At 74.4% G+C, this 107,963-nt stretch carries 92 protein-coding genes (1 of these 92 only partly in view); 39 read left to right on the top strand and 53 right to left on the bottom strand.

Annotated elements, in window-relative coordinates; genetic code table 11:
- Positions 1–343: hypothetical protein (locus tag OZ948_08635; GenBank protein ID MEB2344793.1), on the top strand; the 343-nt coding region annotated here is incomplete at its 5' end.
- An 87-nt stretch (positions 344–430) separates the two neighbouring features.
- On the opposite strand, the gene OZ948_08630 is transcribed toward OZ948_08635, so the two are convergent.
- The 3 genes from OZ948_08630 to OZ948_08620 form a co-directional block, all read right to left on the bottom strand.
- Positions 431–1,033, bottom strand: a complete 603-nt coding sequence (locus tag OZ948_08630; protein ID MEB2344792.1) for a PDZ domain-containing protein — start codon at positions 1,031–1,033, stop codon at positions 431–433.
- A gap of 83 nt (positions 1,034–1,116) precedes the next feature.
- Positions 1,117–1,749, bottom strand: a complete 633-nt coding sequence (locus tag OZ948_08625) for an NTP transferase domain-containing protein (protein ID MEB2344791.1) — start codon at positions 1,747–1,749, stop codon at positions 1,117–1,119.
- 53 nt (positions 1,750–1,802) lie between these two features.
- The gene (locus OZ948_08620) at positions 1,803–3,059 is read right to left on the bottom strand and encodes a molybdopterin molybdotransferase MoeA (GenBank protein MEB2344790.1); all 1,257 of its coding nucleotides are present in this window, start codon (positions 3,057–3,059) and stop codon (positions 1,803–1,805) included.
- A gap of 118 nt (positions 3,060–3,177) precedes the next feature.
- Here OZ948_08620 and OZ948_08615 point away from each other — a divergent pair, with 118 nt between their 5' ends.
- Genes OZ948_08615 through OZ948_08595 form a run of 5 tightly spaced genes read left to right on the top strand, consistent with a single transcriptional unit; the run spans position 3,178 to position 8,510 of the window.
- The gene (locus tag OZ948_08615) at positions 3,178–4,290 is read left to right on the top strand and encodes an ATP-binding protein (GenBank protein MEB2344789.1); all 1,113 of its coding nucleotides are present in this window, start codon (positions 3,178–3,180) and stop codon (positions 4,288–4,290) included.
- Positions 4,287–5,729, top strand: coding sequence for a sigma-54 dependent transcriptional regulator (locus OZ948_08610; protein MEB2344788.1), 1,443 nt, complete (start codon positions 4,287–4,289; stop codon positions 5,727–5,729). Before OZ948_08615 ends, OZ948_08610 begins: the two co-directional genes overlap by 4 nt.
- Positions 5,726–6,391, top strand: coding sequence for a thiamine phosphate synthase (gene thiE, locus OZ948_08605; protein MEB2344787.1), 666 nt, complete (start codon positions 5,726–5,728; stop codon positions 6,389–6,391). The genes OZ948_08610 and thiE overlap by 4 nt, the downstream gene beginning before the upstream one ends.
- Positions 6,388–7,617, top strand: a complete 1,230-nt coding sequence (locus tag OZ948_08600) for a NupC/NupG family nucleoside CNT transporter (protein ID MEB2344786.1) — start codon at positions 6,388–6,390, stop codon at positions 7,615–7,617. The genes thiE and OZ948_08600 overlap by 4 nt, the downstream gene beginning before the upstream one ends.
- Positions 7,614–8,510 carry an endonuclease/exonuclease/phosphatase family protein gene (locus OZ948_08595; protein MEB2344785.1) on the top strand — a complete coding sequence of 299 codons (897 nt, stop codon included), beginning with the start codon at positions 7,614–7,616 and terminating at the stop codon, positions 8,508–8,510. Before OZ948_08600 ends, OZ948_08595 begins: the two co-directional genes overlap by 4 nt.
- A 35-nt stretch (positions 8,511–8,545) precedes the next feature.
- Here OZ948_08595 and OZ948_08590 read toward each other — a convergent pair whose 3' ends face one another.
- The 3 genes from OZ948_08590 to OZ948_08580 all read right to left on the bottom strand — a co-directional run bounded on the left by OZ948_08590 (position 8,546) and on the right by OZ948_08580 (position 10,929).
- Positions 8,546–9,319: an SDR family oxidoreductase gene (locus tag OZ948_08590; protein ID MEB2344784.1), complete on the bottom strand. Its 774-nt coding sequence runs from the start codon at positions 9,317–9,319 to the stop codon at positions 8,546–8,548.
- A gap of 2 nt (positions 9,320–9,321) precedes the next feature.
- Positions 9,322–10,290, bottom strand: a complete 969-nt coding sequence (locus tag OZ948_08585) for an MBL fold metallo-hydrolase (protein MEB2344783.1) — start codon at positions 10,288–10,290, stop codon at positions 9,322–9,324.
- A gap of 75 nt (positions 10,291–10,365) precedes the next feature.
- On the bottom strand, positions 10,366–10,929 hold the full coding sequence (locus OZ948_08580; protein ID MEB2344782.1) for a YqgE/AlgH family protein: 564 nt from the start codon (positions 10,927–10,929) through the stop codon (positions 10,366–10,368).
- Between the two features lie 56 nt (positions 10,930–10,985).
- Between OZ948_08580 and OZ948_08575 the strand changes: the two genes are divergently transcribed.
- Entirely contained in the window at positions 10,986–11,783 is a 798-nt protein-coding gene (locus tag OZ948_08575) for a CPBP family glutamic-type intramembrane protease (protein ID MEB2344781.1), read from the top strand.
- 66 nt (positions 11,784–11,849) lie between these two features.
- Positions 11,850–13,349: a PilZ domain-containing protein gene (locus OZ948_08570; protein MEB2344780.1), complete on the top strand. Its 1,500-nt coding sequence runs from the start codon at positions 11,850–11,852 to the stop codon at positions 13,347–13,349.
- Between the two features lie 25 nt (positions 13,350–13,374).
- Here the strand turns inward: OZ948_08570 and OZ948_08565 are convergent, their stop codons facing one another.
- The 5 genes from OZ948_08565 to OZ948_08545 all read right to left on the bottom strand — a co-directional run bounded on the left by OZ948_08565 (position 13,375) and on the right by OZ948_08545 (position 18,562).
- Entirely contained in the window at positions 13,375–14,856 is a 1,482-nt protein-coding gene (locus OZ948_08565; GenBank protein ID MEB2344779.1) for a penicillin-binding transpeptidase domain-containing protein, read from the bottom strand.
- Positions 14,857–14,994: 138 nt separating this feature from the next.
- Positions 14,995–15,564: a NifU family protein gene (locus OZ948_08560; GenBank protein ID MEB2344778.1), complete on the bottom strand. Its 570-nt coding sequence runs from the start codon at positions 15,562–15,564 to the stop codon at positions 14,995–14,997.
- 74 nt (positions 15,565–15,638) lie between these two features.
- Positions 15,639–16,202, bottom strand: a complete 564-nt coding sequence (locus OZ948_08555; GenBank protein ID MEB2344777.1) for a YIP1 family protein — start codon at positions 16,200–16,202, stop codon at positions 15,639–15,641.
- A 109-nt stretch (positions 16,203–16,311) separates the two neighbouring features.
- Positions 16,312–17,067 (bottom strand): hypothetical protein, encoded by a 756-nt coding sequence (locus OZ948_08550; GenBank protein MEB2344776.1) that lies wholly within the window; start codon positions 17,065–17,067, stop codon positions 16,312–16,314.
- A gap of 10 nt (positions 17,068–17,077) precedes the next feature.
- Positions 17,078–18,562: a right-handed parallel beta-helix repeat-containing protein gene (locus OZ948_08545; protein ID MEB2344775.1), complete on the bottom strand. Its 1,485-nt coding sequence runs from the start codon at positions 18,560–18,562 to the stop codon at positions 17,078–17,080.
- Positions 18,563–18,659: 97 nt separating this feature from the next.
- On the opposite strand from OZ948_08545, the gene OZ948_08540 reads away from it, so the two are divergent.
- A complete protein-coding gene (locus OZ948_08540; protein MEB2344774.1) occupies positions 18,660–20,216 on the top strand; it encodes a methylmalonyl-CoA carboxyltransferase in 1,557 nt (518 codons plus the stop codon).
- Between the two features lie 114 nt (positions 20,217–20,330).
- The gene (locus OZ948_08535; GenBank protein ID MEB2344773.1) at positions 20,331–23,321 is read left to right on the top strand and encodes a YncE family protein; all 2,991 of its coding nucleotides are present in this window, start codon (positions 20,331–20,333) and stop codon (positions 23,319–23,321) included.
- A gap of 20 nt (positions 23,322–23,341) precedes the next feature.
- Here the strand turns inward: OZ948_08535 and OZ948_08530 are convergent, their stop codons facing one another.
- Genes OZ948_08530 through OZ948_08490 form a run of 9 tightly spaced genes read right to left on the bottom strand, consistent with a single transcriptional unit; the run spans position 23,342 to position 31,602 of the window.
- A complete protein-coding gene (locus OZ948_08530; protein ID MEB2344772.1) occupies positions 23,342–24,346 on the bottom strand; it encodes a zinc-dependent alcohol dehydrogenase family protein in 1,005 nt (334 codons plus the stop codon).
- 16 nt (positions 24,347–24,362) lie between these two features.
- On the bottom strand, positions 24,363–24,995 hold the full coding sequence (locus tag OZ948_08525; GenBank protein MEB2344771.1) for a hypothetical protein: 633 nt from the start codon (positions 24,993–24,995) through the stop codon (positions 24,363–24,365).
- Positions 24,996–25,027: 32 nt separating this feature from the next.
- Positions 25,028–26,245, bottom strand: a complete 1,218-nt coding sequence (locus OZ948_08520) for a TRAM domain-containing protein (GenBank protein ID MEB2344770.1) — start codon at positions 26,243–26,245, stop codon at positions 25,028–25,030.
- A complete protein-coding gene (locus OZ948_08515; protein ID MEB2344769.1) occupies positions 26,242–28,236 on the bottom strand; it encodes a hypothetical protein in 1,995 nt (664 codons plus the stop codon). Before OZ948_08515 ends, OZ948_08520 begins: the two co-directional genes overlap by 4 nt.
- A 14-nt stretch (positions 28,237–28,250) precedes the next feature.
- On the bottom strand, positions 28,251–29,069 hold the full coding sequence (locus OZ948_08510; protein MEB2344768.1) for a CbbQ/NirQ/NorQ/GpvN family protein: 819 nt from the start codon (positions 29,067–29,069) through the stop codon (positions 28,251–28,253).
- Positions 29,059–30,426 (bottom strand): cbb3-type cytochrome c oxidase subunit I, encoded by a 1,368-nt coding sequence (locus OZ948_08505; GenBank protein MEB2344767.1) that lies wholly within the window; start codon positions 30,424–30,426, stop codon positions 29,059–29,061. The genes OZ948_08510 and OZ948_08505 overlap by 11 nt, the downstream gene beginning before the upstream one ends.
- On the bottom strand, positions 30,423–31,250 hold the full coding sequence (locus tag OZ948_08500; protein MEB2344766.1) for a cytochrome c: 828 nt from the start codon (positions 31,248–31,250) through the stop codon (positions 30,423–30,425). Before OZ948_08500 ends, OZ948_08505 begins: the two co-directional genes overlap by 4 nt.
- Positions 31,247–31,465, bottom strand: coding sequence for a hypothetical protein (locus OZ948_08495; GenBank protein ID MEB2344765.1), 219 nt, complete (start codon positions 31,463–31,465; stop codon positions 31,247–31,249). Before OZ948_08495 ends, OZ948_08500 begins: the two co-directional genes overlap by 4 nt.
- Positions 31,466–31,467: 2 nt before the next feature.
- On the bottom strand, positions 31,468–31,602 hold the full coding sequence (locus tag OZ948_08490) for a hypothetical protein (protein ID MEB2344764.1): 135 nt from the start codon (positions 31,600–31,602) through the stop codon (positions 31,468–31,470).
- 341 nt (positions 31,603–31,943) lie between these two features.
- Between OZ948_08490 and OZ948_08485 the strand changes: the two genes are divergently transcribed.
- From OZ948_08485 to OZ948_08475, 3 genes are all read left to right on the top strand, one after another.
- Complete coding sequence (locus OZ948_08485; protein ID MEB2344763.1) at positions 31,944–32,771, top strand: hypothetical protein; 828 nt, start codon at positions 31,944–31,946, stop codon at positions 32,769–32,771.
- Between the two features lie 862 nt (positions 32,772–33,633).
- Positions 33,634–35,109 carry an MFS transporter gene (locus OZ948_08480; protein MEB2344762.1) on the top strand — a complete coding sequence of 492 codons (1,476 nt, stop codon included), beginning with the start codon at positions 33,634–33,636 and terminating at the stop codon, positions 35,107–35,109.
- Positions 35,110–35,137: 28 nt separating this feature from the next.
- Positions 35,138–36,742 carry an acyl-CoA synthetase gene (locus OZ948_08475; GenBank protein ID MEB2344761.1) on the top strand — a complete coding sequence of 535 codons (1,605 nt, stop codon included), beginning with the start codon at positions 35,138–35,140 and terminating at the stop codon, positions 36,740–36,742.
- A gap of 42 nt (positions 36,743–36,784) precedes the next feature.
- Here OZ948_08475 and nrfH read toward each other — a convergent pair whose 3' ends face one another.
- Entirely contained in the window at positions 36,785–38,734 is a 1,950-nt protein-coding gene (nrfH, locus tag OZ948_08470; GenBank protein ID MEB2344760.1) for a cytochrome c nitrite reductase small subunit, read from the bottom strand.
- Positions 38,735–38,997: 263 nt separating this feature from the next.
- On the opposite strand from nrfH, the gene OZ948_08465 reads away from it, so the two are divergent.
- Positions 38,998–40,392 carry a DHH family phosphoesterase gene (locus tag OZ948_08465; GenBank protein MEB2344759.1) on the top strand — a complete coding sequence of 465 codons (1,395 nt, stop codon included), beginning with the start codon at positions 38,998–39,000 and terminating at the stop codon, positions 40,390–40,392.
- 17 nt (positions 40,393–40,409) lie between these two features.
- On the opposite strand, the gene OZ948_08460 is transcribed toward OZ948_08465, so the two are convergent.
- Entirely contained in the window at positions 40,410–41,930 is a 1,521-nt protein-coding gene (locus OZ948_08460) for a DUF1329 domain-containing protein (GenBank protein ID MEB2344758.1), read from the bottom strand.
- An 83-nt stretch (positions 41,931–42,013) separates the two neighbouring features.
- On the opposite strand from OZ948_08460, the gene OZ948_08455 reads away from it, so the two are divergent.
- Complete coding sequence (locus OZ948_08455) at positions 42,014–42,628, top strand: GNAT family N-acetyltransferase (GenBank protein MEB2344757.1); 615 nt, start codon at positions 42,014–42,016, stop codon at positions 42,626–42,628.
- A gap of 76 nt (positions 42,629–42,704) precedes the next feature.
- The gene (locus tag OZ948_08450) at positions 42,705–43,172 is read left to right on the top strand and encodes a MaoC family dehydratase (protein MEB2344756.1); all 468 of its coding nucleotides are present in this window, start codon (positions 42,705–42,707) and stop codon (positions 43,170–43,172) included.
- A 308-nt stretch (positions 43,173–43,480) separates the two neighbouring features.
- Here OZ948_08450 and OZ948_08445 read toward each other — a convergent pair whose 3' ends face one another.
- Positions 43,481–44,380 (bottom strand): alpha/beta hydrolase, encoded by a 900-nt coding sequence (locus tag OZ948_08445; protein MEB2344755.1) that lies wholly within the window; start codon positions 44,378–44,380, stop codon positions 43,481–43,483.
- A gap of 58 nt (positions 44,381–44,438) precedes the next feature.
- Between OZ948_08445 and OZ948_08440 the strand changes: the two genes are divergently transcribed.
- Entirely contained in the window at positions 44,439–46,079 is a 1,641-nt protein-coding gene (locus OZ948_08440; GenBank protein MEB2344754.1) for an NAD+ synthase, read from the top strand.
- Between the two features lie 2 nt (positions 46,080–46,081).
- A complete protein-coding gene (locus OZ948_08435) occupies positions 46,082–48,199 on the top strand; it encodes a bifunctional aldolase/short-chain dehydrogenase (protein MEB2344753.1) in 2,118 nt (705 codons plus the stop codon).
- A gap of 10 nt (positions 48,200–48,209) precedes the next feature.
- Here the strand turns inward: OZ948_08435 and OZ948_08430 are convergent, their stop codons facing one another.
- Entirely contained in the window at positions 48,210–48,680 is a 471-nt protein-coding gene (locus OZ948_08430) for a cold shock domain-containing protein (GenBank protein ID MEB2344752.1), read from the bottom strand.
- A gap of 235 nt (positions 48,681–48,915) precedes the next feature.
- Here OZ948_08430 and OZ948_08425 point away from each other — a divergent pair, with 235 nt between their 5' ends.
- On the top strand, positions 48,916–49,623 hold the full coding sequence (locus OZ948_08425) for an HAD family hydrolase (GenBank protein MEB2344751.1): 708 nt from the start codon (positions 48,916–48,918) through the stop codon (positions 49,621–49,623).
- A gap of 66 nt (positions 49,624–49,689) precedes the next feature.
- Here the strand turns inward: OZ948_08425 and OZ948_08420 are convergent, their stop codons facing one another.
- From OZ948_08420 to OZ948_08390, 7 genes are all read right to left on the bottom strand, one after another.
- Entirely contained in the window at positions 49,690–50,649 is a 960-nt protein-coding gene (locus tag OZ948_08420) for a hypothetical protein (GenBank protein ID MEB2344750.1), read from the bottom strand.
- Positions 50,650–50,671: 22 nt separating this feature from the next.
- Complete coding sequence (locus OZ948_08415) at positions 50,672–51,601, bottom strand: diacylglycerol kinase family lipid kinase (GenBank protein MEB2344749.1); 930 nt, start codon at positions 51,599–51,601, stop codon at positions 50,672–50,674.
- Positions 51,602–51,703: 102 nt separating this feature from the next.
- Positions 51,704–53,368 carry a glycerol-3-phosphate dehydrogenase/oxidase gene (locus tag OZ948_08410; GenBank protein ID MEB2344748.1) on the bottom strand — a complete coding sequence of 555 codons (1,665 nt, stop codon included), beginning with the start codon at positions 53,366–53,368 and terminating at the stop codon, positions 51,704–51,706.
- A complete protein-coding gene (locus OZ948_08405; protein ID MEB2344747.1) occupies positions 53,365–55,029 on the bottom strand; it encodes an FAD-binding oxidoreductase in 1,665 nt (554 codons plus the stop codon). The genes OZ948_08410 and OZ948_08405 overlap by 4 nt, the downstream gene beginning before the upstream one ends.
- Positions 55,026–55,805, bottom strand: a complete 780-nt coding sequence (locus OZ948_08400; GenBank protein MEB2344746.1) for a FadR/GntR family transcriptional regulator — start codon at positions 55,803–55,805, stop codon at positions 55,026–55,028. The genes OZ948_08405 and OZ948_08400 overlap by 4 nt, the downstream gene beginning before the upstream one ends.
- Before the next feature lie 240 nt (positions 55,806–56,045).
- Positions 56,046–56,483 carry a Fur family transcriptional regulator gene (locus OZ948_08395; GenBank protein MEB2344745.1) on the bottom strand — a complete coding sequence of 146 codons (438 nt, stop codon included), beginning with the start codon at positions 56,481–56,483 and terminating at the stop codon, positions 56,046–56,048.
- A gap of 66 nt (positions 56,484–56,549) precedes the next feature.
- Positions 56,550–57,014, bottom strand: a complete 465-nt coding sequence (locus OZ948_08390) for a CBS domain-containing protein (protein ID MEB2344744.1) — start codon at positions 57,012–57,014, stop codon at positions 56,550–56,552.
- Positions 57,015–57,034: 20 nt separating this feature from the next.
- On the opposite strand from OZ948_08390, the gene OZ948_08385 reads away from it, so the two are divergent.
- Positions 57,035–57,922: an alpha/beta hydrolase gene (locus OZ948_08385; protein MEB2344743.1), complete on the top strand. Its 888-nt coding sequence runs from the start codon at positions 57,035–57,037 to the stop codon at positions 57,920–57,922.
- Here OZ948_08385 and OZ948_08380 read toward each other — a convergent pair.
- Positions 57,894–60,548: an MMPL family transporter gene (locus OZ948_08380; GenBank protein ID MEB2344742.1), complete on the bottom strand. Its 2,655-nt coding sequence runs from the start codon at positions 60,546–60,548 to the stop codon at positions 57,894–57,896. The genes OZ948_08385 and OZ948_08380 overlap by 29 nt on opposite strands.
- 214 nt (positions 60,549–60,762) lie before the next feature.
- On the opposite strand from OZ948_08380, the gene OZ948_08375 reads away from it, so the two are divergent.
- Entirely contained in the window at positions 60,763–61,383 is a 621-nt protein-coding gene (locus OZ948_08375) for an ABC transporter substrate-binding protein (GenBank protein MEB2344741.1), read from the top strand.
- Positions 61,384–61,389: 6 nt separating this feature from the next.
- On the opposite strand, the gene OZ948_08370 is transcribed toward OZ948_08375, so the two are convergent.
- The gene (locus OZ948_08370) at positions 61,390–62,247 is read right to left on the bottom strand and encodes a VacJ family lipoprotein (protein MEB2344740.1); all 858 of its coding nucleotides are present in this window, start codon (positions 62,245–62,247) and stop codon (positions 61,390–61,392) included.
- Positions 62,248–62,368: 121 nt separating this feature from the next.
- Between OZ948_08370 and OZ948_08365 the strand changes: the two genes are divergently transcribed.
- Positions 62,369–62,920 (top strand): YSC84-related protein, encoded by a 552-nt coding sequence (locus OZ948_08365; GenBank protein MEB2344739.1) that lies wholly within the window; start codon positions 62,369–62,371, stop codon positions 62,918–62,920.
- 9 nt (positions 62,921–62,929) lie between these two features.
- Positions 62,930–63,514: a hypothetical protein gene (locus OZ948_08360; protein ID MEB2344738.1), complete on the top strand. Its 585-nt coding sequence runs from the start codon at positions 62,930–62,932 to the stop codon at positions 63,512–63,514.
- Between the two features lie 10 nt (positions 63,515–63,524).
- Here OZ948_08360 and OZ948_08355 read toward each other — a convergent pair whose 3' ends face one another.
- The 4 genes from OZ948_08355 to OZ948_08340 form a co-directional block, all read right to left on the bottom strand.
- Positions 63,525–64,433 (bottom strand): hypothetical protein, encoded by a 909-nt coding sequence (locus tag OZ948_08355; GenBank protein ID MEB2344737.1) that lies wholly within the window; start codon positions 64,431–64,433, stop codon positions 63,525–63,527.
- Positions 64,434–64,525: 92 nt separating this feature from the next.
- Positions 64,526–65,596, bottom strand: a complete 1,071-nt coding sequence (locus OZ948_08350; protein MEB2344736.1) for a hemolysin family protein — start codon at positions 65,594–65,596, stop codon at positions 64,526–64,528.
- On the bottom strand, positions 65,596–66,504 hold the full coding sequence (locus OZ948_08345; GenBank protein ID MEB2344735.1) for an ATP-binding protein: 909 nt from the start codon (positions 66,502–66,504) through the stop codon (positions 65,596–65,598). Before OZ948_08345 ends, OZ948_08350 begins: the two co-directional genes overlap by 1 nt.
- A gap of 60 nt (positions 66,505–66,564) precedes the next feature.
- Complete coding sequence (locus OZ948_08340; protein ID MEB2344734.1) at positions 66,565–67,377, bottom strand: lysophospholipid acyltransferase family protein; 813 nt, start codon at positions 67,375–67,377, stop codon at positions 66,565–66,567.
- A 51-nt stretch (positions 67,378–67,428) separates the two neighbouring features.
- On the opposite strand from OZ948_08340, the gene OZ948_08335 reads away from it, so the two are divergent.
- Positions 67,429–69,903, top strand: coding sequence for a glycoside hydrolase family 31 protein (locus OZ948_08335; GenBank protein MEB2344733.1), 2,475 nt, complete (start codon positions 67,429–67,431; stop codon positions 69,901–69,903).
- A gap of 39 nt (positions 69,904–69,942) precedes the next feature.
- On the opposite strand, the gene OZ948_08330 is transcribed toward OZ948_08335, so the two are convergent.
- The 3 genes from OZ948_08330 to OZ948_08320 are packed head-to-tail and all read right to left on the bottom strand — an operon-like array spanning position 69,943 to position 73,067.
- A complete protein-coding gene (locus OZ948_08330) occupies positions 69,943–70,575 on the bottom strand; it encodes a CoA pyrophosphatase (protein MEB2344732.1) in 633 nt (210 codons plus the stop codon).
- Positions 70,576–70,596: 21 nt separating this feature from the next.
- Positions 70,597–71,529: an aspartyl protease family protein gene (locus OZ948_08325; protein MEB2344731.1), complete on the bottom strand. Its 933-nt coding sequence runs from the start codon at positions 71,527–71,529 to the stop codon at positions 70,597–70,599.
- A gap of 2 nt (positions 71,530–71,531) precedes the next feature.
- Positions 71,532–73,067 (bottom strand): hypothetical protein, encoded by a 1,536-nt coding sequence (locus OZ948_08320; protein ID MEB2344730.1) that lies wholly within the window; start codon positions 73,065–73,067, stop codon positions 71,532–71,534.
- A gap of 103 nt (positions 73,068–73,170) precedes the next feature.
- On the opposite strand from OZ948_08320, the gene OZ948_08315 reads away from it, so the two are divergent.
- The 6 genes from OZ948_08315 to OZ948_08290 all read left to right on the top strand — a co-directional run bounded on the left by OZ948_08315 (position 73,171) and on the right by OZ948_08290 (position 80,346).
- The gene (locus tag OZ948_08315; protein ID MEB2344729.1) at positions 73,171–74,310 is read left to right on the top strand and encodes a DUF6178 family protein; all 1,140 of its coding nucleotides are present in this window, start codon (positions 73,171–73,173) and stop codon (positions 74,308–74,310) included.
- Between the two features lie 28 nt (positions 74,311–74,338).
- A complete protein-coding gene (locus OZ948_08310; GenBank protein ID MEB2344728.1) occupies positions 74,339–75,490 on the top strand; it encodes an inositol-3-phosphate synthase in 1,152 nt (383 codons plus the stop codon).
- 27 nt (positions 75,491–75,517) lie between these two features.
- On the top strand, positions 75,518–76,903 hold the full coding sequence (locus OZ948_08305) for a hypothetical protein (GenBank protein MEB2344727.1): 1,386 nt from the start codon (positions 75,518–75,520) through the stop codon (positions 76,901–76,903).
- A 40-nt stretch (positions 76,904–76,943) separates the two neighbouring features.
- Positions 76,944–77,327: a large-conductance mechanosensitive channel protein MscL gene (mscL, locus tag OZ948_08300; protein MEB2344726.1), complete on the top strand. Its 384-nt coding sequence runs from the start codon at positions 76,944–76,946 to the stop codon at positions 77,325–77,327.
- A gap of 55 nt (positions 77,328–77,382) precedes the next feature.
- Entirely contained in the window at positions 77,383–77,805 is a 423-nt protein-coding gene (locus OZ948_08295) for a hypothetical protein (GenBank protein ID MEB2344725.1), read from the top strand.
- A gap of 90 nt (positions 77,806–77,895) precedes the next feature.
- On the top strand, positions 77,896–80,346 hold the full coding sequence (locus tag OZ948_08290) for a DUF87 domain-containing protein (protein ID MEB2344724.1): 2,451 nt from the start codon (positions 77,896–77,898) through the stop codon (positions 80,344–80,346).
- A 55-nt stretch (positions 80,347–80,401) separates the two neighbouring features.
- Here the strand turns inward: OZ948_08290 and OZ948_08285 are convergent, their stop codons facing one another.
- On the bottom strand, positions 80,402–80,614 hold the full coding sequence (locus OZ948_08285) for a DUF1931 domain-containing protein (protein ID MEB2344723.1): 213 nt from the start codon (positions 80,612–80,614) through the stop codon (positions 80,402–80,404).
- Positions 80,615–80,910: 296 nt separating this feature from the next.
- Here OZ948_08285 and OZ948_08280 point away from each other — a divergent pair, with 296 nt between their 5' ends.
- From OZ948_08280 to OZ948_08270, 3 genes are all read left to right on the top strand, one after another.
- Positions 80,911–82,317, top strand: a complete 1,407-nt coding sequence (locus OZ948_08280) for an amidase family protein (protein ID MEB2344722.1) — start codon at positions 80,911–80,913, stop codon at positions 82,315–82,317.
- Positions 82,290–82,754 carry a DUF2255 family protein gene (locus OZ948_08275; protein MEB2344721.1) on the top strand — a complete coding sequence of 155 codons (465 nt, stop codon included), beginning with the start codon at positions 82,290–82,292 and terminating at the stop codon, positions 82,752–82,754. Before OZ948_08280 ends, OZ948_08275 begins: the two co-directional genes overlap by 28 nt.
- 90 nt (positions 82,755–82,844) lie before the next feature.
- Entirely contained in the window at positions 82,845–83,288 is a 444-nt protein-coding gene (locus OZ948_08270; GenBank protein ID MEB2344720.1) for a DoxX family protein, read from the top strand.
- On the opposite strand, the gene OZ948_08265 is transcribed toward OZ948_08270, so the two are convergent.
- From OZ948_08265 to OZ948_08255, 3 genes are read right to left on the bottom strand one after another with little or no spacing between them, the layout of a single operon-like run.
- Entirely contained in the window at positions 83,260–84,285 is a 1,026-nt protein-coding gene (locus OZ948_08265; protein MEB2344719.1) for a DUF3179 domain-containing (seleno)protein, read from the bottom strand. The two genes, OZ948_08270 and OZ948_08265, sit on opposite strands and share 29 nt — an antisense overlap.
- The gene (gene bioA / locus OZ948_08260) at positions 84,282–85,604 is read right to left on the bottom strand and encodes an adenosylmethionine--8-amino-7-oxononanoate transaminase (GenBank protein ID MEB2344718.1); all 1,323 of its coding nucleotides are present in this window, start codon (positions 85,602–85,604) and stop codon (positions 84,282–84,284) included. The genes OZ948_08265 and bioA overlap by 4 nt, the downstream gene beginning before the upstream one ends.
- A gap of 18 nt (positions 85,605–85,622) precedes the next feature.
- Entirely contained in the window at positions 85,623–86,660 is a 1,038-nt protein-coding gene (locus OZ948_08255; GenBank protein MEB2344717.1) for an LLM class F420-dependent oxidoreductase, read from the bottom strand.
- 121 nt (positions 86,661–86,781) lie between these two features.
- Between OZ948_08255 and OZ948_08250 the strand changes: the two genes are divergently transcribed.
- Positions 86,782–87,411 carry a hypothetical protein gene (locus OZ948_08250; GenBank protein MEB2344716.1) on the top strand — a complete coding sequence of 210 codons (630 nt, stop codon included), beginning with the start codon at positions 86,782–86,784 and terminating at the stop codon, positions 87,409–87,411.
- A 16-nt stretch (positions 87,412–87,427) separates the two neighbouring features.
- On the opposite strand, the gene OZ948_08245 is transcribed toward OZ948_08250, so the two are convergent.
- Complete coding sequence (locus OZ948_08245; GenBank protein ID MEB2344715.1) at positions 87,428–88,453, bottom strand: MBL fold metallo-hydrolase; 1,026 nt, start codon at positions 88,451–88,453, stop codon at positions 87,428–87,430.
- A 130-nt stretch (positions 88,454–88,583) separates the two neighbouring features.
- On the opposite strand from OZ948_08245, the gene OZ948_08240 reads away from it, so the two are divergent.
- Positions 88,584–89,765, top strand: a complete 1,182-nt coding sequence (locus OZ948_08240; GenBank protein ID MEB2344714.1) for a CoA transferase — start codon at positions 88,584–88,586, stop codon at positions 89,763–89,765.
- Positions 89,766–89,805: 40 nt separating this feature from the next.
- Here the strand turns inward: OZ948_08240 and OZ948_08235 are convergent, their stop codons facing one another.
- The 3 genes from OZ948_08235 to OZ948_08225 form a co-directional block, all read right to left on the bottom strand.
- Entirely contained in the window at positions 89,806–92,355 is a 2,550-nt protein-coding gene (locus tag OZ948_08235; GenBank protein ID MEB2344713.1) for an ATP-binding protein, read from the bottom strand.
- A gap of 49 nt (positions 92,356–92,404) precedes the next feature.
- The gene (locus OZ948_08230) at positions 92,405–94,978 is read right to left on the bottom strand and encodes a GAF domain-containing sensor histidine kinase (protein ID MEB2344712.1); all 2,574 of its coding nucleotides are present in this window, start codon (positions 94,976–94,978) and stop codon (positions 92,405–92,407) included.
- Between the two features lie 90 nt (positions 94,979–95,068).
- Positions 95,069–95,425 (bottom strand): hypothetical protein, encoded by a 357-nt coding sequence (locus tag OZ948_08225; protein MEB2344711.1) that lies wholly within the window; start codon positions 95,423–95,425, stop codon positions 95,069–95,071.
- Between the two features lie 167 nt (positions 95,426–95,592).
- Here OZ948_08225 and OZ948_08220 point away from each other — a divergent pair, with 167 nt between their 5' ends.
- Complete coding sequence (locus tag OZ948_08220) at positions 95,593–96,546, top strand: MBL fold metallo-hydrolase (protein MEB2344710.1); 954 nt, start codon at positions 95,593–95,595, stop codon at positions 96,544–96,546.
- Between the two features lie 359 nt (positions 96,547–96,905).
- Complete coding sequence (locus tag OZ948_08215) at positions 96,906–97,598, top strand: hypothetical protein (GenBank protein MEB2344709.1); 693 nt, start codon at positions 96,906–96,908, stop codon at positions 97,596–97,598.
- 41 nt (positions 97,599–97,639) lie between these two features.
- Here the strand turns inward: OZ948_08215 and OZ948_08210 are convergent, their stop codons facing one another.
- Entirely contained in the window at positions 97,640–98,188 is a 549-nt protein-coding gene (locus OZ948_08210; GenBank protein MEB2344708.1) for a helix-turn-helix transcriptional regulator, read from the bottom strand.
- A gap of 19 nt (positions 98,189–98,207) precedes the next feature.
- On the bottom strand, positions 98,208–99,668 hold the full coding sequence (locus OZ948_08205; protein MEB2344707.1) for an alginate export family protein: 1,461 nt from the start codon (positions 99,666–99,668) through the stop codon (positions 98,208–98,210).
- A 551-nt stretch (positions 99,669–100,219) separates the two neighbouring features.
- Here OZ948_08205 and OZ948_08200 point away from each other — a divergent pair.
- Positions 100,220–102,841, top strand: a complete 2,622-nt coding sequence (locus tag OZ948_08200; GenBank protein ID MEB2344706.1) for a beta-propeller fold lactonase family protein — start codon at positions 100,220–100,222, stop codon at positions 102,839–102,841.
- 2,214 nt (positions 102,842–105,055) lie between these two features.
- On the opposite strand, the gene OZ948_08195 is transcribed toward OZ948_08200, so the two are convergent.
- Genes OZ948_08195 through OZ948_08185 form a run of 3 tightly spaced genes read right to left on the bottom strand, consistent with a single transcriptional unit; the run spans position 105,056 to position 107,309 of the window.
- Complete coding sequence (locus OZ948_08195) at positions 105,056–105,964, bottom strand: SDR family oxidoreductase (GenBank protein ID MEB2344705.1); 909 nt, start codon at positions 105,962–105,964, stop codon at positions 105,056–105,058.
- 18 nt (positions 105,965–105,982) lie between these two features.
- The gene (locus OZ948_08190; protein ID MEB2344704.1) at positions 105,983–106,519 is read right to left on the bottom strand and encodes a hypothetical protein; all 537 of its coding nucleotides are present in this window, start codon (positions 106,517–106,519) and stop codon (positions 105,983–105,985) included.
- Complete coding sequence (locus tag OZ948_08185) at positions 106,503–107,309, bottom strand: phosphoadenylyl-sulfate reductase (protein MEB2344703.1); 807 nt, start codon at positions 107,307–107,309, stop codon at positions 106,503–106,505. The genes OZ948_08190 and OZ948_08185 overlap by 17 nt, the downstream gene beginning before the upstream one ends.
- A 142-nt stretch (positions 107,310–107,451) precedes the next feature.
- Between OZ948_08185 and OZ948_08180 the strand changes: the two genes are divergently transcribed.
- Positions 107,452–107,963: the 5' portion of a hypothetical protein gene (locus OZ948_08180; protein MEB2344702.1), read on the top strand. Its footprint extends 169 nt past the window's final position; only the first 512 of its 681 coding nucleotides appear in the window; its start codon is at positions 107,452–107,454; its stop codon lies beyond the right edge, outside the window.

The following is a 107,963-nucleotide window of genomic DNA, read 5'->3' as shown; positions in this document are numbered from 1 at the left end:
GTCCCGGCTCCTCGGCTGGCGCGCGCCGCTGCGCGCCGCCGCACCCGCCCTCGCCGACGCCGAGCAGGCTCTCGCCGCCGGCGACCACGCCACCGCCGCGCGCGCCCTCGCCGCGGCGCTGCGCGCAGGCCTCGGACTGCGCGTCCCCGGCGCCGGCGCGCTCGCCGCCGAGGAGCTCGCCGCGCGCGCCCGGGGCCGCCCCGCGATCGACGACGCCGCTGCCCTGCTCGCCGTCCTCGACCGCACCCGCTTCGCCTCGGCCTCGACGAGCCCGCAGCTGCCTTCCCTGGACCGCGTGCGCGCCGTGCTGCGCGCGATCGGAACGACGCGGGGGAGCGCCTGAGTACCGGGCACCGCCGCGCGCGGCGGCAACCACCCCGAGACGGAACGGCCGCGTCGGAAGCCGTCGTTCCGTCGGCTCCGCGCCCGCCTACGGCGGGGGCGCGGAAGGGCCGGGCGCCGGGGCGGCGCCAGCCGGCAGCGACCCGGGAACGGGCGCCGGTGCCGCCGCCGCGCCCGGAGCGATCGGATCTGCGCCGTGCGGGTCGCCCTGGCCTTCGGGCTCGTGCAGGGCGCCGGCCTCGGCGGGCGGCTCCTCGGCCCGCTCGTGCCAGGCCTCGAGCGCGGCGGCCGTGGCCGGCTCGCCATCGGGCACGACCGAGAGCGTACGCGTCCGCTTCTTGCGCACGATCATGAGCTCGAGCGGCGCGCCCGCCGGCGCGCGCGCGACGATCGCGACGAGATCACGCGGGCGCACGAGCGGCTCGCCGGCGGCGGCGATCACGACGTCGCCGACCCGGATCTTCGCCAGCTCCGCGGGTCGGCCCGGCTCGACGCGCACGATCAGGACCCCCTGCGTCGCGGGGGCCTCGAAGAACTCGCGCAGCTCGGCGGTCATCGGCTGCACCTCGATGCCGATCCGGCCGCGCCCCGGGTACCCCTCCGGCATGGGTCCTTCCGCGAGGGCCGGCCCCGCAAGCCACGCGCAGCAGAGCGCGGCGAGCGGAGCAGACGCGAGCCGGCGGGCGGCCATCGGACTCTCCTCGGTGCGACGGGCGCTTGGACGCCACGCGCGCCGGGGATCTTCGCCCGCCATCGCGATCCCGCCAGCCCCCGCTACCCGCGACCGAGGCGCTCGATCCGCGCCCAGTCCTCCGGCGTGTTGGCATTCGCGAGCTGGGCGCCGGTGGGATCGACGACGCGGAGGTCCGCTCCCTCGAGCACCTCGTGGGGAAGCGCAGCGGCCAGCTCGTGCAGCGCCAGGCGCCCCGCAGCGAGCCGAGCCTGCGCCTCGCGCAACGCGACCTCGCGGGCCCACACGGCGCACAGCGGCTCGAGGCCGTCGTCCCGGCGCGGCAGGACGACGCCGGCCTCGGGCCAGGCCACGAGGGCGAGCAGCAGCTCGGGTCCGAGCAGCGGCAGGTCCGTTGCGACCACGAGGACGCGCGAGCCACGCGCGGCGGCCAGCGCTCCCACCAGGCCCCGCAGCGCGCTGCGCGGGCCCTCGGGATCGCGGACGCGCCGGCCCGGTGCGTCCGGGGGCGGCTCGCCGCCGACGAGCAGCACGTCCTCGAAGTGCTCGGCGAGGAGCCGCGCCGTGCGCGTCGCGAGCGCGACGCCCGCGTACTCGAGAAGCGCCTTGTCGCGGCCCATGCGGCGCGACGCGCCACCGAGCAGCAGGGCGGCCGAGACGTCGCCGAAGCGACCGTCGGGGCGCCTGCGCTCGCCGCCCGCCTCCGTGGCCTCCACGCGGCTGCGCCTCGCGGCGCCGTCGCTCCGCTCGTTCGCGGGCGTTCGCGGGGTCACAGCCCGGCGTCGCCGCCCGCGAGGAAGTCCTCGTCGAGCACCTGCACCCGCACCGGGGCGCCCGCGCGCAGCTCGGTGGACTCGGCGGGGAAGAGCAGCAGCCCGTCGGCAAGCGCCATCGAGCGCAGCACGCCCGAGCTCTGGCTGCCGGTCGGTGTCGCGACGACGCGGCCATCCTCGCGGACGAGCCGCACGCGCACGAGATGCAGCCGGCCCGCCGCCTTGCGCAGGGGAGCGCCGAGCACGGCCTCGACGCGCGGGCGGAAGAGCGCGCGGTGTCCGGCCATGCGGCGCAACGCGGGCCGTACGAACTCCTCGAAGGTCACCATCGCGGACACCGGGTTGCCGGGCAGCCCGAACACCAGCGGCCCACCGCCGGCGAGATCGTGCGCGCCGAAGCGGCCGAAGACCAGCGGGAAGCCCGGCTTGATGCGCACGCCCCAGAACAGGATCTCGCAGCCGAGCTTCTCGAGCACCGGCCGCACGTGGTCGTGGTCACCGACCGAGACGCCCGCCGAGCTCACCAGCACGTGGGCCGAGAGGCCGGCGCGCAGGAGCCGTTCCAGCTCCCCGGGCGTGTCGCGGGCGATCCCGAGATAGAGGGGTTCGGCGCCGACCTCCCGGCACTGCGCCGAGATCGAGTAGGAGTTCGACGACACGATGCGGCCGCCGCGCGGGTCGCCATCGGGCTCGATCAGCTCGTCGCCGCCCGAGAGGATCGCGACGCGCGGGCGCTGGTGGACGGCCACCACGCTACGCCCGAGCGACGCCAGCAAACCGAGCGCGCCCGCTCCGAGCCGCGTGCCCGGCTCCAGCACGAGCTCGCCCTCGCGCACGTCCTCACCCGCCGGGCGCACGTGCTGGCCGAGCGGCGCCGCCACGCGCACGCGCACGTGCTCGCCCTCGCGCTCGGTGTCCTCCTGGCGTACGACGGTGTCGGCGCCGGGGGGCAGCGGGGCGCCGGTGAAGATGCGGGCGGCGCGGCCCGGCGCGAGCGCGCGCTCGCGGCCGGCGCCGGCGGCCACCTCGAAGGCCACCGGCAGGCGGGCCGGCGCGGGGGAGAGGTCGGCGGCGCGCACCGCATAGCCGTCCATCGCCGACACGTCCCAGGGCGGCAGCGTGCGGCCGGAGCGCACCGGCTCGGCCAGCACCCGGCCCAGGGCCTCGGCGGCCGGGCAGGTCTCGGGCGCGAGCGGCGCCACCGCGTCGAGCACGACGCGAAGCGCCTCGGCAGCGGGCAGGTCCGTGCGCACGCCCGGCAACGTAGCCCTGGTTCGGGGACGGTCCCTCGTCCCCGCGCGTGCGGGCCCGTCCCCTTCGAGCGCAACGAGGGACCGTCCCCTAGCCTGCCTCGAAATTGGGCAGCCGAACGTGACACCCCGTTCCCGGACCGGCCCGGCCGGCAACCTCCGCCGCGTGCTCGACGCGCTGCTCGACGGCGTCGTCGTGGTGGACGAGGACGGCGCCCTCCGGCACCTCAACGCCGAGGCGTGCCGGATCCTCGGCACCTCCTCGGAGGCGGTCGCCGGGCGGCCGGTCGAGCGGGTGGCCGGGGGCGAGGCGTTCGCCAAGAGCGTGCGTGCGGTGCTGGCCGGCGGCGCCTCGGTCGTCACCAACGAGGTGCCCCTGCCGCGCCGCTTCGAAGCCGCGCTCGTGGTGGACGTGGCGGTCTCGCCGATCCCCGACGAGGCGGGCTGCCCGCGAGGCGCCGTCGTGCTCCTGCACGACCGCACGATCGGAACCGCGCTGCGCGCGGTCGAGAGCGAGCGGGCGCAGTCGGCGGCGCTCGGGCGCATGGCGGCGGGCATCGCGCACGAGGTGAGGAACCCGCTGGCCGGCATCCGCGGCGCGGCCGAGCTGCTCGGCCGGCGTGCGGGCAGCCCGCGCGATCGCGCCGCAGCGGAGCTGATCGTGCGCGAGGTGGACCGGATCGCCGCGCTGCTCGACGACTTCATGGTCCTCGGGCGCGGCGACGTGCTGCGCCTCGCGCCGGTGAACCTGCACCGCGTGCTCGACGACGTGCTCGAGGTGCTCGCTGCCGACCCGCTCGGCGCGCGTGCCCAGCTCGTGCGGGCCTTCGATCCCTCGCTGCCCGAACTCCTCGCCGACGGGGACCGGCTGGTGCAGGTGTTCCTGAACCTCGCGCGCAATGCGCTCGAGGCCATGGAGGGGCGCCCGGGCAAGCTCACGATCGCGACCCGCCTGCGTGTCGATCACCGCCTCGAACTCGCGGGCGAGCGCCTGCCGAGCGTCGCCGTCGAGGTGAGCGACACCGGTCCCGGGATCCCCGAGGCCGTGCGCGCGCAGGTGATGACGCCGTTCTTCACGACCCGCAGCGCCGGTACCGGCCTCGGGCTCCCGCTCGCGCGCCACTTCGTGGCGCTGCACGGGGGCTCGCTCCAGCTCGAGAGCCGCGAGGGCCGCGGCACGACGGTGCACGTCTCGCTCCCGCTGCGCAGGGCCGGCGCGGAGGTGGGGCAATGACCCCCCTCGAGCACCGGGACGCCGCACGCGTACTGGTGGCCGACGACGAGGCCTCGATCCGCTTCGTGCTGCGCGAGGCGCTCGAAGAGGCCGGCCACGAGGTCGTCGACGTGGACTCGGGCGAAGCGGCCTGGACGGCGCTCGCCGGGGGGCGCTTCGCGATCGCCTTCCTCGACATCCGCATGCCGGGGCCCTCGGGCCTCGAGCTTCTCGACCGGCTGCGCGCCACCGGCAGCGACGTCGCGGTCGTCGTGATCACCGCGCAGAACACGCTCGAGAACGCCGTCGAGGCGATGAAGCGCGGCGCGCTCGACTACCTGGTGAAGCCCTTCCAGATCGCCGAGGTGCTGGCCGCCGTGCAGAAGGCGCAGCGCACGCGTGCCCTCGAGCGGGAGGTGCGCAGCCTGCGCCGCGAGACCGGCGGGCGCGCCCCGGGCGGCGAGCGCCTGGTGGGGCGCAGCGCGGCGCTGCTCGAGGTGTTCAAGACGATCGGGCGCGTGGCGCCGCGCGACGTGGCGGTGTTGATCACCGGCGAGAGCGGCACCGGCAAGGAGCTGGTGGCGCGCGCGATCCACCAGGCGAGCCCGCGCGCGGGCGGCGCCTTCGTGGCCGTGAACGCGGCGGCGATCCCGCGCGACCTGCTCGAGAGCGAGCTCTTCGGCCACGAGAAGGGCTCGTTCACGGGCGCCATCGACACGCGCGCCGGCCGTTTCCGCGAGGCGTCGGGCGGCACGCTCTTCCTCGACGAGATCGGCGACATGCCCCCCGAGCTCCAGGCCAAGCTGCTGCGCGTGCTCCAGAGTGGCGAGGTGACCTCGGTCGGCGGCAAGCGCGCGGAACAGGTGGACGTGCGCATCGTCGCCGCCACCCACCGCGATCTCGACGCGCGGGTGCGCGAGGGCTCCTTCCGCGAGGACCTGCTCTACCGGCTGCGTGTCGTCCCGATCGCGATCCCGCCGCTGCGCGAGCGGCCCGAGGACGTGCCGGTGCTCGCCGAGCACTTCGTCGCCCGCTACGCGACCGAGCTGGGCACGGCGGCGCGCTACGTCTCCGAACGCACGCTCGATCACCTGGCGGCGCACGAGTGGCCGGGCAACGTGCGCGAGCTCGAGAACGCGATCAAGCGCGCGCTGGTCCTCGCACCCCACGAGGTGCTCGCCCCCGAGGACTTCGCCTTCCTGCGCGGCGCACCGGCGCCGGCAGCGGCCGGAGGATCGCTCGAGGACCGGGTGCGCGACGAGCTGCGCGCGCGGCTCGCCGCCGGCGAGGACGACCTGCACCGCAAGCTCCTGGAGCGGGTCGAGCGCCCGCTCCTCGAGGCGGTACTCGCCCACACCGGGGGCAACCAGCTGCGCGCGGCGGCCGTGCTCGGGATCAACCGCAACACGCTGCGCAAGAAGATCTCCGAGCTGGAGATCGTGCTGCCGGTCCGACCTTGAGCGCTTCGACCCCGCCGGCCGTCCGCGGCCTCTACGTGCTCGCCGACGACGACCCGCGCTGGGGCCGCGACCCGGTCGCGCAGGCGCGCGCCGCGCTGGCCGGTGGTGCCGCCGCCGTGCAGCTTCGCGCCAAGCACGCGACCGACCGCCAGGCGCTGGCCTGGGCCGTCGTGATCATGGATTTGTGTCGGTCGGCCGGCGCACGCTTCTTCGTGAACGACCGCTTCGACCTGGCGCTCGCGGCGGGCGCCGACGGCGTCCACCTCGGCCAGGAGGACCTGCCGCCCGGGCGCCTACCGGCGACCGCGCGCGCCCGCCTGCTCGTGGGCCGCTCCACCCACACGCTCGCGCAAGCGCGCGCCGCCGCCGCCGAGCCGGTCGACTACGTCGCCTTCGGACCCGTCTTCGGCACCGCCTCGAAGGACTCGCCCTACGAGGCGCGCGGGCTCGACCGGCTGGCCGAGGCGGCGCGCCTCGTGGCGCCGCGCGCCTGCGTCGCGATCGGCGGGATCGACGCCGCGCGGGCAGGCGGGTGCATCCGGGCCGGGGCCGCCGCGGTGTGCGTGATCTCGGCGCTGGCGGGCGCGCCCGACATGGCGGCGGCGGCGCGCGCGCTGGTGCAGGCGATCGCGGCCCCCGGCGCGGCGCCGGAGCGCCCGTGAGCGAGCTCGGCGCACGGGCCGTCTCGGCCTTCGGCCTGCTCGCGCTCGTCGCGATCGCGTGGGCCTGCTCGGCGGACCGCCGGCGCATGCCGTGGCGCACCGTCGCGTGGGGGCTCGGGCTCCAGTTCGGGCTCGCCCTCGTGCTGCTCCGGAGCGCCGCCGGGCGCAGCTTCTTCGCGGCAGCCAACGCCGTGGTCGACGGCCTCACGCGCTACACCGAGGCGGGTGTGCGCTTCGTCTTCGGGGCGCTGCTCGACGGCGGCTTCTCGCTGGCGCTGAACGTGCTGCCGGTGATCGTCTTCATGGGCAGCCTGTTCGCGATCCTCTTCCACCTCGGCATCGTGCAGTGGCTGGTGCGCGGCTTCGCCGCGCTCTTCACCCGCACCCTCGGCACCTCGGGCGCCGAGAGCCTGTCGGCCGCCGCCGACATCTTCGTCGGGATGGTCGAGGCTCCCCTCCTGGTGCGCGCCTACGTCGAGCGCATGACGCGCTCGGAGCTCTTCACCGTGATGGCGACCGGCATGGCCACCGTTGCGGGCTCCGTGCTGGTGGTCTACGCCGGGATGCTCGGCGAGGGCTACGCGGGCCACCTGCTGACGGCGAGCTTCCTGGCCGCGCCGGGCGCGATCCTGCTCGCCAAGGTGATGATCCCGGAGACCGGGGCGCCGCTCACGGCGGGGACCGTGGACGTGGCCCTCGAGAGCCCCGCGGCCAACCTGGTCGACGCCGCCGCGCTCGGCGCGCTCGCGGGCCTGCGGCTCGCGGCCTACGTGGGCGCCCTGCTGGTGGCCTTCGTCGCGCTGATCGCCTTCGCGAACGACGCGCTCGCCGCGGCAGGAGGCTGGCTCGGCGTCCCGGGCCTGAGCTTCCAGCGCATCCTCGGCTGGGGCTTCGCGCCGCTCGCGCTCCTGATCGGTGTCGCGCCCGCGGACGCCACCACGGTGGGCGGCCTGCTCGGGGTGAAGACCGTGCTGAACGAGTTCCTGGCCTACCAGGAACTCGCGAAGCTCGTCGAGTCGGGGGCGATCGCGCCGCGCTCGGCCGTGCTCGCGAGCTACGCACTGTGCGGATTCGCGAACTTCGGCTCGCTCGCGATCCTGCTCGGCGGGCTCGGCGGCATGGCGCCTGCGCGGCGCGCCGACATCGCCGCGCTCGGCCTGCGCTCGATCCTGGCCGGCACGCTCGCGACGCTGATGGCGGCGGCGTGGGCGGGGATCCTGCTGTGAGGGTGCTCGCGCTCGCCGCCGCTGCCGCGCTTTCCGCCCTGCTCCCGGCCCCGCCTCGCGCGCGGGCCGGCGAGGGCGAGCCCGTTCTGCTCTCCGTCCTCAGCTACAACACCCACGGCCTCCCGAGCTGGATCGCGGGCGACGACCCGCCGGCCCGCTACCCGCTGCTGCTCGCGAAGGCCGCGCGTTTCGACGTGGTCCTGCTCCAGGAGGACTTCGCCCACCAGGCGATCGTCGACTCCGAGAAGCGTCACCCCCTGCGGGTGCGCGGCAACGGCCCGACGAGCGGCTGGCCGCTCTTCGCCGGATCGGGCCTCACCCTGCTCACGCGGCTGCCCGCGGTCGGCGAGCCGGTCGGCGTCGCGTACGGCGCCTGCGCCGGCTGGCTGGGCGGCGCGAACGACTGCCTGGCGGAGAAGGGCTACCTGCTGCAGCGCCTGCACAGTGCGAGTGGCGCCGAGATCGACGTCTGGAACACCCATCTCGACGCCGGCCCCGGCGCCGCCGACCAGGCCGCGCGCGAGGCGCAGCTCGACCGGCTGGCCCGGGCGATGGCGGCCCACAGCGCCGGTCGCGCCGTGATCGCCGGCGGTGACTTCAACCTCGACTGGGACGAGCCCCCGGAACGCACGCTCCTCGAGCGCTTCCTCGCGCGCACCGGCCTCGCGATCGCGGCGCTCGTACCGGAGGGCGCCTGGGACTCGCGCCTCGACTACCTGCTCTTCCGCCCCGCGGACGCGGCGCGGCTCGCCGTGCGCGAGGCCGGCCAGGCGCCCGGCTTCGTCGGCGCCGGCGGCGAGCCGCTCTCCGACCACCCGGCGATCTTCGCGGTCTTCGAGGTCCCGCCCGCCGACTCCTCGACAGAAGCCGAGGAGGCTCCTGGCCAGGAGTAGCGCGCTCGGGGTGCGCGGGATCGCCCCGCCTTCGCTCACTTCGTCGTGGCGATCCCGCCGTCGACCGGGATCACCGCGCCGGTCACGTAGGCGCCGGCGCGCGAGGCCAGGTAGAGCGCCACGCCCGCCATGTCCTCGGGCTCGCCGATCCGGCCGAGCGGGCAGCTCTTCCGGATCGCGTCGCCGAAGCTGCGGAGCGTCTCGGCCATCATCTTGCTCTCGAAAGGCCCCGGCGCGATCGCGTTCACGGTGACCTTCGGCGCGAGCTTGCGCGCGAGCACGCGGGTCAGGTGGTGGACGGCCGCCTTGCTCGCCGAGTAGGCGTAGGTCTCGAGCAGCGGCACCTGGAGCCCGTCGATCGAGCCAACGTTGAGCACCCGCGCCGGGTCGCCGGGCGCGGCCGCGGCCTCGAGGCGCGGGAGCAGCAGGCGGGTCAGGTCGAAGACCGCCTTCACGTTGAGCGCCATCACCTTGTCCCAGCCCGCCTCGGGATAGTCGGCGAGGGGCGCGCCCCAGTTGGCGCCGGCGTTGTTGACGAGCACGTGCAGGCGCGGCTCGCGGCCGGCGATCTCGTCGGCGAGGGCGCGCGTGCCGGCGTGGGTCGAGAGGTCGGCGGTCACGCCGACCGCCTCACCCTGCGCGGAGAGCTCCTTCACCGCCACGTCCACCTCGGCCCGCTTGCGTGCAGCGACGTAGACGCGCGCGCCGCTCGCGGCGAGGCCGGTGGCGATCATGAGCCCGATGCCGCGCGACCCGCCGGTCACGAGGGCGACCTTGCCACGCACCGAGAAGAGCTGCTGGACGTCCACCTCTATCCCCCCTGCGCCGCGGGCGCGGCGGCGAGCGAACGTGGTTTGCTTGCGTTCCGCGCCGCGCTCTTCGGCACCGCGCCGGTTGCCTCCTCCCAGGCCCGCCGCACGACGAAGTCGCGGTCGAGCGAGACGATGCCCGGGATCACCATCGACTCGTAGCCGGCGTCCTCGGTGATGCGCACCGCGGCGCGCGTCTCGGCGAGCGTCCGGCCGGCGTTCGCGAGCGGCTCGACCTGCGTCCAGACCTCGCGGAGGAAGCGCTGGAACTGCTCGACGCCGGCGCGGTCGGTGACCGCACCGTGGCCCGGGATCACCTGGTCCCAGCCCTCGATCGCCAGCACCCGGTCGAGCGTCGCCGGCCACTCGCGTAGCGAGCCCCCGGCCTCGAGGTCGATGTTCGGGTAGAAGCGGTGGACCAGCAGGTCGCCAGCGTGGAGCACGCGGTCCTCGACGAAGAGCACCACCTGGTCGCCGTCGGTGTGGCCGCGTCCCGGGTGGAAGGAGCGGATCGTCTTGCCACCGAGCCGGATCTCGTGCGTGTCGGCGAAGGTCTCGTTGGGGAGCGTGCCCGCCGCGGCGCCGGAGAAGTACTCGCCGTCGAGCGCCTTCATCAGGTCGAGGGTGCGCTGCGTCGCCACGATGCGCAGGCCGGTCGGGAACGCGGGATTGCCGTGCGTGTGGTCCCAGTGGTAGTGCGTGTTGAGGATCACCTCGACCGGGCGCCCCGTGAGGTCCTCGACGCGCTCGCGGATGCGCTCGCCCTGCATGCGGAAGGTCATCGTGTCGACGACCGCGGCGCCGCGCTCGCTGCGCAGCACGCCGACGTTGCCGCCGAGCCCCGACAGCACCCACACGTCGGGTGTCAGCGCGTCGGTGTGCAGCAGGTTGAGCTGCTGGTAGATCCAGATCGCCAGCACCGCTCCGCCGAGCAGCAGCGCGAGCAGCAGCCAGCCGACGGCACGCCGCATCGGAAACCCCCCTCGACGCGGCATTCTAGGCGCGCTCGGCCGGCGTCGCAGCGCGACCCGCCGCCCGCGACCGGGTCAGTGCACGCCGGGGGTCGAGACCACCGTTGCGGGATCGATGCCGAGCAGGCGCCAGACGTGGCCCCACAGGTCGTCGGCGGGCACGTCGAACACGGCGGCCGGGCTGAGCGGCGCCACTACCCAGGCGCCCTGCGCCAGCTCGTCCTCGAGCTGGCCCGGGCCCCAGCCGGAGTAGCCGAGGAAGATCCGCAGGCGCTCGGGAGGAGCCTGCGCGACGGTCCGCAGCGCCTCGAGCGAGCCTGCGAAGTGGACGCCCTCGCCGACCGGCGTGACCCCCGTCACGCCCTCGAGGGCGTCGTCGCCGGTCACCACCCAGCCGGTGTTCGGCTGCACGGGCCCACCCCAGTGCACGCTGCGCTCGGCGTCGCCACGCCAGGCGACCTCGAGCGTCTCGCACAGGTCGGCCGCGCGCACGTCGGCCGGGCGGTTCAGGACGAGGCCGACGGTACCCTCGCCGTCGTGGTGTACCAGCAGCACGACCGCGCGGCGGAAGTTCGGGTCGGCGAGGTCCGGCATCGCGACGAGCAGCGAGGGCGCGAGCGAGGAGCGTCGTTCCGGCACGCGCCGAAGGTAGCCGAGCCCCGCGGAGCCGGCGCGGCCTCCCTATCCTGCGCCGGATGCGCCTCACCACGCTCGCGCGCTCGTTCGGCGGGCTCGCGGCCTTCGCGCTCGTGCTGGTGGTTTGGAGTGCGCTGCGGGCTGCGCTGCCGGAGGACGGCGTGACGGCGCTCGCGGCCGATGCGCTCGCGATCGCGGCCTTCGTGGCCCTGCTCGCGCTCGGCGGCGCGCTGCTCTCGCCGGAGCCGCCGGCCCGGCGCCTCGGACTGCTCCGCGGGCGCTCCGGCGCGCGGGCGGCGGCGCTCGGGGCGCTCGGCCTCGTAGCGCTCTCCCACGCGACCGAGGTGGCGCTCGCGCTCGCTGGCGCGCCGCCGTCCGCCACGCTCACGCGCTTCGCCGAGACGCTCGCGTCCGCCGGGGCGGGCGAGCTCGCCCTTGCGCTCGCCGTCTTCGCGCTCGCCTCCGCGGGCGCCGAGGAGCTCTTCTTCCGCGGCCTGCTCCAGCGCGGCCTCGAGCGCCGGCTCGGCGGCGCCGCCGCGATCGGGCTCGCGGCCCTCGCCTTCGGCGCCGCCCACGGCGACCCGGTCCACGGAGCTGCGGCGGTCCCGCTCGGGATCTACCTCGGCCTCCTGGCATGGCTCGACGGCTCGATCCGCCCTGCCCTCGCGGCCCACGCACTGAACAACGCGGTCGCCGTCCTGGAGGCGGGGCTGGACCTCCGGCTGCCCACGGGCGGATCTGCGCTGGCAACGATCGGTGTCGGGATCGCCCTCGCGGCGAGCGCCCTGTGGCAGTTCCGCCGGGCGGCACGGGCGGCCGGAAGCCCGGTCACCACACCCGGCGCTCCCGCCCCTTGAGCGCCACCCCCGTCCTGCCGATCGGGGAGCGGACCCGAGGGCCTGCGAACGCGGCGAGGAGCAGCCATGCCGGAACGCTTCCCCGTCGTCCTGGTCGACGACGGCGAGCTCGACGACGTGCGCGACCTGCTGGGCGAGCTGGGCATCGAGTTCGCCCACCTGCGCGGCGGGGCGGTGCCGAGGCGCCTCGAGGCGCCGCGCGACCTCTTCCTCGCCACGATGCGGCGCGCCGCGCTGGCGCGCGCCTGGCCGCATTCCAGCGACGCCCGGCTGCGCCCGGTGCGGATCGCCGTCGTCGACGAGGATTCGCCGAGCGCGCGCAGCGCGCTGCGCAAGCTCGGCTTCGCCTACCTCGTGCGGCGTCCCTTCCACCCGCTGGCGCTGCGCCTGCTCCTGCTGCGCGCGGTCTACCAGGGCGACGAGCGGCGCGGCGACGCCCGCGTGCCGGTCGGCGTCGACGTGAGCCTGCGCAGTGGCCTGCGCCGACGTGACGCGCTGCTCGCGGACCTCTCGCGGGGCGGCTGCCGGCTGGTGACCGATCGCGCGCTCCCGGCCGGCGCCAAGATCACCTTGCACTTGTCGCGCGAGCTGCTCGGCGAGGGCGACCTCGCCCTCGGCGGCCAGATCCTCCGCTGCCAGCGCGACGCCCGCGCGCTCGCCGACGGCGGCTTCCAGGTGGCCGTGCGCTTCCAGGCGCTGAAGCCACCCGAGCGGGCGCAGCTCGAGCGCTTCCTCGCGCGGCGCGACCTGTGTCTGGGGCCGGTCGTCGAGCCCCGGGTGGAGCCGCTCCGGCCGCTGTCGCACGAAGCCGCCGCGCCCGCCCCCGGGCCGACATCGGAATGTGACGCCTCGCGCGGGCGTGGGCCCGCGCGCACCGCCGGCCGGGTGCCGAAAGAGGGCGCGCCGGCCCTGGAGGCCGCGCCGGCCGCCCGGCCGGGGCCCGGAGCGGAGCGCCGGACGGTGCCCCCGCCGCCCACCACCCCGGCAGCCCGGCCCGGGACCGGCGCCGTCGCCTGGCGACCGCCGGAGCCCGCCGCGCCGCCGCGACCCTCCGCGCCGCCGGAGACGGAACCGCCCGCGGCCCGGCCGCCGCGGCTCGCAGCACAGCCGCCGACCGCGCCGGCCAGCAGCACGGCGCCCCGGCTCGGCAGCGCGCTGATCCGCCGCCCGAGCGGCCCTCGCGGACGCCCGCCCGAGCGCCGCCGCCACGATCGCCGCGCCTACGACCGCCGCGTGCTCGCCGAGGCCACCGCGGCAATGCACCGCATGCTCTTCGGGCGCGATCTCTCGGGCGGCGGCATGCGCGTCGACCGCCACCCGGACCTGCGCGTCGGCTCGCGCCTGCGGATCGCGCTCTACGACGCCGCGCGCGAGGCTCCGCTCGTCGTCGACGCGGTGGTCGCACGGGACGACGGCGCCCGGGGCTTCGGTCTCCAGTTCCTGGCCGTCGGCCCCGAGCTGGCGACCCGCCTCGAGCAGCTCGTCGCCACCCTGCCGCCCGTCGAACGGCTCTCCGACGGCGAGAGCGGCGCGCTCGGCAGCGTGGTCGGGGAGATCGTGTCCTAGCTCGCTGCGCTCCGCTCGGCTTCGCCTACGGGTGCTCGGCGCCCGCCGCCGCGAATGCCGACGCCGCACAGGCCCCGCCCGGACAGAACATCGCGCGCAGCACCTCGGCCGACACCTGTGCCGCGCTCGTCCACTTGCGATCGCGATGCACGAGCAGGGTGGCGACCGCGACGCGTGGCGCCGATGCCGGCGCCACACCGATGAACCACTCGTAGTGGCCCTTCGGGTCGGGGCCCGAGAGGCTGCCGGTCTTGCCGGCCACCCGGACCGGCTCGAGGAGCGGCCGGCCCTTGTGGTGGAACGCGCGGCGTGCGGTGCCCGAGATCGTCGTCTCGACGAGCATGCGGCGCAGCGAGCGGGTGACGCCCGGGTCGAGCACCCTGCGAGCGGCGAGCTCGGGGAGCGCGAGGTCGGTGCCGTCGGCGTCGCTCACGCGCGCGATCCAGCGCGGCGCCACCAGCTCGCCGTCGGCGAGGGCGGCGGCGAGCCGCGCGGCGGCGAGCGGCGGCAGGCGCGAGCCGGCCAGCCCCGAGCCGAGCTGGCCGAGATCGAGGCGGCTCACGACCGGATCCACCTCACCGGGCGCGTGGCCCGGGCCCGGTGACTCGAGCACGCCGAGCGCCGCGAGCTCGTCGAGCACGCGCAGCGCGCCGAGCTCGTGCACGGCGAGCTGCGCGAAGCACTGGTTGTTCGACATCGCGAGGGCGTGCTCGAAGCTCGTGACCCTTCCGCGCCTCGGCGGATCGAGCAACGCGGCGCTCAGGGTGTACGGGCTGCCGCGGAACACGCAGGGGCGGGCGATCGCCTGCGGAGCGCTCTCGAGGAGCGCCGCCGCCGTCACGACCTTCATCAGCGAGGCCATCGGGTAGGGGCGCGTGGGCGGAAACACCTCGGGCGCCGTCGAGACGTAGCTGAGCACGCGCCCGTCGAGCGGGTCCATCAGGATCACGTGCCCGAGCTCGACCCGGCCCTGGCGCAGGATCGCCGCGACCGCACGCGTCAGCTCCGGGTCGATCGTGTACTCGACCTCGAGCGGGCGCTCGACGAGAGGTGCGCCGAGCCGCTCGCTGCGCAGCGTCTCGGTCGGGGCATCGGGCGCCGGCAGGCCGTCGCGCGCCGAGGGCGGGAGCAGCCGCAGCACCTGCTCCGGCGCCGGCGGCGGGGGCAAGGGCTCGACGACGGCGGGCGCCGGCGCGGGCGCGCGCGCCGCCTTCTCGCGGTTCCAGACCCCGGGACCCGAGGAGACCGGCGGCGGCTCGAGGCCGCCGTCGCCTCCGCGCACCAGGCCCAGCACCTGGCGCGTCGTCCACCAGCCGCCCGAGAAGCCGAGCGCCAGCAGCAGGGCGAGCGTCACGCGGCCGCGCCGGGTCATCGCGCGGCGGTGGCGGAGGCGAGCGGGCGGCGCCAGCGGAGCGTGCGGCTCGGCGCGGCCCAGGCGGGGGCTCAGGCCGGGCCCGACCGGCACGCGGCGCGCAGGCCGCACGCGCTCGAACGAGCTGGATCGCAAGCGGATTCCCCCCTCTCCACGCCCTTCTCGTCGGCGCCCGGGGCGCCGACCTGAGTGCGCGCGCGCGGAGGGGGGAACCTCGCGCGGCGCCTGCTCGCTCCGGCCGTTCGCTGCGCCGGCCCTGCTGGCCGTCGCCCGCTAGAGGGCGACCACCTCCTGCACCTCCGGCACCGCCTCGCGCAGGCGGCTCTCGATGCCCTGCTTGAGCGTGGCGGTCGAGCTCGGGCAGCCGCTGCACGAGCCTTGCATGTAGAGCTCGACCCTGCCGTCGCGGAAGCCGGCGAAGACCACGTCGCCGCCGTCCTGCGCGATGTAGGGACGGATCTCCTCGTCGAGGATCCGCTGGATGCGCTCCTCGACGCCGCCCTCGCAGCGAACCCGCGTCGCATTCCACGCCGGGCCGAGGGCGGGCTCGCCGCTCGCTGCAAACGCCTTCAGCGCGTCCACCAGCGGCTGCGCGAGCGCCGGCCACTCGACGTCCGGGCGCTTGGTCACGGTCACGAACGAGCTCGCGAGGAAGACGCCGACGACGCCGTCGATCGCAAACAGCCGCGCTGCCAGCGGAGAGGCGTCGCGGGTCGGGGCCGCGTCGAAGGACGCGCTACCGCCGCCCGCGACCAGCGTACGGGAGACGACCCACTTCACGCTGTGCGGGTTGGGCGTGCGCTCCGCACGCAGCGAGAACTCGAGCTCGAGCGCGGGGTTCACGGGCGAGGCGGGCTCCATGGAGGGGGCGGGACGAGCCGGAGGGTAGGGCTGCGCTTGCGGGCCGCCAAGGCGGCTCAGCCGGGCAAGGCGCTGAACGCCGCAACGGCCGTGAGGACGACGAAGAGCAGCGTCAGGCCGGCCAGCGTACAGACCAGCGCGGCCCGCATCGTCTCGATCCGCAGCGCCTGGCGCATGGCAGCTACGAGCGCCGCGAAGAACAGCGCCCAGGCCAGCAGGCGCACGACCGCCTGGAAGTGCGGCACCGGGATCGCCGCGAGCCCGTTCAGCACGAGCGGAGCCATCGCGAAGCCGACCAGCCGCAGCGAAGTCGCGAAGCGGAACGGATGCCCGAGCATCCGGGCTGCCGCCCACGAGGAGGCGGCGACCATCGGCCACAAGGCGAGCATCGCGAGGCCGCTCTTCGCGATGTCCCGCAGCGTCGCCTGGTCCGCGGCATCGATCAGGCTGCTGGCGAGGGTGGCGCCCAGGACCACGATCCCCGCCTGGCCGAGCGCGCCGGCGTCGCGCGCGATGTCCTCCCAGGCGGCCGGCTCGAGCCGCACCGCCCCGAGCACGCGCTCGAGGAACCGGCGCGACGGCGGCGCCTCGCTTCCGAAGAGCGCTTCCGCAGGACCCATGGCGTCTCCTCCGGTGCAGCGAGCCGGGGGACACCCGGCGAACCCGGTCGATTGGACCATCCGGGCGGGGCTGTCAACCCCCGCTGCGAGAAGCACCCGACCGGGACGGCTAGAGGCCGAAGAGCTGCGCCTCGACATCGTCGAGGGTGCAGACGAGATGGCCGTGGGCGCGCGCGAGGCGGTACTCCCGGGGCCCGTTGTAGCCCCAGGCAGCCAGGCCGCAGCGCACCCCGAGGGGCGCCACCACGTCGAGATGGTTCACCTTGTCGTCGAGGAAGGTGATCTCGGCGGGGTCGAGACCGCGCAGGTGCGCGAGATGGAGGAGGTGCGCGTCCTTCGTGATGCCGGCTTCCTTGTCCACGATCAGCTCGGGCGCGAAGAGGTCCGCGATCCCGTAGTGGCCGAGCAGGATCCCGACCGAGCGGCGGTCCTTCGCGCTGGCGATCGCGTAGGCGCAGCTCCCGGCGCGCCGGCGCAGGATCGCGAGCAGCCGGGGATAGGGCGCGAGCATCGCGAGCCAGGCCTCCCGGTCGCTCACCGAGAGCGCCGTTCGCACCTCGTAGAAGCGCCGGTGGAAGGCCCGGAGCCAGCCCGGCTCCTGCGCCTCGCGCCAGGCGTCGTAGGCGGCCTGGTCGCGAAGCTCGTCGTCGACGCCGGCCTCGATCGCGGCGAGCGCGGCGGCGTAGTCCTCGGCGCGGTTGCCGAGCGGCATCAGCGCGAGGAAGGCGCGCCAGAGCGGCCCCTCCTCCCGCTCGCGCAGCGCCGTCGCGGGCCGCAGGTCGGCGTAGGTGCGGCGCGCGACGACGAAGGCCTCGCGGGCGGAGTCCGAGACGACGCCGTCGAAGTCGAGGGCGAGAAGCTTCACGCGCGGAAGTCTAGCTGGGGCGACGGGCTCGGCGGCGGGCCAGGGCCGCGAGGGTGAGCGCGGCAGCGCCCGCGCAGGACGCGCCCGGCTCGGGCACCACGGCGAAGGCGCCGAGGTCCGGCGCTCCCGCGTCCACCCGCGCCGCCGTCGACTGGTGCTTCTCGTACTGGCGCGCGACGGCGTGCTCCGGAAGCGCCTCGGGGTGCAGGGCGGCGCCGGCGTCGGCGGGGCCCGCGCCCGGCAGGAGGCGGAAGTCCTGCGCGGCGAAGTCGCGGAAGCCGGGATCGCTGCCCGTCCGGTTGCCGCCGGCGTCGACGACGTCGGCGCCGCCGGAGTGGCTCTCGACCCAGCCGGGCTTCGTCCAGGTGTGGGAGAGGAGCAGCGTCCCGCTCCCGTCGAGCAGCGCGAGCCGCGAGCCCGCGGCCGTCACGTAGAGCAGGTTGTCACGCACGTCCGCGGTCTCGTCGTCGGTCGAGAGCCGCAGGAGCGTGGTGTTGCCGCTGCGCTGCGACACCACCGTGTTGTGGAAGAAGTGCAGCACGCCCTTGCGGTAGGACGCCTCGTCGCCGCTGTCGCCGCCGTAGTGGGCGATCTGGCTGTTGCCGGCGCCGTCGGGCTCGATCAGCACGTTGCCGTACACGAAGGTCCGCGCGTAGGAGGGATGAGCGGGGATCGCCGGGGTGTCCTCGCCGTCCACCAGGTCGAGCTGGCGGTTGCCGCCCTCGATCCAGTTGTAGCGGACCACGAGGCCCGCCGAGCGGTCCTTCAGGTTGTTGCCGCCCGCTCCCGCGCGCAGCGGGCCGAAGCGGTTGCCCTCGTAGACGATCCCGATCGCCGCGGTGTAGGTGTTGTGCTCGTAGGTGCTGCCGTCGTTGCCGTTGCCGAAGATGTGGCTGCCCTCGATCCGGATGTCGCGCGTGTCCCCGTCGTAGGCGCCGACGAAGAGGCCGTTGCCGGAGTCGGTGAGCACGCAGTCGCGGATCACGAGGTGCGCGGCGCGCTCGACGTAGATCGCCGCCGCGTTGGCCGCGTAGCTCTGGGCGCTGCCCGCGTCGTTCGTGAACCCGTAGGCGGGGTGCGCCGAGCGGAACTCGATCCCCTCGACCACGAGGTACTCGGGCAGCGTCTCGGGAGGGACGTTCGAGGTGCCGATCTTGAGCAGGCCGCGCTGCTCGTTCGTGAAGTCCAGGGGTGCCGGGGTCGTGGCGCCGTCGCCCGAGACCACCGGCCGCTCGCCGTTCGGGCCCGCGACCCCGCGCACGACGATCGGCGCCTCCGCGGTGCCGCTGCGGCCGATCACCCACTTCTCCCGGTACGGCTCGGCGCGCCAGTGGATGCGCACGAGGTCGCCGGGCTCGAGGAGGTCCCAGCGCACGTCGCCGATCGCGGCGAGCGGCTGGCCGGGGCCGACGTCGAAGGTGTCGCCCGAGGCCGCGGTGGCGAGGACCAGGGCCGTGAAGAGGGGCAGGGTTCGGGCAGCGGTCGTGTTCGGCATCCCGTACGGATCGGCCGCCGCGGGCGCCGCCGTGAGGCCAGCAGGCCGAGCGCAGCGAACACGCGGGCGCCCGGCACGGGAAGCTACCGTTCCCACGATGACCTGGAAGCCCGAGCTGGAGGAGCTCGCGCGGCGCGCCGAGCGGGCCCGCGAGATGGGTGGCGCCGAGCGGGTCGCGCGCGCCCGGGCGGCGGGCCGGCTCACGGTGCGCGAGCGCATCGCGCGGCTCCTCGACCCCGGGAGCTTCCACGAGACCGGGGTCCTCGCCGGCCGCGCCGAGTACGGCGAGGACGGGAAGCTCCGCTCGTTCACGCCCTCCAACTTCGTGTGCGGGCGCGGTCGCATCGAGGGGCGCCCGGTCGTGGTCGGCGGCGACGACTTCACGGTGCGCGGCGGCGCCGCCGACGGGGCGATCGGCAACAAGATGGGCTGGGCGGAGAAGGCGGCGCGCGACCTGCGCCTGCCGCTCGTGCGGCTCGTCGACGGGACGGGCGGCGGGGGCTCGGTCAAGACCAACGCGACCTTGCGCCGCTCCTATGTGCCCTACATCCCCGACTTCGACGTGTCGGTCGAGCTGCTCGCGACCGTTCCCGTCGCGGCGGCGGCGCTCGGGCCGGTGGCAGGACTCGGCGCGGCACGCGTGGCGGCGTCGCACTTCTCGGTCATGGTGCGGGGCACGAGCCAGGTGTTCGTGGCGGGTCCGCCGGTGGTGCGGCGAGCGCTCGGGCGCGAGGTGACGAAGGAGGAGCTCGGCGGCGCCGCGCTGCAGCGCGGCAGCGGCGCGGTCGACAACGAGGCCCTGAGCGAGGACGAGGCGCTCGCCCAGATCCGCCGCTTCCTCTCCTACCTGCCCTCCTCCGTCTACGAGCTGCCGCCCCGCACGGAGGCCAGCGACGATCCCGATCGGCGCGAGGAGGCCCTGCTCTCGATCGTGCCGCGCGAGCGGCGCCGCCCGCACGACGTGCGCCGGCTCGTCGAGCTGGTCGCCGACCGCGGCTCGCTCTTCGAGATGGGCCGCCACTTCGGGCGCCCGCTCGTGACGGCGCTCGCGCGGCTCGACGGGATCCCGGTCGGGGTCCTCGCCAACGACCCGCGCCAGAAGGGCGCCGCGATGGACGCCGACGCCGCGGCAAAGCTCACCCGCTTCGTGGACCTGTGCGACACCTTCCACCTGCCGGTCGTGAACTTCGTCGACAACCCGGGCTTCGAGATCGGGGTCGAGAGCGAGCGGCGCGGGACGATCCGCCACGGCGTGCGCGCGCTCTTCGCGGTCTACCAGGCGAGCGTGCCCTGGTGCTCGGTGCTGGTGCGACGCTGCTTCGGCGTGGCCGGCGCCGGGCACGGCGCCCACCACCGGCTGAACCTCCGCTACGCCTGGCCGAGCGCCGAGTGGGGCTCGCTGCCGATCGAGGGCGGGGTCGAGGCCGCGTACCGTCGCCAGCTCGAGGCCGCCCCGGACCCGGAGGCGCTGCGGGCCGAGCTCGAGGCCCGGCTCGCGTCGCTGCGCTCGCCGCTGCTCACGGCCGAGGCCTTCGGGATCGAGGAGATCATCGACCCGCGCGACACCCGGCCGCTCCTGGTCGAGTGGGCCCGCCAGGCCTGGCAGCTCCTGCCCGGCCGGCTCGGTTCCAGGGCCCGAACGACCCGCCCCTGAGGGAACCCGAAGATTTCCGCTCGTGGCGGAACCGGCCCGGTGTAGACTGCGCGGTCGAACCCGCGGTCGGGATCCCGCCCTGGCGCCCGACCGCCCCCGTGAGAGGTGTCGCCCATGGCTTCCCGTCCGTCCCGAGGCAGGTTCGCGCGCAGGCTCCTGTGGCTCCCCTGCGCCGCCCTCGGCGCGCTGGCATCGCTCGGCGCCGACTGCGGCAGCACCACCCACGAGCTGCCGGGCCACCTCGACTTCACGAGCCCGCAGGCCAACCCGATCACGTTGTCGGCCGACGGCAACACGCTCTACGTGGCCAACACCACGAGCAACACGGTGAGCGTGATCCCGACCGCGAGCCCGAACCTCCTCGCGACGGTGGAGGTGGGCGTCGAGCCGGTCGGCGTCGCGCTCAAACCCGACGGCAACCAGCTCTGGGTGACGAACCACGTGTCGGACTCGGTGAGCGTGGTGGACGTGAACCCGGCGAGCCCGTCCTATCTCACGGTGATCCAGACCATCCAGGACATCGACAGCAACGGCGTGTCGCAGTTCGACGAGCCGGTGGGCATCGCCTTCGCGAGCAACAGCAAGGCCTACGTCGCGCTCTCCTCGCGCAACGACATCGCGGTCGTCGACGCAACCACCTACAAGGTCACGAAGCGGATCCGGATCACCGCCCAGGAGCCGCGGGCGATCGCGGTGCGGGGCGGCAAGCTCTACGTCGCGGCCTTCGAGTCGTCGAACCAGACCGAGCTGTCGGTCTGCCCGGAGGTACCCCCCGGCCCCTCCGGCTCGCAGTGCACGCTCGACGCCAACGACATCGTGACCTTCGTCGTCACGAGCCCGAACATCCCGGGCGAGCCGGTCGAGATCGTGGCCGACCCCGACGTCCCGGATCGCGATCTCTTCGTCTTCGACACCAGCAACGAGTCCGAGTTCGACGTCGTGACGGGCGTCGGGACGCTGCTCTACGGCCTGGCCGTGGACGGCAACGGCAACGCGTTCGTGAGCGGGACCGAGGCGCGCAACGACGTGAACGGCCAGACCGGCACCAACCTGATCGACCTCGACAACCGGATGTTCTTCAACCAGGTGACGCGCGTCTCCTGCGGCGGCGGCAGCTGCGGTACGCCCGCGGTCTTCGACCTCGAGGCCGCCGCGCCGCCGCCCGCCTTCCCGGCCGACGGCACCCAGCTCGCGACGCCCTACGGGATCGCGATCAGCAACGACAACTCGACGGTGGTCGGAGTCGCGATGGGCAGCAGCCGGCTGTTCACGATGAACGCGAGCACCGGCGCCGTGATCGGCCGCTTCGACCTGAGCCACGGCGTGCCGGCGGCCTTCGGCCAGCAGATCCCGAAGGGCATCGCGCTCCGCTCGAGCCCCGGCGGGGCGCCCCAGACCGCCTACGTGCTCAACACGCTCGAGAACACCGTCTCGGTCGTGAACGTCTCCAACCCGGCCGTGCCGGTTGCGATGTCGAAGATCCCCGTCGGGGCGGATCCCACGCCCGCCGCGGTCCGTCGCGGGCGGATCGCCTTCGCCAACGCCTTCGCCTCCTCGAGCGGCACCTTCTCCTGCGAGAGCTGCCACCCCGACTCGCACACCGACCAGCTCCTGTGGCGGATCGGCGGCGCCTGCTTCTTCGGCGCCTGCACCGGCGACGCCGAGGTGCGTTCGACGATGCCGATCCGGGGGCTGCGCAACACCCTGCCGCTGCACTGGGACGGCACGCTCGGCGATCCCTTCGGCGGCTCGAACGGCGCCGTGGGGGGCGGCGGCAACGGCGGCAGCGACTGCGTGCTCGGCGACAGCGACGGCGACCACGACTGCTTCGTGGATCTCGCCAACGAGAGCCTCGCAGGCGTGATGTGCGACCAGACCGGCGGCTGCGACGTCGGACCGTCGGGGAGCCCCGGGGAGCTGAGCGTCCAGGAGCGCGACGACATGGCGCACTTCCTCGCCGCGGCGGTGTACCCGCCGCCGCGCTCGCGCCGGATCGACGACACGATGAGCGGTCAGGCCGTGGACGGCTTCGGGGACTTCTTCGTCGACGCCGCGGCCGGCTTCCCCGGCGACGCCGGTGACGTGCTCGGCGTCGTGACCTGCGCCGACATGGACTCGGGCTGCCACGCCCTGCCGCTCGGGGCCGACACCAACTCGTCCACCCTGGCCGGCTTCGACGCACCGACGATGCGCGGCATGACCGACCGCTTCGTCAACTTCTCGGTCGGCATCACGACCTCGGAGGAGTCGCTGGTCTTCGGATCCGAACCCCAGACCCTCAGCCTGCAGGGCGTCACCCTGAACTATCCCGGCCCGGCAAGCTCGCGCTTCACCTGGGATCCGGCCCGGGGCTACGAGGAGGAGACCAGCTTCCAGGCCGCCTTCGTGATCTTCCAGCCCGTCTACGGAAGCGGCGCCGAGCCGATGTTCCAGATGTTCGAGGAGGCGAGCGTCGGGTACTCGGGAGCGCTCGGGAAGCAGGTGCAGCTCAACCAGCAGACCACGGCCGCCGGGCCCACGCTCGCCGCGACGCTCGACGTGCTCGATGCGCTCGAGGCCGCCGACGAGCGCGGCTCGGCGAACCTACGCGGCGTCGGCCGCCGCAACGGCGCTGCGGTCACGCTCAGCTATCGCGCCGCCACCAACGACTACCGCAACGGCGACGACAGCCTGATCCGCACCCAGGGGCAGCTCGTCTCCGAGGCCCAGGCAGGCACGCTGAACCTGATGCTGACGGCGGCGCTCTCGGCCCACTTCGGCAGCGACGCCTATCGCCAGCCGCTGCTCTCGCTGACCACCACCGCCAACGGGACGAGCGGGACGAACCCGGCGATCCCGTTCCTGCCGGGTGCCGACCCGATGCAGCTCGTCGGCATCGACGTGCGGAGCGACGCCACGATCTTCATCGACGGCGCGCCGGTGGCGGGCACGATCAGCTGCGTGGGCGGGAGCTTCACGCCCTACTGCAGCAGCCAGCAGATCACGATCGACCTCGCCAACGCGAGCCTGTCGAACGGCCTGCACCTGCTCCAGGTGCAGAACCCGATGTCGCTGCTCAGCGTCGAGCTGCCGGTCTGCTCGGGGGCGATCTCGAACTGCCGCTGAGCCGGGAGGACCGCGCCGCTTCAGATCCCCGTTTCGAGGACGGCGGCGCCGCGGATGCGATCGTGCTTCAGGTCTGCCAGCGCCTGGTTCGCGGCCGCGAGCGGGTAGCTGTGCACGTGGGTGCGGATCGGGACCTCGGCGGCGAGGCGCAGCAGGGCGCGGCCGTCGGCGCGCGTGTTGGCGGTGACGGAGGTGAGCGTGCGCTCCTGGAAGAGGTGCCGCTGGTAGTCGAGCACGGGGACGTCGGAGAGATGGATCCCGGCGACCGCCAGGGTGCCACCGCGATCGAGCCGCTCGAGCGCCGCCGGCACGAGCCCGCCGGCCGGCGCGAACAGGATCGCGGCGTCGAGCGGCGCCGGGGGCGCGGCGAAGGAGTCGCCGACCCAGCTCGCCCCGAGCTGGCGGGCGAGCGCCGCCCGCGGGTCGTCGGGGCCGCCGCGGCTGAAGACGTACACCTCGCAGCCGGCATGGCGCGCCACCTGGATCGTGATGTGCGCCGACGCGCCGAAGCCGAAGAGCCCGAGGCGCGCGCCCGGTCCCGCCCGGGAGCGCCGGAATGCGCGGTAGCCGATGATGCCCGCGCACAGGAGCGGAGCTGCCTGCGCAGCCGGTAGCGTCTCGGGCAGCTCGTAGACGAAGGCCGCGGGGGCGACCACGAGCTCGGCGTAGCCCCCGTCCACGTCCCAGCCCGTGAAGCGAGGCTCGAGGCACAGGTTCTCGTCGCCGCGCGCGCAGAAGCGGCAGGCGCCGCACGCACGGTGGAGCCAGGCGACCCCGACGCGCGCCCCGACCCCGGGCGCCATGACGCCCGGCCCCAGACGCTCGACCCTCCCGACGGCCTGGTGGCCCGGGGTCACGCTCGCGCGCCGCGCCGGGAGATCGCCCTCGACGACGTGCAGGTCGGTGCGGCAGACGCCGCACACCTCGACCCGCACGAGCAGCTCGTCCGGGCCGGGCTCGGGCGGCTCGAGGTCGGCGAGCACGAGCGGCCCGGTCTCGATCGGAGCCGCGCGCCCGAGCCGCATCGCGCGCACGGCGGCGCTACACCGGGCGCAGCGGGCGGCGCACGGCGCTCGCCGGCTCGCGGAGGCCCAGGATCGCGCGCAGCCGCTCGAGCAGCGCGCCCACGTCGGGGTGCAGCTCCTCGCGGCGCATCGCGCGCGCGACCTGGGCCGGCCGCACGGGCCGGCCGAGGAGCTGCTGGAGGGCACCGTGGTGCGCGAAGAGTCCCTTCGCGTCGAGCTCCGCGAAGGCCTGCTCGTCGTCGGGCGCCGGCAGCGCGCGCTCGAACCAGCGCGCGACGCGCGGCTCCTCGGGCGTCACGCGGGCCACGCGGCAGATCGCCTCGGGCACCAGCAGGTAGCTCTCGATGTGGCGCCGGCTCCAGGTGAAGAACTCGAGGCCCGGCTCGCGGGCGCGCTCGGGCGGCGGGCGCTGCTCGATGTCGCGGTCGAGGACGCAGAGGGCGCGCGCCTGGCGGCGGCGGGCGCGCACCCCGCGGAAGTGCTCGGCGGCGCGCAGCGGCTGGCAGCCGCCCAGGATCACGGTGACCGCGGGCAGCGCCCGCGCGAGCGGCGGCGCGACCCCGAAGGCCCATGCCTCGAGCAGACCACGATCCCGGGGGCCTTCCACGTAGAGGACGAAGGACGATTCCGCGGGCGACGACGCAGCCACCGTTCGAGCCTCTGCCGCCGGAGGTCGCAGCGCTACGGAGGGGCAGGAGACGAGGCCAGCGTAGCACCTGGGGGCACGAGGACCGCCAAGGTCTCGACGTGCGGCGTCTGCGGAAAGAGATCGAAGCCGTGCAGCGAGGCGAGCCGCCAGCCGCGCTCGGCGAGGACGGCCACGTCGCGGGCGAGGGTTGCGGGGTCGCAGGAAAGGTGCACGAGCCGGCGGGCCGAAAGCCGGGCGAGGGCCTCGGCGGCGGCAGGTCCGACCCCGCCCCGCGGCGGATCGAGGACCACGACCTCGGGTGCGAGGGCGAGCGCCTCACCGGCCGCGAGCCACGGCTCGACCCGGGCCTCGACGACGCGCACGCGCCGCGGGCCGCCGCCGGCCGCGGCCGCGGCGTTGCGCGCGAGGTCGCGCGCCGCCGCCGGATCCGACTCCAGCGCGACGACGCGCTCGAAGCGGCGGGCGAGCCCGAGGGTGAAGAAGCCGGCCCCCGCGTAGAGCTCGAGCGCCGAAGCCCCCGCGCCCGCGGCGCCGAGCACCGCTCCCGCGAGCGCGTCGAGGAGGAGCGCGTTGGCCTGCGCGAAGACGCCCGGCGAGAGCTCGAGGCGCTCGCTTCCGGCGCGCAGCGCGAGGCGCTCGCCGGCCAGGGCTCCGGGGCGAGCGGCGAGCGGCGCCGCGCGCACGGCGCCGCCCTCGCCGAGCGCGAGCTCCCAGTCCCCGGCCGGCTTCGGCGGCGCCGCGGCCAGCGCGGCGAGCGCCGCGCCGAGCGGCGGCGCGAGCAGCGGACAGCCCGTGACGGCGCACAGCGCGTGCGAGCGCCGGCGCCGGAACCCGACCGCGCCGCGCTCGACGCGGACCCGCGCCCGCCCGCGGTATCCGTAGGGCGCCGGCGAGGGGGTGAAGCCGAGCGGCGGCAGCTCCGCGAGGCCGGCGATGCGCTCGAACGCGGCGCGCACGATCGCGTGCTTCGCCTCGACCTGCGCCGCGTAGGCGAGGTGCTGCCACGCGCAGCCGCCGCAGACCCCGAACACGGGGCAGCGCGGCTCGACGCGCCCGGGCCCGGGCGCGAGCAGCGCCTCGATCTCGCCGCGCGCGAAGCGGGGCCTTTCCTCGACGAGACGCACCCGCACGCGATCGCCGGGCGCGGCGAGCGGCACGAACACGACGCGCCCGTCCGGCGCGCGACCGACCCCGTCGCCGCCGGCCGCCAGCGACTCGATCACGAGCTCGACGGCGGGCGGCCCGGTCACACGCGCACGGTGAGGCGCCGGTACAGGTCCACGAGCCGCTCCGGGAGCTGGCGGACGTCGGAGAGCACCGCGTAGCCCCGGGGCCCGAACATGCGCGGCAGGTAGCTCGAGCCGTCCCGGTCGATGGTGAGGCAGAAGACGTCGATGCCGAGCGCGCGCGCCTCGACGACGGCCTGGCGCGTGTCCTCGACCCCATAGCGGCCCTCGTACTCGTCCTCGTCGTTCGGCTTGCCATCGGAGAGCAGCAGCAGGAGCCGGCGGCGCACGCCCTCGCCCGCCAGCGCGGCGCTGAGGTGGCGCAGCGGGGCGCCGAGCCTCGTGAAGCGGTCCGGCGCGAGGCCGGCGATGCGCAGCGCCGCGACGCCCGGCTCCTCGCCGAAGCCCTTGATCCGCAGCACGCGGACGCCGCGGGCCCCCGCGCCCGAGAAGGCGTGGATCGCGTGGCGGTCGCCGAGCACGCGAAGCGCCTCGCCGAGCACGAGCGTGGCCGCCTGCGCGACCTCGAGCACGCTGCGCCCACCGGCGAGGCGGCTTTCGGTGGAGCCGCTCGCGTCGACCAGGAAGGAGACCGCGACGTCGCGCCGGTTCGGATGCTGTGCCGTGTAGAGGCGATCGGATCCGGCCAGGCCGGCGCGGCGGTCGGCGTGATCGGCGACGACGGCGTCGAGGTCGAGATCGTCGCCGTCGAGCCGGCGGCGCTGGCGCTCGCGGCGCGGGCGCAGCGCGTCGAACAGGCGCCGGACCCGCACGAAGAGGGCCGCGTGCTCGCGCCGGGCCGCCTCGATCCAGGCCGGGTCGCCGTCGGGCGCTGCCGCTTCGCGCACGACGCAGTACGCGGGCCGGTAGGCGCGGGCCCGCCAGTCCCATTCGGGGTAGACGATGCCATCGGGCGGCCGCTCGGCCGCACCGGCCCCGGTGGCGGGCGTTGCTTCGTCGTCGGCCAGGATCTCGGCGACCGGGCCGGGCTCGCGCACCCGCGCCAGCTCGGGCAGGCGCGCGAGCTCCCCGGCGAGGGTCTCGAGCTCGGCCGCCTCGCGGTCCCGGTCGCGCGGGCGGCGCAGGCCGGCCGGATCCTGGACGGCCAGGTGACCGTCTTCGGAGGCGAGCAGGATCGGGGAGGCGCCGTCCTCGCGGTCCTCCTCGAGGCGGGGCTCGATGCGCCGTTCGAGGCGCTGGCTGGGGGGCCGGCCGAGACGATCTCCGTCGACCCCCGAGAGCGTTGCCGTGTCGCGCCTCGCCGGATCCGCAGCGAGCTCGGGACGCGCGCTGCCCCAGTGCGCCACCGGCGCCAGGCCGCGGTAGCGCGCGGCCCCGGGCTCGCGCGCCGCCCGCTCCTTTGCCCAGCCGGCGAGGGAGGCCGGGGCGACCGCTCCACCGAGCACGGAGACGTCACCCTGCAGGAGGCTCCGGGCGAAGGCCTCGACCCGGCACTCGGCCGGCCGGAGCTCGTTCCATGCGGGCCGCGCGGCGAGGGCCGAGCGGCGGAGCCGCGAGAGCTCGGGGGCGAGCCCGGGCAGCTCCGCGGCGAGCCAGCGCTCGCAGGCCGCTCCGTCGGCGATCCAGAAGAGATCGCGCGCGAGCGGCTCGCGCGGGCACCAGGACGGCGAGCCGCGGACGATCCGGCCGGCGAGTCCGAGGGCCGTCGCGCGCAGCAGCGCGCGCGCGTGCGCCTCACCGTGCTCGAGCGTGACCACGCGCGGCAGGTGGATGCGCACGCCGTCGGTGAAGGCGGGCGCAGCGGGCCGCCGGCGCCAGGGCGCCAATCCTCCGAGACGGCGCGCCAGCACTCCGGGCGGGGGCGGCGCGTCGGTCGCGACGAGCGGCGGCTCGATTCCGAAGCAGGCACCGACCAGCACCTGGAGCGACCGGCGCATCGCCGCGAGCGCGAGGCCGCGGGACGCCTCGGCCCCGCGCCCGCGCGCCCAGCGCGCTCGCATCGCGGCCGTTGCGCGCTCGGCGGCCTCGAGCAGGACGGCTTCGGCTTCGGCCACCGCGCCCTCCCCGGCTACTCGCGGCCGGCCCAGGTGGCTCGGATCAGCTCGGCGATGCCGGCCCGCAGGTCCGGATCCTCGGAGAGCGGAGCCGCCACGGCCACCTCGCAGGCGCGCCGCGGGTCGACGCCCCGTTCGACCAGGCGCGCCGCGTGCACCAGGAGGCGTGTGCTCGCGCCCTCGACGAGGCCCTGCTCGCGCAGCCGCCGCACGCGCCCGCCGAGCCGCACCAGCTCGCGGGCGGTGGCGGCGTCGACGCCCGACTCGTGTCGGACGATCTCGGCCTCGCGCTCGGGCGGCGGGAAGTCGAGCTCGAGCGCCACGAAGCGCTGGCGGGTGGAGGGCTTCAGGTCCTTGGCGAGGCTCTGGTAGCCGGGGTTGTAGGAGACCACGAGCTGGAAGGAGGGATGCGCCTCGACGACCTCGCCGGTCTTCTCGATCGGCAGGATGCGGCGATCGTCGCCGAGCGGGTGGATCGCCACGATCGTGTCCGGACGTGCCTCCACCACCTCGTCGAGGTAGCAGATCGCCCCCGTCCGGGCGGCCGCGGTGAGCGGGCCGTCCTGCCAGACGGTCTCGCCGCCCCGTACGAGCCAGCGGCCGGTCAGGTCGCTCGCGGAGAGGTCGTCGTGGCAGGCGACGGTGACGACCGGGCGTCCGAGCCGCCACGCCATGTGGCGGACGAAGCGCGTCTTGCCGCAGCCGGTCGGTCCCTTCAGGAGCACCGGGAGCCGGTGGGCATGGGCCGCCTCGAAGAGCGCGATCTCGTCGCCCGCCGGAAGGTAGTAGGGCTCCGCTCCGGCGTGTTCGACCCGGTGCAGGCTAGACGACACTGGACCGGGCCAGACTGGCCGGCCGCTCGGCCGCGACGGGGCGCGGCAGGCCCGCGGAGACGAAGTTCCACAGGAAGCAGCCGGCGCCGGCGGCGAAGATCACGCCGGTCCCGAGCCACATCAGGTAGTGCACCTGGATCAGCTGCTGGGTCTCGAGGTAGCCGAAGCCCAGGATCCGCTCGAGGTAGGTCTGCGAGATCCCGGCAGCCGCCAGCGCCATCGTCATCCCGAACATGCCGCCCACCATCAGCCAGAAGGCCCACAGCCCGAGCCGGGTCTGGGCCTCCTCCTCGCTGCGGCCGGTGAGGTACGGGAGGGCGTAGCTGAAGATCGCCAGGTTGATCATCGCGTAGGCGCCGAAGAAGGCCATGTGGCCGTGCATCGTGGTGACGTGGGTCCCGTGCGTCCATCGATTCACCTGCGGCCAGGTGTGCGACAGGCCCAGGATCCCGGCGCCGATCGCCGAGAAGATCGCCGAGCCGACCGTCCAGTGCAGCGCAATGGCGTTCGGGTGCTCGACGCCGCTGCGGCGGAAGGTGTTGTAGGCGTAGGCCGCCATCGCGAACAGGGCGAGGGGCTCGAGCGCGCCGAAGAAGCCGCCGACCCACAGCCAGTACCCCGGCACGCCGATCCAGTAGTAGTGGTGCCCGGTGCCCAGGATCCCGGAGATGAAGGTGAGCCCGACGATCACGTAGAGCCACTTCTCCATCACCTCGCGGTCGGCACCCGAGAGCCGGATCAGGAGATAGGCGAGGATGGCCGCCAGGATCAGCATCCAGACGCCCTCGACCCACAGGTGCACCACCCACCAGCGGTAGTAGCGGTCGAGCGTGTAGTGGTCGAAGTGGATCAGGGCCGGAACGAAGAGCAACGCCGTCGAGGCGAGCCCCCCGATCAGCACGGCCTCCGTCGTGGTCCAGCGGCCGGCCTTGCGGACCGTCATCAGGATGTTGAGCAGGAACATCCCCATCACGACCACCACGCCGAGCTTCAGCGGGAACGGCATCTCGAGGAGCTTGCGGCCCTCGGTGATGCCGAACAGGTAGCCGACCACCGTCACCACCCCGATCGCGAGCCAGAGGGCGAGCTGCGCGTAGGCGAGCCGCGGGCTCCAGATCTCGGTGCGCGACTCCTCGGGCACGATGTAGTAGGTGGCGCCCATGAAGCCGGTGAGGCACCAGACCAGGAGCAGGTTGGTGTGGATCTCCTTGCTGGTGGCGAAGTGCATCACGTGGAGGAGCGGATCGGGCCCCAGGTACTTGGCGAGGGTCAGCAGGCCGAAGGTCACCTGGAGGACGAACAGCACGACGGCGGCCAGGAAGTAGGCATAGGCGATGCGCTGGGTCGTGAAGCTCATCGTGCGGCCTCCTCCGGTCGGCGCAGGGTCAGCAGGAAGGCGACGAGGTCCTCGGTGGCCTGCGGGCTCAGGGTCGCGGAGTAGACGGAGGGCATGTAGGAGACCCCCTCCGGTGTCGCATGCTTGGCCCGGGGTGGCGCGATGAAGACGCTCGGCTCCGCGATCGACTCGCGCAGGTACGCCTCCGCGTCGCGCGCCTGGCCCCGGTACCCGGGGTCGTGGATGCGCTGCTCCGCGTGCACGGCCACGCTCGCGAGCGAGGGGCCGACGAGCTCGACGCCGGGCTCGAGGGAATGGCAGGCGGCACAGCCGGCCTCCGCGAAGGTTCTCTTCCCCGGGTCGCTGCCGGGCGCGGCGGCCACCGCGGCACCGGCGTCGGGCAGGCCCGCCGGCGTGCCGGTCACCCGGATCGGCCGCGGCGGCCAGCCCTGGGTGTCGATCCCGCCGACCCAGGCGAGGAAGGCGATCACGTCGCCGGTCTCCTGCTTCGAAAGGCCGAGGGTCGGCATCAGCCGGCCATGGCGCTCCTCCGAGTAGAACTTCGACGGGTCCTCGAGGAAGGCGGCGAGGTAGGCCGCCCCGCGCTGTTCGACGATCTCGGTCAGATCGGGGGCGAAGTAGGCGCCCTCGCCGAGCAGCGTGTGGCAGTTCTCGCAGTTGTACTTCATCCACACCCGCAGCCCGCGCCGCACCTCGTCGTCCAGCTCCTTCGCGTGCTCCCGGTGCACGACCGTCCAGTGCGAGTCGACCGTGAGCCCGATGAAGGCAAGCGTGAACAATACGGTTCCGTACACGAAAAAGCGACGGGTATCGGCCTTGGTCACGGCTCCTCCGGACCCCGCCCGGCACGCGGCGGGCGCCGTCCGGCGCGCACCGTCGCCACGACGGCGAGGACGAACGCGGCCACCCCCGAGCCGGCCGCCACCAGCATCGACGTCGTCGCCAGCCCCGGCCAGCCGCTGCGCCCGGCGAGCGGCGCGAAGAGCACCGTCGCGATCGCCAGCAGCACCAGGGCGACGATGGCCTGATCGTCGCGCACGCTCAGACCGCGATGCGCGAGGAGTTCACGACACCGATCCCGACCGCGTACGCCACGGCGCTCGCGAGCAGGGCCAGGACCACGATCGCCCCGAGGCGGAGCCATCGTTCACCCGGGGAGCGGACGAGCGGGGCCATGCAGCGTGTTCCTCCTTGGCTCGCCTGTGCGTAGCCGATGGACGCGGCGCGCCCAGCGCCGGTCTGGCCGGAACCGGGGCAACGCGAGGCGGATGGTGACACCGGGTCACCTCGTTCGAGTCTACGAGGCTGAAATAGCCATGAAGCGCCATTTCGCCTCATGACTGAGCAGCTATAACACAGTCGAAGTGCTGCGACCCGTTCTCCGGCACGGCGCTGGGCAGACCCAGACCCGCTTCCGTATGCTCCTCCGCCCGATGCGCGTCCGCCGTCCGCTTGCGACCGTCGCGGTCCTCGCTGCGCTCCTCGCAGCGGACGGGCCTGCACCGGCGCAGCATGGGATGCCGGCCGGGCCCCGGCCGCTCCACCTGCGACTCGCCGGGGCCGATGTCGTCGCGATCGCGACCGTCGCGGACGTCCGCGAGGACCGCGTGGCGCTGCGCGACGCTGCGGTCCTGCGCGGCTCAGCAGCGCGGACCTTCGAGCTCAAGCACGCGCCATCGCAGGAGATTCCCTACGCGGTCGGGCTCACCCTGGTTCTTCCGCTCCGCGGCGCGCGCTCTCCCTACGTGCTCGTCGACGATGCGCGCGAGCTCGTGGTCCTGCGCGACGGCGCCAGCGCTGCCGCCTGGCGCAGCGCGCTGCCCGCCCTGCTGGGCGCCGGCACCGACCACGACCACCTCGTCGCGGTGTACCTGGGCTGGCTCGACGGCCGGGAGGAGAGCTTGCGCGAGGCCGCGGCCGCCGCCCTCCTCGATCCCCGCTCCGCGCTGCTGCCGGTCTCGTCCGAACGTGCGGTCGAGCGCGTGCGAGCCGCTCTCGACCCGGCCGCACCGACTCCCGCCCGCCGGGTATCCGCGCTGCTCGCCGCCGGGCGTCCCGAGGGCGCGCGGCTCCTGCTCGCCGCGATCCGCGATCCCGACGCCGACCCGCAGGTGGCCGAGACGGCGCTGCGCAGCGCCGTCCAGCTCCGCCTCGAGGGCATCGACGAGGCGTTGCTCGCCGCCCTCGCACACGACGACGCGGAGGTGCGGCGCGTGGCGGTGACGCTCGTCGACTCCACGGGCTCGGCGCCCGGGCTCGCGCGCCTGCCCGCGTTGGCTGCACACGATCCGGATGCGGGCGTGCGCCGTGAGGCGCGCAGCGTGATCGCGGCTTCGCGCAAGTAGCCCGTCGCTCCTGCCCGCTGCGCTCGCGGCCGGCTCGCGGCGCGCGGACAGCCGTTACGGAGGCGGCCGGATGGACCTTCCTCGCCTTCGGCTCGCTGCGCGCTCGCTTCGCGGGGTCGAGGTGGCGGGGGCCTTCCCGGAGCTCTGACGGAGCGCTCGGGCCTGTGGCCGGACCGGAGTGGCGTGCCGTTCCTCCCGGACACCGTCGGTCGGGTGCCGCGAGGCTCGCATCCATCCCCTCCTTCGCCCATCCCGGCTTGCGAACGAGGCGCTGGGCGTGCGATCGGCTTCGCCGTCGGGAGGTGGGTGCTCGTGCGCCGGTTCGTCGCCGCTGCGGGTCTCGGGATGCGGGCTCGCAGCGCAGGCCTTGCGGCGCTCCCGGCGCGCGAACGATGCCGCGCCTCCGTCGGTCTCCGGGCTCGTCGAGTGGAAGCTCCCGACTCGGGAAGGGCTTCCCCCGCCTGTACCCGCTTCGCCGACGTCTCTCGTGGCACCCGGCGTCCGGCGACGCGACGACCAGCCGGCGAGAGCGGGACCTCGGATCTCCTGCGTCCGGCACCGGGTACGAGTCCACTCTACGCCGGAACGCCGGTCGAGACAAGCTGCTTCTCGCGCGCCCCGACGGGGCCGTTCACGCCGTAGTCCGGGGCCGCGCCAGCAGCGCCCCCGCGCCGGAATCCGCCAGAACGCGTGGTCGGGCGTGCGGAACGGCGCCGGGGCGTCGCGCGCGGGGAGCCAGGCGGTGAAGAAGCCGCGGCGCCTCCAATCGTTATACACACATCGCTGTCGAGCCCCCGCAGCCCCGGTGCCACGTGCAACCCCGTGGCCCGCACGCCGAGCACTTCGGGTACCGTCCCCGCCCGTGACGACGCCCGCCGCGAGTCCGGCCCCCGCCCTGCGCGCCTCGAGCCCGCCGCCCGCCGGGCGCCTCGCGCTCCCGGTGCTGCTCGCGTACTCGGCGGCGCAGTTCGGGCTGTCGGCCTCCAACACGCTGGTCGCCACGCAGCTCCCGTTCTTCTACGTGGACACCCTGGCCCTGCCGCCGGCCCTGTTCGGACTCGTGATGCTGATCACGAAGGCCGTCAACGCCGTCTCCGACCCGCTCATGGGGCACCTGACCGACAACACGCGCCATCGCTGGGGCCGGCGCCGTCCCTGGCTCGCGCTCGGCGCCCCACCGCTCGCGCTCGCCACCTGGCTGCTCTTCGCTCCGCCCGACCGCACCGGCGAGGCGCTCTTCGGCTGGCTGCTCGTCACCTTCGTGGCCTGCCTGACCTTCCGCAGCATGGTGGAGACGCCCTACCAGGCGATGGCGCCGGACCTGACCGAGGACTACGACGAGCGCACCCGCCTCGCTGCCTGGCGCACCACGATCGGCATGATCGGCGACATGCTGGGTGCGATCACGCCGATGCTGCTGCTCGCGCTCTGGCTGCCACGCGCGACCTTCGCCACCGCCGGCTCGGGCATCGCGCTCGTGATCCTGGTGGGTGTCGTGATCGCGCTGGTCGGGGTTCGCGACCGGCCCGCACACGCCGCCGGACCGCGGGTGCCGATCGGCGAGAACCTGCGGCGGATCGTGTCGTTCCCGCTCCGCAACCGGCCCGCCGGGATCCTGATCGTCTGCTACGCGGCCTCGGTCTTCGCCACCACCACACCGGTCTCGGTGTTCCGCTTCCTCGACCGCTACGTCTTCACGGCCACCGGTCTGGAGGGCACCGCGCTCGGTGGCGTGATCGCACGGATCGGACCCGCCGCCTTCCTCGACATCGCAACGATCGTGGCCTACTTCGCGGGGGTCTTCCTGTCGGCGCCGCTGTGGACGCGGGCGATGCGCTCCCGCGACAAGAAGCACGGCTACGTCTTCGCCTTCGTGTACCTCGGGGTCGTGACCTGCGGCGTCTTCCTGATCCCGCGCGAGCTCGGCATCCTGTTCCCGGCGCTGAACCTGCTGGTGGGCGCCGGCGCGCTGGGGCTGTGGATGCTGCCCGGGGCGATCGGGCCCGACGTCCTCGAGTGGGAAGAGCTCCACCACGGCCGCCGGCACGAGGGCGGCTTCTACGGGATCTGGATGCTGGTCCAGAAGATCGGCGCCGCCGTGGCGCTCTTCGCGATGGGACTCCTGCTCGACGCGATCGGCTTCGCGCCCGGCCGCGAGCAGGGCGCCGGCACGCTGCGCGGGATCCGCTTCCTGTACGGGGGCATGCCGCTGCTGGTCGCCCTCGCCGCCGCCCTGCTCTTCTCGCGCTACCCCCTGACCCGCGAGGTCTACGCCGACGTGCAGGAGCGGCTCGCCGCGCGCCGGCGCGGCGAACCGGAAGCGACGCTACGTTCCTGACCCCGGGTCATCCGAGGAGAAGCGCCCCATGGACTGGAACTTCGCGGACCTCTTCGAGCTCGTCGCCGACACCGTCCCCGACCGCCGGGCCCTCGCCCACGGCGTCGCCGGGCCGACCCGCACCTGGCGCGAGCTCGACCGCAACGCGAACGCGCTGGCCCGCCACCTCGCGCGCAGCCACCAGCCGAACGACAAGCTCGCGATCTACGCCTACAACCGGCCCGAGTTCATCGAGACCCTGCTCGCCGCGCTGAAGGCCCGGCTGGTCCCGGTCAACGTCAACTACCGCTACCGCGAGGAGGAGCTCGTCTACCTGCTCGACAACGCCGACGCCACCGCCGTCGTCTACGAGGCCGAGTTCGCCGACCGGATCGCGAAGGTGCGCGACCGGCTGCCGAAGGTCCGGGAATGGATCGAGATCCAGGACGGCGACGCGGCAGGCGCATCCGCGATCCCTTACCAGGAGATCGTCGGCGCGGGGACCGACGAGCGCCTCGACGTCCGGCGCGACCCGGCCGACCTGATCTTCATGTACACGGGCGGCACCACCGGCATGCCGAAGGGCGTGATGTGGGAGCACCGCGCGCTCTACCACTCGCTCGGCGGTGGCGGCAACGTCGTGCTCGGCGAGAAGGCGAGCGAGAGCCCGGCCGAGCACGCCGGGCGCGTCGCCCAGGAGGGGCGCGCGCAGCGGCTGCTCCCGGCCTGCCCGCTGATGCACGGCACGGGGCTCTTCACCGCGCTCAACGCCCTCGGCGGCGGCGGCACGATCGTGACCAGCGCGAGCAAGGCGCTGGACGCCGAGGAGCTCTGGTCGACGGTCGAGGCGCGTGGGGTCAACGCCTGCTCGATCGTCGGCGACGCCTTCGCGAAGCCCATGCTGAAGGCGCTGCAGGAGAATCCGGGCCGCTGGGACCTGTCGAAGTTCCTGCTCATGGTGTCGTCGGGCGTGATGTGGAGCCCGCCCGTCAAACAGGCGCTCCTCGAGCACATCCCGCACGCGCTGCTCTACGACTCGTTCGGCTCGAGCGAGGCGGTGGGCTTCGGCGTCGAGCTGACGACGAAGACGAGCACGGTTTCGCTCGGCAAGTTCCGGATCGGGCCGAACTGCAAGGTGTTCACTCCCGAGGGCAAGGAGGTGGAGCCGGGCAGCGGCGAGCCCGGCTTCATCGCCCGCTCCGGCCCGATCCCGCTCGGCTACTACAAGGACGAGAAGAAGAGCGCCGAGACCTTCAAGACCTACCAGGACCGCCGCTGGTCGATCCCCGGTGACTGGTGCACGGTCAACGCCGACGGCACGATCGTGCTCCACGGGCGCGGCTCGGTGTGCATCAACACCGCCGGCGAGAAGGTCTACCCCGAGGAGGTCGAGGAGGCGCTGAAGACCCATCCCGCCGTCGCCGACGCGATCGTGGTCGGAGTGCCCGACGAGAAGTGGGGCGAGGCGGTGACCGGCGTGGTCCGCCTCGAGGCGGGGCGGAGCACGAGCGAGCAGGAGCTGCGCACGCACGTGCGCGAGCGGCTCGCCGGCTACAAGACCCCGAAGCGGATCGTCTTCAGCGAGGCCACGCTGCGGGCGCCGAACGGCAAGGCGGACTACAAGGGCGCGAAGGCGCTGGCGCTCGGAAGCTAGGCTCCGAGGGCACCCGGCGAAGAGGGCGCCTGCTCACGACGGTCAGCGCCCGAGCGCGGCTGCGCGCAGCTGTGCCTGGCGCGCGTAGTCGATCGCCTCACCCAGCACACGCGCCGTCTCCTGGGGCGCGTGGAAGCCCATGGAGTTCTCGGCGTTCACGAAGTCGAGCCGCCATTGCGCCCGGCGCTGGAGCTCGAGCACCTCCCCGAGCCGGGTGTCGCCGGCGCCCGCAGCCCGGGCGGCGACGATCGCGTCCAGCATGTCGATCTGCGCGACCGCGGCGCGCTCCATCAGTGCGTCGGTGCGGTCCTGGATCGTGGCGACGCGCGCCAGGAGCTCGCTCTCCGCCACCGGATGGCAGGGCTGGCAGGCGCGCGCCACGTTGAGGAGCGGGCTGCGCACCCAGTGGTCGCTCACCTTGAGGGCGCCTTCGCGCTGGTAGGGCATGTGACAGTCGGCGCAGGCGACTCCGGCGCGGGCGTGGACGCCCTGGCTCCAGGTCTCGAACTCCGGGTGCTGTGCCTTCAGCAGCTCGGCGCCGGTCTCGGCGTGCTGCCAGTCGTAGAAGCGATGGCCGTCGTCGAAGCGGGTAGCGTCGTAGACCGCCTCGACCTGCTCGACGCGCAGGCCCTCGGCCCACGGGAAGAACAAGGTCAGCTTCGGGCCACAGTAGTACTCGACGTGACACTGGCCGCAGGCGAAGGAGCGCAGCTCCTGGCGGGACGCGTCGACGTTGGGGTCGTAGGGGCGCGCGCGGTCGCCGGCGCGCCAGCGCCCGACGCTCGGCAGGTGCGGCACCGGGGCGGAGCCGGCCGCCAGCGCGGCGATGCCCGCGAGGAAGCCAGGGCGCGTCACGCGCAGCGCCATCGTACGCGGATCGTGGCAGTCGACGCAGCTCACCGGGTGCGCGCCGGGCACGTGCTCGAACTCCTGCGTCGCGCCGCGCGCGACGGGGTCCATCGAGCCGGTCGCGACCACCTCGGCGTGGGCCTCCGCGTAGGGGAGCTTGCCCAGCGCCACGAAGCCCTCGTGCACGTTGCCCGCGCCGAGGCGCCGGTAGGTCGGGATCACCGACGCATGGCAGTGCAGACACGCGCCGGGCTGCAGGCGCTCGGTGATGCGTCGGGTCTGTTCCTGGTCGTAGAGCATGTAGGCGTGCCCGCGCCGCTCGCGGAAGTCGAGCGCGAAGGCGTAGCCCGCGAACATCCGCACCAGCCACGGGTCCTTCTCGAGTCGCGACCGGGCCGGCGCGCCCTCGCTGCCGCCGTAGCGTGTCCGGGTCGCATCGGCGGTGCGGCGGTAGGAGTCGTACTGGCGCGGCCAGTTCGTGCCCCACGGCGCCGGATCGGTCGTCTCCTCACCGACCCGCACGAGCTTCAGGTAGGGATCGCGCGCCTCCGCCTTGCGCCGGTCGATGTCGACCAGCAGCGCGGCGATGCCGGCGGCTGCAGCCGCGGCGGCGATCGCCACGCCGGCGGCGAGCCAGGGGGAAACAGAACGCGAAGCGGCCATGCCACCCTCCCCTTCGCTCGGTCCGTGTCCGGCGTTGCGGTGACAGTGCACACAGCGCACCTCGTCGGCGCCGGCGGCGTCCCGGCGCGCGGCGGTGATCTCGTGCACGAAGTCGCCGTGGCAGTGGAGACAGGAGGCCTGGAGCGCCGCGGCGTTGCGCGGCGTGATCCGGATCGGCTCGTGGAAGCCCTGGAGCGTGAAGGCCTTGCTGTGATGGAAGCCGTTCAGCCCCTTCGACAGCCACCGGCCGACGAAGGTATGGGGGACGTGGCAGTCGTTGCAGGTGGCGACCGCGTGATGGGGGCCCTTCTGCCAGCCCTCGAACGGCTCGTTCATGACGTGGCAGTTCGCGCAGGCGCGGGGGTCGTCGCTCAGGTACGCGAGCCCCTCGGCGTACCCGAAGGTGAAGGCTCCGAGCCCCCCCACGGCGCCCACGAGAGCCGCCACCGCCAGCCACGAGCGATCCCACCGCCGGATCACGCCCCAAACCTGCCACGCCGGCGCCGCAGACGCAGCGGATCGCGCGTGAGAGGGCGGGGCAAGTCTCCGTTGCGGCTGACGATTCAACCCGAGAGCCCGGATCGCCGCATCACCCGGACGGGCGGGGTGGCCACGCGTCCCCGTCCGTTCACGCCTGTCACGAGGCGTTCATCCCCGTGGGGCCGGCGATCCGTGCGAAAACCGGTCTCGGCTAGACTCGGCCGTCGTTCGGAGCGCGTCCCGCGCGCGCCCGAGGAGCCCCCTTGAACCGCCGGATCATCGTCTGCGATGGCGCCGAGCTCGCACGGCTGTGGAGCCGGATCGGAGCGGCGGACAGCGAGGAGCTCACCTGGGTCCCGCGGGAGGATGAGTCGCGCGCCCGGCCCCAGGGCTTTCGCGCCCTCCAGGGGGGGCTGGTTCCCGAGGCGATCGCGAAGCTGAACCCCAAGGAAGGGGACGTCTTCGGGATCGTCTCGGAGGAGCCGGGCTTCGTGCGCCAGGCCGTGGCGGTGCTGAACGACGCGGTGCCACAGGCCCCCGTCCTGGTGCTCTCGGACGAGCTCGAGCCCGGGCAGCTCCTGCCGCACCGCTGCCTGCGCCTGGGCCGGCTGCGCTCGCTGATCCGCGACGACTTCGACGAGGAGTTCGACCACCTCGCCAACCTGCGCCGCGTGACCGAGATCCGCGAGCTGCTCGAGCTGCGCGAGAAGATCGCGATCCTGCTCCAGCCCGACCCCGACCCCGACGGCATCGCCTGCGGCGTGGCGCTCCGTGCGCTGCTCGGGCGCAAGAGCACGAGCACGCCGCTGGTCTCCTTCGGCGCGGTGAAGCGGCCCGAGAACCGTGCCATGGTCGCCGCCCTCGGCATCGAGGTGCGCACCGTGACCCCTGCCGAGCTCGCGGAGTTCGACAGCCTGACGCTCGTCGACGTCCAGCCGACGGTCTTCGGCGAGGGCGCACCACCGCATGTGCTCTCGGTGGACGTCGTGATCGATCACCACCCGGAGCGCAGCGGCTACGAGGCGCGCATCCGCGACATCCGGCCGTCCTACGGCGCCACCTCGACGATCCTCACCGAGTACGTGCGTGCGGCGGGCGCGGAGGTCCGGCCCAAGCTCGCGACCGCGTTGCTCTACGGCATCAAGAGCGACACGCAGCTGCTCGGCCGCGAGACCAGCGGCCGCGACATCCAGAGCTTCGCGTTCCTGCACGCGCTGCACAGCCCCGCGCTGCTGCGCCGCATCGAGCGCCCGGCGCTGCCGGTCGGTGGCCTGCGCGCGCTCGGGCGCTCGCTCGCCCGCACCGCCGTCGAGGACGGCATCCACATGCTGGTGCTCGGCCGGGTGCGCGAGGACGTGATCCCGCAGGTCGCGGACCTGGGCCTCCAGGCGGAGGGCGCCGAGTGGTCGGTGGCCGCCGGCATCGTGGGTGGAGACCTGGTCTTCTCGGTACGCAACGTCGGCTACGTGCGCGCTGCCGGCGAGGTGGTGCGGGCCGTCGTCGAGGGCCTCGGCGTGGGGGGCGGCCATCGCACGATGGCCAAGGGCATCATCCCGCTCAAGGCCTTCCGCAAGACCTACCACAAGGCCGACCACGCCACGATCCGTAAGGCCCTCCACGAGGCCTTCGTCCGCGCGATCCACCGCGACGGCGAGTAGCCGCGGTCCCGCGTCGCTCAGCGTCCCTTCGTCAGATCCGACGACGACGTCATCTTCTCGAGCTGCTGGTCGGGCGGCGGCGTCGCGACCAGGTTCCACGATTCGCGGCGCCAGCTGCCGTCCTCGGCGAGGTTCGCGAAGGCCGCCCCCATCGAATCGAGCACCCGCAGCGGCCGCTTCGGGTCGTCGGGCCAGCGCGGGTAGTCGGGACGGTCCTCGCTCCAGCGGCTCGCGAAGACGCCGACGTCGATCGGCTCGTCCTTCGCGTCGTAGGCCATGTAGTAGAGCGGCACGAGCGTCTGGAGGTCGAAGTACCACAGCACGCGCGCCTCGCCGCGCTCGCCGGGCTTGCCCTTGATGCGTCCCTCCAGCACCAGCGCGCGGCGCAGATCCCAACGGTCGCTCGCGAACGAGAGACCCCACGGCCCGAACTCGCGGTTCTCCTCGGCTGGATACATCGGGCTCATGATGTTGATGGGGGCGAGCAGGTCCTGGACGCCATGCAGCTGCCAGTCCCAGAGCAGGGGGCGGATCTCCTGGCCCTCGAAGCCGCTGCGCCGGGTCTGGAGAGTGCCGCCCTCGGCGCCGACGCCGCCGGCCGATACCACGCCGCCGCCCGCGCCGGCCGCACCGCCGCCGACCGTGAGCTGCTGCGCAGGCGCGACGCCCACGCTGAACGAGGGCATGTAGAGGCCTTCGACGTGAACAGCCGGGATCCGCCGCACCCGCCGCCAGGTCGGGAGATAGGCGATCAGGTCGTCGGTGCGCGCGGCCTTCGCGAGCGCGTCTTCGTTGCGGTACTGCCGCCAGGCGAACTCGCGCGCGTTGGTCGGCTCGAAGAAGCGGCCACCAGCGACCCACCAGTTGTCCTTCGCGAACGCGGTGGCGAACCCCTGGTCGGGCAGGTCCGCGCGATGCGTGAGCTGCATCCGGAAGATCTCGCCCTCGAAGGGCTCGGCGCGACCGACGCGACCGAGCAGGTCGACGACCCGGAAGCGCCCGCGGAAGCCCGCGCCCTGGTAGCGGGTCGCCGCGTTCCAGGCCCACTTCGTGCCGGCCTGGGGGTCGGCGGGATCGATCGTGTCGGGCGGAAAGGCGAAGCCGGCGCTCCAGCCCGCGAGGCCGCCGTCTCGTGCCAGGGTCGGCGCGGAAGCGGATCCCCGGCTCGCGTCCTGGAAGAAGGCCGGTGGCGAGTAGTCCCGGTAGCAAGGCCCGATCTCGAGGCGCATGCCCTCGTAGAAGAAGCGCTCGCGGTAGTCCCAGAGCGGCTTCGGGAGGAAGCGGCGGAGCGCCTCGACCTGCGCGAGGGCGAGCGCGTCGCCGGGTGCCCACGGAAACGACGCCACGGCATCGTCTCCGGCGGCGAGGCGCAGCCCGCCGCCGGGCGTGCAGGCGCCTTCGGGGGGGAGGAACCAGGGGCCGCCAGCGGCCGGCGGAAGCGGCGCGCCCTCCTCCGCCGGCTGCGCCGACATCGCAGGCCAGACGACGAGGTAGAGCAGCGACAGGACGAATCGCAGGGAACGGAGCGTACCGCGCACGAGCCGCCTCCTTCCCGGTCGGATCGATGCCATTCTATCTCTCCGCGGGCACCCCGTGTGGCTGCTCGTACCGGAGGCCATGGATGCTCGAGATCGAGGTGCGGCGCCTGCGGCCCGAGGAGCGCCGGGCGGCGGCCGGCGTCGCCGCGCGCGGCATGCGCGACAACCCGATCCACGTGGCGGCCTTCGGCGCGGACCCCGACCGGCGTGTCGCCGCGCTCGAGCGGCTGTTCCGGGCGCTCTTCGCCGTGGTGCCGGAGCCCCCGCGTGTGGCCGTGCGCGCCGGCTTCGTGGTCGGGGTGTGCGGCGCCGTGCCGCCGGGTGCGTGCCGCATGCCGGCATCCGCGCTCGCCCGGGCCGCTCTCGCACTCCTGCGCAGTGGTCCTCGCCCCTTCGCGCGGAGCCTGCGCTGGCTCGAGGCGTGGGCCGCGCGCGACCCGCAGGCTCCGCACTGGCACGTGGGGCCCGTCTCCGTCGAGGGCGGGCTCCAGGGCCTCGGCATCGGGAGCCGGCTGCTCGCGGATCTCGCCGAAGCGCTCGACGCGGGCGGCGCGCACGCCTGGCTCGAGACCGACAAGCCCGAGAACGTGGTCTTCTACAGACGCGCCGGCTTCGAGGTCGCGAAGGAAGCCCGCGTCCTCGACGTCCCCTGCTGGTTCATGGCACGACCGCCCGCCGGACCCCTCCGGCACCCGTGAAGCCGGAGCCCGCCCGCCCCGCGTCTGCCCCGGGCGGCCTGTGTTACCGTTCGCGCGGCCCCGCGGAGGCACGTCCATGGCCGACTCCCTCGTCATCCCGAGCGTCTCGGCGCTGAAGAGCTTCGTCGGCCAGCGCGTCGGGCCCTCGGACTGGATGACGGTCGGGCAGGAGCAGATCGACGCCTTCGCCCGCGCCACCGGCGACCACCAGTGGATCCACGTCGACGTCGAGCGCGCGCGCCGCGAGTCGCCCTTCGGCGGCCCGATCGCGCACGGCTATCTCACGATCGCGCTGGCCCCCGTCCTGCTGCCCCGGCTCGTCGAGGTGAAGGGCGCGCGGCTGGCGATGAACTACGGGCTCGAGAGGATGCGCCTCCCCGCCCCGGTGCCCGCGGGCGCCCGCGTCCGCCTCAGCGCCGAGCTCAAGAACGTGCGCGAGCTGCCGAGCGGCGCCGCGCACACCACGATCCACCTCGTCTTCGAGGTCGAGGGCGGTGACAAGCCCGTGTGTACCGCCGACGCGATCTACCTCTACTTTCCCTGACCTCCCAGCTCCAGCCGCGGGCACCCGGCCTCCTTCGCCAGCCCCGCCCTCGGCCTCCGCGAAACACCCCTGTAGCACCCGCAGGAACTCCCGCAGCGGATCGGCCGCGAAGCGGCTGAGCTGCGACGCGCATGGCGCGTCGTCAGCTCCAGCCGCGGGGCACCCGGCCTCATCCGCCAGCCCCACCCTCGGCCTCCGCGAAACACCCCTGTAGCACCCGCAGGAACTCCCGCAGCGGATCGGCCGCGAAGCGGCTGAGCTGCGACGCGCCTGGCGCGTCGTCAGCTCCAGCCGCGGGGCACCCGGCCTCATCCGCCAGCCCCGCCCTCGGCCTCCGCGAAGAACCCCTGTAGCACCCGCAGGAACTCCCGCATCTGATCATGGTGAACCCAGTGGCCTGCGTCGGCGATCGTCGTCGCGTGCGCGTTGCGGAAGGGCTCGATGCGCCCGTCCACGACCGGATCGCTCGCCCAGGAGTCGGCACCCCGCACGAGCAGGGTCGGACACTCGATGCGCCCCCAGAGCGCGCGCATGTCATCGACGTCGAAGCGGTACGGCGCGAAGGCGCGCACGTAGTTGTCGAACTTCCAGGAGTAGGTGCCGTCCTCGTTGCGGTTGACGCCATGCACGGTGAGATGAAGCGCCTGTTCCTCGGAGAGGAAGGAGTTCTCCTCGCGCATGCGGGCAGCGGCGGCTTCCAGGCTCTCGTAGCGGCGCGGCAGGCGTGCCGCGAGCCCGCGCATCTGCTGCACCCAGTCCTGCATGCGCTCCCAGGGCTGGCGCTCCCGGAGCCGCGCGAGGAGCTTCGGCGGCGGGCCCAGCCCCTCGATCGCGACCAGCTTCGCCACCCGCTCCGGGAACACGCCCGTGTACATCAGGCTCACGGCGCCCCCGAGCGAGTGGCCGACCAGGTGCACGCGCTCCACGCGCAGCGCGTCGATCAGGTTGGCGAGGTCGAGCACGAAGTCCGCGACCGCGTACATGCCGCCGATCGCCCAGCCGCTGTCGCCGTGGCCGCGCAGGTCCGGCGCCACCACGTGCCAGTCGCGGCGCAGCTCGCGCGCCACCCAGTCCCAGTTGCGGGCGTGGTCGCGCCCGCCGTGCACCAGCACGAGCGGCGGGGCGCCCTCGTTGCCCCAGTCCACGTAGTGGAGCCGCAGGCGTTGCGAGACGAAGAAGTGGGAGGTAGGACCGACGATCTCCGACATGCGCCGATGTTGCGGGGCTCCGTGCGCAGCGGCAATGGCCCTCGGTTATCCTGCCGCCGTGCGCATCGCCCTCGCCCAGGTGAACCCCACGGTCGGCGACCTCGCGGGCAACCGCCGGCTCGTCGAGGAGGCCGCCGCCAAGGCGGCGGCGGCCGGTGCGGAGCTGGTGCTGCTCCCCGAGCTGGTGCTGAGCGGCTATCCGCCCATGGACCTCCTCGAGCGCGAGGGCTTCGTCGAGGACCAGCTCCGCGAGCTCGCGGCGCTCGAGCCCGCCTCGCGGCGCATCGCGATCGCGCTCGGCGCCGTGCTGCCGGTGGAGCCGCACGGCGGCAAGGGGCTCGGCAACTGCGCCGTGCTGCTGGCCGGCGGCCGGCGCGCCGCCGTGCAGGCCAAGACCCTGCTGCCGACCTACGACGTGTTCGACGAGAGCCGCTACTTCGCTCCCGCCACGAGCCGCCTGCCGGCGACGCTCGCGGGGATCGCCCTCGGCCTCACGGTGTGCGAGGACGGCTGGGTGGACCGCGTGGCCTACGGCCTCGACCCCACCGGCGAGCTCGCGGCGCGCGGCGTGCGCCTGGTCCTGAACCTGTCGGCCTCGCCCTGGCACCAGGGAAAGCCCGCCGAGCGGCGCTCGCTCTTCGCGGGCCTGGCCCGCCGGCATCGCGTTCCGATCGCCTTCTGCAACCAGGTCGGGGGCAACGACGAGCTCATCTTCGACGGCGGCTCCTTCCTGGTCGACGCCGAGGGCCGGATCCGGGCCTCGCTGCCGCTCTTCGAGCCCGCGCTCGAGGTGCTCGACCTGGACGCACCACCGGCTCCGATCGCGCCCGACGCGGTCGCCGAGCCGATCGGCGCGGCGCAGCTCGAGGCGGGCCTGGTGCTCGCGATCCGCGACTACTTCCGCAAGCAGAGCCTGCCGCCGGGCGCGGTCGTCGGCCTCTCGGGCGGGATCGACTCGGCGCTGACCGCGCACCTCGCCGTCGAGGCGCTCGGCGCCGATCGCGTGCTCGGCGTGCTGATGCCGGGCCCGTTCTCGTCGCCCCACAGCATCGAGGATGCGCGTGCGCTCGGGCGCGCGCTCGGCATCGAGACCCGGCTCGTCGACATCCGGCCCGTCTACGAGGAGTACCGGCGCGTCTTCGGCGGGCTCTTCGGCGTGCGCGAGGACTACGGCCTCACCCAGCAGAACATCCAGTCGCGGATCCGGGGCGCGATCCTGATGGCGATCTCGAACGAGGAGCGCCGCCTGGTGCTCGCCACCGGCAACAAGAGCGAGCTCTCGATCGGCTACTGCACGCTCTACGGCGACACCGTGGGCGGCCTCGCCGTCCTCGGCGACGTCTACAAGCGCGACGTCTACGCGCTGGCCCGCCACGCCAACCGCCACGGCGAGCGGATCCCGCAGAGCAGCATCGACAAGCCGCCCTCGGCCGAGCTGGCGCCCGGCCAGCGCGACGAGGACGACCTGCCGCCCTACCCGGTCCTCGACGCGGTGCTCGAGCAGGCCATCGAGGGCGGCCGCGGAGCCGACGAGATCGAGCCGCCGCCGGGCGTCGGCCGCGAGGAGGTGCGCCGCATCGTGCGCCAGCTCGACCGCAACGAGTACAAGCGCCGCCAGGCGCCGCTCGTGCTGCGCACGTCCCGCAAGGCCTTCGGCAGCGGGCGGCGCCTGCCGATCGTCCACCGCTACGAGGGCTGAGCATGGAGAGCCGCTGGTGCGAGAGCGAGGCCCGCGCCGCCGTCGAGCGCTGGGGAGAGCGCCACGGCGAGGAGCTGGCGCTGCGCGTCTACTCGAGCCGGCTGCTCGGGGCGGACCCGGCGCTGGTGCTGCACGGCGGCGGCAACACCTCGTCGAAGGGCACGCACCAGACCGTCCTCGGCGAGAAGGTCCCGGCGCTGTTCGTGAAGGCCTCGGGCTACGACCTGGCCGCGATCGTGCCGGAGGGGCTGCCCGCCACCGATCTCGCCTGGCTGCGCCGGCTGCGCGCGGTCGAGACGCTCGACGACGAGGCGATGGTGAACGAGCTGCGCGCCGCGCTCTTCGACGCCGCCGCGGCGACGCCGTCGATCGAGACCCTGATGCATGCCTGGCTGCCCGCACGCGTGGTCGACCACACCCACGCGGACGCGATCCTCGCGCTCTCGAACCGTGCGGACGGCGAGGCGTGCCTGCGCGACGCACTCGGAGCGGACGCGATCCTGCTCCCCTACGTGAAGCCGGGCTTCGACCTGGCCCGGGCCGCCGCCGACGCGGCCGAGGCGAATCCCGGCGCCACCGCGATGGTGCTCGTGCAGCACGGGGTCTTCACCTGGGGCGAGACCGCGCGCGAGTCCTACGAGCGCATGATCGCCGTCGTCGATGCGGCCGAGCGCTGGACCGAGCGGCGCCAGACGCGGCCCCTGCGGGTGCGGGGAGCGCCCACGGAGCTCGCGACCGCCCGCGCGCGCATGGCGCGCCTCGCGCCGCTCCTGCGCGGCGCGCTCGCGACCGCGAGCGGGGACCCGGACCGTCCGTGGCGCCGCACCGTCCTGCGCCCACTCCTCGAGCGCGAGGTGCTCGACTTCGTCGACGCCGAGGGCGCCCGGCCGCTCGCGCTGACGCCGCCCCTCACCCCCGACCACCTGATCCGGACGAAGGCGCTGCCCCTCTGGCTCGAGCTGCCGGACGGCGGCGGTCGCGACGACGAGGCGCTGCCCGGGCTGCGGGGCGCGCTGGCCGCCTACGCGCGCGACTACGAGGCGTACCTCGAGCGCCACCGCGCGCTCCTGCCGCCCGGCATCCGGCCCGCCGATCCGATGCCCCGCATCGTGCTGGCGCCGGGGATCGGGGCCGTCTGCGCGGGGCCCGACGCGAAGGCCGCCGGCGTGGTGCGCGACATCGCGCGCCAGACGCTCGCGGTGAAGCGCCGGATCGCCGGGGCCGGCGGCAGCTACGCCGGGCTTTGCGAGCGCGATCTCTTCGAGATGGAGTACTACGCGCTCGAGCAGGCGAAGCTCGGCCGGGCCGTGCGGCCGCGGCTCGGCTCCGAGGTGGCGCTCGTCACGGGCGCGGCGGGCGCGATCGGCGCCGGGATCGTGCGCGGCCTGCTGCGCGAAGGCTGCCACGTCGTGGCCACCGACCTCCCCGGCGCGCGACTCGACGCGCTCGCGGCAGAGCTCGCGAAGGACGCCGGACCGCGCCTCGCCGCGGTTCCGCTCGACGTGACCGATCCTGATTCGGTGTCGGCCGCGTTCGCGGAGGCGGCGCTCGCCTTCGGCGGCGTCGATCTCGTGGTCGCCAACGCCGGCGCTGCCCACGTCGCGCCCCTCGCCGAGCTCTCGCTCGACGCCTTCCGGCGGCTCGAGCAGGTGAACCTCGAAGGCACGCTGCTCCTGCTGCGCGAGGCGGCGCGCCACTTCGCCGCCCAGGCGACCGGCGGCGACGTCGTCCTCGTCTCCACGAAGAACGTCTTCGCGCCCGGCGCGGGCTTCGGCGCCTACAGCGCCACCAAGGCCGCCGCCCACCAGCTCGCCCGGATCGCGAGCCTCGAGCTCGCGCCGCAGGACGTGCGCGTGAACCTGGTGGCGCCCGACGCCGTGTTCGGCGACGCGGCGCGCCCCTCGGGCCTGTGGCAGGAGGTCGGGCCCGCGCGCATGCGCGCGCGCGGGCTCGACGCGGCCGGACTCGAGGCCTACTACCGCGACCGCAACCTGCTGAAGGCGCGCATCACGCCCGAGCACGTCGCCAACGCGGTCGTCTTCTTCGCGACGCGCCAGACGCCGACCACCGGAGCGACGCTCCCCGTGGACGGCGGCCTCCCGGACGCCACGCCGCGCTGATCGGCTCGGACTAGGCCGTGGCGGGGGCGGGCGCGTCCGTCACCGCGCGCACGTTCTCGGCGCGTGCGCCGCGCGGGCCCTCCTGCACCACGTACTCGACCGCGTCGCCCTCGTTGAGCGCGTCGTAGTCGCCGGCGTTCAGGCCGGAGCGGTGGAAGAAGACCTCCTTGCCGTCGTCTCCCCGGATGAAGCCGAAGCCGCGGTCGCGGACCATCTTCTTGATGCGGCCGCGGGTCTTCGGACCCGTCGGCACGGCGGCCGCGGGGCGGCGGGCACGCGGGCGGCCGCGGCCGGCGCTGTAGCGGTCGCTCGCGATGAACTCCTGGCGGAACAGATCGACCGGCACGAGCAGGTCCTGGAACTCGGAGTTGTCGGGCGAGAGCAGGACCTCCTCCTCGCCGAGGTCCGCAACCGTGTAGCGGAGGCCGGTGTTCTTGTGGGTCACGCGGCTGCCGGTCTCGATCGTGTCGAGCTGGAGCATCGGGCACCTCCCCCCGCAGGGGTCGGCCGGAGAGGGGCGCCAGGGCGGTGGGAGACCGGCTGGAGCGCGTCGGGCCGCAGAGTCGGGGAACTGCGCGCCGGGGGGAACCGGTCGCGGAGAGCTGCGCAGGATAGGGCAGCCCGGAAACGTGTCAAACCTTCATGGTGACGCGGGTTTGGGCTTCTCCGAGGAGCTGGCTACGCTGGTCCGTTCCGAGCCGTCCCCGGAGGTCCGCGTGCGTCATCGAGCGGTGTTCTTCGACCTCGGCGGGACCCTCTTCAGCTACGGCTCGATCAACGCCCACTTCGACCGGGTGCTCGAGGAGATGGCGCGCGGCCGCGGCGTCGCCGCGCCGCTCGACGAGCTGCGGCGCGCCTACCGGATCGCGATGGCGACCACGATGGCGAGCTGGGCGAGCCGCCCGTACTACCTGCACCGGGATCTCTTCGGCGAGGCCCACGCCCGGTTCCTGCGCAGCCTCGGCGTCGCCGCGGAGCCCGCGGACGAGGACGTCCGCTTCTCGCAGGGCCGGGTCCTCGGCGAGCCCGAGGTGGCGCCCCGGCCCGACGCCGCCGAGACGCTCTCGGGGCTGCGCGCGCGCGGCCTCCACGTCTCGATCGTGAGCAACATCGACGACGACCAGCTCGCGGCGATCTGGAGCCGGCTCGGGCTCGAGGCGCACGTCGACGCGATCACGACCAGCGAGGAGGCGCGCTCCTGCAAGCCCGACGCGCGCATCTTCCGGCTCGCGCTCGAGAAGGCGGGCGACCCGGCGCCGGAGTCGGTGCTCTTCGTCGGCGACTCCCCCTGGCACGACGTCGCGGGCGCGAACGCGCTCGGCATGACCAGCGTCCTGATCGGGAGCCCGCCGCCCGAGGGCGCCCCCGCCCCGCACCACGTGATCGGGAGCCTGCGCGAGCTGCTCGCGATCGCGAGCGGCTGAGGGAAGGGAGCGGCCGGCGGCACCCGCGCGGCAGCGGCCCGGAGGCGACCGCGGCCGACCACGCCTTCAGTAGTAGGGGCAGCGCGCCCGGTGACGGGGATGCGCCTTGATCTCGGGACGTTGCCCGCGCTGCCAGAGCGCCATGTCGATCTCGTGCGCCGTCGCGCGGCCGCCGCCCGCACGGATCGCCGCGACGAGGCCCTCGACGGCGTGGACGCCGGCGGCGCGGATCTCGACCTCCTCGGGTGAGCCGGCCTCGAGCCGCTCCTCGGCGTCGATGCGCGCCGCGAGGGCGGGCGCGTAGACGAGCACGCCCTCGCGGCGAAGCACGTGCGGGACCAGGTTGTCGGCGAAGCAGGTGAGCTCGTCGAGGTCGTGAAAGCGGCCCGGGCCCTCGGCCGCAAACGCGATCGCGAGGTCGGCGACGGTGATCTGGGCGCGCTTGTAGAAGGGCACCGGGAAGCCGTCGTAGCGGGAGACGTCGCGGTAGAGCGGCATCTCCGCGAGCGCCTCCACGAGCCGGGCGCCGCAGCCAGCCGCCGTCTCGACGAGTGCTTCGAAGCGGCCACCATGCCGGGCGGTGAGCAGCGTGCCGAGGTCGTTCAGCGCGCGCGCGAAGAGCACCATCAGCTCCGCCACCTCGGGATCCTCGAGCGACTGGCCCGTGACGGCCGCAAGATCGCCCGGGGTGAGCTTCCCGAGCTCGGCGGCGCTCCAGGGGCCCGCTTCGTCGAAGCGGTCCTTGAGCCCCATCGCGACGGTGTAGTAGCCGGAGAGGCCCGGGCGTTTGCGCAGCTTCGGGAACCAGCCGCTCCCGAAATTCACGGCGTCGAGCGTGAGCACGTAGGCAAGCCGTGAGGCAGGGGTCCCGACGTGATGGGCGACGGGGTCCCAGGCCGGCGGTGGCTGCGGGGTCGCGAGCAGGCGGCCGGCGAGCGCCGCCAGCGCGGCCTCGTCGATGCGCGCGCTCCGGGCACGCTCCATCACGCGGGCCGCAGCGGCCCGTACCTCCGCGAAGACGCTCATGGGCCGGGACGGTGGAGCGGGCTCACGGCGGGAGCCCGCGCAGGGCCAGGGCGCCGGGCAGCAGCTCGAAACGCGCCGGCAGGCGCCCGAGCGGCTCGCCGTCCACCTCGATGCATACTTCGGTGTCGGAGCGGAGAGGCTCGATCTCGACGTGGACGCCCCGATGGCTCGCAACATCGGGAAGCGACAGGTGGCGGCCGTCGTAGAGGAGCGGCAGGTGGCGCAGGAGTCGGGCCCGCGAGGTCCCGCGGATCGAGATCACGTCGAAGAGGCCGTCGTCGGGTCGCGCCGCGGGGGCCACGCGCATGCCGCCGCCGAAGTGCGAGCCGTTGGCGACGGCGGCGAGATCGAGCGGTCCCTCGTGCACGACCGTGCCGTCGACGCGGATCCGGACCGGCGCCGCCTGCCAGCGCGCGATCGCACGCAGCGTGCCGATCAGGAACGAGAGCCGGCCGCCGAGCGCCTTGGGAGCGCGGTTCACCAGCTCGGTCACGAGGCCCGAGACGCCGGCGCTCGCGATGTTCACGAAGTGGGTGGTGGCGGGCTGGCCACGCCGGTCGTGGAAGGCGATGCGGCCGGCGTCGATCCGGTGGACCTTGCCGGCGGCGATGCGCGCGATGGCGGCGTCGAGGTCGCCGGACAGGCCGAGGCCCCGCACGAAGTCGCCGCCCGTGCCGAGCGGGAGCGGCGCGATCTCGGCGTAGCGGCCGAGCCCCGCGCCGAGCAGGCCCGCCGCGGTCTCCGAGAGCGTGCCGTCGCCGCCAGCCACGACCACGAGCTCGACACCGGCCCGCACGCCCTCGCGCGCGATCCTCTCCGCATCGCGCGGACCGCGCGTCGCCTCCACCTCGAGCGGCCCGAGAGCCTGGCGGAGCTTCGCCTCGACCCCCGGCCAACGCCGCGCCGTCGCCCCCGCGCGGCTGCGGGGGTTCACGATTGCCAGGATGCGCATCGCGGTAGCTTAGGGGACAGACCCGGCGATCCGGCGATTCTCCTTGAGAATCGCCGGATCGCCGGGTCTGTCCCCAAATCGCCGGATCGCCGGGTCTGTCCCCTAGGCGACGGCGCGCGCAGGAGGGGTGGCGGCGATCTGGTAGCGGCGGCGGACGGCGGCGGCGTAGGTGGAGGCTTCGGCGCGGGTGCGCTCGGCGTCCCAGCCGAGCGCCTCGCCGGCGACGGCGGCGAGGCGCGAGAGCTCGGGCAGGCCCTGCCCTTCCGCGAAGAGCGCCAGGCGCACGCGGTGCTCGAGCACGTCGCACAGCGAGGCGGCGCACTCGGTGCGGAAGGCCCAGGGGATCTCGGCGTAGAGGTAGCGCGAGCGCCCGATCGGGCGCCGCCATGCCTCGGGCGCCGCTGCGAGCAGCGCAAGTGACTCCTCGCCCCAGGCGCGCACCAGATGCTCGGCGCTCCGCGGCGAGAGGCGGTGGCGCCCGCGCAGCTCCTGCTCGAGCGCCGCCGCGTCGAAACCGTCGTCGCGCAGCGCCATCCCGAAGGTGCGGCTCGGCCCGGCAGCCCGCCGGCGCCCGGCCGGAAGCCGGCGCAGCGCGCGCTCCACCGCCGCCTCGCCCATCGCGCGGAACGTGGTGAGCTTGCCGCCCGCCACCGACAGGAGGCCGCTCGGCGACTCCTCGATCTCCGCCTCGCGCGACACGTCGGAGGGCGGCGCATCGGCATCCTCGTCCGCAACCAGCGGGCGCACGCCCGCCCACACGCTGCGAATGTCGTTGGTGGTGAGGACGGCGCTCGGGAAGGCCGCGTTGGCCGCTGCCAGCAGGTAGTGCACCTCGTCGATCGTGACCACCGGCTCGTCGATCTCGTCGCTGAAGGTGTCGGTGGTGCCGATCATCAGCACGTCTTCGAAGGGACACACGAAGAGATGCCGGCCGTCCTCCCCTTCCAGCGCAACGGCGCCCCGCGTGTGCAGGCGCTGGCGCGGGATCACGAGATGCACGCCCTTGGCCGGACGCACGTGTACCGCGCGGGCGCCGGCGTCGAGCCCGCGCACGCGCGCGATCCCGGGCCCCGCCGCGTTCACCACCACATGGGCGCGGATCGCGAGCGTCCGGCCCTCGAGCCGGTCGTGCACCCGCGCGCCGGCCACGCGCCCGCCGTCCCGCAGCAGCTCGACGACCTCCGCGTGCGGCGCCGCGTCACCGCCGAGCCGGCGCGCGTTCTTCAGCGCCTCCAGCACGAGCCGCGCGTCGTCGGCCTGGGCGTCGTGGTAGAGACCGGCAGCGCGCAGCCCGTCGAGCCGCACGTCGTGCGAGTACTCGGCGACCTCCTGCCGCGACAGCATCCGGAAGCTCGCCTCGGGGCGGAAGCTGGCAAGCGCCGAGTAGGCCCAGAGCGCGGCGCGCACCTGCCAGGGCGCGATCTTGCCACCCACCCACGACGGGAACAGGAAGGGCAGCGGCCGCACCAGGTTCGGATTGAGCCGTGCGAGCTGGTCGCGCTCCCGGCACGCCTCGCGCGTCACCCCGACGTGTCCCTGGGCCAGGTAGCGGAGCCCACCGTGGATCATCTTCGAGGAGCGGCTCGAGGTGCCCGAGGCGAAGTCGCCCCGCTCGACCAGGAAGGCGCGCAGCCCGCGCGCCGCCGCCTCGCGCACCACGCCCGCCCCGCAGATACCGCCCCCGATCACGAGCACGTCGACGCCGTCGCGCTCCGCCTGTGAGAGCGCGGCCCGGCGCTCGTCGAGGCCCCACGCGGCGGTGCTCACAGGAGCTTCCCCGGGTTCATGAGCCCGCGCGGGTCGAGCGCCGCCTTTGCCGCGCGCAGCGCCGCCAGCGCCAGGGTCCCCCGCTCGCGCGCCAGCCACGCGGCGTGATCGGTCCCGACACCGTGGTGATGGGAGATCGTGCCTCCGGCGGCCACGATCGCGTCGCTCACGTCGCGCTTGATCGCGGCCCACTGCTCGAGCGGGCGCGCCTCGTCGAGGGGCCAGAGCGCCGTGAAGTAGAGGCAGGCGCCGTCGGGGTAGCCGTGCGAGAGATGCCCCATCGCCAGCCCCGACCCGGCATGGACGCCGAGCGCGGCGTGCAGGGCATCCGTCACCACTCGATGTCCATCCGCAACGCGACTCCAGGGAAGCGCCGTCTCCATGGTGTCGACGGCGACACCGTGGTCGAGCAGCCACTCGCGCAGGTAGGGCGTGCGGAAGCGCTCGCGCCGCCACGCGCGACCCGGCGCGCTTCCCAGCGGGAGCCCGCCGTGGCGCCAGGCGATCGCGCGTGCGCTCCGCAGTGCACCGCGCACGCGGCCGGGCTCGCCCTCGGCGCCGTAGAGGAGCGTGCAGCGTCCGGAGCCCCAGCCCGCGCGAGCCGCGAGGCCGAGCGCGGTGGCGGCTGGGTCGACCCGCCGCATGGGGTCGCGGCGCAGGAGCAGGGAGAGCTCCGTCTCGGCGGCATCCGACAGGCGCGCCATCGTGAGCGACAGGCCGGCTCCGTGCATCGCGCGCACGGCGGCGAGCCCGTCCGCCCAGTTGCGGAACAACGCTCCGCGGATCACGGAGGCCCGCGGCGCCGGCCGCACCCGCAGCGTCGCCTCGACGATCACGCCCAGCACGCCCTCCGAGCCGAGCACGAGATGGTTCCAGTCGGGCCCGGTGGCCGAACGCGGCACTTCGATCGTGCGAACGACACCCTCCGGCGTCACCATGCGTACGGACACCAGGAGTTCGTCGATCCCGCCGTAGCCGTCCGACTGCTGCCCCACCGAACGGGTCGCGATCCAGCCACCCAGGGTCGAGTGCTCGAAGGACTGCGGGAAGTGGCCGAGCGTGAGCCCCTGGCTTGCGAGCGCCGCCTCGAGCGCGGGGCCGTCGATCCCGGCCTGGAAGGTCGCCGTGCCGCTCTCGCGATCGAGGCGCAGGAGCTCGTCCAGGCGGGTCGTGTCGAGCGCCAGCGCACCCGCCTGGCCGGGGCCCGTGCGGGGCTCGACGCCCCCCACCACGCTCGAGCCACCGCCGAAGGGGACCACCGCCAGGTCCGTCTCGGCCGCGATGCGCAGCACGGCGGCCACGGCGCCCTCGTCGCGCGGGTAGAGCACCGCCTCCGGGAAGCGCTCGATCTCGCCCCGTCGCAGCCGGAGCAGGTCGGGCAGGCTGCGCCCGAGCGCGTGGGTGAGGCGCTCGAAGGCGCTGGTGCGCACGAAGTCCTCGCCGCAGGCGGCGCGCAGCTGCGCGAGGACCGCTGGCGTGAGCTTGCAGGGCGGCGGCCGCACGGCATCGAGCTCGATCGGCGCCGGTGCACGCGAGAGGGAGCGCCCGAGCCGGCGGCCGAGCTCGGCCAGCAGCGCCTGCTCCCGCGGGCCGGAGAGCTCGATCGACTCGCCGAGCCGACCCCACCCGTTCCAGCGCAGGTTCTCGCGCGCGATCGTCACGGCGCTCCCTCCGCCGGAGCGCGCGGCGGGCGGTGCGCCCCGGGACCGATCACGCCGGCTTCCTCGAGCCGCGTCACCTCTGCGAGGATGCGCTCCTCGCTGTAACGCAGCATCTCCTCGATCCGGCGCCGCGCGGCGTCGGGATCGCGCTGCTCGACGGCCGCCAGCAGCGCACGATGGTTCTGCATCGAGCGCGCGGGATCGCGCTCCGCGTTGTAGTAGAGCGGGCCCAGCCGGGCCACGAGCTTCGTGAAGAGGTTGCCGACGAGCTGGTAGAGCAGGTTCCCGGTGGCTTCGCTGAGCAGCGCGTTCCAGCGCAGGTCGATCTCGAGGGCCCGCTTGGGATCGCTCCCTTCGGCGGCCTCCTCGTCGAGCAAGGTGCGCGCGCGGGCGAGCTGCGCCTCGCTGCGGTTGCGCGCGGCCAGCTCGACGACCTGGAGCGTGATGTTCCGGCGGAAGAGCAGGAGCTGCTCGAGCAGCGCGCGGGTCACCACGGCGGGATCGCGCAGGAGGCCCTCGATCACCTGGAGGGCCGAGGACGCCGAGAGCGGCTGCACGAAGGTGCCCTGCCCGTGCCGGACCTCGACCAGCTCCAGGAACTCGAGCCGCTTCAGGGCCTCGCGCACCGACGCCCGGTTGACACCGAAGGCCTCCGCCAGCTCGCGCTCGTTCGGGAGCCGGGCGCCGGCCGCGACCGCTCCCGAGATGATCTGGGAGCGGAGCTGCTCGAAGACCCGGTCCACCCGCGTCTCGGCTCCCACCGGCTCCACGCGCATCCTGGACTCCTTCTCACCCAGACAGGTCGGCGGAACGATCAACCGACATCCGATGTCGGAGGTCGGACCACAGGTTGTCGCATGATCGAAGCGGCTGCCAGGGCCGGAGCGCAAAGAGCCGGCTCCACCGGCTGCCCCGATGTCGCGCGCGCCCCCCACCGATCGATGGCGAGCACGTTCGCAATCCCGAGTTCGCAATCCCGAACTGGGCCTACCGGGCCCCGCCGGGCCGGCCGGACGCTAGTCGCGAGGACTGGATTCGCAGCCCGCGCAGACCCCTTCGGCCACGATGCGATAGTGCTCGACCGAGAACCCGTGGCCTACCCCTGCGGGGATCGCGACCGGGAACCACTCGGACGGCACGTCTTCGAGACACCCGCAGCGCCGGCAGACGAAGTGCTGGTGCGGCTCGGGATTCGCGTCGTAGCGGGCCTCCCCGCCCGGGCCGGGGGCCGGGACGTCGGCGAGGACGCCCAGCTCGCGCAGGAGCGCGAGCGTGCTGTAGACGGTGGCCCGGCTCGCCAGCGGGAACTCGCCGGTGAGGCTCTCCAGGACCTCGGCTGCGGTCCAGTGCCCACCCCGCTCGGCCAGGTGGCGCAGGATCGCACGCCGCTGCGGGGTCAGCGAGAAGCCCCGTCTCCGGAGCAGGTTCTCGATCTCTTCGGCGGTGCGGCGCATGGCCCCACAGTCTAAGGCGTCCGGCCCGAGCGACCAACCCGGGGGCCCGGGCCTCGCCGGAGCGCCTCAGGCGGCGTCGTCGGAGCCGGGATCCGGGAAGCGATCCCGCAGCCAGCTCGCGAACAGCCGACACGCATCGGTGAAGGTGAAGATGCCCACCAGCTTGCCACGCCGCGCCACCAGCGCCGCTGCGATGTGCTCGCCCGCCATCCGTTCGAGGACGTGGTCGAGGCGCTCGCCGTCCTCGACCACGCAGGAGTTCGCCGACAGGGCGTCGCGCACCCGCGCCGCCAGCGGGCGCCCGCGCGCACTGGCGGTCACGAGCTCGAGCTCCCCCTTCGCGACGACGCCGACCAGCCGGCCCTGCTCCGTCACCGGGAGCTGGTGCACGCCGTGCTCGTCCATCATCGCGAGCGCGGCCGAGAGCGGCGCGTCCACCTCCACGGCGTGCGGGAACGGCGTCATCGCGAGCTTGACGGTCGGGATGTGATCGAGGCGTGCGAGGCCCATGGCGTCGCGGCGAAGGTACACCGCGGCTAGGATTCGCGCGCATGGAGCCCGTCTCGATCCGCGTCCCCGGCGCACACGGCCTGTCGCTCCACGCGCTCGAGTGGAGCCGCGACGGGGTGCCGCTCGTCTTCGTGCACGGGTTCGGCAACGAGGCGCACGTATGGGACGACCTCGCCCCCGCCGTAGCCCCCTACTACCGCACCCTGGCGCTCGACCTCCGCGGCCATGGCGACTCCGACCGCGATCCCGAGGCCCGTTACGACTACGACTTCCACCTTGCCGACCTGGAGGCCGCCACCGCCGCGCTCGGGATCGAGCGTCTGGTGCTGGTCGGGCACTCGCTCGGGGGGCGCATCGCGATGCTCTTCGCGGGCCGCCACCCCGAGCGGATGGCGGGGCTCGTGATCGTGGATTCGGCGCCCGAGCTCGATCCGCGCGGCACCGTCCGGATCCGGCTCGATCTCCAGAGGGGCGCCACCGGGGCCGGGCCCGGTGGCGGGCCGAGCTTCGCGTCCGAAACCGAGTACCGCGAGCTGCTCGCGCGTAGCTATCCCGCCGCGGGCCGCGAGCAGCTCCAGCGCCTCGCGCGCCACGGGCTGCGCGCGCGGCCCGACGGCCGCTTCGAGCCGAAGCTCGACCCTGCCTGGTTCCGCGGCCGCGCGGGAGCCGGCGAGGCCGCGCTGCGCGAGCGCGAGGCCCGCCTCGCGCGGGAGCTCTGGGAGGCGCTCGCCCGCGTCCCGTGCCCGGCGCTCGTCGTGCGCGGCGCCGCCTCCGACGTCGTCTCGGCCGACATCGCCGACCGCATGGCCGGCGAGGTGCTGGCGCAGGGCCGGCTCGTGGGGATCCCCCGCGCGGGCCATTCGGTGATGGTCGACAACCCCGAAGCGTGCCGCGCCGCGCTCAGCGCGTTCGTTCTCGGCGAGGGTTGACCCCGCCGACCCAGGCGAGCAGCGCCGGCAGCAGGATCAGGTTGGCGAGGAGCATCATCGCCACGCCGAGGGTCAGGAGCTGTCCCAGGGTCGCGATCCCGCGATGGGTCGAGAAGCCGAGGCTTCCGAAGCTCGCGAGCGTCGTCAGCGCCGAGAACAGGACCGCCCGGGCGGTGCTGCTGTGCATCACGCCCTCCGCGGCCGGCGGCTCGTGACGGAAGCGGTATACGAGGTGGATGCCGCTGTCGACGCCGATCCCGAGCAGCAGCGGCAGCACGATCACATCGGCGTAGTTGAAGGGCAGGCCGAGCAGGACGGCGGTGGCGGCCGTGGTGAGGGAGGCGAAGACCAGCGGCGTCATCGCGAGCAGCGGATCCGCGACGCTGCGCCAGAGCACGAGCAGCAGGACCGCGATCGCGAGCGCCGCGTAGGCGAGGGCGCGCGCCATCGCGCCCTCGATCGCGCGTGCCGACTCGACGATCGTGACGGCCGTGCCGGTCGCGCTGGGGTCCACGGCGAGCACGGCGTCGGCGAAGCGCTCCATCGCGCCCGGCTCGGAGAGGTCCTCGCTCGCGAAGAGCTCGACGCGCGCGGTGCCGTCGTCGGACTGGTACCGGGAGCGCAGCGAGGCCGGCAGCGTGTCGAGACCCACCGGCCGCGCCTGGAGCAGGCGATCGAGGCGGCGCAGCCAGCCGCGCAGGTCGCCGAGCAGGCGCTCCTCGAGCCGCGCCACGTCGGCCGCCGACTCGGGCGAGGCACCGAGGCGCGCGAGCGCGTCCTCGGCGGCCGAGACCAGGGCGCGCGCGCTCGCCCCGAGCGGCGTCCGGCCCTCGGCCGCGATGCGCTCCCGGAGCGCCCGGCGCAGCTCGTCGAGCGCGCGTTGCGTCCGGACCGGATCGGGGGGCGGCAGCACGCCGGGAGGCGCCAGGTTCGGCAGGAAGAGCCGCACGTCGTCGAGGATCGCGAGCTTGCGCTCCTGGTCGTCGGGGACGAAGGAGGCCAGCGTGATCGCGTGGGCCACGCCCGGCAGTCCCTCGAAGCGCGCGGCCAGCGCCTCGGCCGCCCCGAGATCCGGTGCGAGCAGCTCGGCGGTCCAGGGCGAGGGGCGACGCCCGGTCACGAGGTCGCGCATCGCGCGCACCGAGTCGGTGCTGGGATCGCGCACGTTGAGCGGGTCGCCGTCGAAGCGCACGGCCGGCAGCAGCGCGACGCAGCCGAGGGCGACGGCGCCGGCCAGCGCGCACACCGTGCGCGGCCAGCGCACGTGGAGGTCCGGCAGCCGGATCCGGAGCGCGCCGAGGCCGCGCCGGCGCTGCGGAGGCGGCCACAGCGTGACCAGCGCGGGCAGCAGCGTCAGGGTCGCGAGCAGCGAGAGGAACATCCCGGAGCCCGCGATCACACCGAGCTCGGCGATCCCGACGAAGCCGGTCGGGACGAACGAGTAGAAGCCGATCGCGGTCGTGAGGGCGCACAGGAAGAGCGAGGTCCCGACGCTCCGGCCGGCGCCGCCCAGCGCGGAGCCTGGCTCGAGGCCGGCGTCCCGGAGCTCGAGCCAGCGCAGGAGGAAGTGGATCCCGTAGTCGATCGCCAGGCCGATGAAGAGCACCGCGAAGGCGGTCGAGAGCACGTTCAGGTGTCCGATCGCGAGCGCCGCGAAGCCGGTCGTCCAGGCGAGCCCCACCAGCAGGGCGATCGTCGCGTGCAGCGCGAGCCGCCCCGAGCGCAGCCCGACGAGCAGCAGCAGCGTCGCGACGACGAACGAGCCGCCGAGCTGCGCCGCCGCCTGCCCGCGCACGTTGGAGAGCTCCTCGGTGGAGAGCGCCAGGTCCCCCGTCACCCGCACGCGCACGCCGTGCTCCTCGGTGAGGCTCGCGGCGCGCGCCAGCTCCCGCACCCGCGACACGGCGGCGCTGGCCGGCTCGAAGTCCTCGTAGTCGACGCGTGGCGTCGCGAAGAGCACGCGCCGGTTGGGCACGAAGCCGGCCGGCGCCGCGCCGAGCATCCAGTCGTCCCACGCCAGCGGAGGGGTCCCGGCGTCGAGCGGCTGCTCGAGGCCGGCGGCGACCCGGTCGAGGATCTCACGCAGCTCGCCCTCGGAGCCCGGCTCGAAGTCGGCCCGCCGCACCGCCACGGCGAGCAGCTCGAGCAGCCGCGGGAGCGTCGGGTCGAGCGCCAGCTCGGCGAGGAAGGGCTGCGCCGTCGCCAGCCGGTCCGCCAGCTCCTCGAGGTCGGCGGTGTCGAGGTAGAGCAGGCCGTTGCGGTCGAAGAAGTCGCCGCCCCCCGGTGCCACCACGCTCGCGAAGCGGCCGGTGTCGGCGGCGAGGCGCTCGGCGAGCGCGTCGGCAGCGTCGTGGGTGATTCCCGCCGTCGCCCCCTCGACCACCACGATCAGGTCGAGCCCGGGGTCCCCGAAGTGGCGCGCGAAGGCGGCCAGGTTGCGCCGGTGCGGCAGCTCGTCCGAGAGCAGGTCGTCGGTGTTGGAGTTGACTCCGAGATGGGTCGCCGCGTAGGCGATCGACGCCGCCGCCAGGAGCAGGCTCGCCGCCAGCACCGCGCGCGGGCGACGCTGCGCCGCGTCGACACAGCCGCCCGCCAGGCGGCTCACCAGGGCGTCGAGATTACGCATCGCCACGCGGCGTCCTTTCCCCTCGCGTCCCGATCGAGGCGACCCCGTACCACGCTCGTTAGACTGCCGCCCCCACCGACGAACCCGCAGAGGATTCCCCTTGAGCGCCCGGACTGCATCCCGAACCGCACCCCCGTCCGCAAGCCGACCGCGCGGCGGGCCGCGGGCCCGATCCTGCCACCGGGCCCGGCGTGGCTCGCAGCTCGCCGCGTGGGTGGCCGCGCTCGTGCTCGGCGCCGCGAGCCCCGCCGCCGCCGCGGATCCGGCCCCGGCCGGGCCTCCGCCCGAGGCGGAGGCCGCCGCCGCGATCGAGACGCTCCACGCGACCCTGCTCGGGGTCATGAAGGACGCCCAGGCACTCGGCTTCTCCGGGCGCCTCGAGCGGATCCGCCCCGTGCTGCTCGAGCTCTACGACTTCCCGTTCATGGCCGAGAAGTCGGCGGGGCTCGGCTGGCGCGATCTCGACGAGGCGGAGCGGACGCGCCTCGTCGACGCCTTCTCGCGGCTGGCGATCGCCACCTACGCGGCGCGTTTCGACCACCACGACGGCGCGCGCTTCGAGACCCTCGGCGTGGAGCCCGCCTCGCACGACACGGTGCTGGTGAAGACCCGCATCCTGCGCGCCAGCGGGGAAGCGGTGGCGCTCGACTACCGGATGCGCGCCGAAGCCGGCCGCTGGCGCATCATCGACGTGTTCATGAACGGCACCGTGAGCGAGCTCGCGCTGCGCCGCTCGCAGTACTCGGGCCTGCTCAAGCGCGAGGGCTTCGACGCGCTGCTCGAGGCGATCGAGCAGAAGATCGCGGCCCAGGAGCGCGGCGCGCAGGAAGCCTGAGCCGGCTCAGGGCGCCGTCGCGAGATCGGGCGGCGCGGGTGCGGCGCCGGTCGCGGGCGCCGGGTGGCTCTCGCGCACGAAGGCCTCCCGGCTCATCCAGTACGCGCTGCGGATCGCGGCGTAGAAGTCGACCGACGACTGCTCGAGCGCGTCGAGCGCCTCGAGGTGCTCCTCGCGCTCGCTGATCCCCCAGGTGCCGCCGAGCAGCAGGCGCGGCGGAATCGGCAGGAGCCAGGTGTCGGGCCGCAACGCGAGGTCGACGAGGGTGCCGACGGCGTCCCGCGCGCTGCTCGGCCCGAGCAGCGGGATCACGAGGTAGACGCCGGGCCCGACCCCATGGCGGCCGAGCGTCTGCCCGAAATCGGAGCGATGGGGCGGAAAGCCGGCCTCGCGGGCGGGGTCGAAGATCCCGGCGAACCCGAAGGTGCTGTTCAGCACGAAGCGCGCCGTCGCGCTGCCGGCCCGGCGCGGCCGGAGCTGGAGCAGGTCGTTGGCGATCACCACGGGCTGGTTCAGGTTGTCGAACACGCGCGCGATCGCGCGCTTGATCGGATCGGGCACGACCCGGCCGTAGGCGCGCGTCACCGGGTCGAGCACCATCCGGTCGACGGCGCGGTTGCCGGCGAAGACCCCGCGGTTCACCCGCTCGATCGGATCCGGGATCGCGGCGGCCTCGAGCTCCCGGTCGAACTCGTCGAGCGCTGGGGTCTCGGGCGCGGCCCCCGCCGTCCCGGTGTCGGCCGGCCCGGTGTCGGCCGGCCCGGCGCCGGCCGCGCCCGCCAGCAGGAGGCCGGCGAGCAGCGCGAGCAGGCACACCCTCGTCGCATGCACCCCGGGACGCGGCACGGGCGCAGGGTAGGGCAAGACCCCATGCTCGGCCGCCGACCCGTCCGCCGCGGGGCGGCCGGGAGGGGGCTCCGGCGCGTCCCCACCGGCGCCCTCCACGTGTGTGCGCCATCCTCGCCCCGGAGGTCGCCCCGACGCCATGCACACGGACGCCCGCGCCTCGCTCCTCGTCGCCCTGCTCGCGCTGGCGGCTCTCGCCGCCCCCGCCCACGCGAAGTCGGCCGCCGAGATCGAACGGCAGGCGAAGGCCGCGCTGAAGGGCCTGCTCGCCCGGAACGACGCGGCTCGCTCGCTCGCGCGCGACGCCAGGGCGGTCCTGGTCTTCCCGACCATCGTGAAGGGCGGCTTCCTGTTCGGCGGTGCCTTCGGCCAGGGCGCGCTGCTCGCCGGCGATCGCGCCGACGGCTACTACCGCACGGTGTCGGCGTCCTACGGCCTCCAGGCGGGCCTCCAGTCCTACGGCTACGCGCTCTTCTTCATGAACGACGCAGCGCTCGCGTACTTCCGCAAGACCGAAGGCTGGGAGGTCGGCGTCGGCCCGACGCTGGTCGTGGCCGACGAAGGGCTCTCCGGCTCGCTCAGCACCACCACCGCGCGCAGCGACATCTACGCGTTCTTCTTCGACCAGCAGGGGCTGATGGCCGGCCTCGGCCTGCAGGGCACGAAGATCTTCCGCATCCATCCGAAGTAGGGGGCTCCGATGCAGCGACTCGCGATCCTCGTCGCGCTCGCCGCCTGTGCGGCGTGCGCGGGCTCCGGGGGTTCGGGCGCCGAGACGGCCGAGCCGCTCCGCCGGGAGACCACCCAGGTAACCGCCATCCATGCGCGCGTGAAGGCGATCGACCAGCGCACGCGCCGGGTGACGCTCGTAGACGACGCCGGCGGCGAGGCGGTCTTCCAGGCGGACGAGGGCGTGAAGAACCTCGCGCAGGTGAAGCCGGGCGACATCCTGGAAGGCGAGCTTGCCGAGTCGGTCGTGCTCGAGGTGCGCGAGCCGACGCCGCAGGAGGCGGCGGAGGGCGCCTCGATCCTGGAGGTGGCCGCCACGGCGGAGCCGGGCCGGCGTCCGGCGGGCCTCTTCGCGCGCCGGATCACCGCCGTGCTGGTGATCGAGGGGATCGACCGGGCCGCGGGCACCGCGACCCTGCGCGGACCGGCCGGCGTGGCGCGCGTCGTGCCGGTACGGAACCCCGCGAACCTCGACCGCGTGGCGGTCGGCGACACGGTCGTCGCGACCTACACGGAGTCGCTGGCGCTGGAGGTGCGCGAGCCGCAGGCGCCGTGACGGCGAGGGCTCAGCGCGGCAGGCAGCGCCCGTAGCGCACCGCTTCGATGCTCCACGAGGCGGACGCTCTTCGCGCGGGCGGGCAGCCCTTCCCGCTCACGGCGAAGTCGCGGCGTCCGAAGCGGACGGCACCACCGTGCGCGCCGAGGCCCTGCGACCAGGGCGACCACGTCACAACGGGCGCCGGCGCCGCCCAGCAGTTCTGCGGCCGGGCCAGGGAGCACGGTCCGGGCCGCGCGGGCCGCAGCTCGAAGAACGCCCGGATCGCCGAGCAGTACATCGGCTGGAGGAAGGAGCACTGGCCTGCGGAGGACCAGGTGGAGAGATCGTAGGGGTCGAAGAGCGCGTAGGGGTCGTTCGGGTCGAAGGCACCCGGATCCCGGCCGGGCCTTCCGGTGCCCGAGGAGAATGCGACCAGGAGCATCTGGAAGTTGTAGGAGGTCGCCGCCATCTCGTTCGGGAACGGCCCTCCGATCGGGCCGCTGGGCGGGACCGACGTGCTGCCGTCGGGCGGGAACGGCCCGCGGCTGCCAGGGACCAGAACCTGCACGTCGCCCGCGAAGTCCACGCCGTCGGGCACGAACCAGCTCTGCATGAGGACGCCGGCGTCCGCGTTGCGCAGGTCGATCCCCGAGTGCTCGCAGGCGGTGCCCCAGTAGGGGCCGCAGCCGAGCAGCGCCTGCTGCTCGGCGTCGAGCGGCGCCGCGAGCGGGCGCAGCGGCAGCTCCGGGGCCGGCACGCCGCTCAGCATCGAGAGCAGGAAGACCCCCTGCGCGCCACCCTCGACCACGATCGGCCCCACCGCCGGGAAGACCGCGAGGACGCAGGAGCCGAAGCGACAGGCCCGCTGCGCCTCCGCTGCCGGAGCAAGGCTCGCGACGGTGAGGAGCGAGGCGACGAGCAGCGTGCGGGCGCGCATGGCCGCAATCCTCCAGGCCTTCGGGCGGAGTGGTGGCGAGGCCACCCTACTCCATTCGCCGTCGCCTCGTCCAGACGCGGGTCGCGCGGGCCCTACTCCCCCGCCGCCGGGGTCGGCTCGTCGTGCTCGTCCTCGATCTCGCCCACGATCTCCTCGAGGACGTCCTCGAGCGTCACCAGGCCGACCACCGGGCCGCCCGCCTCGCGGACCAGCGCGAGGTGGGCGCGCTGGCGGCGGAAGCGGCGCAGGGCCTCGAGGATCGAGAGCTCGGGCCGCATCTCGGCGAGCGGCCGCAGCAGGTCCGCGAGCACGAAGAGCCGCCGCTCGGCGTAGATGTGGAACAGGTCCTTGGTGTGCAGGACCCCGACCGCGTCCTCGAGGGCTCCCGTGTGTACGGGCACGCGCGTGTAGCCCTGGTCGCGGGTCGCCTCGAGCAGGTCGTCGATCGGCGTCTTCAGGTGGACGGCGAAGATGCGCTCGCGCGCCACCATCACGTCGCGCACGCGGGTGCGCGAGAGCCGGAACACGTTGCCGAGCAGGCGCCCGGTGTCGGCACGGATCGCCCCCGAGGCGCTGGCCTCGTCGACCAGCAGCGACAGCTCCTCGGGCGAATGCACGCCGTGGGGCGAAGGCTGCGGGTCGACGCCGAAGCGGCGCACGAGCGCGTTGCCGGCGCCGTTCATGACGCGCAGGAGCGGGTGGAAGGCGCGCCCGAAGACCAGGAGCGGCGCCGCGCAGGCGAGCGCGACCGGCCCGGGGCGGTCGAGCGCCAGCGCCTTCGGCGCGAGCTCCCCCACCACCACGTGCAGGAAGGTCACGAGCGAGAACGAGACGGCGAAGGCGACCGGGTGCACCCAGCCCGGACCCAGGCCGGCCGCCTCGAGCAGCGGCCGCAGCAGCGACGCGAGCGCCGGCTCGCCGAGGAAGCCCAGGCCGATGCTGGCCAGGGTGATGCCGAGCTGGGTGGCGGCGATCGCGTCGTCGAGCCGCTCGACCGCCTTCATCGCCGCGGCGGCGCCGCGGCGGTTCTCGCGGGCCCAGAGCTTCAACTGGCTGCGGCGCACCGCGACCAGCGAGAACTCGGTGGCGACGAAGTAGGCGTTGGCGAGCACCAGCGCCGCGATCGCCAGGAGACCGAGGACCGGGAGCCCGAGGCCTGGCATCAGGAGGCTCCGCGCGTGTCGCCGGCCTGCGCCGCCAGCGCGAGCCGGCCGGCCAGGTCGTCGACGAACTGCCGCGCCGTGCGTCCGGAGCGGCTCGAGCGGTGCAGGGCGAAGCGCAGCGCCTCGGCGCGCAGCCACTCGGGCGGGCAGTCCACGCCGGCCTTGCGCGCGTAGTGCGACACGATCCGGAGGTAGGTGGTCTGGTCGAAGCCGTAGTAGCCGAGCACGAGGCCGAAGCGGTCGGCGAGCGCCAGCTTCTCCTCGAGCGCCTCGCCGAGGTGCAGCTCGCCCGCCTCGTCGAGGCGCGCCTCGCGGTTGTCGCGCACGCGCTCGGGCAGGAGGTGGCGGCGGTTGCTGGTCGCCACGATGCGCACGTTCTCCGGCGTCGCCTCGAGGCTCCCCTCGAGCGCCGCCTTGAGCTCGCGCATGCCGGGCTCGCCCTCGTCGAAGGCGAGGTCGTCGCAGAAGATCAGGAAGCGGTAGGGCAGCCCGCGCAGCGCGGCCACCACGTCGGGAAGCTGGAGCAGGTCGCCCTTGCGCACCTCGACGAGCCGCAGGCCCTGCCCGCCGAAGCGCCCGAGCAGCCCCTTCACCGAGGACGACTTCCCGGTGCCACGCTCGCCGTGCAGCAGGACGTGGTTGGCAGGCAGGCCGCGCACGAACTGCTCGGTGTTGCGCACCAGCTCCGCAACGGCACGCTCGACCCCGAGCAGGTCGTCGAGGTCGACGGCGTGGGGCTGCTCGATCGCGACCAGGCGGCCGGCGCCGTCGCGCGCGTCCCAGCGGAACGCGAGGTGGCGGTGCGCCGCCTCGGGGTCGAGGCGCCCGCCGGTGTGCCGCTCGAGCCAGCGTTCGGCCAGGGTGAGGACACGGTCGAGGCGCTCGCTGAGGCGCACGAGGCGGGACACGGCCGGGGAGCTTAGCGAAGCCGCCGGCGGGGCTCGTTCGGGCCCGGGCGGCCGCAGGCGCTACGCGTCCGGGGCGCCGGGCTCCGCGCGCCAGCGCACGAGCGTCGCCTCGATCTCCTTGCGCGCGCGCTCGAGCAGCTCCGGCCCGCTCGCGCCCGCGCGCGCCATCGGCGCCCCGAAGCGGACGCGCACGCGCGTCCCGAAGGGCACCGGGAGCAGGTTGTGCGAGAGCAGCCGCCAGGCCTCGTCGATGGTCACCGCCACCACCGGCAGGTCCGGCGCGGCCTCGAGGAGCGCCAGCGTGCCGGCGGGCTTGAAGGCGCGCAGCTCGCCGGCCCGCGAGCGGGTGCCCTCGGGATAGATCACGACCGAGACGCCGCGCGCCTGGGCATCCCTTCCGAGGACGCGGATCGCCTCCACCGCCTGCTCGCGGTCGGCGCGGTCGATCACCGCGTTGCCGCCGCGACGCAGGTTGTAGGAGATGCTCGGGAGCCCGCGCGCGAGCTCCCGCTTCGACACGTACTTCGGGTAGTTCGTGAAGAGCAGCGCGCCGAAGATCGGGATGTCGAACATGCTCTGGTGGTTGGCGATCAGCAGGTAGCCGGTGCGCGGCTGGAGCTCCGGCGCGCGCTCGACGGCGAGCCGCGTGCCCGCGATCCGGAACACCAGGACCAGCGCCGCCTGGAGCCCGCCAGCCACGATCTCCTGGGGGCGCTGGCCGAAGAGCCGCGCGATGCGCTGGAGCGGGTCGAAGACGAGCAGCACGAGGCCGAACGCGAGCAGGAACGGCACCGTGAAGACCCAGTCGACGAGCCGCGCGGGGCGGCCGCGTGCGGCTCGCTGGGCCAGGGTCTCGGCGGTGGGCTCGCTCATCGGCGCGGGAGGATACGGCCTGCGCCGCGCACGGCTAGACTGCGCCGCGGGATGGCTCGGGGGGATCGCCGCTTCACCGTGCTCGACCGGGTGCTGCGCTTCGCGCCGGCCGGCCCGGGCACGGTCGACCTCGACCTCGGCGAGGCCGTGGCGCGCGTCGCGGTCGCGCGCGACGGCTCGTTGCGGCTGCGCGCCGCCTCGGGCCGCGCGCTGCCGCCCGATCTCGACGCGGCGCTCGGCCGCGAGCCCTGGCGCGGCTCCAACGCCGAGCCCTTCGCGCTCGAGGGCGGCGGTGCGGCGCTGGCCTTCGACGGGCCCGACGGCGCGCTGCGCGTCGAGATCACCGCCCAACCCCTGGCGCTGCGCGTGCTCGAGCGCGGCGGCCGCCAGATCGCGCGGCTCGGCGCGCTCGGCTTCGGCGCCGACGGCGCCGCACGCGTCGTGCTGGCCTGCGCCGAGGGCGACCGCTTCCTCGGCTTCGGCGGGAAGACGGGACCGCTCGACAAGCGGGGGCGCGTCCTGCAGGTGCGCAGCCGTGACGTCCCGGTGCGCGACGGCGTGGATCCGCTCTACACCTCGATCCCGTTCTTCCTGCGCCTCGCGACGCGGGCGGACGCCGTGCGCGCCGACGGCGTGCTGCTCGAAGGCGCTGCGCCCGCGCGCTTCGACGTCGCCGCCACGGATCCCTCGCAGGTCGCGATCGAGACCTGCGCGCGCGGCATCGATCTCGTGCTCCTCCCCGGGCCGCGGCCCGCCGACGTGCTGCGCCGCTACGCAGCGCGCACCGGCCACGCGCCGCGGCCGCCGCTCTGGGCGCTCGGCCACCACCAGTCGCGCTGGGGCTACCGGAGCGCGCGAGCGGTGCGGCGCGTGGCCCGTGAGGCCCGCGCGCACCGCGTGCCGACCGACGCCATCCATCTCGACATCGACCACATGGACGGCTACCGCGTCTTCACCTGGCATCCGCGGCGCTTCCCGGACCCGGCGGGCCTGCTGGCCGAGCTCGCGGCGCAGGGCCTGCGCGTCGTCACGATCGTGGACCCGGGCGTCAAGGTGGACCCGCGCTGGAAGCTCTTCCGCGACGGTGCCGAGCGTGATGCATTCCTGCGTCGCGAGGACGGCACGCCCTACAAGCTGAAGGTCTGGCCCGGTGACGCCGCGCTGCCGGACTTCGCGCGTGCCGACGTGCGCGAGTGGTGGGGGGCGCTGCACGAGCCCCTGGTGGCCGCGGGCGTGGCGGGGATCTGGAACGACATGAACGAGCCCGCGGGCTGGGCGCGCGAGCTGCGGCTCGGGCGCCTGATCCTGCCGCTCGCGCCACAGGACCTCTCGCAGGTGCGCCAGGCCGATCCCGCCGATCCGGAGCAGCGCGTGCCGCACGAGCACGTGCGCAACGCCTACGGCCACCTCGAGTGCCGCGCGACCCGCGAGGGCCTCGCGAAGCTCGCGCCCGGGCGCCGGCCCTTCGTGCTGTCGCGCTCGGGCGGCGCGGGCATCCAGCGCTGGGCCGCGCTGTGGACGGGCGACACCGCCAGCACCTGGGCGCAGCTCCGGCTCTCGCTGCGCATGCTGCTCGGGCTCTCCGTCTCGGGCGTCCCCCTGTGCGGCGCCGACATCGGCGGCTTCGCGGGCTGGTGCGGACCCGAACTGTTCGCGCGCTGGATGCAGATCGGTGCGCTCCAGCCCTTCGCGCGCACGCATTCGATGTGGCTCAAGCACCGCCAGGAGCCGTGGCGCTTCGGGTCGCGAACGGAGGCGGCGGCGCGGGCAGCGCTCGAGCTGCGCATGCGGCTGCTCCCCTATCTGTACGGGCTCTGCTGCGAAGCCGAGGCCACCGGCGCTCCGCTCTGGCGCCCGCTCGCCTGGGACCATCCCGACGACCCCGAAGCCGTGGCCGTCGACGACCAGGTTGCGATCGGGCCGGACCTGCTGGCGGCGCCGGTCCTGGCGCGTGGTGCTCGACGCCGGATCGTGTATCTGCCAGCGGGTGTCTGGTTCGGCTTCGACGACGGCGCGCGTTGGATCGGCCCGCGCCGGGTGGAGGTGGCGGCGCCGCTCGAGCGGATGCCGCTCTTCGCGCGCGGCGGCAGCGTGATCCCGACGCGCAGCCCCGTGCAGCACGTCGGCGAGGCGCCGCAGGAGCCGCTCGTGCTCGAGGTGTTCCCGGGCGGCGACGGCACCGCCACCGTCGTCGAGGACGACGGTGAGACGCTGGCCTACCGCGCGGGCGTCGAGGCACGCACGCCGGTGCGGCTGTGGTCGCGTGCCGCCGGGCGCCTGCGCCTCGAGCTCGGCGCGCGCGAGGGAGGCTTCACGATCCCGCCCCGCCCGCTGCGGGTCGCCGTCCACGGCTGTGCCCCACCCGGCGCGGTGTGGCTCGACGCCGTGCGCCTCCCCGGCCCGCGGCGTGCGGACCTGGCGGCGCCGGCCGGCGAGCCCGCTTGGTGGTGGGAGGCCGGCGTCCTGCACGTACGCTGGCAGGACGACGGCGCCGGCCGCGCGCTCGAGGTGGATCCCGCCCCCTGAGAGCCTGTGAGGAAATCGGCTCGGTCGCGGGCTTGCGCCCTACTCGTCCGGACGTGCCTCGGGCACGCGGCTCCAGCGATCCGGCAGCGGATGGCCGAGCTTCTCGAGGAAGATCTCGAGGAAGCGGTAGGTGAGGCCCCAGACCACGTGCCGATCGGGCCGGCCCACGAGGATCCCGGGGTAGCCCGTCCAGGGCGGCGTCGGGTACTCCACGTGGTGTCGGGGGTCCACGAGCCGGCGGACCGGCACCCAGAGCGCCTCCTCGACCTCGTAGTTGAGCGCGAGCGGCCCCGGCTCGGGCACGTGGTAGACCCAGGCCGAGACCACGAGCGGGAGGCTGCGCCTGCCCTGGCGGCCCTCGACGTCGTCGAGGCGCCCGAGCAGATCGGCGCCGGCGAGCGGCAGCCCGACCTCCTCGAAGGTCTCGCGTTCCGCCGTGGCGCGCGAGTCGGGGTCGCCGGGCTCCACGCGCCCGCCCGGGAAGGCCATGTGCCCGGACCAGGGATCGCCCTCGTGGCGGGAACGCTCGATCAGGAGCAGCTCGGGGCTGCGTGCGGCGTCAGCGGCCTCGCGCAGCACCACCGCGACCGCGGCGTGCGCCCGCGCCGGGTCCTCGATGAGCCGCGGCGGGTGCGCCGCGAGCGCGACCCGGATGTCCTCCCTGGGCAGCACTCCCCGAGGATAGCCGCGCCTTCAACCCACCCCGAGCGCGGCCTCCGGTGCACCGGTCGGCGGCGGCGCCGACACGGGCGGCGGCCCGGCGGGCACGGCCGGCGCGTCGCCGATCCAGAGCCTCCGGCGCGGGTAGTCGATGCGCAGCACGAAGCGCTTCAGGAAGTCGACGCCGAGCAGCGCCTCCGAGCGCGCGCCCTGGCCCCAGGCGCCCTGCGGCGCGACCAGCAGCGGGACGTCGCGCTCCTCGAAGCGGCCCAGGCGCACGAGCGCCGCGCGCGCCGCCTGCATCGGGGCGCTGCCGGGCGGCAGCTCGAGCTTCGCCGTCTGCTCGGGATCGGGCGTCACGGCCGCTCCGGCCTCCTCCGCCCAGCCGCCGGGCAGGATCAGCGTGCCGGGGGCGCCGGTGGCGAGCACCGCCGGCAGCCGCACCGCGCCGACCTCGATCTCGACGATCGCCTGGGGCGTCCCGGCGCGCATCGGCAGCACGGATGCCTCCGGGTCCGACTCCGGCACCTGGTAGCGCTCGGGATCGAGGAAGCGCACGCGCCGGCGGGGGAAGTCGATCTCGACCACGTAGCGGGCCAGGAACGGGGCCCCCACCAGCGCGTAGTCGCCGCCGCGCGCCTCGCCGGTGTCGCCGCGGCGCGTGTCGACGTAGAGCTCGAGCGGGTGCCCGAGCCGCGTCTCGCGCCGGTAGGGCGTCTGCTTGTTGCGGCGCACGACGATCCCGAGCTCGCGCGCGCCGCCCACCGTCGCAAAGCTCTGGAGCGCGCCGGTGTCGAGGAGCAGGGGGAGCGCCCTGCCGTCCGGGGGTGCGAGGTCGAGCTTGACCTGGTTGGGCCCTGCGTCCAGGAACGGCAGCTCGGCCAGCACCGCGTCCGGCGCCGGCTCCTGCGCTACCGCCGGACCGGCCGCGGCGAGCAGGAGCAGCCCGAGCGCGGCGCGGCGCATGCTCAGTGCGTCTCCGGCGCGTTCGCGAGCGCGGTACCGCCGCAGGAGAGCGTCACCTCGACGAGCCGCTCCTCGCTGCCCCCCGCGCGCACGCGGCGCTGGCCCAGGACGAAGCCGGTGCCGTCCGGCTCGAGGGCGATCCCGGTCGGCTCCCCCCAGGCGGCGAGCGCGGCCGGCAGCGCCAGCGCGGCCGCTGCGCCGGGCTCGGCCGCCGCACCGCTGCGCACGCCCGTGCCCGAACGCAGCGGCTGGCCGGCCGCGAGCGCGGTGGCACGCGGACCGAGCGCGAAGCCGAGCGCGGCGGGCAGCGCGCCGCCCCAGTGTCCGCCCTGCGCCGTCGTGAACGCGAGCCAGCCCCCGTCCGCGACGAAGGACGCGGCGGGCGCGAGCCCGTCGCCCAGGCGCGCCTCGGCGCCCGTGGCGGGATCGAAGAGCACGCCGGCCACCGGTGCGAAGGGATTCCCGTGCCCGACGACCAGGCTGCGCGCGTCGGGCGACCAGGCGAGCGGTGCGATCCACTCCGCGCCGCCGCGCGCCAGCACTCCGACCTCGCCGAGCAGGATCCCGCCGTGGCCGGAGCGCAGGGCCGCCGCCGCCACCTCGTAGCGCCCCCGGTCGCGGCGCGACCAGACGACGAAGCGCGAGTCGGGCCCGAGCAACGCGTGCTCGTCCGGGCCGGCGTGGAAGGTGAGCCTGCGCGAGGGCATCGCCCGGTGCGTGCCCGCCAGGTACACCTCGGTGTCGTCCGGGTGCAGCCAGTCGGCATGGCGGTCGCTGTCGAAGACGAGTCCGAGGCCGGTGTCGCCGGCATGGGGCCTCACGTTGCTGCCCGGCTCGCCGCAGGTCCAGCACGCGACCGTGCCGCTCGCGCGCTCGAGGCGGTGGATCTGCCGCCCGCCGCCGGCCCCGCCGGGGGGCGCGTCGAACCAGAGCGTGCGCGCGTCGGGCGAGAGCGAGGGGTGCGCACCGCGCTCGAGCAGCACCCGCAGCGCGCGCGGTTCGGGCGCGCAGGAGGGCAGCGCGCGCGTGGCGACGGCGGCGTCGAGGTCGTAGACCAGCGCGGCGAACTGCGGGTTCGGCTCGCTCACGCCCGCGCCGCCGAGCGTGGCGCCGAGCACCCCGATCGCGAGCGCCGCGAAGCTGCCGGCGAGCCCGTAGAGCGCGGCGGCGAGCGCCTGGCGGACGGGTCCGCCGGCGGGGCCGAGTGCCCGCGCCCGCCGCCAGAGTGCGACGGCGAGCGCCGCGACGCACAGCGCGAGCCAGCCCGCGCGGCCCGGCGCGAAGCCGAGCCACCACCCGAGGCCGGCGGGCAGCGCGAGCCAGCCTGCGCTCGCGGCCATCGCGAGGTGGCGGCCGCGCTCGGGCTCCTCGTCGCGCCAGCGCGCGAGCAGGGTCGTCACGAGCGCCAGCACGAGACCACCGGCCAGCGCGCCCCAGGGCGCCCAGGCGAGCGCGGTGGCGGCGTCCCCGGCAAGGGCGAGCGCGGCGAACGCCCCGAGCGGCAGGCCCGACGCGAAGCTCCAGGCCCTCCACAGCACCCCGGCACCTCCTGCTGCGCGGATCCGGAAAAGCCGCCGATGGTACCATCGCGGCGACCGCCCCGCGGCGCGGGTCGGGCCGGGCGCTAGCTTGAGCACCCCGATGCCCCCCGAGATCGAGCTGCCCGCCGAGGCGCGGCGCCTCCTCGCGCTGGCGCGCAAGGATCGCGACGGCGCCCGCGCGGCACTCGCCACGCTGGCGGTCGACGAGCAGGTGGCGCTCGTCTGCGAGACGCCCGTCGCGCGCCGCGCCGAGCTGCTCGACCTCCTGCGTGCGCCCGAGCAGGTGATCCCGCGCCTGCCCGAAGCCGAGCTGTGCTTCACGGTCAAGGCGATCGGCCTCGCCGACGCGGGCTGGGTGCTGGCCCACGCCAGCGACGAGCAGCTCCAGTCCTGTGTCGACCTCGACGCCTGGGGCGCGGAGGACACGCCCGACCGCGAGCGCCTCTCCGCGTGGATCGGGGCGCTGCTCGAGGGCGGCGACGACGCGCTCCTGCGCGCGCTGCACGCGCTCGACGCCGAGCTGCTGATGCTGTGGCTCGCGGACCGGCTCGAGGCGCACCTGAAGCCGAACGACGACCCCGGCTGGCAGGCCCCGGCGGGCGCGCGCACGCTCGAGGGCCAGTTCTACGTCGTCGCGCGCCGCTCCGGCGACGACCTCGAAGACGCCCTGCGCGTGCTCGAGCTGCTCTTCGAGGGCGACTACTGGCTCTACTTCCGCCTGCTCCAGGCCGTGTCGTGGGAGTCGGGGCCGGACAACGAGGAGTTCGCGCTCCGCTGGCGCACCGGGCGGCTCCAGGATCTCGGCTTCGCGCCGCGCGAGGAGGCGCTCGCGATCTACGCAGCGCCGCGCCGGAGCGAGCTCGAGACCTTGCCGGAAACCCCGGCGCCCGGCGCCGGCGAATGGCACCTCCCGGTGTGGATGCCCGGGCTGCCGGCCGCCGCGGATCCACGCCTGACGCTGTTCCAGGCCGCTGCGCAGCTCGAGCCCGCGGCACGGCGCGCGTTCTTCTACGCGTTCGTGTCGCTCGCCAACCAGGTCGCGGTGGCCGACCGCCTGCCGCTCGGCGACGCCGAATCGCTCCCGAAGGCCATCGAGAAGGCCGCCGCCACCGCGAGCGCCGGGCTCGACCGGCTCGCCGCTCGCCACGGCCGGCCGCCGCTCGAGGTGCTCGAGCGGGTGCCGCTCGTGCGGCTGTTCCGCATCGGCCACCGCCTCGCCGGGGGGGCGGAGGAGGGCTAGCTTCGCCCTCGTCATCGAGGAGGGTCCGATGGGGGACGCCAAGGTCCACGGCCATGACCACAGCCACGGCCAAGGCCGGGAGCGTCGGGTGCGGATCGCCATCGCCGGCGTCGGCAACTGCGCGAGCTCGCTGCTCCAGGGCATCGAGCACTACCGGCGCGTCCCGCGCGGCCAGCAGGAGGCCTGGGGCCTCATGCACCTCGAGATGGGCGGCCTGCGCCCGGGCGACGTCGAGGTGGTGGCGGCCTTCGACGTGGACGCCCGCAAGGTCGGCCGGCCGCTCCACGAGGCGGCCTTCGCGGCCCCGAATTGCACGACCGTCATCTCGGACCACATCGGCAAGTCCGAGGTGGCCGTCCAGATGGGCCCCGTGCTCGACGGCGTGGCCGCGCACATGGCCGAGTACCCGGCCGAGCGCTCGTTCCGGGTCGCCGGCGAGCGGCCGGTGGACGTGGCCCGCGCGCTGCGCGAGAGCGGCGCCGAGATCCTCGTCTCCTACCTGCCGGTAGGCTCGCAGAAGGCGGTGCAGGCCTACGCCGAGGCGTGTCTAGAGACCGGCGTCTCGCTCGTGAACTGCCTGCCCGTCTTCATCGTGTCGGACCCGCAGTGGGGCGAGCGCTTCCGCCAGGCTGGCATCCCCTGTGCCGGCGACGACATCAAGTCGCAGGTGGGCGCCACCATCGTGCACCGCCAGCTCGTGCGCCTGTTCGCGGACCGCGGCGTCAAGGTGGAGCGCACCTACCAGCTCAACACGGGCGGCAACACCGACTTCCTGAACATGCTGTCCCGCGAGCGGCTCGCGTCCAAGAAGATCTCCAAGACGGAAGCGGTCACCTCGCAGCTTCCGTACGACATCGGCGCCGACAACGTGCACATCGGCCCGAGCGACTACGTGCCGTTCCAGAACGACAACAAGGTGTGCTTCCTGCGCATCGAGGGCCGCGGGTTCGGTGGCGCCCCGATCGAGTTCGAGGCGCGCCTGTCGGTGCAGGACTCCCCGAACTCGGCAGGCATCGTGATCGACGTGATCCGCTACGTGCAGATCGCGCGCGAGCGCGGTCTCGCGGGTCCGCTGCTGCCGATCTCGGCCTACACGATGAAGCACCCGCCCGTGCAGATGCGGGACGTGGACGCCGCCCGTCAGATCGAGGCCTTCCTCGGCGAGCCGGACGGCGCATGAGGACCCGGTTGGGGGAGCGCGCCGACGATGGAGACGCTGCCCAGCGCCAGTGACCGTCCGTGCGTGCTGTGGGCCGTGCGGCCGCCCGCCGACGAGCGGGTGGCGCTCTTCGGCCTGACTCCCGTCGAGCGCACCGCCCTCGCCTTCGCGCGCGCCGGGGTGCGGCGCTTCCTCCTGGCGGGCGACCCCGCGACGGTAGCGGCGCTCGGGCGCGTGCTCGCCGCAGGCCCCTGCAAGCGCCTGCGCGTGCGCAGCGTCGACTCGCTCGCGCTGGCCTGCGCGGGCGACGGCCCGGTCCTGCTCGCGCGCGCCGACTGCCACTACGACCGCCAGCTCGTCCGGCGCTTCGTCGCGGAGACCGCCGGCGCCGTCGTGCCGATCGTCGCGGTCGACTTCCGCCCCGAAGCACGGGAGCGCGGCGCAGCGCTGCCCCAGGCGAGCGTCTGGAGCCGGGGGCCGCGCGCGCGCGTGCAGCAGGTGGGCCGCGCGCTGATGGGCGCCGACGGGGTCCTCGTCGGCCTCGCGCTCGCGACACCCGCCTTCCTGCGCGCGATCGACCGCCGCGCCCCGCTGCCCGCCCCGAACGACGACCAGGTCGACGACCCGGCGAGCCCGCCGCCCTCCGGGACGGCGACACCGGCGGCGGACGCGGCCGAGCGCGCCTGGCTGCGCGGGTTCGCGGCGCTGCTCACGCGCGAGCCCGTCGAGAGCTGGGCGGTACACGAGCGCTGGCAGCCCGTGCAGCGGCCCGAGGACGTGGCGCGCGCGCGGCGCGAGGTGCTGGCCGGCGCGGTGCGCGGCACCGACGGAATCGTCGCCCGCCACCTGAACCGGCCCATCTCGCTGCGCATCACGGAGCGGCTCCTCTCGCGGCCGGTGAAGCCCTGGCAGGTGAGCATCGCGAGCTTCGCGACGACGCTCGCGGCGGGGCTGTCGTTCGCGATCGGGCACGCCACCACGGGCGGCCTGCTCGCGCAGGCGGCGTCGGTGCTCGACGGGGTGGACGGCGAGCTGGCGCGCGTCCGCTACCAGGACTCGGCCTTCGGCGGCCTCTACGACGCGCTCCTCGACCGCGTGGGCGAAGCGGCCGTGATCGGCGGCATGACGGCCTACGCGTGGGCGATGGGCGCGGGGGCGTGGGCGGTCGCGCTCGGCTTCGCGGCGCTGGCCGGCAACAGCCTCTCGATGCTGGTCAAGGAGAAGTACGGAACGCAGTTCCTGCAGCCGTGGGCGAGCGAGCGCGAGGGGCGCTGGCGCTGGCTCCTGCTCGGCCGCGACGGCCGTCTCTTCCTGACCCTCGTCGCGGGCGTCACGGGACAGGTGGAGCTGGTGCTCGCCTATCTCGCGCTGGGCACCCACGTCCACGCGGGCGCCCGCATCGCAAGGATCCGGGCCGAGGCCTCGCGGGCGTAGGCCGGGGCAGGGACCACACACGAGAGGAGCGCCGATGGGCATGGTCTCGGAGTTCCGCGAGTTCGTCCAGCGCGGCAACGTGGTCGACATGGCGGTCGGCGTGGTCATGGGCGCGGCCTTCGGCCGGATCGTCTCGGCCCTGGTCGACGGGGTGCTGATGCCGCCGGTCGGGCTCGCCACGGGCGGCGTGAACTTCCGGGACCTGAAGCTCGCCATCGGCGGGACCGAGGCGGCACCGGTGACCCTGAGCTACGGGCTCCTGATCCAGAACGTGATCGACTTCCTGATCATCGCCTTCTGTGTTTTCCTCCTGGTGAAGGCGGTCAACCAGCTTCGCAAGCCCGAGCCGGCACCGGCGGCACCCGAGCCGCCGGAGGAGGTGAAGCTGCTGACGGAGATCCGCGATCTGCTGCGACGCAGCTAGGTGGCGGAGAACGACTCGCGGAGCCGGCGGTTCCGACGAGGAGGAGGTGAGGGAAATGAAGCGTGTTGCCATCACCACGGCGGTCCTGGCCCTCGGTCTCGGAGCCGTCGTTCTCGGAGGGCCCGTCGCGTGCGGCGGCCAGAGCGACACCGAGCGTGCCGCGCAGGAAGCGGCCGACAAGATGAAGGAGGCTGCCGACGCCGCGACCGAGGCGGCCCGGCAGGCCGCCGAGAGCACGCGGGACGCCGCGCAGAAGGCCGTCGAATCGGCGAAGCAGGCGGCCGACCAGGCGACCCAGGGCGCGCAGGACGCCGCCTCCGACGCGGCCGAGGGCGCGGGCGACGCGGCCCAGGCGACCGGCGACGCGGTCGCGGGTGCCGCCGAGGCCACCAAGGACGCCGCGGGCGCCGCCGTCGAGAAGACCGGCGAGGCGATGGACGCGGCGGGCGAGGCGATGCAGGACAAGCCGGCCGAGTAGCCGTCGCGCCCGGAGGCCGAAGGAGCGGGGACGCGGGCCGGAGCCCGCGTCCCCGCTCGCTTGCTTCCGGCCCGGGGCGAGGGGAAGCAGGTGCAGGACTTCGAACGGCTCGGCGCCTTCTACCTCGGCCGCCGCTTCGACCCCGAGGCGGGCCGCGCGGTCGCCGACGAGCCGCTGCTCTACGACGCCCGGGACCTCGTCACCCATGCCGTGATCGTGGGCATGACCGGCTCGGGCAAGACCGGGCTCGCCGTCGATCTGATCGAGGAGGCCGTGATCGACGGCATCCCGGTGCTCGCGGTCGATCCGAAGGGCGACCTCGGCAACCTCCTGCTCGCCTTCCCCCGGCTCGCGCCGGAGGACTTCGGGCCGTGGATCGACCCGGCCGAGGCGGCCCGCGAGGGCCGCGCGCCCGCGGAGCACGCGGCGGCCCTCGCGCAGCGCTGGCGCGAGGGGCTCGCGGAGTGGGGCCAGGAGCCGGCGCGGATCGCCCGCTTCGCAGCCGCCGCCGAGCGCGTGCTCTACACCCCCGGCAGCACCGCGGGCCGCCCGCTCGCGGCGCTGCGCTCGTTCGCGCCGCCCCCGGCCGCCCTCGCCGCCGACCCGGACGCGCTGCGCGAGAAGATCCTCGGCGCGGTGACGGGCGTGCTCGGGCTGGCCGGCGTCGACGCCGACCCGCTGCGCAGCCGCGAGCACGTGCTGCTCTCGAGCCTGCTCGAGCGCGCCTGGCGGGAAGGGCGCGCCCTCGACCTGCCCGGCCTGATCCGCGAGGTGCAGCGCCCGCCGCTCGAGCGCGTGGGCGCCCTCGACCTCGAGACCTTCTTCCCCGCCGCCGAGCGCACCCGGCTCGCGCTCGCGCTCAACAACCTGGCCGCCTCGCCGGCCTTCACCGCCTGGACCGAGGGCGACCCGCTCGACGTCGCGCGCCTGCTCCACACCGGCGACGGCCGCCCCCGGCTCTCGATCGTGTCGATCGCGCACCTCTCGGACGCCGAGCGCATGTTCGCGGTGACCCTGCTGCTCACGGAGGTGGTGGCCTGGATGCGCGCGCAGCGCGGCAGCAGCTCCCTGCGCGCGCTCCTCTACATGGACGAGGTGTTCGGCTTCTTCCCGCCGGTCGCGAACCCGCCGGCGAAGGAGCCGATGCTGACCCTGCTCAAGCAGGCGCGCGCCTTCGGTCTCGGGGTCGTCCTGGCGACGCAGAATCCGGTCGACCTCGACTACAAGGGCCTGGCGAACGCCGGCACCTGGTTCCTGGGCCGGCTCCAGACCGAGCGCGACAAGGCGCGCGTGCTCGAGGGGCTGGAGGGCGCCTCCGCCGCCTCGGGCGCGCGCTTCGACCACGCGCGGGTGGACGCGCTGCTCTCGAACCTCCCGAAGCGCGTGTTCCTGATGAGCAACGCCCACGAGGACGAGCCGGTGCTGTTCCAGACGCGCTGGGCGCTCTCGTACCTGGCGGGCCCGCTGACGCGCGAGCAGATCCGGCAGCTCGCGCAGCCGGCGGCCGGCGCCGCGCCCGCGAGCCCGCCCGCTGCGGGCGCGCCGGCTGCGGGCGCGCCGGCGGCGAGCCCTCCGCCCGCTGCGACCCCGCCGGCCGTGGGCCCTGCGCCGGCGGCGGGTACCGCGCCCGTCGAGGCCTCGGGAGGGCGCCCGCCGCCCGCGCCCGCGGGCGTCGCGGAGGGCTTCCTCGCCGCTCCCGCCGGCGCACTCCTGCGGCCGGCGCTGCTCGGGGTGGCGTCGCTGCACTTCACCGACCGGAAGGCGAATCTCGACCTCTGGCAGGACGTGGCCTGGCTCGCGCCGCTCGACGCCGGGAGCGAGGCCGCGCCCTGGGACGGCGCCCACGAGCTGCCCGCCGCTGCGCCCGCGCTCGCCGCGGAGCCGCCCGCCGGCGCGCGCTTCGCGCCGCTCCCGGCGGCGGCGGGGCGGGCCGCCAGCTACGAGCGCTGGCGCAAGCAGCTCGCAGCCCGGCTCCACCGCGCGCGCCCGCTGCGGCTCCTGCGCTGCGCCGACCCGAAGCTCGTCTCGGAGCCGGGCGAGAGCGAGGGCGCGTTCCGGGTGCGCCTGCGCGAGGCCCAGCGCGAGGCGCGCGACGCCGCCCTCGAAGCGCTGCGCGCTCGCCACGCACCGCGGCTCGCCCGGCTGCGCGATCGGATCGCCGACGCCGAGCAGCGTCATGCGCGCGAGCAGGAGCAGTACACGCAGCACAAGGTGCAGGCGGCGATCTCGATCGGCGCGAGCGTCGTCGGCGCGCTCTTCGGACGCAAGCTCGGCAGCGCCCGGAACGTGGGCCGGGTGACGACGGCCGCGCGCGGCGTGGGGCGTGCCGCCGACGAGCGCGGCGACGTGGCACGCGCCGGGGAGCGCATCGAGGACCTGCGCGAGCAGCTCGCCGCGCTCGAGCGCGAGCTCGAGGCCGAGCGCGAGCGGCTGGCGGCGACGCCCGACGCGGCGACGCTGCCGCTCGAGGAGCAGCTCGTCGCGCCCCGCAAGGCGGACATCGACGCGCGGCCGCTCGTGCTGGTCTGGACCGGGGAATGAGCAAGGGGGCTCGCAGCCAGCGCTGCGAGCCCCCTTCGTCGAGCGGGATCCCGGGCTAGAGGTCCTGCGGCTTGAGCGTCTTGCGCTTGTTGGCGAGCGCGCGGGCCTCGGCCTGCGCGATCTGCTGGCGCACGGCCGCGTCGAGCGCACCGTAGAAGTCACCGCCCACGTTGCACTTCCGGGTGGCGGCCTTCACGCGCGACTTCGAGATGATCAGCTCGCCCGAGCCCTTGGCGGCCTTCTTCGCCGCCTTCTTCCTCGCTGCCATCGTTCCCCCCAGATGGCGCGCCATGCGCGCCCGTTGCCAGGCCTGGATTCCGGTCCTGGCTTCTTGGCCTCGATTCCCGCCGAGCCCCCGAGCGGGCGGCGGCGAGCGCATCATACGGGTTCCCCTCCGCCCGGCAATGGCCGGGATGGCAATCTCGGGGGTCTGGAGGCAGAAACGAGGCCGTTCTCGACCTCGTGACGTCGGTGCGGCCGGGTCCTGGCGGCCGCCCCGGCGGCAGGTTTCCATCGGCGGCCCGCGCCGAGCTGATAGACTCGCCACTCCCGAGGAGGGAACCCATGAGCGACCTGCTCCGCCAGCCCCTGACCGAGCTCTGCGCGTCGCTCGCGCGGCGCGCGCTGTCGCCCGTCGAGCTGATGGAGGAGACCCTCGCGCGCATCGAGGCGGCGGACCCGAAGCTCAATGCCTTCGTGGCCATGCGGCCGCGCGAGGCGCTGCTCGCCGACGCGCGCGAGGCCGAGGCCCGCATCGGGCGCGGCGAGGCGAGGGCGCTCGAGGGCGTGCCGCTCGGCGTGAAGGACCTGGAGGACGCGGAGGGCCTCCCGACCACCTACGGCTCGCGGCCCTTCGCGGGCCACCGGCCCGAGCGCGACTCGGTCCAGGTCGAGCGCCTGCGGGCCGCCGGCGCGATCGTGGTCGGCAAGACCAACGCCCCCGAGTTCGGGTACACCGCGCTGACCAAGAACCTGCTCTTCGGGGTGACCCGCAATCCCTGGAACCTCGAACGCACCCCGGGCGGCTCGAGCGGCGGCTCGTCGGCCGCCATCGCCGGCTCGCTGATCCCGCTCGTGACCGCGAGCGACGGGGGCGGCTCGATCCGGATCCCCGCCACCTTCACCGGCTGCTTCGGCCACAAGCCGAGCTACGGCCGGATCCCGCACGCCCCCGAAGAGCTCTGGCCGATGGACGACACCGCCGTGGTGGGCCCCCTCACGCGCACGGTCGAGGACGCGGCCCTGCACCTCGACCTGACGGTCGGGGCGCACCCGCTCGACCCGAACTCGCTGCCCCACCCGGGCCTCTCCTACCGCGAGGTGCTGCGGCGCCTGCCGGCGGGGCTGCGCATCGGCTACTCGCCGGACCTCGGCTACGCGGTCGTGCAGTCCGACGTGGCCGAGGTCGTCGGCGAGGCCGTCCACGTCTTCGAAGGGCTCGGCCATCACCTCGAGCTCGTGAAGGGCGGCCCGCCCGAGCCGGGGCGCGACTGGGGCCTGATCGGGGTCTTCCAGCTCCTCGGGCGCCTCCACGAGCTCCTGCCCGATCGCGAGCAGGAGTTCGGCCGCTCGTTCATCGCGGGGGTGAAGCTCGGCGTCGAGATGACGCCGGTGCGCTTCGCGCAGTTCCGCCGCCGCCGCGAGGAGCTGAACCGCTGGTGCGCGGACTTCTTCGACCACCACGACCTGCTCCTGACCCCGACCGTTCCCTTCGACCCGCCCGCCGCGAAGGGCCCCCTGCCCGCCGAGGTCGAGGGGCGCGCGCAGCCGCAGGCGAACGTCGGCAGCTTCACGATGCCCTTCAACCTCTCCTGGCACCCCGCGGCGACGGTGCGGGCGGGGCTCTCGAAGGCAGGTCTCCCGGTGGGGCTCCAGATCATCGGGCCCCGCCACCGCGACGACCTGGTGCTGCAGGCGGCCTGGGCCTTCGAGCAGGTCCGACCGTGGGCGCACGCCTGGCCGGAGCCCTGAGGCGCGTGCGCGGGGCGCGCTGGCTCGGCGTGACGCTCGCCGTGCTCGGGGCGCTCGCCGCCGCCACCTACGTGGCGGGCGAGCAGAGCGAGAAGGTGGTGCTGCGCACGATCGACGCGGCCGGCACCGTGCACGAGACGAAGCTCTGGGTCGTGGACCTCGACGGCTCGCCGTGGGTGCGGGTGGCGAGGCCGGAGCGGGGCTGGTTCGCGCAGTTGCGCGACCGGCCGGTCGTGGAGCTGGTGCGCAACGGCGTCGCCCTCCCCTACCGGGCCATCGCGATCGAGGACCCGGCCGTGCGGACCCGGGTCGATGCCGCGTTCCGCGAGAAGTACGGGCTCGTCGACTGGTGGTACGGGCTGCTCCCGCGCCCTGACCCGCGCCCGATCCGGCTCGATCCGGCCAATGCCGGGCCGCGCGAGGCGATGGGACCCTAACCCGGGGAGACGGGAAGGCAGGCACTCGCCGCGTCGGGCATCATGGCGGGACGCTCCGTCCGGTGGCGGAGGCGATCCCGGAGGAACCCCTTGGCGCCCTTCCTGCGCTCCTACACGGCCGAGACCTACGCGCTGCTGCGCATCGTGACCGGCTTCCTCTTCCTCTGGCACGGCATGCAGAAGCTGGTCGGCTTCCCGGCCGCGATGCCGGAAGGCGCCGTACCGGGCTTCGTGATCTGGATCGGCGGGCCGATCGAGCTGATCGGCGGCTTCCTGGTGATGATCGGGCTCCAGACCCGCTGGGCCGCCTTCGTGTGCAGCGGGATGATGGCCGCCGCCTACTTCATGGCTCACGCGTTCAGCAGGGTCGGTGAGCTGGGCTTCGTCGGCCTCGTGCCGCTGAACAACGGCGGCGAGATGGCGGCGCTGTACTGCTTCGCCTTCCTCTTCATCGCAGCGAACGGCGGGGGGATCTGGAGCGTGGACGGGCGCAGCAGCGACGTGGTCACGACCCGGGCTCCGGCCCGCCCTTGAGCGGCCGGAGTCGCTCGCGGCGGACGAGCTTCGGGTTCGGGTCGCGCCCCGCCGTCTCGTCGAGCTTCCAGATCCCGGTGTCGGGGTGGAAGGCCTTCCAGGCGAACCAGTAGGCCTCGGTCACCTGGACGTCGTCGGGCGCCTCCCAGCGGAAGACCGAGAGGTCCGTCGAGTAGTCGATCTGGATCCTGCGGCCCTGGAAGCGGTCCTCGGCCCAGCCGCCCTCGCGGGTCAGCACGGAGCCCAGGTAGGCGCGCGCCTTGCCGCCCACCACCACGCCGAGCACCAGCTCCTTGGCGTGGAAGCGCGGGTCGCGCGCCTTCACGGGGTAGCGCACGGCGTTCTCGGTCAGATAGCGCTCGAAGGGGCTGCGGGCGTAGTCGATGCCCCGCGACGGCCGTTCGAGCACGCGCGTGCTCCCGACCCGCGTGCGCCAGCTCGTCAGGTCCTCCTGGCGGATGCGCACCCGCGTGAGCGTCTTGCCCGCGAGCGGCCCGCTCAGCGCGCGCCCCAGGAACTGCGACCAGAGGCTCTCCGTCTCGCGGTCGTAGAGGAGGAAGCCCGAGTTGTAGAGCAGGCCCGAGACCCCGAAGGTGAGCACCCGCCCGCCGACGGTACGCTCGAAGGCGAGCGGCACGCCGGTGAGGGGGTCCCAGGTGACGGCCAGCGGCACGCCCCCGACCACGTCGTTGGCGACCTGGTGGTAGTCCATCAGGTGCACCGGGTAGGCGCGCGCGTCGCCCTTCACGACGACGCCGAGCACGATCGTCGTGTCGTCCACCCAGGTCGCCTGCTCGGAGGGGACGAAGCGGGGCGCGTCGATGCTGTGGATCCCGTCGCGCGGCGGGCCGCCCGGGACGATGTCGTCGCGGTCCACGGTCTGCCGGCTGATCGTGAAGCCGTTGAGCCGCTCCTCCCCGCTCGTCTCGGCAGCGGACGCGGGCGGCGGCGCGGCGAGGAGCACGAGCAGGCAGGCGAGCGCGCGCCGCGCGCTCATCGCCCGTCCGCCACCGCCGCCACGCTCTCGGTGACGATGCCGAGCAGCTCGTCGAGGTCGGCGTCGGAGATCACGAGCGGAGGCGCGACGTACACCACGTTCCCGAGCGGGCGCAGATAGGCGCCGCGCCGGCGCGCCTCCTCGAAGACGCGCCAGCCGGCACGCGCCAGGTAGCCCGCGTCGCCCGCGAGGTCGAGCGCGCCGATCATGCCGAGCGCGCGCGTGCGGGCGACGCCGGGCAGCGCGCCTAGCCCCTCGAAGCAACGCGCGATGCGCGCGGCCCTGGGCAGCGCCCCCGCGAGCACCTTCTCCTCCTCGTAGACGCGCAGCACCTCGAGCGCGACCGCGGCGCCGAGCGGGTTGCCGCAGAAGGAGTGCCCGTAGAAGAAGGCGCGCTCGGGTGCGCCCCGGAAGCCCTCGAAGACGCGGCGCGTGGCGAGCGTCGCGGCCATCGGAAGCATGCCGCCCGAGAAGCCCTTGGCGGTGCACAGCAGGTCCGGCGCGACGCCCGCGTGCTGGCAGGCCCACATCGGGCCGCTGCGGCCGTAGCCGGCGAAGACCTCGTCGGCGACCAGGAACAGGTCGTGACGGTCGCACAGCTCGCGGACGGCGCGCAGATACGCGGGGTCGTAGATCCGCATCCCCGCGGCGCCCTGGACCATCGGCTCGACGACCACGGCGGCGATCCGCTCCTGCTCGCGCGCGAGGACGCTGGCGAGCGTTTCGACCGCTGCGTCGAGCGAGACCTCCGGATCGCCCGGAGACGGGACGTGGAGAACCTCGGCGAGCGCGCCGGCGAAGGGCCGCCGGAAGACCTCGACGCCGCCGAGTGCGGTGCAGCCGAGCGTCTCGCCGTGGAAGCCCCCGTCGAGCGCCACGAAGGCGCGCCGGCCGGGCCGCCCGTTCTGGGCCCAGTACTGGAGCGCGAGCTTGAGCGCCACCTCGACCGCGGTCGAGCCGTCGTCGCTGTAGAAGACGTGCTCGAGGCCGGCGCGGCCCGGGCTCCGCGGAGCGACGGCGCACAGCGCCTCCGCGAGCTCCGCCGCCGGCGCATGCGTGACCCCGGCCAGCGACACGTGCGCAAACGCGCGCGCCTGGCGCTCGAGCGCCGCCACCAGCCGCGGGTGGCCGTGACCGAGCGCCGCCACCCACCACGAGGAGTTCGCGTCGAGGTACGAGCGCCCGTCGGCGTCGTAGAGGCGCGCGCCCTCGGCGCGCACCACCACGAGCGGGTCTACGCGCTCCGCGTACTCGTCCATCGCGGTGTACGGGTGCCAGACCCGCCGCTTGTCGAGGGCGACGATCCGCTCGCGGTCCATCGGCCTCCGGAAGCCCGGCTAGAGGGCCAGCTCCGCCAGCGTGCGCAGCGCCTCGGGCTGGCCGGCGCCGACCAGCAGCGTCTTCACGGGCGAGGCCTTCCACGCTTCGAGGCGGTCGCGGATGCGCTCCTTCGGGCCGAGCAGCGCGATCGAGTCGACCAGCGCATCCGGCACCTTCGCCATCGCCTCGGCCTTCTTGCCCGCGAGATAGAGGTCCTGGATCTCGACGGCGGCCTGCTCGTAGCCGAGGCGCTTGGCGTAGTCGTTGTAGAAGTTCTTGCCGCGTGCGCCCATGCCGCCGATGTAGAGCGCGAGCATGCCCTTCACCGGCATGCGGCAGCGATCGAGATCGTCGCCGACGATGCAGGTGACGAAGGGCGCGACGTCGAAGTGGGCGAGCGACTTGCCGCCGCCCGCCTTCTGGAAGCCCTTCTCGAGGTGTGGCGCCAGCAGGTCCCAGCGCTCCGGGTTCATCCAGACGGGGATCAGCCCGTCGGCGACCTCGGCGCTGCACGCGATCCCGGCCGGCCCGATCGAGGCGGTGTAGATCGGCAGGTCCTTGCGCCCGTGCAGGATGCTCTTCAGCGGCTTGCCGAGCCCGCTCGCGCCCGGCCCGTGGTAGGGGATCTCGTAGTGCTCGCCCTTCCACTCGAGCGGCACCTCGCGGGCCAGGATCTTGCGGATGATCTGGACGTACTCGCGGGTGCGGGTGAGGGGCTTGCCGTAGGCGACCCCGTGCCAGCCCTCGACGACCTGCGGTCCCGACGGCCCGAGGCCCAGGATGAAGCGCCCGCCCGACATGGCGTCGAGGGTCATCGCGGTCATCGCGGTCATCGCCGGGGTGCGGGCCGGCATCTGCATGATCGCGGTGCCGAGCTGGATCTTCGTCGTGAAGGCGGCGATGTAGGCGAGCGGCGAGACGGCGTCGGAGCCGTAGGCCTCGGCGCTCCACACCGACCAGAAGCCGAGGCGCTCGGCCTCGAGGATCAGGTCGCGGTTGATCTGCATCGAGGCACCGGAGTAGCCGGCGGTGAGACCCAGGCGGAGGGAGGGCATGCGGGGGGCTCCTTGTGACGCGAGGTGCGCGTAGGATAGCTCCCGGTGGACCCGCCGCCGAGCTTGCCCACCTCAGGCGCGGCGGTCAGCCTGCCGATCGGACACGAATCGGGGGCCGGCCGTGTCGATCCTGCTGCTCGCCTGGGTGTTCCTCGCGTCGTTCGCGACGACCCTGCTCGTGGCCGGCGCCGGGTCGCGGCTCGCGAAGCGCGGGCTCGCGGCCTTCCTGCGGCGGCGCCGTGCCGACGAGACGCCCTGCGCCGGCGGCCTCGCCGCCGCACCCGGCGCGATCCATCTGCTCCCCGCCGGCGGCGAGCCGTGGAAGCGCAGCCGGGCGGCGGGGCGCCTCGTGCGAGGCTTCGCGCGCGAGGGCTTCCGCAGCGCCGGCGTCTTCGCGATCCCCGAGATCCCGGGCACGCGGGTGGAGCTCTTCGCCCACCCCGGCCAGCGACTGATCGGGGCCGTCCACGAGGACCGCAGGGCCCGACACTGGGTCGATGTCAGCGAGCGGCGCAGCGACGGCTCGACCGTGACCTGGAGCAGCGCACGTCCCACCGGCCTCGATCCGCGCCCCGGCCATCCGCGCTTCCACGTCCCGGGCGCATCGCCCGCCGCCCTCGTCGCCCGCGCGCTGCGCGAGCGCGCTCCCGCTCCCGCCGAGGAGGTGCACCCGGCCGAGCTCGAGGCGCTCTTCGAGCGCGCCCATGCCGAGGAGGCGGAGTGGCGCCACCGCCAGGACGGCGCCGCCTGACCGCTCGCGCCGTCGCTCAGCGCGGCGGCAGCGAGAAGCGCATCCCGTCCTCGCCGAGCGTCACCTCGCCGTCGTAGACGTCCGGGACCCCGGCAAGGAAGACCCGGCGCAGGAGCGCGTTCGGCGGCGCCGGCACCAGGTGGGTCAGCACCAGGTGCGGGACGCCGGCCTCGCGGGCGGCCTCGGCGGCCTCGACGGGGCTCGTGTGGTAGCCGGGGATGTCGCCGGCGAGCTTCGCCACCCGCTCGCGGCCGAGCCGGCGCGCCACCGTGGCCGCGCGCTCGACCATCGCGCGGTTCAGGGCTTCGTGTACGAGCAGGTCCGCGCCCCGCGCGTTGGCGACGAGGCTCGCGCTCCTGCGCGTGTCGCCCGAGACCACGACCGAGCGGCCGGCGAAGTCGAAGCGGTAGCCGACCGCCGGGTGGACCGGCTCGTGGTCTACGGCGAACATCGTGACGCGCAGGCCGTCGCGCTCGAAGACCGGCGTCGCGGCCGTGCCCTCCGGCAGCGGGAGCTCGCGGGCCACGGCGCTGGCAGCGGCGCGCGGCATCCAGCGCTCGCCGTGGTGGGCGACGCGCGCCTCGACGTCGGCCGCGTAGGCCTCGCCGAAGCCGGCCACCACGCGGGCCGTCCCGGGCGGGCCGAAGACCTCGAGCGGCGCGGCGCGCCCGGCGATCCAGCTCTGGGTCGTCGCCTCGCCGAGGTCGCCGATGTGGTCGGAGTGGAAGTGCGTGAGCAGGACCGCGTCGACGTGCCCGATCGGGAGGTTCGCGAGGTCGAGCACCTCCCACGAGCCCGGCCCGACGTCCACGAGCACGAAGTGGCCGCCCGCGATCACGGCCGTGCAGGCGGCCGCCCGCGCCGGGTCGGGCAGCGGCGAGCCGGTTCCGCAGAGCACCACCTGGAGGTCCGGCGAACGGAGGACCGACTCGTCCACGCGCGTGAGGTTGCGCTCGATCTGGCGCTCGACGACGCGCTCGCAGCCGGGCGCCGCGGCGAGCACGGTGGCGGCGAGCAGGGAGAGCCGGAGCGGCCGGGTCATGGCTTGTCCTCCCATCGGGCGGCGGGCCCGACCTCCGGCGGAGGGTCGGGGACCTGCCCCGGGGCCGCAAAACCCGGGCGGGGCACGGGCTCTGGTACCGTCCCGCCGATCTCCACCGGAGACTGCGCGCATGCCGGGGCCCATGGACGGAATCCGCATCGTGGACGCGTCGGCGATCCTCTCGGGTCCGCTGGCGACGATGATCCTGGCCGACCAGGGCGCCGAGGTGATCAAGGTCGAGCCGCCGGGGATCGGCGACCTCCTGCGGCTCGCCCCGTTCCGGCGCGGCGACCTCGGCGCCTTCTTCGTGAACAGCAACCGCGGCAAGCGCTCGGTGGTCCTCGACCTCCGCAAGCCGCAGGCGCGCGAGGTCCTGCTGCGGCTCGTCGCGGACGCCGACGTGTTCGTGCAGAACTTCCGGCCGGGCGCCGTCGAGCGGCTCGGCATCGCCGAGCCCGATCTGCGGCGCGTGAAGCCGGACCTCGTCTACTGCTCGATCAGCGGCTACGGCGACGGGGGGCCCTACCACCGGCGGCGCGTCTACGACCCGATCCTCCAGGGCCTCTCCGGCCACGTCGCGATCCAGAAGAACCCCGACGTGCCGGTCCCCGACCTGATCCGACACGTCGTGGTGGACAAGGCCTCGGCCTGGGCCGCGGCGCAGGCCATCACCGCCGCGCTCTTTGCGCGCGCACGCGGCGCCGGCGGCCAGCACATCCGCATCGCGATGCTCGACGCCTCGCTGGCCTTCCTGTGGCCGGACGGGATGATGGCCCACACGATGGTCGGCGACGGCGTCGCGCCCGGCCCCACGCTCTACGAGATCTACCGCCTCACCGAGACGGCCGACGGGCACCTCGTCTACTTCACGGCCTCCGACTCCGAGTTCCACGGCCTGTTCCGCGCGCTCGGCCGGCCGGAGCTCTGCGACGACCCGCGCTTCACGCTCTGGGAGCGCGGCAAGCACGCCGAGGTGCTGGGCGCCATCCTCTACGAGGAGTTCCGCAAGTGGCCGACGCGCGAGATCCTGGCGCGGCTGGTCGCCGAGGACGTGCCGGCCGGCCCGGTGAGCACGCTCGAGGAGGTGCTCGACGACCCCCAGGTGCGCCACAACGGCAGCATCGTCGAGATCGACCACCCCCACGCCGGCCGGATCCGCCAGCCGGTGCCGCCGGCGCGCTTCGAGCGCACGCCGTCGGCGATCGGCCGCCCCGCGCCGCGGCTCGGCGAGCACACCGACGAGGTGCTGGCGGAGCTCGGCTACGACGAGGCGGCGCGCGGCGCGCTGCGCGCGGAAGGCGCGATCGGCTGAGCGGCCGCGCGGGGCGGGTGGGAGCGCGGCCACACGCGCGCTACGCCGCCGGAGACGCCACCTCGATCCCGCCGACCGGCAGCTCGATCACGAAGCGGCTCCCCGCGCCCGGCTCCGCCTCCACCCAGATCCGCCCGCCGTGGCGCTCGATGATGCCGTGCGAGAGCGAGAGCCCGAGGCCGGTGCCCTGGCCGACCGGTTTGGTGGTGAAGAAGGGCTCGAAGACGCGGTCGCGCATCTCGGGCGGGATGCCGGGGCCTTCGTCCGCGAACTCGAGACGCACGTGCCCGGCGTCGAGGACGCGGGTGCGGACGCGGATCCGGCCCTGGTCGCCCATCGCGTCGCAGGCGTTGATCAGGAGGTTCATGAAGACCTGGTTGAGCTGGCCGGCGTGGCAGCGCACGCGCGGCAGCTCGCCGAAATCGCGCTGCACCTCGATGCCGCACTTCGCACGCGGCTCCATCAGCTTGATCGTCCCCTCGATCTCGCCGTTGAGATCGACCTCCTGGAGCTCGGCCTGGTCCATGCGCGAGAAGCTGCGCAGGTCGGCCACGATCTGCTTGACCCGTTGGGTGCCCTCGCGGCTGCGCGAGAGCAGCTTGGCGATCGCCTCGCGCACGCGCGTGTCGTCGCCCCCGTGCTCCTGGATCGATACCAGCTTGGCCACGTACTCCTCGAGCAGCTTCAGGTTGGCGTGGACGAAGCCGATCGGGTTGTTGAGCTCGTGCGCCACGCCGGCCACGAGCTGGCCGAGCGTGCGCATCTTCTCGCTCTGCACGAGCAGCGCCTGGGTGTCGCGCAGCTCGCGGGTGCGCTCCTCGACGCGCGCCTCGAGCGTCTCGTTGAGCTTCGCGATCTCGTCGAAGGCGCGCGCGTTCTCGATCGCGATCGAGCTCTGGTTGGCGAGGGTCAGGAGGAGCTGGCGGTCGTCGGGACCGAAGCGCTCCCCCGACGTCTTGCGGCCCACCGCGATCACGCCGAGCAGGTCCACCCCGAAGAGCACCGGCACCAGCAGCACGACGTCGAGCCGGTCGAAGAGCTCGAGGCACGCCTCGCGCATGCGCGGGTCGGGCTCGTGGTCGACGTCGCCGCGCGAGACGTCCTCGCGGCGCATCCAGAGGTACTTGCAGACCGGGTGCTCCATCGCGAGCGCGAACGCGCCCAGCTCGACCGGCCAGCTCCCGCCGGCCGCCTCGGGGTGCAGGGTGCGGTCGTCTTCGGCGAGCAGCAGCACCAGCGAGCGCTCGACCCCCATCGCCTCGGTGAGCGCGCGCACGATCCGCTCGACGATCTCCTTGATCGACAGCATCGAGACCATCGCCTCGGAGATCTCGCGCACGGTCTGGCGGTAGCGCCCCTGGTCGCGGTCGAAGACGCGGTCGACGACGCTCTGCACGCGGCTGCGCAGGGGATTGAAGGTGAGGATCGCGAAGAACACGAAGAGCATCGTGAAGCGTGGCGAGCGCGCGTCCATGTGGAGCTTCACGAGCGTGGCGTCGGCGGCGGCGATCAGGAAGGCGTAGACGCCGGTGATCGCGAGGGTGGCGGCGCCGTAGGCCACCGAGGAGCGCGCCAGGTGCCGGATGTCGAAGAGCTCCCGGCGCACGATCCCGTAGGCCACCGAGACCGGGAACACGACGAACCAGAGCAGCGCCAGGTAGATCGGGAAGCCCGTGTCGAGCACGCTGTCCACGAGCAGGAGGCTCAACACCGGCACGAACGAGACCAGCGCGCCGAAGAGCATCACGTCGGCGCGGTCGGCGTTCTCGTCGCGGCGGCGGCGCTTGCGTTCCCAGGCCAGCAGGCCGCAGCACGCGAGACCCAGCGCGCACACGAAGTAGAAGGCGATCGACTGGATCGTGAAGTAGGGGATCCGGCCCGGCCCCTCGAGCCAGACCAGCGGCGCCGCCAGCAGCGCCAGCACCCAGGGCAGTCGCCGCAGCCACCGGCGCTGCGCGATCCACGACGGCTCGAAGGGGAAGGTCGTGAAGAGCTGGAAGGTGGCGGCGCCGAGCAACCCGAAGTTCATCGCGTTGCGCTGGTAGCCGGCCGTCTGCCGGAAGGTGTCGAAGGACAGGAACATCTGCGCAGCCATCGCGGCACAGAAGAGCGCGAAGGACCAGGACTCGTAGCGGTCGCGGCGCAGCAGCCAGACCAGGAGTCCGACGCAGAGATAGGTACATCCGACGGCCAGCGAGGCGAGATAGATCGGGACGAACGCCGCCGCGCCGGTGGCCGCGGGCACGGGGTGCAGATCCAGCTCGAAGGTCCGGCCCTGCTTGGTCGACAGGCCGTAGCGGTTGGCGCCGCCGGGGCGCAGGTCGCGCCAGTGCCCCTCCCGGCCCCAGCGCAGGTAGTGGAGCCCGTCGATCGTCTCGAGGCGATGACCGGGGCGGACGCCCGCCGCCCGGGCCTCCTCGCTCGCGCCGGTGATGGTGACGCGCGCCGAGGTGCTGGTCTGGAAGGGGATCGTGTAGCCGGTGTGGAAGAGCGTGGCGCGCAGGAAGGCGAAGAGCGCCAGCGCCGCCCAGGCGAAGGCGAGCCACACGGTGGCGCGCCGGAAGCGCAGTCCGGGCCGGGGAAGGCTCATCGTGGTCGGGCTCCCCACCGGCGAGGGTACGCGCCGCGTTCCACGCCCGTCAAACCGCTTCGCCCGCGCCGTCGGCGAGCGGCCTGGCCACCAGCGGCAGCTCGATCACGAAGGTCGTCCCTTCCCCCGGCGCCGAGCCGACCAGCATGCGCCCCCCATGGCGCTCGACGATGCCGTAGGAGATCGACAGGCCGAGGCCCGTCCCCTTGCCGACCGGCTTGGTGGTGAAGAAGGGCTCGAACAGCCGCGCCTGCACGTCGGGCGGGATGCCCGGGCCGTCGTCGTGGAACTCGAGGCGCACGCCCACGGGCTCCTTGCGCGCGCCGGTGCGCACCCGCGTCCGGACCCGGATCCGGCCCTTGCCGTCGAGCTCGTCGCAGGCGTTCATGAGCAGGTTCATGAACACCTGGTTGAGCTGCCCGGCGTAGCAGCGCACGCGCGGCAGCGGCGCGTAGTCGCGCACCAGCTCGATGCCGTCGCGCAGGCGCGCCTCCATCAGCGCGATCGTGCGGTCGAGCTCCTCGTTCAGGTCCACGTCGGCGAGCGCGGCGTGGTCCATGCGCGAGAAGGTGCGCAGGTCCTGCACGATCTTGGTGACCCGCTCGGTGCCCTCGCGGCTGCGCGCCAGGAGCTTCTCGATCGCAGCCTCGATCTTCGAGGTGTCCTCGCCCGCGCGCTGCGCCGACACCAGCCGCCGGCTGTACTCCTGGAGGAGCTGGAGGTTCGCGTGCACGAAGCCGATCGGGTTGTTGAGCTCGTGGGCGACGCCCGCCACGAGCTGGCCCAGCGAACGCATCTTCTCGCTTTGCATGAGCTGGGATTGCGCGTCGTGCAGCTCGCGCGTGCGCTCCTCCACGCGCGCCTCGAGCGTGGCGTTCAGGTCGGCGATCTCGCCGAAGGCGCGCGCGTTCTGGATCGCGATCGAGCTCTGGTTGGCCAGCGTCATCAGGAGCTGGCGATCCTCGGCGCCGAGCCGCTCGCCCGAGAACTTGTGGCCGACCCCGATCGCACCGAGCAGGTCCGCCCCGTAGGGGATCGGTACGACCAGCTCGACCTCGAGCTGGTCGAAGACGTCGCGGCAGTGCTCGCGCAGCTCGAGGTCCGGCTCGTCGTCGAAGTCGCTGCGCGCGAGCGCGTCGCGCCGCGCGAGCAGGCGCGCGCAGAGCGGGTGGCCGAGCGGGAGCGAGAGCCCGAGCGCCTCCTCCTCCCACTCGCCGCGCGAGGCCACCGGGACCAGCCGGCGGCGCCCCTCGTCCTGGAGCAGGACCACGGCGCGCGTGACGCCCATCGTCTCGGTGAGCGCCACCAGGATGCGGTCCACCACCTCCTTGGTCGAGAGCATGGAGACCATCGCCTCCGAGATCTCGCGGACGGCGCGCCGGTAGAGCGCGTAGTCGCGGTCGAAGAGGCGGTTCACGAGCCGCTGCATGCGGTCGCGCAGCGGGTTGAAGGCGAGGATCGCCCCGAAGAGGAACGCCACCGAGAACCCCGGCGAGCGCGCGTCCAGGCTGAAGCGGCTCACCACCGCGTCCGCGAAGATGATCAGGAAGGCGTAGATGCCCGTGATCGCGAGCGTCACGGCGCCGTAGGCGGCGCTCGACTTCGCCACCACCCGGATCTCGAAGAGCTGCCGCCGCACGATCCCGTAGCCCACCGCCACCGGGAACACGAAGAAGGAGAGCAGGCCCAGGTACCAGGGGAAGGGCGCGGCCAGGAGCTCCTCCGCCAGCAGCGCGAGCGTCGCCGGCAGGAAGCTCACCAGCGCGCCGAGCAGCATCACGTCGGCACGGTCGGCGGCCTTCGTCTCGCGCAGCCGGCGCCGCTCGCTCATCGCGACGAGCAGCGAGGCGAGCGAGAGCGCGATCGTGAACCAGAGCGCCGCCGGCTTGCCGACCTGCCAGCGCAGGCCGAGCGCGCCCTCGCTGGCGGCGAGCAGACCGATCGGGAGGGCCAGCACGAAGGGCAGCGACCGCACCCAGGGCTGGCGCACCACCCACGGTGGCTCGGAGGGATACGACGTGAAGAGCTGGAAGGTGGCGGCCCCGACGACGGGCAGGTTCAGCCAGTAGAGGAGCCAGGGGGATCCCCGCGGCCGCGGGGGCAGCAGGAGCTGGGCGCCCATCGCGCAGCAGAACAGGAACAGCGCCCAGGTCTCGCCGCGATCCGGCCGCAGGCGCCAGACGACCGCCCCGACCAGCAGGTAGACGAGACCGATCAGGGGTAGCGCGACCTGGACCACCGCGAGCGCGGCCGGCACGAGCCGGTCGGGGGCGACCGGCGGGAGCGCCACCTCGAGGATCCCCTCGTCGCGCGCCCGGCGGATGCGATAGCGGTTGGTGGCTCCGGGGCGCAGGCGCCCGGGCTCGAGGAGCGCGCGCTCGACGGGAAGGCCGTCGATCGCGAGCAGCCGGTCGCCGGGGCGCACGCCGGCGGCCGCCGCCTCCGCGCTCACCGCCGAGATGCGCCACGGCTCGCTCGCGGCGCCCCCCACGAGGAGCGGCGGGACCAGGTCCTCGCGGCCGACGACCCGCTCCGCGACGGCGAAGCCCAGCGCCAGCAGCGCCCAGCCCAAGGCCAGCAGCGCCGTGACCCGCCGGAAGCGCAGGGTCGCGTTGCGGTTCATCTCGCTCCCGAGCCTGACCAGAGGGGCGCCCGGGCGGGATGGTACGGAGCCGCTCGGCCGCCCGTCAAACCGGCGCCGGAGCGCTGCTTTTCAGCGGGCTCGCTGCTGCGCCTCGAACTCCACCAGGACGGGGTCGGCAACGGCGTTCGAGCCGTAGTTGTAGCCGCGGTTGTTGAGCACGACGGCGTCGCCCCCGCCCGACGCCGCCGCCTCGGCCGCGAGCATGGCGCGGACCTGGGCGATCCTCTCCGCGGTCTGCGCCCGCGCCGAACGCCGCGCGGGATCGTCGGCGCGACAGGTCGAGGCCTCGCTCGGGCCGGGCAGCAGCGGCGCCGAGAGCCAGTCGGTCGAGAGCGGGTGCGCCGGCTCGCCGGCGCGCGCCGCGGGCATCGGCGCGAGCATGAGCGCGGCGCCAAGGATGAGGGCGGCGAGGATCCGGCTCGTCATGGGGGCCTCCGTGATCGCTTCCCGGCCCCCTCGTTTCGGCCGGCCGCGCCGGCGCCTTGACGGCGCGCCCCTGCGTCCTCGTTGCAGGCGCGCTGCCGGCAGGCGGCAGGACGGACGTCCAGGTGGTGTTCCCGCTCTCGGCGGTGCTGCACTAGGATGGGCGCGCCATGGAGCTTCGCGCGCTCGCCCGGGACGTCTATGCCTGTCTCCAGGAAGATCGTGGCCTGGGTTGCAGCAACTCCGGGCTGGTGGCTCGCGGTGGCGGCCTCGTGGTGGACACGTTCTGGGACCTGCCGCATACGCGCCGGCTGATCGAGACCTACGCGGAGGTCTGGACGGAGCCGGCGCGCCGGGTCGTGAACACGCACCACAACGGCGACCACTGCTGGGGCAACCAGCTCTTCGCCGGCGCCGAGATCATCGGCCACCGGCGCTGCCGCGAGCGCTTCGCGGCCGACGGCTCGCCCGAGGGCCTCGAGGCGGTGAAGGGCCTCGCGGGCAAGCCCGGCGTGGACGAGGCGCTCGCCGAGCTCGGACGGCGCCTCGCCGGCTGGGACTTCCGCGGCATCGAGCTCACCCCCCCCACCACCGTGCTCGACGAGCGGCTCGAGCTCGACCTCGACGGGCTGGCCGCCCACCTGCTCTACGTGGGGCCGGCCCACACGGCCGGCGACCTGATCGTGCACCTGCCGGAGCGCGGCGTGCTCTTCGCGGGCGACGTACTCTTCCGCCTGTGCACGCCCATCGGCTGGGAGGGAAGCTACGCCCAGTGGTGTGAGGCGCTCGACCGGATCGTCGCGCTCGCACCCGAGACGATCGTACCGGGCCACGGACCGCTCTGCGGCGTCGAGGGGGCACGCGAGCTCAAGGCCTACCTCGAGTACGTGCTGGCCGAGAGCCGGCGCCATTTCGCGGCGGGGCTCCCCGCCCTCGAGGCTGCGCGCAAGATCGAGCTCGGCCCCTACGCCGGCTGGACCGAGCCCGAGCGCCTGTACTTCAACGTGGCGCGTGCCTACCGCGAGCTCGAGGGGGCGGCCTGGGACGCGCCGATCGACGTCGGCGAGCGCTTCCGCGGCATGATGGCCCTCGCCCGTGACGGCGGCGACGGGGGCGATCGGTAGCTCGGCGGAGGGGTCCTCTCCAGCAGATTCCTCGCGAACGCAGTCGTCGCCGTGGTTCGGTTCGCCGCTCCGGGCCCTGGCGCCGCTGACCGAGAGCTCGATCCGCTCCCAGGCGCCTACGCCATTCCGCCAACCCGGCGCGATCGCTCGCGAAACCCCTGCTTTCCACCGTCTAGGCCGGGCCGTCGATGGACCCGCGCCCGGACTCCCGGCACAAGCGTGGCTGGAGCGGCCGCCCCCGCTGCGAGGTCGTGGTGACCGGGCGCCGCCGGGCCGCAGTGCGCGGATGGGAGAACGGGATGGACTCGCGACGACGGATCGCTCTCCGGTTGGCATTCTCGACGGTGAGCCTGTTTGCGATGGGGGCAGCCGTGCCATCGCCGGCGATCGCCCAGCTCACCGAAGCCGAGATCTTCCTCGAGCTCAACGACACGGACGGCGACCTGGGGCTCCACGTGGCAATCGACGGGGCGCCCTACACGCGGCTGCGGATCGAGGATCCGAAGGAACGCCTGATCCTGGCCCTCCGCGGGGACGGGGGGCTCCTGCGGCAGGGACTCACGCAGCTCTTCCTGGAGAGCGCGGAGCCGAGCTTCGACGAGCTCTCCCCCGGGCGGTTCTTCCGTCGCTTCCCCGAGGGCCCCTACGAGATCGAGGTGATCCGGGGCCGGCGCGAGCTCGAGGCGACGGCCGAGCTCAGCCACGTGCTGGCCGCGCCGCCCTCGGCCGTCACCGTGTCGGGGCTCCCGGCCGCGGAGGACTGCGACGCCGTGCCGCTGCCGCGGGTGCGGGAGCCCGTCGTGATCGGGTGGGAGCCGGTCACGGGGCCACACCCCGAGATCGGCCGCTCCGGGCCGGTCGAGATCGAGCGCTACCAGCTCTTCGTCGAGCAGGGCGACGTGAAGTTCGCGGTGGACCTGCCGCCCTCGCGGACGGAGTTCGAGGTGCCCGCGGAGATCCTGGCCACCCGTGGCGTCTTCAAGTTCGAGATCATCGCCCGCACCACGGAGCGCAACAACACGGCCATCGAGAGCTGCTTCGTGCTCCAGTAGCCAGGCGCCCGCCCGGTGTGGAGCGCCGGGCGGGCCTTCCTTCAGGCGCCGCCTCGGGGCACAGCGGGATCCTGTGCGGGCAGCAGGTCCTCCAGGAAGTACGCGCAGAAGGCGCTGCGACCGGGCATGCCCGACTTCTGGTACGCGGCGCGCGCCTGGTGGCGGACGGTCGCCTCGGTGGTGCCGCGCAGGCTCGCGATCTCGCCGTGGGAGAAGCCCTTGAGCATCAGCAGGCCCACCTCGCGCTCGGAGGGCGTGAGCTGCCACTCCTCGAACTGCTTCTCGATCTCCTGGCCGAGCCCGAGCAGGTAGCCCTGGGCCCGCTCGCGCCAGACCGCGCCCTCGGCGCGTGCCATCTGGAGGTCCTGCGCAAGCGCGTCCTTCTCCCGGCGCTCGCGCTGGAAGCTTCCCGACAAGAGCGCGACGCCAGTGGCGGACGCCACGATCAGCGCGATCTCCAGGGCGTCGCCGAGGCGCTCGCCGAGCGAGACGCGCTCCTCCTCGGTCACGAAGTCGACCGTCATCAGGAGCACGAAGGCCCCCACGCCGAGCAGGCTCCACCAGATCCGCAGCGATCTCTCGCTCGCCATGACGCTCCTCACGGACCCCTCAGAACGCATAGCGCAGCGACACGAAGCCCCCGAAGGTCCACTCCCCCCGGTCGGCTTCGAAGGCCCGCCCGGCCCGGAATGCGGACCCGACCAGCTCCAGCTCGAAGTGTGTCCACTCCTCGAGCGCCAGGACCAGGTCCAGCTCGTGCCCGACATCGCGGCTCGTGCCGCCGAGCTCGCTGTCGAAGCGGATGCTGCGCAGCGTCTCCGCGGGCTCGGCCTGCCGATAGTGGTGGTAGACGAGGTCGAGGGAGCTCGAGCGGAGGAACGAGAGGCCGGCGCCGGCGGTCGCGATGTCGAGGTTGGAGAGCTCGGGCTCGAGCAGGACCCCGTAGTGGGAGAAGCGCTGTACACCGCCGAACCCGGCCTCGTTGGTCTCGAGGCCGCTCTGCCGGAAGCTCCGGTCGCGGTCCGGCCCGGGCGACGAGTCGCCCGAGCCGTGGGCATGGCCCACGAAGAGCCGCGGCTCGCCGGCGAGCGGCAGGATCCACGAGAGCCCAGCGTCCACGGCCCAGCCGCGCAGGTCGATCCGCTGCATCTCGCCCGCGACGCTCCGGCCGAGCTCGTCCGTCTCGAACGGCAGGAGGCGCTCCTCGCCGGCCACGAGGGCCGCATCGAGCCAGTAGCCGAGGCGACCCGGCCGCCCGAGAGCGACGACGCCCATCCCCCGCAGGCCCAGCCAGCCGAGCCGGGCATCGCTCTCGTCCTGGCGGTCCTCGTCGACGAGCTTCCCCGCGATCTCCTGGGGCGAGAAGTCGTCCTGGTAGAGCAGGAAGACCTCGAGCACGTGACCCTGGCGCCAGTCCCAGGAGGCCTCGCCGAACAGCCGCAGCACGTCCTCGAAGCTCGGCTCGATGGCGCTTGCGTCCGAGCGGCTCGGCCCCAGCTCGTAGGCTGCCGCGAAGGAGATCGAGACCTCGCCGGCCTCGTAGTCGAGCCGCAGCCCGTCGAGCTCCTGGTCCCACCACCAGCGCCGCTCGTCCTCGAAGTTCAGCCGCCCGCACTCGACCGAGATCCCACTGCCCGCGAGGTCCTCGCTGTGCAGCCACATCTCCCCGCGCTCGGCGAAGACCTCGGTGTCGCCGTCCAGCATCTCCATCGCAAGGCGCGCCTGCGCGAACAGCGAGAGCCGCGGGCCGAAGCTGTAGAAGAGCTCCGTCTCCAGCTCCTGCTCGAGCAGGAACGTGTCGTCGTCGTCACCGCCGTCCAGCTCGAGCCCCTGCCAGAGCGCGCCGGAGACCAGCTCGTACTCGCCGCTCACCGTGAGCGGCCGGCCGGCGAGCGGCACGCTCCAGGGCTCGGGCGGCCGGCGCCGATCCTCGCGCTCGGTAAGGCTCTCGCGCAGGTCCTCCGGCTCCGGCTGCCCCGGAGCGGCGGGCGCCGGCACGCGAAGCATCGGCTGGCCTGGCGTCGCGCACGCCAGGGTCAGCAGGGAGCAGAGCACGACCCAGCGGGACACCGATCGTCGCGCGGATCCGGCCTCGGACATGAGCGGAATCGGCGACACCCCGCTCGTCTCGCGCCCGGGCGTGGTCGGATCCACGCGGCCTTCGCGCCCCGTCCACGCCGCCCGGAGCGACACCGAGAATACGCCAGCGTGGCCCCGTCCAGAGGAACCCCTCCCAGGGATCGGTCCGTGACGCGACTGCGCCGTACTGGCTGTCGGGCGTGGCGGCGAGCGCAGAGCCTCCCTCGGGATCCACACCGAGCCCTTCGATCCCGCTCCTCGGCCAGCGGAAGGCCTGGCTCTTCTGCGCCGTGGTGCTCGGGTTGCCGAAGACCGTAGCGCCATCGGGCGAGACGCCCTCGACGCGGCTCGTCGAGGAAGCCGCACCCGGAGCTCCGGGGCGCGGGTCCGGGGCTGCGCGCGGCAGCTTTCGGACGGAAAGGGAGCTGGCGGACACACACCGGTGAAGGAATCCCTTGCCCTCGGGGGCCCCGATGGTGTGGAATGTCGCCGTCCCTCCACTCCACCGCGTCGGCTCACGAAGTCGAGAAGGGGGAGACTCCATGGAGCCTCGGGGACTCGCACCGGATCGCTCTGCACGGCCGCCGCTGCGCCGCCTCGGGCTTGCGCTCCTCGGCCTCGCCGCAGGGGTGGCGCTCGCCCCGCACGTGGCCCGCGCCCAGTGCCACGACTTCCGCCAGGCCCTCTTCGAGGGTCAGGGCGGCGTCAGCGGCCTCTCGAACCCGGTGGCGGCCGCCGCGAGCCCGGACGGCCGGCACGTCTACGTGGCGGGCTTCATCGGCGACTCGCTCGCCAGCTTCGAGCGCGACCCGCTGACCGACACCCTCGAGTGGATCGACGTCCTCGTCGACGGCGTGGGCGGCATCGACGGGCTCGATGGTGCCCACGGCATTGCGCTCTCGCCCGACGGCCGCCACCTGTACGTGGCGGCGATGACGGACGGCCAGGTGGCGGTCTTCTCGCGGGACGCCGCGACGGGCGTGCTCACCTTCGTCGAGGTGCAGGAGTGGCCCCCGGTCGGCATCGACCACCTCGACGGCGCGGCCGCCGTCGCGGTGAGCCCCGACGGAGCGCACGTCTACGTCGCGAGCAACGGCGACGACGCGATCGCCGTCTTCTCCCGCGACGCCGCGAGCGGGAGCCTCGCCTTCCAGGGCGGCCCGCGCGACGGCGTGGGCGGTGTCGACGGCCTCGACGGCGCCACCTCGGTCGCCGTGAGCCGGGACGGGCGCCACGTCTACGCGACGGGCAGCGAAGACGACGCCGTCGCGGTCTTCGATCGCGACCGGGCGAGCGGTGCGCTCGGCTTCGTGGAGATCCAGCGCGACGGTGTGGGCGCAGCCGACGGCCTGGCCGGAGCGGCCGCCGTCTCGCTCGCGCCCGACGGCGCGCGCCTGTACGCAGCCGGCTCCGACGACGACGCCGTCGCGGTCTTCGATCGCGACGCCGCCACCGGCTCGCTCACCTTCGTCGACTCGTGGAGCGACGGCGCCGGCGGTGTCGACGGCCTCGACTCCGCGAGCGCCGTGCTCGCGAGTCCGGACGGGCTCTGGGTCCACGCGGCGGGCTTCCTCGACGACGCCGTCGCGGTCTTCGCGCGCAACGTGCTCGGGGTGGCGCTCGGCTTCCGCGAGGCCGTGCTCGACGGCGTGAACGGCGCCAACGGGCTGCGCGGCCCCCTGGCGCTCGCGGCGAGCCCGGAGGGCGACCGCCTCTACGTCGCCGGCAGCGCCGAGAACGCCCTCGCGGTCCTCGCCGTGCCGCCGCTGCGCTTCGCCGGCGCGGAGGTGGACGGCCAGGCCGGCGTGGAAGGGCTCGAGGGCGTGCGGGGGATCGCGCTGAGCCCCGATGGCAAGCATCTCTACGCGGCGGGCTCGCTCGAGGACGCGATCCAGGTCTTCACGCGCCACCCCGCCTCCCACACGCTGGCCGAGGTCGAGGTCCTGCGCGACGGCGTCGGCGGCGTCGACGGGCTCGACGGCGTCGAGGCGCTCGCCGTGAGCCCGGATGGCAGGAGCCTGTACGGCGCGGCGCCCGACGCGGACGCGGTCACGGCCTTCGCGCGCGATCGGGACACGGGCGCGCTCGGCTTCGTCGAGGCGGAGCGCGACGGTGTCGGCGGCGCCGACGGCCTCGACGCCGCGACCTCGGTGGTCGTGAGCCCGGACGGCCGCCACGTCTACGCCGCGGGCCGGATCGACGACGCGATCGCGATCTTCGCGCGCGACGCCGTGACCAGCGCGCTCACCCCTCTCGGCCTCGTGCGCAACGGCGAGGGCGGCGTCACCGGGCTCGACGGGCCCCGCGTCCTGGCCCTCGCTCCGGGCGGCCGCCACCTCTACGCGGCCTCCCAGACGAGCAGCTCGATCGCGGCCTTCGCGCGCGACGCCGCGACGGGGCTCCTCGGCTTCGTCGAGGCGGAGGTCGACGGCGCGGGCGGCGTCGACGGGCTCGCCTTCGCGCAGGCCGTGGCGGTCTCGCCCGACGGCCTCGCCGTCTTCGCGGGCGGCGGCTCGGACGACGCCCTGGTGCAGTTCGACCGCGACCCCGCGAGCGGGGCGCTCGGCTTCGCCGAAGCCTGGACCGACGGCGTGGACGGCGTCGACGGGCTCGACGGCATCAGCTCGGTCACGGTGGCCGCGCACGGCCGGCGCGTCCTCGCAACGGGGAGCCTCGAGGACGAAGTGGCCGTCTTCGAGCGCGACCCGGCGAGCGGTGCCCTCGCCTTCCGCGACGCGATCGCCGAGGAGTGCGGGGCCTCGGGGCTCGACGGCGCCTTCCGGCTCGCCGCGAGCCCGGACGGCAGCGGCGTCTACGTCGCCGGCTTCTTCGCCGACACGGTCGCGATCCTCGCGCCCGAGCCCGGCGCGGCGGCGCTCGCCGGGGCCGCCGCCGCAGCGCTCGCCACGATCGGGAGCCTGCGCGCAAGGCGCGGGAGGGTTCGTTCCGCGGGCTCCTGGCCGAGGCCGCCCGCCGCGCCTCCGGGCTCGGCCCGCCCGGGCCCGCCTCAGGTCCGGGACACCTTCCGCCAGCGGCGCGCGAGGCCCGCGAGTGCGGCCAGGGCCACGAGCGCCTGCGCCGTGGCCGCGGCCTCGGGCGCTGCGATCCGCTCGCCCGTCTCGAAGTCGAGCAGCAGCGACCACTCGCCATCCACCACTTCGTAGCGCCGGCTGTCGAAGTCGGTCTCGAGGTAGCGGTTGTCGAAGCGCGGGTAGCCGCTGAACGGCACGACGCCCACGCCTTCGACCGTGAGCGGGAGGTGCCAGCCGAAGGTCACGAGCCCCCGGCTCGGCGAGACGTAGCTCAGGTCGAAGCCGTCCGGGAACGAGTCGGCGTCCTGGTCCGCGACCGGCGTGATCGTCACCGAGGCCTCGGTGATCGCGGTACGGAAGGCCTGGAAGCTGCCCCACTCGGCAGCGCTCCCGCACTCGACGATCCAGAGGTTCTGTGCGCCGTCGGCGACCAGGTCGAAGGGCAGGCCCGCGTTCTGGAACACCTCGGGCTGGCCAGTGCGCCACGCGGTCGGCTGGTGCGAGAAGAGCGCCACGTAGCCGTCGTCCTTGCGGCCGAAGGTCCAGGAGCCCTCCTGCACGACCTCGTCGAAGTGCGCGTGCGGGAAGTAGGCGTGGGTCTCGTTGCGATAGCGGAAGGGGGCGAGGCCGAGGAGCGTGCCCGACTGGAACTGCGGCGCGTAGATCGCGATCGCCACGTTCTGGTACTGCGCGGCGCGCGGCTGCGAGCCCTCGCCGGTCCAGTAGCCGGGACCGGGCTCGTCCTCTGCCTGCCAGTCCCAGCTCGGCGGGAGCGGGCCCCCGAGCGGGATCGGCAGGTAGCCGGGCTGGGTCGTGAAGACCATCGCCCGCTCGGAGAGCGTCGCCTGCCAGGTGTGGGTCTGCTGCCCGCGCAGCCCCTTGCGCCAGTCCTGCGCCGTCGAGAGCATGTAGTCCGGCGTGCGGTAGACGACGGTGTTCACCTCGCTCAGCACCGACTGGGTGATCGCCTTCCACAGATCCTTGTAGAGGATCCAGGCATAGGACATCGTGGCGTCGAGGTCGCCCGGCACCCACACGAGGTCGCGCAGCACCTTGAAGTCGGCGAACTGCCCCGCCCACAGGTCGTACTCCTCGCCGACGGTGAGCGTGAGCGGCAGGATCGGCCACACGGGCTGTGCCGCCAGCGACCACCACAGGGTCAGGTCCTCCTCGCCGTAGCCGAGCCCGTAGGGTGGCGGCGGAAGCGGGGTGTCGTAGGCGGGCGGCGGCGCTTCGGGCAGCGGCAGGCTCATGCGCTCACGACCCCAGAGCACGTCGTCGCTGCGCGCGACCCGGCGGATCACCTCGGGGATGCGGTAGTGATCGGCGCGCGCGAACAGGGTGGCGCTGCTCGAGCCGCGGCTCCCGTAGGGCAGGACGGTGTCGTCGAAGAGCATCTTCGAGGCGGGAAAAGTGTCCTCGGTGTCGGCCGAGGCCTTGTCCTTGATGTAGGAGCGCCCGTGGGTGGCGCCGAAGGTGCCCCGGTGCAGGTGCAGCGCCACGTCGAGCCAGAGGAGGTCGAGCACCTTGGTGGCGGCCGCCACGATCTCGGCGTCGCCGCTCCACTCGATCAAGGTCAGGAGCGGCAGCATGTCGAGGTTGTAGTAGACGTTCGAGTGCCACTCGGTGAAGCCCCAGCGCGAGCGCTCCCCGAGCCAGCGCAGGATCTCGGTGCGCGCGCGCGCCGCGTGCTGCGCGCCGGTGAGCCCGCTCACCGGGAAGACCGCACCGGGGAACATCTTGCCCGCGAGCAGCTCGTCGGTGCGGAAGATCAGGAGGTGGTTCTCGCTCCAGTACCACATCCGGTCGATCACGGGCTCGCCGCTGTCCGCGTAGCTGCGGGCCGGCGTCGGGTCGCTGAACCAGAACTTGAAGGTGAGGACCGCCTGCTCGGCCTTCGCCCAGAGCGCCTCGCTGGCAGCCGGGTGACCGCGATGCGCGTAGAGCAGGTTCAGCAGGTACATCACGTCGAAGTCGCTGGTGTCGCGCAGCTCGTGGATCTTCTGGAACTGCGCATCCCAGGCGTCGTCGGGGATCGAGCCGGCCGCCACCGTGTAGCCCGGCTCGCGCTCCTCGCGCTCGAGGTGGTTGATCACGTTGAGGAAGCTCGCGGGGCTGAACACCTCGGTGGCGTGCTCGATGTACTCCTGCTGGCGCGCGCGGAGCAGGGTCTCGGAGATGAGGCCGTCTGCGAAGGCGCCCGGGGCGGGCAGGGCCAGGAGGAGGACGAGGGCGGCGAGGGGGGTCGGGCGGGTGGGATCCATGGCCGGCGAGTGTCCGCCAGGCCCCGGCCGCCGCCAAGCCCTCGGCCCGCGGCGCGAACCGGGCGCCCGGGGCCGCACGCGGTCAGCGCTTCTCCGGCGCCCCTTCCCGCTTCGCGCGCTCGTCGTGGGCGCGCCGGGCCTCGACGAGCTCCGGCATCAGGCGGTCGAGCGCCGCCTGGGTCCAGAGCTGCTCGCCCTGGAAGGACCGGATCACCGCCGGCTGCTGCAGGATCCCGAGGGTGCCGCGCATCACGTTGAAGATCTGGCCGGTGACGCCGCGGCCGGCCTCCGAGGCGAGCCAGGTGCAGACCGGCGCGATCTGGGCCGGGCCGCGCGTCCAGTCGTCGGCGGCGGCCGGGTCGCCGCGGCCCTGCATGAGCGGGATCGTGAGGCGCGTCGCGGCGCCCGGCGAGATCGTGTTGACGGTGCACTCGTACTTGGCGAGCTCGAGCGCCAGCACCCGCGAGAAGCCGGCGATGCCGGCCTTGGCGGCACCGTAGTTCGACTGCCCGAAGTTCCCGAACAGGCCCGACACCGACGAGAAGTCGAGGATCCGGCAGCCGCGCCTCCCGGTCTCGCGGATGTAGCGCGCGAAGGGCGCCGTGCAGGCGTAGTGCCCCTTCAGGTGCACCGCGATCACCAGGTCCCAGTCCTCCTCGTCCATCTTGAAGATGGTACGGTCGCGCAGGATGCCGGCGTTGTTGACCAGCACGTCGAGGGCGCCGAAGGAGTCCAGCGCGGTGCGGAAGATCGCCTCGCCGCCGGCCACGGTCGCCACGCTCTCGTAGTTCGCCACCGCCTCACCGCCGGCGGCGCGGATCTCCGCCACCACCTCGTCGGCGACGCGCGCCGCGCCGGTGCCGTCGGCGGCGGCGCCGAGGTCGTTCACCACGACGCGCGCGCCCTGGCGTGCGAAGTCGAGCGCGATCTCGCGCCCGATGCCGCGCCCCGCGCCGGTCACCACCGCGATCCTGCCCTCGAGAACGCCCATCGCCCCGCCCTCCCCCGCTCAGACCGGCTGGTAGTGGATCAACATCCGCTCGCCCGCGTAGAAGCCGGTGCGCATGTCCTCGCTCCAGCGCTCGAACTCGCTGCCGTACTTGGTCTCGTAGAGGGCCAGCAGCCGGTCGAGGACGGCGCGGTCGGTCTCGAAGCGCGCCTTCGCGTCGAAGCAGGGCGCCGCGCGGAAGGCCTCGTTGCGGCCGCTGCCGGTGAGCCCGGTCTTCCAGGCTCCGTGATCCCCCACCCAGATCCGCGCGCGATCGAGCTGGCGGTCGCGCAGCGCGCGCACCTTCCAGGTGCCGCGCCGGGTGTTGACCAGGACCGCGCCGTCGAGCCAGCCGAACCAGACCTCGCCGTGGCAGGCGCTCTCCTCCCCGCTCGCGAGCAGCGGCGAGACGTACACGAAGCGGCTCGTCTCGAGCAGCGGGAGCGCCGCGGGCGGCGCTCCCTCCGCAGGTGCCCGCCCCGGCCGCGCGAGCCAGGCGGCTGCGCCGGCGGCGGCCGCCAGGAACCCGCGCCGATCGAGATCAGATGCCCGAGCCACCGCTCTCCTCTCCGACGTGGATTCCACACTCCCGGGTGTCGGCGCTCTCCCACCACCAGCGGCCGGCGCGGACGTCGTCGCCGGGCTGGATGGCGCGCGAGCAGGGCTCGCAGCCGACGGAGGGATAGCCTTCGCGGTGCAGGCGGTTCACCGGCACCTGGTGCTCGCGGACGTAGGCCCAGACCTGGTCGTGGCTCCAGTCCGCCAGCGGGTTGATCTTGACCAGGCCTCCGTGGGCGGCGTCGATCTCGACCTTCGGGGCGTCCTGGCGCGTGACGCCCTGCTCCCGGCGCAGGCCGGCCACCCAGGCGTCGACGCCGGCCTCGGCGAAGTAGCGCCGCATCGGCTCCACCTTGCGCAGCCGGCAGCAGAGCTGGCGGCTGGCCACCGACTCGTAGAAGAGGTTCTGGCCGTGCCGGCGGACCATGTCCTGCACCGCCTGGGCGTCCGGGAACACCACCTCGACCCGGACCCCGTAGCGATCGCGCACGCGGTCGACGAGGTCGTGGGTCGCCTGCGGGAGCCGGCCCGTGTCGAGCATGAAGACGCGCGCCGCGGGCTCGATGCGCTGCATCATGTCGAGGATCACGAGCCCTTCGGGCGCGCCGAACGAGCACGAGAGCGCAAGGCGCGGATGGAAGCGCGCGAGACCCCAGCGCAGCAGCGCCTCGGCGCCCAGGGCTTCGAGCCGCCCGCTCGCGATCTCGGCGAGCGCCGCCGGCTCGGAGCGCGGCGCGCCGGCGCTGGGGTTGGCGATGGTCTCGGCGGCTGCCATCTCGACGCCTCTCATCTCGGAGCGACCCCTCCGGCGCGCATCCGGACCGGCGAAGCCGGTGCGGCAATTTCCGACTTCGCTGCCGATAATGCAACTCCCGTATTTCCGAGTCGATCAGCGTTGAAATGATCCCTCAATCGGGGCCGATGCCGATTCGATGGAGACCCCCATGGAGACGGGCCCGCCGGTGTGCCTCGACCCTGCCGTCGCCGGCGAGCTCGCGCAGCTCGAGGCGCTGCGCCGGATGGCGCTCGGGGCCGCGCACGCCTGGAACAACGCGCTCACCGCCATCCTCGGCGAGCTCCGCTGGCTCGCGGAGGAGCGCCCCGGCGACCCGGTGGTGGCACGCGCCTGCGCCGGCATCGAGCGCGAGGCGCAGCGCTGCGTGCGGCTCGGCCGCGCGCTCCAGACGCGCGGCGCCTGGCGGCCCGGCGAGCCGGGCGAGGTGGACCTCGGGGCGCTGGCCCGCGGCCTCGCGCCGGTGCTGCGCGAGACGGTGAGCGCGAGCGTCGAGCTCTCCTGGGACGTGCCGGCCGAGACGCCCTGGGTGCGCGGGCGGCGCGCCGATGCCGAGCTCCTGCTGCTGCTCGCCGCGCAGGCGCTGCTGCGTGAGGCGCCGGGCGGGAGCGAGCTGCACGTCGCGGTCGGCAAGCCCTGCGGCCGACATCT

This window comes from Deltaproteobacteria bacterium (genome assembly GCA_035063765.1).
Lineage (GTDB): Bacteria > Myxococcota_A > UBA9160 > UBA9160 > PR03 > CAADGG01.
The sequence above is the reverse complement of the archived record's forward strand: the minus strand, read 5'-3'. Positions and strand labels throughout refer to the sequence as shown.

Excerpts from the sequence above, each read along its gene's own strand:
- OZ948_08630 (MEB2344792.1), bottom strand. The coding sequence starts at position 1,033 with ATGGCCGCCCGCCGGCTCGCGTCTGCTCCGCTCGCCGCGCTCTGCTGC.
- OZ948_08610 (MEB2344788.1), top strand. The coding sequence starts at position 4,287 with ATGACCCCCCTCGAGCACCGGGACGCCGCACGCGTACTGGTGGCCGAC.
- OZ948_08585 (MEB2344783.1), bottom strand. The coding sequence starts at position 10,290 with ATGCGGCGTGCCGTCGGCTGGCTGCTGCTCGCGCTGCTGCTCGGCGGA.
- OZ948_08575 (MEB2344781.1), top strand. The coding sequence starts at position 10,986 with ATGCGCCTCACCACGCTCGCGCGCTCGTTCGGCGGGCTCGCGGCCTTC.
- OZ948_08570 (MEB2344780.1), top strand. The coding sequence starts at position 11,850 with ATGCCGGAACGCTTCCCCGTCGTCCTGGTCGACGACGGCGAGCTCGAC.
- OZ948_08555 (MEB2344777.1), bottom strand. The coding sequence starts at position 16,202 with ATGGGTCCTGCGGAAGCGCTCTTCGGAAGCGAGGCGCCGCCGTCGCGC.
- OZ948_08545 (MEB2344775.1), bottom strand. The coding sequence starts at position 18,562 with ATGCCGAACACGACCGCTGCCCGAACCCTGCCCCTCTTCACGGCCCTG.
- OZ948_08540 (MEB2344774.1), top strand. The coding sequence starts at position 18,660 with ATGACCTGGAAGCCCGAGCTGGAGGAGCTCGCGCGGCGCGCCGAGCGG.
- OZ948_08535 (MEB2344773.1), top strand. The coding sequence starts at position 20,331 with ATGGCTTCCCGTCCGTCCCGAGGCAGGTTCGCGCGCAGGCTCCTGTGG.
- OZ948_08530 (MEB2344772.1), bottom strand. The coding sequence starts at position 24,346 with ATGCGGCTCGGGCGCGCGGCTCCGATCGAGACCGGGCCGCTCGTGCTC.
- OZ948_08505 (MEB2344767.1), bottom strand. The coding sequence starts at position 30,426 with ATGAGCTTCACGACCCAGCGCATCGCCTATGCCTACTTCCTGGCCGCC.
- OZ948_08490 (MEB2344764.1), bottom strand. The coding sequence starts at position 31,602 with ATGGCCCCGCTCGTCCGCTCCCCGGGTGAACGATGGCTCCGCCTCGGG.
- OZ948_08485 (MEB2344763.1), top strand. The coding sequence starts at position 31,944 with ATGCCGGCCGGGCCCCGGCCGCTCCACCTGCGACTCGCCGGGGCCGAT.
- OZ948_08475 (MEB2344761.1), top strand. The coding sequence starts at position 35,138 with ATGGACTGGAACTTCGCGGACCTCTTCGAGCTCGTCGCCGACACCGTC.
- OZ948_08455 (MEB2344757.1), top strand. The coding sequence starts at position 42,014 with ATGCTCGAGATCGAGGTGCGGCGCCTGCGGCCCGAGGAGCGCCGGGCG.
- OZ948_08450 (MEB2344756.1), top strand. The coding sequence starts at position 42,705 with ATGGCCGACTCCCTCGTCATCCCGAGCGTCTCGGCGCTGAAGAGCTTC.
- OZ948_08445 (MEB2344755.1), bottom strand. The coding sequence starts at position 44,380 with ATGTCGGAGATCGTCGGTCCTACCTCCCACTTCTTCGTCTCGCAACGC.
- OZ948_08435 (MEB2344753.1), top strand. The coding sequence starts at position 46,082 with ATGGAGAGCCGCTGGTGCGAGAGCGAGGCCCGCGCCGCCGTCGAGCGC.
- OZ948_08430 (MEB2344752.1), bottom strand. The coding sequence starts at position 48,680 with ATGCTCCAGCTCGACACGATCGAGACCGGCAGCCGCGTGACCCACAAG.
- OZ948_08420 (MEB2344750.1), bottom strand. The coding sequence starts at position 50,649 with ATGAGCGTCTTCGCGGAGGTACGGGCCGCTGCGGCCCGCGTGATGGAG.
- OZ948_08415 (MEB2344749.1), bottom strand. The coding sequence starts at position 51,601 with ATGCGCATCCTGGCAATCGTGAACCCCCGCAGCCGCGCGGGGGCGACG.
- OZ948_08400 (MEB2344746.1), bottom strand. The coding sequence starts at position 55,805 with ATGCGCGTGGAGCCGGTGGGAGCCGAGACGCGGGTGGACCGGGTCTTC.
- OZ948_08395 (MEB2344745.1), bottom strand. The coding sequence starts at position 56,483 with ATGCGCCGCACCGCCGAAGAGATCGAGAACCTGCTCCGGAGACGGGGC.
- OZ948_08385 (MEB2344743.1), top strand. The coding sequence starts at position 57,035 with ATGGAGCCCGTCTCGATCCGCGTCCCCGGCGCACACGGCCTGTCGCTC.
- OZ948_08380 (MEB2344742.1), bottom strand. The coding sequence starts at position 60,548 with ATGCGTAATCTCGACGCCCTGGTGAGCCGCCTGGCGGGCGGCTGTGTC.
- OZ948_08365 (MEB2344739.1), top strand. The coding sequence starts at position 62,369 with ATGCACACGGACGCCCGCGCCTCGCTCCTCGTCGCCCTGCTCGCGCTG.
- OZ948_08360 (MEB2344738.1), top strand. The coding sequence starts at position 62,930 with ATGCAGCGACTCGCGATCCTCGTCGCGCTCGCCGCCTGTGCGGCGTGC.
- OZ948_08355 (MEB2344737.1), bottom strand. The coding sequence starts at position 64,433 with ATGCGCGCCCGCACGCTGCTCGTCGCCTCGCTCCTCACCGTCGCGAGC.
- OZ948_08350 (MEB2344736.1), bottom strand. The coding sequence starts at position 65,596 with ATGCCAGGCCTCGGGCTCCCGGTCCTCGGTCTCCTGGCGATCGCGGCG.
- OZ948_08340 (MEB2344734.1), bottom strand. The coding sequence starts at position 67,377 with ATGAGCGAGCCCACCGCCGAGACCCTGGCCCAGCGAGCCGCACGCGGC.
- OZ948_08335 (MEB2344733.1), top strand. The coding sequence starts at position 67,429 with ATGGCTCGGGGGGATCGCCGCTTCACCGTGCTCGACCGGGTGCTGCGC.
- OZ948_08325 (MEB2344731.1), bottom strand. The coding sequence starts at position 71,529 with ATGCGCCGCGCCGCGCTCGGGCTGCTCCTGCTCGCCGCGGCCGGTCCG.
- OZ948_08315 (MEB2344729.1), top strand. The coding sequence starts at position 73,171 with ATGCCCCCCGAGATCGAGCTGCCCGCCGAGGCGCGGCGCCTCCTCGCG.
- OZ948_08310 (MEB2344728.1), top strand. The coding sequence starts at position 74,339 with ATGGGGGACGCCAAGGTCCACGGCCATGACCACAGCCACGGCCAAGGC.
- OZ948_08305 (MEB2344727.1), top strand. The coding sequence starts at position 75,518 with ATGGAGACGCTGCCCAGCGCCAGTGACCGTCCGTGCGTGCTGTGGGCC.
- mscL (MEB2344726.1), top strand. The coding sequence starts at position 76,944 with ATGGTCTCGGAGTTCCGCGAGTTCGTCCAGCGCGGCAACGTGGTCGAC.
- OZ948_08295 (MEB2344725.1), top strand. The coding sequence starts at position 77,383 with ATGAAGCGTGTTGCCATCACCACGGCGGTCCTGGCCCTCGGTCTCGGA.
- OZ948_08285 (MEB2344723.1), bottom strand. The coding sequence starts at position 80,614 with ATGGCAGCGAGGAAGAAGGCGGCGAAGAAGGCCGCCAAGGGCTCGGGC.
- OZ948_08280 (MEB2344722.1), top strand. The coding sequence starts at position 80,911 with ATGAGCGACCTGCTCCGCCAGCCCCTGACCGAGCTCTGCGCGTCGCTC.
- OZ948_08265 (MEB2344719.1), bottom strand. The coding sequence starts at position 84,285 with ATGAGCGCGCGGCGCGCGCTCGCCTGCCTGCTCGTGCTCCTCGCCGCG.
- bioA (MEB2344718.1), bottom strand. The coding sequence starts at position 85,604 with ATGGACCGCGAGCGGATCGTCGCCCTCGACAAGCGGCGGGTCTGGCAC.
- OZ948_08255 (MEB2344717.1), bottom strand. The coding sequence starts at position 86,660 with ATGCCCTCCCTCCGCCTGGGTCTCACCGCCGGCTACTCCGGTGCCTCG.
- OZ948_08245 (MEB2344715.1), bottom strand. The coding sequence starts at position 88,453 with ATGACCCGGCCGCTCCGGCTCTCCCTGCTCGCCGCCACCGTGCTCGCC.
- OZ948_08240 (MEB2344714.1), top strand. The coding sequence starts at position 88,584 with ATGCCGGGGCCCATGGACGGAATCCGCATCGTGGACGCGTCGGCGATC.
- OZ948_08235 (MEB2344713.1), bottom strand. The coding sequence starts at position 92,355 with ATGAGCCTTCCCCGGCCCGGACTGCGCTTCCGGCGCGCCACCGTGTGG.
- OZ948_08230 (MEB2344712.1), bottom strand. The coding sequence starts at position 94,978 with ATGAACCGCAACGCGACCCTGCGCTTCCGGCGGGTCACGGCGCTGCTG.
- OZ948_08225 (MEB2344711.1), bottom strand. The coding sequence starts at position 95,425 with ATGACGAGCCGGATCCTCGCCGCCCTCATCCTTGGCGCCGCGCTCATG.
- OZ948_08220 (MEB2344710.1), top strand. The coding sequence starts at position 95,593 with ATGGAGCTTCGCGCGCTCGCCCGGGACGTCTATGCCTGTCTCCAGGAA.
- OZ948_08215 (MEB2344709.1), top strand. The coding sequence starts at position 96,906 with ATGGGGGCAGCCGTGCCATCGCCGGCGATCGCCCAGCTCACCGAAGCC.
- OZ948_08210 (MEB2344708.1), bottom strand. The coding sequence starts at position 98,188 with ATGGCGAGCGAGAGATCGCTGCGGATCTGGTGGAGCCTGCTCGGCGTG.
- OZ948_08200 (MEB2344706.1), top strand. The coding sequence starts at position 100,220 with ATGGAGCCTCGGGGACTCGCACCGGATCGCTCTGCACGGCCGCCGCTG.
- OZ948_08195 (MEB2344705.1), bottom strand. The coding sequence starts at position 105,964 with ATGGGCGTTCTCGAGGGCAGGATCGCGGTGGTGACCGGCGCGGGGCGC.
- OZ948_08185 (MEB2344703.1), bottom strand. The coding sequence starts at position 107,309 with ATGAGAGGCGTCGAGATGGCAGCCGCCGAGACCATCGCCAACCCCAGC.